Annotated in this window: 106 protein-coding genes, 6 tRNA genes and 2 pseudogenes (1 of these 114 running past the window's edge); 74 read left to right on the top strand and 40 right to left on the bottom strand. The window is 40.1% G+C overall.

The genetic code is table 11. From position 1 onward, the window contains the following. Nucleotides 1-131: 131 nt before the first annotated feature. Together Q0Z55_RS01505 and Q0Z55_RS01510 are read right to left on the bottom strand one after the other, a co-directional pair. Nucleotides 132-431 carry a hypothetical protein gene (locus tag Q0Z55_RS01505; protein WP_297423283.1) on the bottom strand — a complete coding sequence of 100 codons (300 nt, stop codon included), beginning with the start codon at nt 429-431 and terminating at the stop codon, nt 132-134. 181 nt (nt 432-612) lie between these two features. After that, a complete protein-coding gene (locus Q0Z55_RS01510) occupies nt 613-2,253 on the bottom strand; it encodes a tetratricopeptide repeat protein (RefSeq protein ID WP_297423286.1) in 1,641 nt (546 codons plus the stop codon). A gap of 467 nt (nt 2,254-2,720) precedes the next feature. Between Q0Z55_RS01510 and ahpC the strand changes: the two genes are divergently transcribed. After that, a complete protein-coding gene (gene ahpC, locus Q0Z55_RS01515; protein WP_297423289.1) occupies nt 2,721-3,284 on the top strand; it encodes an alkyl hydroperoxide reductase subunit C in 564 nt (187 codons plus the stop codon). 52 nt (nt 3,285-3,336) lie between these two features. On the opposite strand, the gene Q0Z55_RS01520 is transcribed toward ahpC, so the two are convergent. Together Q0Z55_RS01520 and ycaC are read right to left on the bottom strand one after the other, a co-directional pair. Then, nucleotides 3,337-4,257 (bottom strand): LysR substrate-binding domain-containing protein, encoded by a 921-nt coding sequence (locus Q0Z55_RS01520; RefSeq protein WP_297423292.1) that lies wholly within the window; start codon nt 4,255-4,257, stop codon nt 3,337-3,339. Between the two features lie 55 nt (nt 4,258-4,312). After that, the gene (ycaC, locus tag Q0Z55_RS01525) at nt 4,313-4,939 is read right to left on the bottom strand and encodes an isochorismate family cysteine hydrolase YcaC (protein WP_297423294.1); all 627 of its coding nucleotides are present in this window, start codon (nt 4,937-4,939) and stop codon (nt 4,313-4,315) included. Between the two features lie 231 nt (nt 4,940-5,170). On the opposite strand from ycaC, the gene Q0Z55_RS01530 reads away from it, so the two are divergent. The 3 genes from Q0Z55_RS01530 (at nt 5,171) to Q0Z55_RS01540 (ending at nt 8,534) form a co-directional block, all read left to right on the top strand. Beyond that, nucleotides 5,171-6,055, top strand: coding sequence for a pirin family protein (locus Q0Z55_RS01530; RefSeq protein ID WP_297423297.1), 885 nt, complete (start codon nt 5,171-5,173; stop codon nt 6,053-6,055). A gap of 373 nt (nt 6,056-6,428) precedes the next feature. Then, the gene (locus Q0Z55_RS01535) at nt 6,429-7,727 is read left to right on the top strand and encodes an FAD-dependent oxidoreductase (protein ID WP_297423300.1); all 1,299 of its coding nucleotides are present in this window, start codon (nt 6,429-6,431) and stop codon (nt 7,725-7,727) included. 3 nt (nt 7,728-7,730) lie between these two features. After that, nucleotides 7,731-8,534, top strand: a complete 804-nt coding sequence (locus Q0Z55_RS01540; protein ID WP_297423303.1) for a methyltransferase domain-containing protein — start codon at nt 7,731-7,733, stop codon at nt 8,532-8,534. Between the two features lie 49 nt (nt 8,535-8,583). Here the strand turns inward: Q0Z55_RS01540 and Q0Z55_RS01545 are convergent. Both Q0Z55_RS01545 and Q0Z55_RS01550 read right to left on the bottom strand, forming a co-directional pair. Continuing rightward, a tRNA-Thr gene (locus Q0Z55_RS01545) sits at nt 8,584-8,659 on the bottom strand. Nucleotides 8,660-8,785: 126 nt separating this feature from the next. Beyond that, nucleotides 8,786-9,019, bottom strand: a complete 234-nt coding sequence (locus Q0Z55_RS01550; RefSeq protein WP_297423305.1) for a hypothetical protein — start codon at nt 9,017-9,019, stop codon at nt 8,786-8,788. Nucleotides 9,020-9,293: 274 nt separating this feature from the next. Between Q0Z55_RS01550 and Q0Z55_RS01555 the strand changes: the two genes are divergently transcribed. After that, on the top strand, nt 9,294-10,229 hold the full coding sequence (locus Q0Z55_RS01555; RefSeq protein ID WP_297423308.1) for a YDG/SRA domain-containing protein: 936 nt from the start codon (nt 9,294-9,296) through the stop codon (nt 10,227-10,229). 46 nt (nt 10,230-10,275) lie between these two features. On the opposite strand, the gene Q0Z55_RS01560 is transcribed toward Q0Z55_RS01555, so the two are convergent. Then, nucleotides 10,276-10,366 (bottom strand) — tRNA-Ser (locus tag Q0Z55_RS01560). Between the two features lie 121 nt (nt 10,367-10,487). Here Q0Z55_RS01560 and Q0Z55_RS01565 point away from each other — a divergent pair. The 4 genes from Q0Z55_RS01565 (at nt 10,488) to Q0Z55_RS01580 (ending at nt 14,896) form a co-directional block, all read left to right on the top strand. After that, nucleotides 10,488-12,368, top strand: a complete 1,881-nt coding sequence (locus tag Q0Z55_RS01565; RefSeq protein ID WP_297423311.1) for a potassium transporter Kup — start codon at nt 10,488-10,490, stop codon at nt 12,366-12,368. 101 nt (nt 12,369-12,469) lie between these two features. Further along, complete coding sequence (locus tag Q0Z55_RS01570; RefSeq protein WP_297423314.1) at nt 12,470-13,456, top strand: hypothetical protein; 987 nt, start codon at nt 12,470-12,472, stop codon at nt 13,454-13,456. A 66-nt stretch (nt 13,457-13,522) separates the two neighbouring features. Further along, nucleotides 13,523-14,599 (top strand): DNA/RNA non-specific endonuclease, encoded by a 1,077-nt coding sequence (locus tag Q0Z55_RS01575; RefSeq protein ID WP_297423317.1) that lies wholly within the window; start codon nt 13,523-13,525, stop codon nt 14,597-14,599. A 51-nt stretch (nt 14,600-14,650) separates the two neighbouring features. Beyond that, complete coding sequence (locus tag Q0Z55_RS01580) at nt 14,651-14,896, top strand: hypothetical protein (RefSeq protein WP_297423320.1); 246 nt, start codon at nt 14,651-14,653, stop codon at nt 14,894-14,896. A 40-nt stretch (nt 14,897-14,936) separates the two neighbouring features. Here the strand turns inward: Q0Z55_RS01580 and hisF are convergent, their stop codons facing one another. Next, on the bottom strand, nt 14,937-15,698 hold the full coding sequence (gene hisF / locus Q0Z55_RS01585; protein WP_366806784.1) for an imidazole glycerol phosphate synthase subunit HisF: 762 nt from the start codon (nt 15,696-15,698) through the stop codon (nt 14,937-14,939). 110 nt (nt 15,699-15,808) lie between these two features. Here hisF and Q0Z55_RS01590 point away from each other — a divergent pair, with 110 nt between their 5' ends. The 3 genes from Q0Z55_RS01590 to Q0Z55_RS01600 are packed head-to-tail and all read left to right on the top strand — an operon-like array spanning nt 15,809 to nt 17,796. Further along, nucleotides 15,809-16,759 carry a homoserine kinase gene (locus Q0Z55_RS01590; protein WP_297423326.1) on the top strand — a complete coding sequence of 317 codons (951 nt, stop codon included), beginning with the start codon at nt 15,809-15,811 and terminating at the stop codon, nt 16,757-16,759. 18 nt (nt 16,760-16,777) lie between these two features. Next, on the top strand, nt 16,778-17,410 hold the full coding sequence (locus Q0Z55_RS01595; RefSeq protein ID WP_297423329.1) for a DUF1294 domain-containing protein: 633 nt from the start codon (nt 16,778-16,780) through the stop codon (nt 17,408-17,410). Beyond that, complete coding sequence (locus tag Q0Z55_RS01600; RefSeq protein WP_297423332.1) at nt 17,410-17,796, top strand: hypothetical protein; 387 nt, start codon at nt 17,410-17,412, stop codon at nt 17,794-17,796. Before Q0Z55_RS01595 ends, Q0Z55_RS01600 begins: the two co-directional genes overlap by 1 nt. Nucleotides 17,797-17,808: 12 nt before the next feature. Here Q0Z55_RS01600 and Q0Z55_RS01605 read toward each other — a convergent pair whose 3' ends face one another. The 5 genes from Q0Z55_RS01605 to hisB form a co-directional block, all read right to left on the bottom strand. Then, nucleotides 17,809-18,717, bottom strand: a complete 909-nt coding sequence (locus Q0Z55_RS01605) for a DMT family transporter (RefSeq protein ID WP_297423336.1) — start codon at nt 18,715-18,717, stop codon at nt 17,809-17,811. A 76-nt stretch (nt 18,718-18,793) separates the two neighbouring features. After that, nucleotides 18,794-19,516, bottom strand: a complete 723-nt coding sequence (gene hisA, locus Q0Z55_RS01610) for a 1-(5-phosphoribosyl)-5-[(5-phosphoribosylamino)methylideneamino]imidazole-4-carboxamide isomerase (RefSeq protein ID WP_297423340.1) — start codon at nt 19,514-19,516, stop codon at nt 18,794-18,796. A 252-nt stretch (nt 19,517-19,768) separates the two neighbouring features. Further along, on the bottom strand, nt 19,769-20,542 hold the full coding sequence (locus Q0Z55_RS01615) for a hypothetical protein (RefSeq protein ID WP_297423343.1): 774 nt from the start codon (nt 20,540-20,542) through the stop codon (nt 19,769-19,771). Nucleotides 20,543-21,152: 610 nt separating this feature from the next. After that, nucleotides 21,153-21,770 (bottom strand): imidazole glycerol phosphate synthase subunit HisH, encoded by a 618-nt coding sequence (gene hisH, locus Q0Z55_RS01620; RefSeq protein ID WP_297423345.1) that lies wholly within the window; start codon nt 21,768-21,770, stop codon nt 21,153-21,155. Next, nucleotides 21,770-22,363 (bottom strand): imidazoleglycerol-phosphate dehydratase HisB, encoded by a 594-nt coding sequence (gene hisB, locus Q0Z55_RS01625; protein ID WP_122900149.1) that lies wholly within the window; start codon nt 22,361-22,363, stop codon nt 21,770-21,772. The genes hisH and hisB overlap by 1 nt, the downstream gene beginning before the upstream one ends. Nucleotides 22,364-22,433: 70 nt before the next feature. Here hisB and Q0Z55_RS01630 point away from each other — a divergent pair, with 70 nt between their 5' ends. The 4 genes and pseudogenes from Q0Z55_RS01630 to Q0Z55_RS01645 all read left to right on the top strand — a co-directional run bounded on the left by Q0Z55_RS01630 (nt 22,434) and on the right by Q0Z55_RS01645 (nt 24,024). Continuing rightward, the gene (locus Q0Z55_RS01630) at nt 22,434-22,811 is read left to right on the top strand and encodes an acetyl-CoA sensor PanZ family protein (RefSeq protein WP_297423353.1); all 378 of its coding nucleotides are present in this window, start codon (nt 22,434-22,436) and stop codon (nt 22,809-22,811) included. 102 nt (nt 22,812-22,913) lie between these two features. Continuing rightward, nucleotides 22,914-22,989: transfer RNA gene (locus Q0Z55_RS01635), tRNA-Phe, on the top strand. Between the two features lie 132 nt (nt 22,990-23,121). Beyond that, a tRNA-Phe gene (locus tag Q0Z55_RS01640) sits at nt 23,122-23,197 on the top strand. Nucleotides 23,198-23,283: 86 nt separating this feature from the next. Further along, nucleotides 23,284-24,024, top strand: a pseudogene (locus Q0Z55_RS01645) (class I SAM-dependent methyltransferase). A gap of 44 nt (nt 24,025-24,068) precedes the next feature. Here the strand turns inward: Q0Z55_RS01645 and Q0Z55_RS01650 are convergent. The 3 genes from Q0Z55_RS01650 to ompR form a co-directional block, all read right to left on the bottom strand. Next, the gene (locus tag Q0Z55_RS01650; protein WP_297423356.1) at nt 24,069-25,574 is read right to left on the bottom strand and encodes an acetyl-CoA hydrolase/transferase family protein; all 1,506 of its coding nucleotides are present in this window, start codon (nt 25,572-25,574) and stop codon (nt 24,069-24,071) included. Between the two features lie 205 nt (nt 25,575-25,779). After that, nucleotides 25,780-27,240 (bottom strand): ATP-binding protein, encoded by a 1,461-nt coding sequence (locus Q0Z55_RS01655; protein WP_297423358.1) that lies wholly within the window; start codon nt 27,238-27,240, stop codon nt 25,780-25,782. 57 nt (nt 27,241-27,297) lie between these two features. After that, the gene (gene ompR, locus Q0Z55_RS01660) at nt 27,298-28,059 is read right to left on the bottom strand and encodes a two-component system response regulator OmpR (RefSeq protein WP_297423361.1); all 762 of its coding nucleotides are present in this window, start codon (nt 28,057-28,059) and stop codon (nt 27,298-27,300) included. 321 nt (nt 28,060-28,380) lie between these two features. Between ompR and Q0Z55_RS01665 the strand changes: the two genes are divergently transcribed. Beyond that, nucleotides 28,381-30,717 carry a Tex family protein gene (locus tag Q0Z55_RS01665; RefSeq protein ID WP_297423364.1) on the top strand — a complete coding sequence of 779 codons (2,337 nt, stop codon included), beginning with the start codon at nt 28,381-28,383 and terminating at the stop codon, nt 30,715-30,717. A 269-nt stretch (nt 30,718-30,986) separates the two neighbouring features. Further along, nucleotides 30,987-33,161: a SulP family inorganic anion transporter gene (locus Q0Z55_RS01670; RefSeq protein WP_297423367.1), complete on the top strand. Its 2,175-nt coding sequence runs from the start codon at nt 30,987-30,989 to the stop codon at nt 33,159-33,161. A 27-nt stretch (nt 33,162-33,188) separates the two neighbouring features. Here the strand turns inward: Q0Z55_RS01670 and Q0Z55_RS01675 are convergent, their stop codons facing one another. Further along, nucleotides 33,189-33,491, bottom strand: a complete 303-nt coding sequence (locus Q0Z55_RS01675) for a hypothetical protein (RefSeq protein ID WP_297423370.1) — start codon at nt 33,489-33,491, stop codon at nt 33,189-33,191. A gap of 183 nt (nt 33,492-33,674) precedes the next feature. Further along, on the bottom strand, nt 33,675-34,562 hold the full coding sequence (locus tag Q0Z55_RS01680) for an SDR family NAD(P)-dependent oxidoreductase (RefSeq protein WP_297423372.1): 888 nt from the start codon (nt 34,560-34,562) through the stop codon (nt 33,675-33,677). Nucleotides 34,563-35,149: 587 nt separating this feature from the next. On the opposite strand from Q0Z55_RS01680, the gene ettA reads away from it, so the two are divergent. Further along, on the top strand, nt 35,150-36,811 hold the full coding sequence (ettA, locus tag Q0Z55_RS01685) for an energy-dependent translational throttle protein EttA (RefSeq protein WP_297423376.1): 1,662 nt from the start codon (nt 35,150-35,152) through the stop codon (nt 36,809-36,811). A 130-nt stretch (nt 36,812-36,941) separates the two neighbouring features. Beyond that, nucleotides 36,942-37,868, top strand: coding sequence for a cation diffusion facilitator family transporter (locus Q0Z55_RS01690; protein WP_297423379.1), 927 nt, complete (start codon nt 36,942-36,944; stop codon nt 37,866-37,868). A 26-nt stretch (nt 37,869-37,894) separates the two neighbouring features. On the opposite strand, the gene Q0Z55_RS01695 is transcribed toward Q0Z55_RS01690, so the two are convergent. The 5 genes from Q0Z55_RS01695 to Q0Z55_RS01715 form a co-directional block, all read right to left on the bottom strand. Then, the gene (locus Q0Z55_RS01695; protein WP_297423383.1) at nt 37,895-38,236 is read right to left on the bottom strand and encodes a hypothetical protein; all 342 of its coding nucleotides are present in this window, start codon (nt 38,234-38,236) and stop codon (nt 37,895-37,897) included. Between the two features lie 123 nt (nt 38,237-38,359). Continuing rightward, nucleotides 38,360-38,435 (bottom strand) — tRNA-Glu (locus tag Q0Z55_RS01700). Nucleotides 38,436-38,464: 29 nt separating this feature from the next. Further along, nucleotides 38,465-38,540, bottom strand: a tRNA-Ala gene (locus tag Q0Z55_RS01705). A 58-nt stretch (nt 38,541-38,598) separates the two neighbouring features. Continuing rightward, on the bottom strand, nt 38,599-40,107 hold the full coding sequence (gene gltX / locus Q0Z55_RS01710; RefSeq protein WP_297423386.1) for a glutamate--tRNA ligase: 1,509 nt from the start codon (nt 40,105-40,107) through the stop codon (nt 38,599-38,601). A gap of 127 nt (nt 40,108-40,234) precedes the next feature. Continuing rightward, on the bottom strand, nt 40,235-40,510 hold the full coding sequence (locus Q0Z55_RS01715; protein ID WP_297423389.1) for a hypothetical protein: 276 nt from the start codon (nt 40,508-40,510) through the stop codon (nt 40,235-40,237). Between the two features lie 479 nt (nt 40,511-40,989). Between Q0Z55_RS01715 and Q0Z55_RS01720 the strand changes: the two genes are divergently transcribed. The 8 genes from Q0Z55_RS01720 to Q0Z55_RS01755 all read left to right on the top strand — a co-directional run bounded on the left by Q0Z55_RS01720 (nt 40,990) and on the right by Q0Z55_RS01755 (nt 50,153). Beyond that, a complete protein-coding gene (locus Q0Z55_RS01720) occupies nt 40,990-42,006 on the top strand; it encodes a sulfate ABC transporter substrate-binding protein (protein ID WP_297423392.1) in 1,017 nt (338 codons plus the stop codon). 156 nt (nt 42,007-42,162) lie between these two features. Next, the gene (gene rsmH / locus Q0Z55_RS01725; RefSeq protein WP_297423395.1) at nt 42,163-43,086 is read left to right on the top strand and encodes a 16S rRNA (cytosine(1402)-N(4))-methyltransferase RsmH; all 924 of its coding nucleotides are present in this window, start codon (nt 42,163-42,165) and stop codon (nt 43,084-43,086) included. Beyond that, nucleotides 43,086-43,421, top strand: coding sequence for a cell division protein FtsL (ftsL, locus tag Q0Z55_RS01730; protein ID WP_297423398.1), 336 nt, complete (start codon nt 43,086-43,088; stop codon nt 43,419-43,421). Before rsmH ends, ftsL begins: the two co-directional genes overlap by 1 nt. A 5-nt stretch (nt 43,422-43,426) precedes the next feature. Next, nucleotides 43,427-45,253, top strand: coding sequence for a penicillin-binding protein PBP3 (ftsI, locus tag Q0Z55_RS01735; protein ID WP_297423401.1), 1,827 nt, complete (start codon nt 43,427-43,429; stop codon nt 45,251-45,253). 7 nt (nt 45,254-45,260) lie between these two features. Then, nucleotides 45,261-46,754 carry a UDP-N-acetylmuramoyl-L-alanyl-D-glutamate--2,6-diaminopimelate ligase gene (locus Q0Z55_RS01740; RefSeq protein WP_297423404.1) on the top strand — a complete coding sequence of 498 codons (1,494 nt, stop codon included), beginning with the start codon at nt 45,261-45,263 and terminating at the stop codon, nt 46,752-46,754. A gap of 9 nt (nt 46,755-46,763) precedes the next feature. Further along, nucleotides 46,764-48,173 carry a UDP-N-acetylmuramoyl-tripeptide--D-alanyl-D-alanine ligase gene (gene murF / locus Q0Z55_RS01745; RefSeq protein WP_297423407.1) on the top strand — a complete coding sequence of 470 codons (1,410 nt, stop codon included), beginning with the start codon at nt 46,764-46,766 and terminating at the stop codon, nt 48,171-48,173. Further along, complete coding sequence (gene mraY, locus Q0Z55_RS01750) at nt 48,174-49,292, top strand: phospho-N-acetylmuramoyl-pentapeptide-transferase (protein ID WP_297423411.1); 1,119 nt, start codon at nt 48,174-48,176, stop codon at nt 49,290-49,292. A 57-nt stretch (nt 49,293-49,349) separates the two neighbouring features. Then, nucleotides 49,350-50,153 carry a putative RNA methyltransferase gene (locus Q0Z55_RS01755; protein ID WP_297423414.1) on the top strand — a complete coding sequence of 268 codons (804 nt, stop codon included), beginning with the start codon at nt 49,350-49,352 and terminating at the stop codon, nt 50,151-50,153. A 26-nt stretch (nt 50,154-50,179) separates the two neighbouring features. On the opposite strand, the gene ponA is transcribed toward Q0Z55_RS01755, so the two are convergent. Beyond that, nucleotides 50,180-52,738 (bottom strand): penicillin-binding protein PBP1a, encoded by a 2,559-nt coding sequence (gene ponA, locus Q0Z55_RS01760; RefSeq protein ID WP_297423417.1) that lies wholly within the window; start codon nt 52,736-52,738, stop codon nt 50,180-50,182. A 164-nt stretch (nt 52,739-52,902) separates the two neighbouring features. Between ponA and Q0Z55_RS01765 the strand changes: the two genes are divergently transcribed. The 15 genes from Q0Z55_RS01765 (at nt 52,903) to Q0Z55_RS01835 (ending at nt 71,172) form a co-directional block, all read left to right on the top strand. Beyond that, nucleotides 52,903-53,961 carry a pilus assembly protein PilM gene (locus Q0Z55_RS01765; protein WP_297423419.1) on the top strand — a complete coding sequence of 353 codons (1,059 nt, stop codon included), beginning with the start codon at nt 52,903-52,905 and terminating at the stop codon, nt 53,959-53,961. Continuing rightward, nucleotides 53,961-54,611, top strand: a complete 651-nt coding sequence (locus Q0Z55_RS01770) for a PilN domain-containing protein (protein ID WP_297423422.1) — start codon at nt 53,961-53,963, stop codon at nt 54,609-54,611. The genes Q0Z55_RS01765 and Q0Z55_RS01770 overlap by 1 nt, the downstream gene beginning before the upstream one ends. Beyond that, the gene (locus Q0Z55_RS01775) at nt 54,608-55,318 is read left to right on the top strand and encodes a type 4a pilus biogenesis protein PilO (RefSeq protein WP_297423424.1); all 711 of its coding nucleotides are present in this window, start codon (nt 54,608-54,610) and stop codon (nt 55,316-55,318) included. Before Q0Z55_RS01770 ends, Q0Z55_RS01775 begins: the two co-directional genes overlap by 4 nt. Further along, nucleotides 55,318-55,848, top strand: coding sequence for a pilus assembly protein PilP (locus Q0Z55_RS01780; RefSeq protein WP_297423427.1), 531 nt, complete (start codon nt 55,318-55,320; stop codon nt 55,846-55,848). Before Q0Z55_RS01775 ends, Q0Z55_RS01780 begins: the two co-directional genes overlap by 1 nt. Nucleotides 55,849-55,857: 9 nt before the next feature. Then, nucleotides 55,858-58,047, top strand: coding sequence for a type IV pilus secretin PilQ (locus tag Q0Z55_RS01785; protein ID WP_297423430.1), 2,190 nt, complete (start codon nt 55,858-55,860; stop codon nt 58,045-58,047). A 37-nt stretch (nt 58,048-58,084) separates the two neighbouring features. Further along, the gene (gene aroK, locus Q0Z55_RS01790; RefSeq protein WP_366806775.1) at nt 58,085-58,636 is read left to right on the top strand and encodes a shikimate kinase AroK; all 552 of its coding nucleotides are present in this window, start codon (nt 58,085-58,087) and stop codon (nt 58,634-58,636) included. Nucleotides 58,637-58,650: 14 nt separating this feature from the next. Then, complete coding sequence (gene aroB / locus Q0Z55_RS01795) at nt 58,651-59,730, top strand: 3-dehydroquinate synthase (protein WP_297423433.1); 1,080 nt, start codon at nt 58,651-58,653, stop codon at nt 59,728-59,730. 8 nt (nt 59,731-59,738) lie between these two features. Then, the gene (locus tag Q0Z55_RS01800) at nt 59,739-60,599 is read left to right on the top strand and encodes a hypothetical protein (protein WP_297423436.1); all 861 of its coding nucleotides are present in this window, start codon (nt 59,739-59,741) and stop codon (nt 60,597-60,599) included. 394 nt (nt 60,600-60,993) lie between these two features. Continuing rightward, nucleotides 60,994-65,466, top strand: a complete 4,473-nt coding sequence (gene gltB / locus Q0Z55_RS01805; RefSeq protein WP_297423439.1) for a glutamate synthase large subunit — start codon at nt 60,994-60,996, stop codon at nt 65,464-65,466. 69 nt (nt 65,467-65,535) lie between these two features. After that, nucleotides 65,536-66,957: a glutamate synthase subunit beta gene (locus tag Q0Z55_RS01810; protein WP_297423442.1), complete on the top strand. Its 1,422-nt coding sequence runs from the start codon at nt 65,536-65,538 to the stop codon at nt 66,955-66,957. 135 nt (nt 66,958-67,092) lie between these two features. Next, the gene (locus Q0Z55_RS01815; RefSeq protein WP_297423445.1) at nt 67,093-67,683 is read left to right on the top strand and encodes a LemA family protein; all 591 of its coding nucleotides are present in this window, start codon (nt 67,093-67,095) and stop codon (nt 67,681-67,683) included. A gap of 50 nt (nt 67,684-67,733) precedes the next feature. Beyond that, a complete protein-coding gene (locus Q0Z55_RS01820) occupies nt 67,734-68,729 on the top strand; it encodes a YgcG family protein (protein WP_297423789.1) in 996 nt (331 codons plus the stop codon). Beyond that, the gene (locus tag Q0Z55_RS01825) at nt 68,723-69,283 is read left to right on the top strand and encodes a TPM domain-containing protein (RefSeq protein WP_297423448.1); all 561 of its coding nucleotides are present in this window, start codon (nt 68,723-68,725) and stop codon (nt 69,281-69,283) included. The genes Q0Z55_RS01820 and Q0Z55_RS01825 overlap by 7 nt, the downstream gene beginning before the upstream one ends. 316 nt (nt 69,284-69,599) lie before the next feature. Next, nucleotides 69,600-70,136: a hypothetical protein gene (locus Q0Z55_RS01830; protein WP_297423451.1), complete on the top strand. Its 537-nt coding sequence runs from the start codon at nt 69,600-69,602 to the stop codon at nt 70,134-70,136. 250 nt (nt 70,137-70,386) lie between these two features. Continuing rightward, nucleotides 70,387-71,172 (top strand): hypothetical protein, encoded by a 786-nt coding sequence (locus tag Q0Z55_RS01835; protein ID WP_111884147.1) that lies wholly within the window; start codon nt 70,387-70,389, stop codon nt 71,170-71,172. A 32-nt stretch (nt 71,173-71,204) separates the two neighbouring features. On the opposite strand, the gene Q0Z55_RS01840 is transcribed toward Q0Z55_RS01835, so the two are convergent. Beyond that, the gene (locus tag Q0Z55_RS01840) at nt 71,205-71,825 is read right to left on the bottom strand and encodes an HAD family hydrolase (RefSeq protein ID WP_111884148.1); all 621 of its coding nucleotides are present in this window, start codon (nt 71,823-71,825) and stop codon (nt 71,205-71,207) included. Nucleotides 71,826-71,929: 104 nt separating this feature from the next. Next, complete coding sequence (locus Q0Z55_RS01845; RefSeq protein ID WP_111884149.1) at nt 71,930-72,196, bottom strand: hypothetical protein; 267 nt, start codon at nt 72,194-72,196, stop codon at nt 71,930-71,932. 158 nt (nt 72,197-72,354) lie between these two features. Between Q0Z55_RS01845 and Q0Z55_RS01850 the strand changes: the two genes are divergently transcribed. Next, entirely contained in the window at nt 72,355-72,582 is a 228-nt protein-coding gene (locus Q0Z55_RS01850) for a helix-turn-helix transcriptional regulator (protein ID WP_071851506.1), read from the top strand. 134 nt (nt 72,583-72,716) lie between these two features. On the opposite strand, the gene Q0Z55_RS01855 is transcribed toward Q0Z55_RS01850, so the two are convergent. Further along, nucleotides 72,717-73,346 carry a LexA family transcriptional regulator gene (locus Q0Z55_RS01855; protein ID WP_111884150.1) on the bottom strand — a complete coding sequence of 210 codons (630 nt, stop codon included), beginning with the start codon at nt 73,344-73,346 and terminating at the stop codon, nt 72,717-72,719. A gap of 41 nt (nt 73,347-73,387) precedes the next feature. Here Q0Z55_RS01855 and Q0Z55_RS01860 point away from each other — a divergent pair, with 41 nt between their 5' ends. The 6 genes and pseudogenes from Q0Z55_RS01860 (at nt 73,388) to Q0Z55_RS01885 (ending at nt 79,907) form a co-directional block, all read left to right on the top strand. Beyond that, a complete protein-coding gene (locus Q0Z55_RS01860; protein WP_104425630.1) occupies nt 73,388-73,585 on the top strand; it encodes a hypothetical protein in 198 nt (65 codons plus the stop codon). A 17-nt stretch (nt 73,586-73,602) separates the two neighbouring features. Next, nucleotides 73,603-73,782 (top strand): annotated as a pseudogene (locus Q0Z55_RS01865) (phage antirepressor N-terminal domain-containing protein); the annotation flags it as partial. Between the two features lie 373 nt (nt 73,783-74,155). Continuing rightward, the gene (locus Q0Z55_RS01870; RefSeq protein WP_297423470.1) at nt 74,156-75,583 is read left to right on the top strand and encodes a site-specific integrase; all 1,428 of its coding nucleotides are present in this window, start codon (nt 74,156-74,158) and stop codon (nt 75,581-75,583) included. Continuing rightward, on the top strand, nt 75,580-77,517 hold the full coding sequence (locus tag Q0Z55_RS01875) for a hypothetical protein (protein ID WP_297423473.1): 1,938 nt from the start codon (nt 75,580-75,582) through the stop codon (nt 77,515-77,517). The genes Q0Z55_RS01870 and Q0Z55_RS01875 overlap by 4 nt, the downstream gene beginning before the upstream one ends. Next, nucleotides 77,514-79,553: a hypothetical protein gene (locus tag Q0Z55_RS01880; RefSeq protein WP_297423476.1), complete on the top strand. Its 2,040-nt coding sequence runs from the start codon at nt 77,514-77,516 to the stop codon at nt 79,551-79,553. The genes Q0Z55_RS01875 and Q0Z55_RS01880 overlap by 4 nt, the downstream gene beginning before the upstream one ends. 3 nt (nt 79,554-79,556) lie before the next feature. Then, entirely contained in the window at nt 79,557-79,907 is a 351-nt protein-coding gene (locus Q0Z55_RS01885) for a hypothetical protein (protein ID WP_297423479.1), read from the top strand. Nucleotides 79,908-80,085: 178 nt separating this feature from the next. Here the strand turns inward: Q0Z55_RS01885 and Q0Z55_RS01890 are convergent, their stop codons facing one another. The 3 genes from Q0Z55_RS01890 to Q0Z55_RS01900 form a co-directional block, all read right to left on the bottom strand. Then, on the bottom strand, nt 80,086-81,177 hold the full coding sequence (locus tag Q0Z55_RS01890; RefSeq protein WP_297423482.1) for a serine hydrolase domain-containing protein: 1,092 nt from the start codon (nt 81,175-81,177) through the stop codon (nt 80,086-80,088). A 95-nt stretch (nt 81,178-81,272) separates the two neighbouring features. Further along, nucleotides 81,273-82,151 carry an isoprenylcysteine carboxylmethyltransferase family protein gene (locus tag Q0Z55_RS01895; RefSeq protein WP_297423485.1) on the bottom strand — a complete coding sequence of 293 codons (879 nt, stop codon included), beginning with the start codon at nt 82,149-82,151 and terminating at the stop codon, nt 81,273-81,275. Between the two features lie 355 nt (nt 82,152-82,506). Further along, the gene (locus Q0Z55_RS01900; RefSeq protein WP_297423488.1) at nt 82,507-82,983 is read right to left on the bottom strand and encodes a pilin; all 477 of its coding nucleotides are present in this window, start codon (nt 82,981-82,983) and stop codon (nt 82,507-82,509) included. A gap of 758 nt (nt 82,984-83,741) precedes the next feature. On the opposite strand from Q0Z55_RS01900, the gene Q0Z55_RS01905 reads away from it, so the two are divergent. After that, nucleotides 83,742-84,200, top strand: coding sequence for a pilin (locus Q0Z55_RS01905; protein WP_297423491.1), 459 nt, complete (start codon nt 83,742-83,744; stop codon nt 84,198-84,200). A 151-nt stretch (nt 84,201-84,351) separates the two neighbouring features. After that, complete coding sequence (locus Q0Z55_RS01910; protein ID WP_297423494.1) at nt 84,352-86,001, top strand: O-antigen ligase family protein; 1,650 nt, start codon at nt 84,352-84,354, stop codon at nt 85,999-86,001. Between the two features lie 33 nt (nt 86,002-86,034). On the opposite strand, the gene bfr is transcribed toward Q0Z55_RS01910, so the two are convergent. The 6 genes from bfr to gmk form a co-directional block, all read right to left on the bottom strand. After that, the gene (bfr, locus tag Q0Z55_RS01915; protein WP_297423496.1) at nt 86,035-86,499 is read right to left on the bottom strand and encodes a bacterioferritin; all 465 of its coding nucleotides are present in this window, start codon (nt 86,497-86,499) and stop codon (nt 86,035-86,037) included. 217 nt (nt 86,500-86,716) lie between these two features. Beyond that, entirely contained in the window at nt 86,717-86,911 is a 195-nt protein-coding gene (locus Q0Z55_RS01920; RefSeq protein ID WP_297423499.1) for a bacterioferritin-associated ferredoxin, read from the bottom strand. A gap of 156 nt (nt 86,912-87,067) precedes the next feature. Next, nucleotides 87,068-87,451, bottom strand: a complete 384-nt coding sequence (locus tag Q0Z55_RS01925) for a RidA family protein (protein ID WP_297423502.1) — start codon at nt 87,449-87,451, stop codon at nt 87,068-87,070. Nucleotides 87,452-87,528: 77 nt separating this feature from the next. Beyond that, a complete protein-coding gene (locus tag Q0Z55_RS01930) occupies nt 87,529-89,637 on the bottom strand; it encodes an HD domain-containing protein (protein ID WP_297423505.1) in 2,109 nt (702 codons plus the stop codon). Between the two features lie 219 nt (nt 89,638-89,856). Further along, entirely contained in the window at nt 89,857-90,138 is a 282-nt protein-coding gene (gene rpoZ / locus Q0Z55_RS01935; protein ID WP_067762989.1) for a DNA-directed RNA polymerase subunit omega, read from the bottom strand. 76 nt (nt 90,139-90,214) lie between these two features. Continuing rightward, nucleotides 90,215-90,838 (bottom strand): guanylate kinase, encoded by a 624-nt coding sequence (gene gmk, locus Q0Z55_RS01940; RefSeq protein WP_297423513.1) that lies wholly within the window; start codon nt 90,836-90,838, stop codon nt 90,215-90,217. A gap of 137 nt (nt 90,839-90,975) precedes the next feature. On the opposite strand from gmk, the gene ispH reads away from it, so the two are divergent. The 15 genes from ispH to Q0Z55_RS02015 all read left to right on the top strand — a co-directional run bounded on the left by ispH (nt 90,976) and on the right by Q0Z55_RS02015 (nt 104,863). Beyond that, the gene (gene ispH / locus Q0Z55_RS01945; RefSeq protein WP_297423516.1) at nt 90,976-91,926 is read left to right on the top strand and encodes a 4-hydroxy-3-methylbut-2-enyl diphosphate reductase; all 951 of its coding nucleotides are present in this window, start codon (nt 90,976-90,978) and stop codon (nt 91,924-91,926) included. 345 nt (nt 91,927-92,271) lie between these two features. After that, on the top strand, nt 92,272-92,718 hold the full coding sequence (locus Q0Z55_RS01950; protein WP_297423519.1) for a prepilin-type N-terminal cleavage/methylation domain-containing protein: 447 nt from the start codon (nt 92,272-92,274) through the stop codon (nt 92,716-92,718). Then, a complete protein-coding gene (pilV, locus tag Q0Z55_RS01955; protein WP_297423523.1) occupies nt 92,715-93,254 on the top strand; it encodes a type IV pilus modification protein PilV in 540 nt (179 codons plus the stop codon). Before Q0Z55_RS01950 ends, pilV begins: the two co-directional genes overlap by 4 nt. Beyond that, nucleotides 93,254-94,315, top strand: a complete 1,062-nt coding sequence (locus tag Q0Z55_RS01960) for a PilW family protein (RefSeq protein ID WP_297423526.1) — start codon at nt 93,254-93,256, stop codon at nt 94,313-94,315. Before pilV ends, Q0Z55_RS01960 begins: the two co-directional genes overlap by 1 nt. After that, nucleotides 94,312-95,088 (top strand): PilX N-terminal domain-containing pilus assembly protein, encoded by a 777-nt coding sequence (locus Q0Z55_RS01965; protein ID WP_297423529.1) that lies wholly within the window; start codon nt 94,312-94,314, stop codon nt 95,086-95,088. Before Q0Z55_RS01960 ends, Q0Z55_RS01965 begins: the two co-directional genes overlap by 4 nt. A 19-nt stretch (nt 95,089-95,107) precedes the next feature. Next, complete coding sequence (locus Q0Z55_RS01970; RefSeq protein WP_297423531.1) at nt 95,108-99,181, top strand: hypothetical protein; 4,074 nt, start codon at nt 95,108-95,110, stop codon at nt 99,179-99,181. Nucleotides 99,182-99,189: 8 nt separating this feature from the next. Next, nucleotides 99,190-99,732 (top strand): type IV pilin protein, encoded by a 543-nt coding sequence (locus Q0Z55_RS01975; protein ID WP_297423534.1) that lies wholly within the window; start codon nt 99,190-99,192, stop codon nt 99,730-99,732. Beyond that, complete coding sequence (locus Q0Z55_RS01980; protein ID WP_297423537.1) at nt 99,726-100,169, top strand: type IV pilin protein; 444 nt, start codon at nt 99,726-99,728, stop codon at nt 100,167-100,169. The genes Q0Z55_RS01975 and Q0Z55_RS01980 overlap by 7 nt, the downstream gene beginning before the upstream one ends. Nucleotides 100,170-100,315: 146 nt before the next feature. Beyond that, nucleotides 100,316-100,573 (top strand): 30S ribosomal protein S16, encoded by a 258-nt coding sequence (gene rpsP / locus Q0Z55_RS01985; RefSeq protein WP_005013161.1) that lies wholly within the window; start codon nt 100,316-100,318, stop codon nt 100,571-100,573. An 18-nt stretch (nt 100,574-100,591) separates the two neighbouring features. Beyond that, on the top strand, nt 100,592-101,140 hold the full coding sequence (gene rimM, locus Q0Z55_RS01990) for a ribosome maturation factor RimM (RefSeq protein WP_297423546.1): 549 nt from the start codon (nt 100,592-100,594) through the stop codon (nt 101,138-101,140). 26 nt (nt 101,141-101,166) lie between these two features. Continuing rightward, nucleotides 101,167-101,907, top strand: a complete 741-nt coding sequence (gene trmD, locus Q0Z55_RS01995; RefSeq protein ID WP_297423548.1) for a tRNA (guanosine(37)-N1)-methyltransferase TrmD — start codon at nt 101,167-101,169, stop codon at nt 101,905-101,907. Nucleotides 101,908-102,048: 141 nt separating this feature from the next. Next, nucleotides 102,049-102,423 (top strand): 50S ribosomal protein L19, encoded by a 375-nt coding sequence (rplS, locus tag Q0Z55_RS02000; protein ID WP_297423551.1) that lies wholly within the window; start codon nt 102,049-102,051, stop codon nt 102,421-102,423. A 201-nt stretch (nt 102,424-102,624) separates the two neighbouring features. Continuing rightward, nucleotides 102,625-103,533 carry a tRNA pseudouridine(55) synthase TruB gene (truB, locus tag Q0Z55_RS02005; protein WP_297423554.1) on the top strand — a complete coding sequence of 303 codons (909 nt, stop codon included), beginning with the start codon at nt 102,625-102,627 and terminating at the stop codon, nt 103,531-103,533. Nucleotides 103,534-103,541: 8 nt separating this feature from the next. Continuing rightward, nucleotides 103,542-104,309, top strand: a complete 768-nt coding sequence (locus Q0Z55_RS02010) for a TSUP family transporter (protein ID WP_297423557.1) — start codon at nt 103,542-103,544, stop codon at nt 104,307-104,309. Nucleotides 104,310-104,404: 95 nt separating this feature from the next. Continuing rightward, complete coding sequence (locus Q0Z55_RS02015; protein WP_297423560.1) at nt 104,405-104,863, top strand: hemerythrin domain-containing protein; 459 nt, start codon at nt 104,405-104,407, stop codon at nt 104,861-104,863. A 26-nt stretch (nt 104,864-104,889) separates the two neighbouring features. On the opposite strand, the gene Q0Z55_RS02020 is transcribed toward Q0Z55_RS02015, so the two are convergent. Continuing rightward, nucleotides 104,890-105,747: an EamA family transporter gene (locus Q0Z55_RS02020; protein ID WP_297423563.1), complete on the bottom strand. Its 858-nt coding sequence runs from the start codon at nt 105,745-105,747 to the stop codon at nt 104,890-104,892. Nucleotides 105,748-105,910: 163 nt separating this feature from the next. Between Q0Z55_RS02020 and Q0Z55_RS02025 the strand changes: the two genes are divergently transcribed. Beyond that, entirely contained in the window at nt 105,911-107,689 is a 1,779-nt protein-coding gene (locus tag Q0Z55_RS02025) for a hypothetical protein (protein WP_297423567.1), read from the top strand. A gap of 88 nt (nt 107,690-107,777) precedes the next feature. Here Q0Z55_RS02025 and serA read toward each other — a convergent pair whose 3' ends face one another. Then, a complete protein-coding gene (gene serA / locus Q0Z55_RS02030; RefSeq protein WP_297423570.1) occupies nt 107,778-109,010 on the bottom strand; it encodes a phosphoglycerate dehydrogenase in 1,233 nt (410 codons plus the stop codon). Nucleotides 109,011-109,349: 339 nt separating this feature from the next. Between serA and Q0Z55_RS02035 the strand changes: the two genes are divergently transcribed. The 6 genes from Q0Z55_RS02035 (at nt 109,350) to Q0Z55_RS02060 (ending at nt 114,524) form a co-directional block, all read left to right on the top strand. Then, nucleotides 109,350-110,759 carry an FAD-binding oxidoreductase gene (locus Q0Z55_RS02035; protein ID WP_297423573.1) on the top strand — a complete coding sequence of 470 codons (1,410 nt, stop codon included), beginning with the start codon at nt 109,350-109,352 and terminating at the stop codon, nt 110,757-110,759. A 122-nt stretch (nt 110,760-110,881) separates the two neighbouring features. Beyond that, nucleotides 110,882-111,262, top strand: a complete 381-nt coding sequence (locus Q0Z55_RS02040; protein WP_297423575.1) for a hypothetical protein — start codon at nt 110,882-110,884, stop codon at nt 111,260-111,262. A gap of 74 nt (nt 111,263-111,336) precedes the next feature. Next, on the top strand, nt 111,337-111,849 hold the full coding sequence (locus tag Q0Z55_RS02045; RefSeq protein ID WP_297423578.1) for a hypothetical protein: 513 nt from the start codon (nt 111,337-111,339) through the stop codon (nt 111,847-111,849). Beyond that, nucleotides 111,815-112,399, top strand: coding sequence for an SIR2 family protein (locus Q0Z55_RS02050; RefSeq protein ID WP_297423581.1), 585 nt, complete (start codon nt 111,815-111,817; stop codon nt 112,397-112,399). Before Q0Z55_RS02045 ends, Q0Z55_RS02050 begins: the two co-directional genes overlap by 35 nt. Beyond that, complete coding sequence (locus Q0Z55_RS02055) at nt 112,393-112,905, top strand: hypothetical protein (protein ID WP_297423584.1); 513 nt, start codon at nt 112,393-112,395, stop codon at nt 112,903-112,905. The genes Q0Z55_RS02050 and Q0Z55_RS02055 overlap by 7 nt, the downstream gene beginning before the upstream one ends. A gap of 98 nt (nt 112,906-113,003) precedes the next feature. Continuing rightward, nucleotides 113,004-114,524: an anti-phage dCTP deaminase gene (locus Q0Z55_RS02060; RefSeq protein ID WP_297423588.1), complete on the top strand. Its 1,521-nt coding sequence runs from the start codon at nt 113,004-113,006 to the stop codon at nt 114,522-114,524. Between the two features lie 27 nt (nt 114,525-114,551). On the opposite strand, the gene Q0Z55_RS02065 is transcribed toward Q0Z55_RS02060, so the two are convergent. After that, nucleotides 114,552-114,836, bottom strand: a complete 285-nt coding sequence (locus Q0Z55_RS02065; protein WP_297423591.1) for a DUF3817 domain-containing protein — start codon at nt 114,834-114,836, stop codon at nt 114,552-114,554. A 166-nt stretch (nt 114,837-115,002) separates the two neighbouring features. Further along, nucleotides 115,003-115,343: the 3' portion of a superoxide dismutase family protein gene (locus tag Q0Z55_RS02070; protein WP_297423593.1), read on the bottom strand. Its footprint extends 217 nt past the window's final position; the window shows 341 of its 558 coding nt (coding positions 218-558); the start codon falls outside the window, past its right edge; its stop codon occupies nt 115,003-115,005.

Genomic DNA, 115,343 nt, shown 5'->3' on the forward strand with positions numbered 1-115,343 from the left:
CCACTTACCCAAGTTACGCCTTAAATTTGGCTCAATTAGGGGCGCTTTGCATTTCAAATCTTTGTGCAACAAAGCCGTGAGGCTCCAAACATTGTTCAAAGCCTCATCCTGATAGAGAATAATTTAAGAATTTACGCTTTAATTAAGGGTAGCTCCTCAGGTGGGCGTTTTGTTTCTTTAGCGCATTTGGTTCGAATGTTTTTAAATCTATTCTCCCCACTTTCTAGTCTTTTTATGTTTCTAAATTCAGTAGCTGCCCGTAGAGCTGCATCTTCAAAAGAACATGTTTGTGAGTCACGTATCTCTTGAGTCATTTCTGATAAAACAGCTTCTTCACCAAATTCTAAGCAAGCCATATTGAAATGATAGTGTTCTTTACCAGCCTTATATACAGATTCTGCTGCTAATGTTGCGCGCTGAACTTTTTTCATATTTATTTCCTCTTTTAATAGGGAGTATCTATTAAAAATTAAACCTTGTTTCAATTAGAATTATATATTTTATTAGCGTGTATATAGATTCCAGAGTTTAGGTAAATCATAGTTTTTAAAGAAAAAATTCTAAAAAAACTATATGTGTGATGGATTAAATTAAGCTTTTGTTGAGATATTTTTAATTTTTCAAAATCCCTAACACTGTGAGACTATCGGTAGAATAGTCATAGTGTGTTATAAGATTTTTATTGATTACTATTCCAAAATTAGCTAATTCATCTAAGACGGCATTCTTTACTTCTTGAGATAACTCAATCCCTTGATGGGCTGCTTTATTAAGCCAAAAATATGACTCGAGAAGTTTCTCAGAGTTATCGCTGTAAAATTCATACAGATAGTAGCCTAATTGATGCTGGCATTTACTATGATTTAGCTCTGCACCCTGATGGAAATAATTTATTGCTTTATCATAGTCTGGCTCTATAAGTTCACCATTACTATATAAAATACCCAGCATAAAAGCTGCTTCAGGCTCCTTGGGCAGTATTTTTTCTAAAATTTCTGATCCTAAAGCGATGTCTTGTTCACATTTGATACCTGCAGAAATTGCACAAGCTAGGATAATTCGATTCTCATTAGTAATTTTAGAGCGATCTAGAAAATCAAAACCTAATATGGTATTTCGTGGTTTAATAGTACTGCCTCGTAGGTAAGCATTGGCTAAATGCTCAATAGCTAAATTTGATTGAAATTTTTCAGCCAAGTGGCATAACTCAAAATAATAATTTGTATATCCATGTTCTTCAAATTCAAATTCGATTGCTAGTTCAATACAATCTAGATTATTAAATTGAAGACCTTTTGCTATTAATTCTTTTGCTTTATTAATCTCTACAGCCCCGCCTCGGCCATGTAAATACATTTTAGCTAGGCATCCTATTGAGTCATCATTTCCTAAAGCGATCGCTTTTTGGTGGTATTCTCTAGCTAATTTAGGGTTATATTCAAATATACCATCTAGATCGTGACCATTACCTAATGCATGCAATGAATGATTATCACCTAAAGAGGCTGCACGTAAATATAACTCCTTTGCTCTTGTTAAATCTTTTTGAACGTAGAGTCCCTGACGGTACATATAGGCCAATTGATTTATAGCTTCACGATGATTTTTTTCAGCACAAGTATTGAAGCGTTCATATGCTGTCTGATAATTATGATCAATTAAAGATAGTAAAGCTAATAGAAATTTAGCTTCGATATCACTATTAGTTTGATCAAGCTTCTGCAATAAAAAGGATGTATTTGTACCTCCTTTTTTATCAGAAATATACTGTTCACCAATTAATTTTTTTAGAAAAACTATTGTAAGAGGTGACCTTTGATCAACGAGCCATTGACATTTACCCATTGAACTTAGGAGGGGCATGTTGTATTTCAAAAAGTTACATAAAGCAGGACTCTTATCTTTTACGACAAATTCAATATAATTTTCCCAAATAACTTTAAATTCTGAAGGAGTGATTTTAAAATCTTTGGAAGAAGGCCATGGCCATAATAATGCAGGTATATTGAAATCTATTTCAAATTCCTTAGAGATCAATTTTGGCAATTTTACAATCACAGACGGGGTAATAATCAGAGGATTCTCAGGAGAAAATTCAGCTCTGAAAGTCTTATAATCATCAAAATTAAAAGCTTTCGCTACCAAATCTAAAATAATATATTGTTTACACTGGAGGTTATTAAAGCTACCAGAAGAAAGATAGTGTTTTAAATTACTTGCTAAACAAGTAAGGTGTTTTTCTGTATGAATCATAATAAAACTCACAAACCATCAACTACAGGTAGTTCATAAAACTGCCTATAGTTTCGTAAAAGATGATTTGGTTGTTCTAACTACAAATTTTTTTGTAATTGCCCAGTCCCCGCACTAATCTATTTTTACCTATTAATAGGCCGAAAAGCACCTGCGCTTTTTTACAATAAGTAATGGTTACTTAAAATGCAAGTATCAATTATCATATTTTGACCTATAAATTTAACAAAATTATATACAAAATTTAATAATATATTGATATTTATAAAAATATATATTTTTGGTATTTATATCCGTTTTAAGGTCTAGCTCATCCAAGCTCATCTTCGGATGGGCTTTTTTATAGGAATTTAAATCTAATAATCCGATTAATTTTATAAAAACAAACTGTTTTACCTATTTTTAATTTCGACGTATTCTAACTTCACAGATAAGCAATCCTCTTAATGCAACAAAAGGAACATCACATGAGCTTGATCAATACTGAAGTTAAACCATTTAACGCAACGGCTTACCACAACGGTCAATTCGTTGAAGTTTCTGAAGCAGATATGAAAGGCAAATGGTCTGTCGTATTTTTCTACCCAGCTGACTTTACCTTTGTTTGTCCAACTGAATTGGGTGACTTAGCAGACAACTATGCTGAATTCCAAAAATTAGGCGTAGAAATCTACGGCGTGTCTACTGACACTCACTTCACGCACAAAGCTTGGCACGATACTTCTGATGTCATTGGTAAAATCCAATACCCATTAATCGGTGATCCAACTTGGACGTTGTCTAAAAACTTCGAAGTACTCATTGAAGCTGCTGGTCTTGCTGATCGTGCTACATTCGTTATCGATCCTGAAGGCAAAATCCAAATCGTTGAAATCAACGCAGGTGGTATTGGCCGTGATGCATCTGAATTACTTCGTAAAGTAAAAGCTGCTCAATACGTATATGCGCACCCAGGCGAAGTTTGCCCTGCAAAATGGAAAGAAGGCGAAGCAACACTTGCTCCTTCAATTGATTTAGTGGGTAAAATCTAAGTCCTGATTGGCCATAAAAAGCAAAACCCAAAGCCATGCGCTTTGGGTTTTTTTATGCCTCATAGCCGGGCAATTGCTTCAGCTGACGTAATTGCTGTACTAAAAACTCAATTAAACGACGCATTGCCAAGCGTTGCCCTTTACGTGAGGCATACACCAATTGCACCATCCCAATGTTAGAGCACCATTTCGGCAAAATATGCACCAAACGTCCTGCGGCAATATCATCTTGTACGGTTAAATAAGGCAGATCAGCAATGCCTAAACCATCCAGTGCTGAATAGTATACGCCGGCTAAATCATTGCTTTTAATACGCGGTGTCAAAGAAATGCTGGCAGTGGCTTTGGTTTGTAAATGATAAAGCTGCCAAGAATATTGAGATTTTTGCGTACCCAATACAATACTTGGAAACTGAGCCAAATCATCAAAATTTTCGATGTGTTTGTCTTGCAATAAATGTGGGCTTGCCACCAAGCAATGTTGCGTTTTTATCACATCACGAATCACTAAACTTGAATCTTCTGTAGATTGAAAGTTGGTACGAATGGCTAAATCTAGGTCATCGTGGAGCACATCTACCCGACGACTGGTCAGCTCAAGTTCAAGCTGCACTTTAGGATATTGTTGTAAAAATTGATTAAGTAAGCTACGCACCTGAAACTGCATCATCATGGTGGGACAGCTGATTTTAATTAAACCTTCTGGTTCACTCACTTGTTTAAGTAAGACATGATCGGCACATTGCATTTGAGCGACCACTTTAGCGCATTCTTCGTAAAATTCTTGACCCAAAGGCGTGACTTTAAAATGACGGGTAGAGCGTTGAATTAAGGAAATATTGTATTTTTGTTCTAAAGCCAAAATGCGACGGCTGAGTTTAGATTTAGTGATTAAACTCGCTTCACTGGCTGCACTAAAGCCTCCGTGTTTGACCACCAAATAAAAATAATAATAGTCATCTAAGGTGTGCATGGCATTCTCATAAAAAAACACCCCAAGTCAAAGTGCTTGGGCTGTCATTGTAGCTTTATTTATCTTGGTTAAAATAGCTATAACTGGTCATCAGGTTACGATAATCTGGAATATGTGCTGAGAATAGCGCACCTAAACCTTCAACGTCGTTACGCCAATCGCGGTGTAATTCACCTGCTGCGCCAAACCATGTCATTAATTGTGCGCCTGCTTGGCTCATACGATTCCAGGCTGCATCACGGGTAATTTGATTAAATGTACCTGATGCATCGGTAATCACAAACACATCATAATCTTCTGCTAAAGCAGATAAAGTTGGGAAAGCTACACAAACTTCGGTGACAACACCTGCAATAATTAATTGCTTTTTGCCAGTTGCTTTTACGGCATCAACGAAATCTTGGTTGTCCCATGCGTTGATTTGACCCGGACGGGCAATAAACGGTGCATCTGGGAACATCTCGACCAATTCTGGTACTAAAGGACCATTTGGACCTTGTTCAAAACTTGTGGTTAAAATTGTCGGTAAGTTGAAATACTTAGCAAGTGCGGCCAAAGCCAACACGTTATTTTTAAATTTATCTGGGTCGATATCACGTACTAAAGACAATAGACCAGTTTGATGATCCACCAATAAAACCGCAGCATTGTCTTTATCTAAACGTACATAAGGCTTAGCCATGAGAAAACTCCTTGTTGGGTCGGAACTTGATTTGTTATTACTGTAAATAAAATTGTTATATGGCAGAAGACGAAAAAATAGGATCGTTTTTTGCAAAAATAGGATAATTCATTGCTTAAGAAAATATAAACAGTGATTGTATTAAAAATATGACACAGCTTCCCAGTTTGACCTCTCGTGCTATTACGACAATCGACTTAAGCTAAGTACAGATTATTTTGGGAGTGCGTCATGAAAAAAGTGATTGGTGTTTATCATCAGCAACAGGCTCATTGGGTCGGTGATGGGTTTTTAGTGAAGAATTTATTTTCTTATGACCGTTTAGGTCAGGCACTTAGTCCGTTTTTGTTATTAGATTACGCAGCACCACATCATTTTAATCCCACGCACGCACAGCATGGGGTAGGTGAGCATCCGCATCGTGGTTTTGAAACCGTGACTTTGGCCTATCAAGGTGAAGTGACTCATCAAGATTCAAGCGGTGGTGGTGGCACCATTCATGCCGGTGACGTGCAATGGATGACCGCAGGTTCAGGTGTGGTACATGAAGAATTTCATAGCCCTGAGTTTGCGCAACAAGGTGGTCTATTTGAGATGGTGCAGTTGTGGATTAACTTGCCTGCCAAAGACAAAATGACACCACCAAGCTATCAAGCGATTCAAAGCACACACATTCCAGTGATTGAATTGCCTGAGCAAAGCGGTCATTTACGTGTGATTTCGGGTGAGTACCAAGGTCATACAGGACCTGCAACTAGTTTTAGTCCAATTAACCTATGGGATGGTGCCTTAGCCCAAAATGCTGAGCATACCTTTACTGTGCCACCCGATCACACGACCTTATTGGTGTTGCTTGAGGGTGAGTTATTGATTAATCATCGCCAAAAAGTACAGCCAAATTCGGTGGTGCTATTTGAGCGTAATCAAGATATGCAGATTAAGGTATTGGCCGCGCAGCATAGTCGTTTTGTGTTACTCACAGGTGAGCCACTCAATGAACCCATTCAAGGTTATGGACCATTTGTGATGAACACTGAACAAGAGATTTTCCAAGCGTTTGAAGACTTTAAACAAGGTAAATTTGGACAGCTAAAAGTTGCCGAAAAAGTCAATTAATTGCTTCAAATAAAAAAAGAATAGACCTCGCGGTTAAGCGAGGTCTATTTTACGCTGTAACTGGTGATATTTTTGTGCTATATGTCTTATTTATTTTATGTGAACTTAGTCAAACTTTTGTACCATATTATGATAACCCTGTTCGATTCCTTTGTAAATTTTATTCTCTAATTTTTACCTAAATATTTCAATAATATATTTTTATAAAATTTATCTTTTGTTCAAATCTAAATCTTAAAAATAATAAAATTCATTTGAATTCTCTTTTACCAATCTGCTTACAAAAGCTTTGAATATGGCATTTTTTAATAGCTTGTTTTGCATGCCCTTGGTTCATAATTTTCTCATGTGTTTTTGACGGACGGATAATAATTTGGATATTGCAATTATTGGTAGTGGCATGGCTGGCCTAGCTACCGCAAGAATTCTTAAAGATGCAGGACATAACATAACAATTTTTGAAGCACTGCCCGGACGCGGTATGGACAGCCATAGTACCGAGTTTGAAGGTGGCTTAATTGATGCGCCATTGCGCGTTATGAACCCTAATCTTTGGAAAAACACCTTAAGTCTTGCTACTTATTTGGGCATTGGTACTTTTCCTGTACGTACCTATATGGCGTGCAGTTGGCTGTTTGAAGATCGTACTGAAACTTGGCTGACCACCACGCGAACTAAAATTGGCAACTTCCCCATCATTAACAATCGTAAAGGCATTCAACAGTACGGTTGGCGTTTGGTTAAAGGTATGTTGCAGCTCAAAACCGCGCTGTCACAATTTTTTAAATCAGACCAGCAAGACATCACCTTAGCTGAATTTATTAATCAGCATGATATTGAAGAAGTATTTTGGCATGGTGCAGTGATGCCTGTGCTGTATACCATTTGTACCTGTAATCCAAAAACCATTGGTGATTGGCCGGCTAAACCTTTATTAACTTTTTTACGTCAGTTAACCGATGGTGATGCTTTATTGCGTATGCAAGGTGGTACGCCTGCTTTGGTAAATAAGCTGATTGAAGGGGTCAATATTAAAAGTGGCTCACCGATTGCATCGGTGTCTCAGCAAGGTGAGCAGGTTGCTGTTAAAAATGCTGAGGGTGAGCTGGACTACTTTGACCGTGTGGTGGTTGCAACCCCAACCACCAAGATTGAAGAATTTTTAGATCAAACTCAATTTAAAGAGGATATTGAGTTACTCAGTAAATTTAAATTTGAACAAGGTGATTTGGTCATTCATACCGATAACACGGTGATGCCACCTAAACGTAAAGATTGGGCGGTGTTAAGTTATATGATGGATCGTAAATTTACCCGTCAGCAATTTACCGTGTGGCTAAATGCAGTAGAACCAAGTTTAGTGGGTAAAAATCCTGTGTTCCAAACTTGGCGTCCTGTTACAGAGATCGACCCGAAAAAAATTATCTCGCGCGTCACTTTGACCCGTGCGGTGGTCGATTCAGAAACGGTATCTTTAAATAAGCAAATCCAAGCACGTCATCGTGATGCCAACCGTAAAGTGTTTTATTGCGGTTCATGGTCATGCGATGGTTTGCCAATTTTAGAATCGGCGGTGACTTCTGCAATGCATATTGCGGAAATCTTTGGTGCACCATTGCCGTTTGTCGGCTTAAAGCCTAAAGTTGAGGTTGCTCCACAACTCGGCTATTAAATCATGTTCCAAGCGTTACAGAAATTACTGCCACATAAATATGCCATTAATACGGCGATGTTAGGTGATCAACAGTTACTCGCTTGGAGCAATTTAGGACTATGGCAAGCAGGCGATGATTATCGTCATGCTTGTCAGGCTTTAGCCATACATTTAGCCAACCTGATTGATTTAAATTCAAACGACATTTTGCTCGATCTTGCCTGTGGGCAGGGCGCAAGTCTACAGCTTTGGAAAAATAGCTATAACATTCAACATATCAGTGCGGTTGAGTTACAAGTCAAGCATGTGACACAACTCAAAAATCATGCCCCATTTTTAAATTCAATTCTCTGTGATTCATTTTTAAATTTAAATTCAAACAGCTTTAGCCAAAAATTTAGCGCCGTGCTGTGTATAGATGCTGCCTACCATGTCAATTTAAATTCATTTTTAAACGCAGTGACTCAAGTCATGCAAGCAGAGGGGCGTTTGGCGTTTCATACCCTAATGTTGAGTGAGGATTTTTTAAATTTAAAAGCCTGGCAACAGAAAAAATATGCAGCTTTGCTCAAAGCAGCCGATGTGAATTTAAAAGATATAATGACTCAAAATGAACTTCACAGCACCATCATGCAGCATGGTTTTCGAGAGGTTTTGATCCATGATTTAAGTGAGCGCGTATTGCTAGGGTTTGCAGATTACATCCAAGGTGCTAATTTAGCTTTACAAGGCTTAGATGGATTTAAAATTGCCATGACAGCCAAGATGTGCCGTAAATTATGGCAAGATGGTTTAGTGCGTTATGTGGCAGTGGCTGCGTTTTGAGGCTGTAAAAACAACAAAGCCTCACTATAAAGCGAGGCTAAGTATAAGATGGTGCCGGCACACGGATTCGAACTGTGGACCTACTGATTACAAGTCAGTTGCTCTACCAACTGAGCTATGCCGGCATCTTGATGTGGCATTTTACAGAAATTTGGCGCGTATGCAAGCCAAAAAACAACCAATTAAATCAAATCTTTAAAAAAACTCAGTTTCTAATACAAAGAAACTGAGTTGTGTTGATTTTTTATACTTTAAAATGACTTGTTACGTAAAATTTGATCTAAATCGTGTGCACATTCTTCTAAGGTGAGTGCCATATCAATTTGCATTTGTGGTTTTAGCTCATTGGCTAATTTTCTCCATTGTTCAATCAAGCGAGATGCTTTTTGGATTTTATGTTTATTGACATCTTTGGCAATGGTTGGGGCATATCCGCCACGTTTAGCATTTTTTATTTGTTTTGCATAGTTTGTGCTGGTATTCATTGCAGCTCCTATCACATTTGTTTTTGTATGCTGGCCTGAGCCAATTTGATTGTGGTTTAAGATTGTTGCAGTGATATGAATTAATTGGTCTTTTAAGTGTGCAAACTCGCTATGGTTTTTTAAACTATGATGCAGACTTTGTGCCAAGGCTTGAGTTTCGGTTTTAATCATTCTTAGCGACAGACTACGACGTAATAGAACTATTTAAAAGAATTGAGACTGTCCATAATTTACAAAACCGAGATAATTCATCACACAATTAAATGAAGCAATTATGACAAAAGACAACGCTCAAAAAATGCAATTTGGTCGCTTTCATGAGTTTCCTGTGGGTACCATTTTTCAGGGTAGAAAACTTTTAAAAAAACATGGTTTACATTTTCATATTCAAAATGGAATTAGTTATACCGTAGATGATGCAGCAGATGCGATTGTATTATCTGGTGGTTATATCGATGATGAAGATCGAGGCGATAACATTATATATACGGGTATGGGAGGGCGTAGTACAGATGGTCGTTGCCAAATCGAAGATCAAACCTTTACTAAAGGGAATCTGGCCCTGGTCCTAAATCATGAACAGAACATCCCTGTACGTGTATTTAGTCATGTGGAGCGAACCAGCAGTGATTATGTATACCGTGGTCTTTATGAGGTTAGTCGTTATTGGTCAACTCAAGGTCAAGACAGTTTTCAGATCTGTCGATATCAATTGACTAAGATAGATGAATTGGCTTTTGTTCATCCGCAGCATATTCATGTAGCTGTAAATGATCTAGACAATGATCAGATTGCACTTCCTACAAAAAGAAGAACAACAAGTCACTCATTTATTGTGCGTGATATTAAACAAACCAGAAAGGTCAAGGATTTGTACCAGTATTCTTGTCAAATATGTGGACTTCACATTGAAAATTTTAGAGGCAAGAAGCATGCAGATGGTGCGCATATCCGAGGCTTAGGGGTACCGCATCATGGTCCAGACCAAGCCAATAACATTCTTTGTTTATGTCCTAATCATCATAAGATGTTTGATTTTGGTTCTATTGTTATAAGAAGTGATCTAAAAGTGATTGATCTGCTGTCTGGCAAAGAAACGGACTACTGCCTAGATATCAAAGACGAGCATCAATTAGATCGAGCACAACTTAAGTATCATTATGATTTCTTTACGGCATTGAAAAGTGATTATTTAGACGAAATTGCATAAAGCATAAAAAATCCCCAAACCTTTCGATTTGGGGATTTTAAAATTCTGGCGGTGAGAGAGGGATTCGAACCCTCGATACGCTATAAACGTATACACACTTTCCAGGCGTGCTCCTTCAGCCACTCGGACACCTCACCATGCGCGGTGGATAATACCCAAAAAGCAGCACGCTGCCAAGCGAATAACAATTGATTTAGAGAAAAACTTAAGGGGTAGTGCTATGATTTGGAAAAATAGTCTGTAAAACGAAGACATAATATGCAAAGTACTGCAAAAAAAGCTGCGCTACCGGTCATTACCTTGGCTGCGCTTGGCGTGGTGTTTGGCGATATTGGTACCAGTCCACTGTATGCCTTAAGACAATGCTTTCAAACCGCACATCTTGCGATTACGCAAGCCAGTGTTTTGGGGATTTTATCGCTGATTTTTTGGTGCATGATGCTCACCATTAGCTTTAAGTACATCACTATTATTATGCGTGCTGATAACAATGGCGAAGGCGGTATTATGTCCTTATTGGCACTGATTTTACGTGCCACCAAAATCGGTGAAAAGAAACGGCTGTATATCATTGCTTTAGGATTTATTGGCGCATCGCTATTCTTTGGCGATGGCATTATTACCCCTGCGATTTCGGTGCTCTCTGCCATTGAGGGTCTAAGTATTGCCACCCCCATGTTTAACGATTGGTTAGAGCCACTCGCCATTGGTATTTTAGCTGGCTTATTCTTGGTACAACGGCATGGTACCGCCACCATGGGCAAGTTTTTTGGCCCTTTAACATTACTGTGGTTTGGCTCGATTGGTGTGGCAGGGCTGTGGAGTATTCTTCAAACACCACAAGTCTTGCAGATGATTAATCCGTATTGGGCGTATCATTTTGTCATGGATCAGCCCTATTTGGCCTTTTTAACCATGGGGGCGGTGATTTTAACCATGACGGGTGGTGAAGCCATCTACGCCGATATGGGACATTTTGGCCGTCTACCGATTCGTCTGGCATGGTTTATTGTGGTACTGCCATGTTTGCTGATCAATTATGCTGGACAAGGTGCTTTGTTATTGCGTGATGCCAGTGCTATTGCCAATCCATTTTATATGCTGGTGCCTGAATGGGCCTTGTATCCAATGATTGGTTTAGCCACAGCGGCTGCGGTGATTGCCTCGCAGGCAGTGATTACCGGCGTCTTTTCCATGACCAATCAGGCCATTCAACTGCGTTATTTACCACGTTTAACTGTGCATCACACATCCGATGTTGAACAAGGGCAGATTTACTTGCCGTTTATTAATTGGGTGTTGTTTATTTCGGTGGTGATTTTAATTTTACTGTTTGAAAACAGCGCCAATTTAGCCAGTGCCTACGGTGTAGCAGTGACCATGACCATGCTATGCGGTACGATTTTAATTAGTGTGCTTGCTTATAGTTATTGGAAATGGCCATTGTGGAAAGTGCTGCTGTTTGCCACGCCATTTTTATTACTCGATTTAATTTTTGTAGCGTCAACCTCAGTTAAAATCATCTCAGGTGGGTGGGTACCGATTTTAATTGGTGCAGTGGCCTATACCTTGCTTGTAACATGGAAAGATGGACGCGAGATTGTACTTAAGCGTTTGTCTAATGATGCACTACCAATGTCGTTGTTTATTCAAAGTATTGGCTATAGCAATGAAACCCAATTCGTGCCGGGTACAGCCATCTTTTTAACTGGGACGCCTGATTTAGTACCGCATGCGATGCTACATAACATTAAGCACAATAAAGTTTTGCATGAGATGAATGTGATGGTCACGGTAATTACCCGTGATATTCCTTATGTGGCGGATGACGAGCGTTTTAGCAGTGAACAAATGAACGAACGCTTCTATCGGATCACGTTATATTATGGTTTTAAAGATCAACCCAATATTCCAAAAGCGCTTGAGCAAGCCTTTGCCAGTGCCAATTTGGATTATGACTTGATGCAAATTAGTTTCTTTATTTCGCGTGATCGCTTGATTCATAGTGTCGGCGATGGATTAGCGCCGTGGCGTGAAAAGCTATTTATTTCCATGCAACGCAATACCAGCCCAGTGAGCGATTTTTATAAAATCCCACCCAATCGTGTGGTGGAATTGGGCAGTCAAATTGTTATCTAAAGCCAAAACTTTCCTTTAAAACATCAGTGCTGCGGCACTGATTTTTTTTGCTGTACTTGCGGCAATGGGGTTGTTAAGCTTGCACTCGCTGTGGTTTTTTGATGATTAATGTTGTGCCTGTGTCTCCTCGTTCTAAATACCTCTGGCTAAAGATTTTGCTTGCCACTGTAGCAATCTTAAGCTTTAGTATTGTCCTGATTGAAGAGAGAATTTGGACATGGTGGCAGCAAGACCAGCAGCTTTGTGATGCTGCTGTGTATGCCAAGCAAGCGCCTATTTTTTACCAACAAAACATGTATCTTGATAGTTATCGTGCTTGTGGTAATCAAACTATGCTGCTGTATTCGGGTATTAGTAAAACCCCACTGTGGGTGGCGCAATATTTAAGTGCCAAGCGCCAAAATTCTAATCCCAAGCTGAATCTTCCAAACATCGCAAATTATCACCAAGCACATGTTAAAGATCATTACAGCGAAAATTATGCTTATGCAAACCTGTTATTTGCTCATTCAAGTCATCACGCATTTCAAACATGGTTGCAAGTGCCATTTCAGTCTTTAAAGCAAGCACAAAAATGGCAGAAAATTGACCAGAGTTTAGCAAGTTTAAGTCAGCATTATTATCAAGATATTTATGTGATTACAGGCACGGATTACAGCACGCTGCCTATAGAAAAAACACCTGAAAAGGTATGGTTACCACGTGGCTTGTATAAAGCGCTGTATATACCAGAAACTGGGGTGATGGGTGCGTATTATTTAGATCATCAAAAGGCCGATCCTCAGATTGAATACATGAGTATTTGTGCTTTAGAACAAAAACTCAGCATGCAATTATTTCCACAGTTAGGCGCTGAAAAAAAGCGTGATGTGTACCAACTCCCGATGCAAGCTGATCTAGATTTTGACTGGCAATATGCCTATTGGGACAGTACCAGCCAATGCGAAGCCGAGAGTTTAAAAGCGCAAGTTGCACAGCAAAAGCAAGCCTCTGAATTTGTTGCAACGCCATGGTTGGAGCGTATAAAGGCTAAGCTTTTGACATGGTTTTTTGCAGTGTTACAGTGGCTGGTGGCGCAGTTGGCTTAGGATAGCTTTTCAGACATGCTCAGCCTATACTGCTTGCTCTTTTTTGATCTGACATTGATGTTTAACATGGCAACGTTTAATTCTTTTTCTCGCATTTTATGTTTAGCACTGGCAAGTGCTGCCACATCAAGTATGGCAGCTGCCAATAGCAAGCCGACGCCTTGTTTAGATCAGTTTTATCAAGAAACTGCACCACAATTGCAGCGTGAAAGCTTAAAAAAAGACACCACGGCTTTATGTCTAAACGGTTTTAATGCCATGCATTCAGGTGTGTCTAAAACCTCTTTTTGGGTGGCAGAATATTTAACCCCTGAGCGTCTTAGTGTAAAAATCAAGCGTGAAGATCGTTTTCATGAAGAAGAGTTGGTCAAAGGTGCACGTGCAAGTTCTCAGGATTACCGCCGTTCGGGCTATGACCGTGGGCATATGGCCCCGAATGGTGATATGCCAACCAAAGCATCTCAATATGACAGTTTTTCTTTAGCCAATATGGTGCCACAAGCTACCCAGAATAATCAGGGACCTTGGCGAGACTTAGAACATGCTGTTCGTATGATGGTACAAAAACAAGAACAAGATATTTATGTGGTGAGTGGTCCAGAATATTCAGGAAAAAATATTAAGCCTATTGGCGATGGCAAAGTTTTAGTGCCCACCGCAACTTATAAAGCGATTTATGCACCACACAGTGGGGTAATTGGTGCGTATTATGTCAGTAATGATATCAACGAGCCAAAGCCACAGGTAGAACTGTTAAGTATTTGTGCGCTCGAAGAAAAAATTGGGATTAACTTATTTCCAACCTTAAAAGACAGTGAAAAACGCAAAATTTATAATTTGCCGCTCAAAGCGAGCAACGTAAAAGCCAATCAAGCGATTACCTTAAACATGACAGATACAAAGAGTCAATGTGCTGCATCCGTTGCTCAAAAAGACATTCGCGCCACGCAACAATTGTTTAAACCAAGTGCCAGTTATGAAGGAACGATGGCGGAAGTTTTGGCTAAAATTGAGGCTCAACCACAAGCGCAGCAAGCTAATGAACCAAAGTCTGTAGAACCACAGCCACAAAGTACAGAAAGTTCAGGTCTGTTAAAAATTATTATGGAAATTGTGCAATTTCTCGTGCAGCTGCTGAAATAAATAAGTAAGGTAGAGTTAATTTCGCTGATAAGTTAAAAGAAGAGACGCGCAATGTTTAAAGCATTTCAAGATGGTACCGAATCAACCGCAATTTATGATCTGACTTTAGAAAATGATCTTGATCGAGTCAGTATTTATGGCAATTTGCAGATTCATAAAGATCAGCAAGGCTTAGCTGCGGCTAAAAAATTGCAAGCTTTATTGAATGATATTGTCACGCACCTTGAAGCTGAGGCTGATTTACCCGAAAAGCTTGAATATCCTGATGCTGATGAAGTGGAAAATCCATTTTTATAACAAAAAAGAGCACCCATCGGTGCTCTTTTTTTATGCTGTTTTATAGGCGCATTTCAATGCCTTGAGCAGCTAAATATTGTTTTGCTTCAGGAATAGTATGTTGACCAAAGTGGAAAATAGAGGCTGCCAAAACTGCATCTGCACCACCTTGAATAATACCATCAGCCAAGTGCTGAAGATTACCTACACCACCTGAGGCAATCGTTGGAATGGTCACACGGTCATTAATGGCACGCATCAGGGCTAAATCATAACCTGCTTTGGTGCCATCAGCATCCATTGAGGTAATGAGCAATTCACCTGCGCCAAAGTCGGCCATTTTAACCGCCCATTCAATGGCATCAATACCAGTTTCTTTACGACCGCCGTGGGTGAAAATTTCCCACTTGTTGTCGCCGGTTTTTTTGGCATCAATGGCAACCACAATACATTGTGCGCCAAAACGCTGAGAGGCTTCTTGTACAAATTCAGGGTTATAAATTGCCGCTGAGTTAATGCTGACTTTATCGGCACCTGCATTTAACAATAAGCGAATATCTTCAACTTTGCGTACACCGCCGCCTACGGTAAGCGGTACAAATACGCTTTCGGCCATACGTTCTACGGTACGGTAAGTGGTGTCACGGCCATTAGATGTAGCGGTAATGTCAAGGAAGGTAATTTCATCGGCACCTTGTTCGTTATAACGGCGTGCAACTTCGACAGGATCGCCCGCATCACGAATATCAAGGAACTGCACACCCTTTACAACACGACCGTTGTCCACGTCTAGGCAAGGAATAATACGTTTAGCAAGCATAATTTTTTCCAATAATTACAGCCAATTATAAAACTAACCCACCTAAGCGCTACACCTTGGCAGATTGACAGGCTATTCTAGCAAAATTGAGTAAGATTTATTGCAGGTTTTGTATGTCGGTTTATACCACTTTGACTTTACAGGAAGTTCAGGATTTTGCCGCGCCGTATGGATTAAAGGTGATTAACCTGATTCCGATTCAAGGCGGTATTCAAAATACCAACTACTTTTTGATTTGCGAAGATGATCGTCAGTTTGTATTGACCTTGTTTGAAGAGTTAGATCAACAAGCAGCAGGTGAATTAGTGCCAGTCTTAGTCAAGCTTGGTCAACAAGGTATTGCCGTTCCTGTACCCTTAATGGTTAATGGACAAGCGATTTTTAGCCTAAAAGATAAGCCTGCGCAAATTGCACCACGCTTACACGGTCAGCATCCTATGCCAGCCACTGTGGAGCAAGTGCGTCAAATTGCCAGCGCACAGGCGAATATGCATGTTGCCTTACAAGACTTTCCATTACAGCGTTCAGAAGTACGTGACCATCGTTATTGGATGCAAGTTGCACGCGAGCTCAAATCAAATTTAACACCACCTGATCAAATGTTGTTAAGTAAATTATTAGGTATGTTTGAGGCTTTAACTGCGGCATATCCTGATCGTCCGCGTGGCTTAATTCACTCAGATTTATTCCGTGATAACACCTTGTTTGTAGGCAATCAGTTGACAGGGATTTTAGATTTTTATGAAATGAATCATGACGAGTTATTGTTTGATGTGGCCATTAGCATAAATGATTTTTGTACCGAATATCCGAGCCTTGAGCTCAATGAAGACAAAGCAATTGCATTTTTAACGGCTTATGATGCCATTCGTCCATTGACTGATGATGAACGTGCCTGTTTAGAAATTTATTTAGCCATGGCCGCTGGGCGTTTTTGGCTGATGCGTTTACGTGTTGCAGCTAAAAACTCAGAACTTGGTTTAAGCAGTGCCGATATTTTGCATAAAAACCCAAATGAGATGCGCAATATGTTGATTGATCGCTTAAAATTCGTCACAGCATAAAATCAACAGGGGATAAACATGCGCGATCAGGGACGCTTAATTGAATGGTTTGATGAAAAAGGCTATGGTTTTATTCAGCCGAACGACAGCGACAAAGATCGTGTGTTTTTACACATTAAAGATTTTGCACGTCCCGGTCCGCGTCCACTTGTGGGTTGTGCATTAGAATATGTGCCGCTCATGGATGCTAAAGGTCGGTTTCGTGCCCAACAAGTGACCTATTTAAAAGCAGCACAAGTTAAAAAATCGCAGCCAAAACCTCAAAAATCTCAAGAAAAGCGCCATCCGCTGAGTATTTTGAGTGTGATTTACATTGTCCTGTTGGCAGGTCTAGTCTTGGTTGGGCTATTGCATAGTATGTATGTGTTTGCCATTAGCTTGATTAACCTTATTAGCTATTGGTTGTATCGCCAAGATAAACAAGCCGCTCAAACTAATCAGCGCCGTGTACCAGAAAATACCCTACATCTGTGGGCATTTTTAGGGGGGTGGCCAGCTGCACATTTGGCTCAGCAAAAACTACGACATAAAACACAAAAACAACCATTTAGAAATATCTATTTTTTGATGATTGGGTTAAATATCATTTTGATTGCTTTAATTATTTCCCCATTTAATCCATTTTCTCAGTGGATCGCACAGGTAGTATAATGACGTATTCAATTGATAAAGATCCAAACCGAACCCTGACTTTTATTTTATATATTTTGTATATTGTGGCGATTTTTAGTGCTGGTCTTTTAGCCATCGTGGCATTGCTCATTAACTATTTAAAACTTGATTCAGTGAAAGGTTCAATTTTTGAGAGCCATTTTCGCTTTCAAATTCGTACCTTTTGGTGGTACTTGGCATGGACAGTGATTGCTTTTGTACCTTTTGTTTTTCTTTTATTTACCGCGCAAGATGCCGCTTTATTTGCTAGCGTCACTTTAGCTGCCACGATTTTTTGCGTAAGCGTATTGGTGTTGTCATGGTTGTGGATTGTCTATCGTGCCATTAAAGGTATTATTCGCTTAAATGACAATGGTGCAATTTAAGCAAAGCCCCTGTTATTCAGGGGCTTTTTTCATATTGCGTCGTTTTGGTCGCCATTCACTGGCAATGATTCCAAGCACCACCATAAAGCCGCCCAATAACACCATAGCAGGTAAGCGTTCGCCAGCAAGTCGGGCAAATACACTCGCCCAAATCGGTTCACCGGCATAGATAATCGCAGCTTGTGACGGATCAACCATTTCTTGTGCCCAATTCATGACCAATTGAATACATGCACTGGCAAGGCCAAGCCCAACTAAAATCATGATGAGATGCGGATGAAATTCGGGTAATTGGGTTTCGCCTATAAAAGGGGCAATCAAAAAACAAAAAGCTGAAGCAAAGATCAGTTGTAACACTGTGACTCTTCGTGTGTTGACCTTAGGGGCAAAATAGCTAATTAAAATAATCTCAAGCGCAATTGCAATTGAGCCAAGTAGGGTTAGGATTTGTCCATAACTTAAAGAAATTGCACCTAAACCATTGCCTGTTAAAAACACCAAACCTAAAAAGGCGAGCGCTGCACCAAGCCACGTCATGATATGCGGTTTTTTAGCAAACAATAGCCATAATAAAATCGGTACTAAAGGCACATACAAGGCAGTCAAAAATGCTGACTCACTGCTACTAATGCTTTGTAAACCAGTGGTCTGTGTGCCATAGCCTAGAGCAATCACCAATCCAATGGCTGCCCCAGTATATAGCTCAAAACTGGTGACTCCTTTTAAGGATTTCCATGAGATGAGCGTCACTGCAAGCGCAGCGGCTGCAAAACGTAGTGCCACAAATAACACAGGACTAGACAAGGTCAAACCAAATTTGACCACCACAAAGGTCGCCCCCCAAATAATGGTAATCAAGAGCAAGGCCAATTGCGGCAATTTGGAATGAAATATCGGAAGTTGAGTAAAACGGCTAAACATGAGAGATCAGATCTAAAAAAAGGAAAAATAAAAAGAGGTCCGAAGACCTCTTTTTGAATTAATTCAAGCGCTTAATTTAAGCATCAAGTACCGCTTGCGCTTCACGAAGGTTAAGTGTGCCTTCGTAAATTGCACGACCTGTAATCGCACCTAAAATACCCGGCTGACCTTTTAAGCCATGCACGTCATCAATATTGGTCACGCCGCCAGAAGCAATCACTGGTAAACCTGAATAAGTCGCCAAATTCACGGTTTGTTCAATGTTGACACCTTGCATCATGCCATCACGCGCAATATCGGTGTAGACAATGCTAGAAACCCCAGCATCGGCAAAACGCTTGGCAAGTTCAGTGGCTTTCACATCAGTCACATTAGCCCAACCATCGGTTGCCACCATACCATTCATGGCATCAATACCTACAATAATATGACCTGCAAATTGTTTACATGCTTGTTCAACAAATTCAGGGTCTTGTACTGCTTTGGTACCAATAATCACATAAGACACACCTGCTTCTAAATAGTGTTCAATGGTTTCGAGTGAACGAATACCACCACCAATTTGAATCGGCAAGTTAGGTTGTGCTTTAGCAATCGCTTCTACCACAGGTTTATGAATTGGCGTACCTGCGAAAGCACCGTTTAAATCTACGAGATGCAAACGACGCGCGCCTTCGTTGACCCAATGCTGTGCTGTAGCGACTGGGTTGTCAGAAAATACGGTATCGTCTTCCATACGACCTTGTTTTAAACGTACGCATTTGCCGTCTTTAAGGTCAATTGCAGGAATGATTAGCATGCTTTCGCTCCTAGCCTAATCGTATTAAATAGAATGTTTGGCATCTTAACAAACAAATGCACAATCTCTAAATAAAAAACTGCGAAAAAGTGATCTTTACAGTTTGTGCACTCAAACCTCGTTAGATGATTGAATAGGCTGAGTCATTTTAGTGGTTGGTGCTAAAGAAAAATTGAGATTTTAGCGTTAAGAGTGGCATAAAAAAAGCCTAGATATGTTCTAGGCTTTTTATATTTAATTGAAAATTAACAATTAAACAAAAGGTAAGTTAATATCTAAGTCGATAGCACGTAGAGCATCGCCTAAGCCATTGACTAGACCTACTACGCCGTCACCTACTTGTTGAACTACATCACCTGCTTGTTCAACGACAGGTACTTCTGCATCTAATGTTGGTGCAAGAGAATCTAAAAGACCATCTACAGTACCCGCAACATCATTTGCTACGCCACCTAATGTATCTAATGGATCAGTCAATAAATCTTGAACAAGTTCAAGTGGGTTGATGTCAGCTACATAATCGCCTAAACCGTCAACGTCACCTACAACTTTATCTAAAGTTGTTTCAACGCCTTCTAAGATTGTACCAAGTACAGGTACTTCTTGAAGTTGGTTGAGGATTGGGTCAACAACGTTGGTTACAGTTGTATCTACTGTTGTTGCAACATCATTTACAACCGCACCAACAGTGTCAGTTACGCCATTAAGTAATGTGCCTACCCCGCCTACAACTGAGCCAGTTAATAATGCATCAGCAGTTGAGTGTAGTGTATCGCTTAGGTTGTCTGTTAACTTACCAACAAGGTTGTCTACAGCTGCAACTGTACCGCCAAGTACAGGAATTTTTGCTAGGCCATCAAGTACTGGATCAAGTACTTTATCTACTGCTGCAACAACGCCATCAAAGACTTGAGCAACAACGTCTACGATTTTACCTAAAAATTTAGAAAAACCTTGAGAAATCGCAGTAAATACACCGCTAAAACCTTTTAAACCGCCGCCAAATAAACCACCAAATAAAGCCATTTTTATCTCCAAAGTATAGCAACTAGCATTAAGTTCAAATTTTATAAAATATGTTTTAAGGGATTACGCAGTATGTAAAATAAAACATATTGGTTGCTTATTAAGGCATCTAAAACCTAAATAAGTCATATGCAAAAAATATCTAAACTATTTACTTTTACTAAAAAATTAGTTTGAAACAGTATGTTATTTAGAATATTTTTGAGTACTTATATCACAAAAAAGTAAATTCCGAGTAAATTAATCGGAATTTATTTTGTAAGATTTTTTGACGTATTAAAATAATAATTAGGTTGAAGATTAAACACTTAAAACTCTGTCGTGAAAATCAAAGAAAACTCAATCATCTTGCAGATAAAATGAAAAAGCGCATAAAAAAACCAATTGTTTTAGAGGAGATATAATAGGATGTTTCTTGTAAATTCACGCGGCAAATGAGGCCACTATTTTAAACTTAATGACGAAGCACTGTTTATCTTACATTTAAAATACAGCATAGATTGACACAATCGCATGCGTTAAACACTTTTTAAAAAAAGCTTATAAAATGCATATAGTATTGACAAAAAAGCTCAACCGAAGTTGAGCTTTTGCAGCTAAATATTGAAATTTAGACCTTCCAATCCACAAAGTTTTTCAACAATTGTAAGCCTGCGGTATGACTTTTTTCAGGATGGAACTGTGTGGCAAATAGATTTTCTTGATGAATTGCAGTGCAGAACTCTAAACCGTAGTCACAGGTTGCAGCTACAATGTCAGTATTTTTAGGTTCTACATAAAAGCTATGCACGAAATAAAAACGTGTGTCTTGCTCAATGTTATTCCACATCGGATGGCTTGGGTCAGCTTGATGCACTTGATTCCAACCCATATGTGGCACTTTTAAACCTTCAATCTCAGGGAAGCGTTTGACTTGACCTTCAAAAATGCCCAGTGCATCTGCACCACCATTTTCTTCAGAGTGCTGCAATAAGGCTTGCATACCCACACAAATCGCCAACACAGGTTTATTAAAAACTGCGTTACGTACCACTTCATCAATACCTGCGTCTTGCATGCCTTGCATACAATCACGCATGGCACCTACACCCGGAAAAACGATTTTGTCGGCTTGTGCAATGAGTTTTGGATCATTGGTGACATCTACAGTCGCCCCAACATGTTCTAATGCTTTGGCTGCTGAGTGTAGATTTCCCATACCATAGTCAAGAAGGGCGATACGGGTCATTACAATGTACCTTTGGTTGATGCCACTGTATTGGCAGCACGTGGATCGACTTCACATGCCATACGTAAAGCACGCGCAAAAGCTTTAAACACGCTTTCAATTTGATGGTGGCTGTTTTTGCCACGTAAATTGTCAATGTGTAAAGTCATCAATGAGTGATTGACAAAGCCTTGGAAGAATTCTGAGAATAGATCTACATCAAAGCTACCAATACGCGCACGGGTAAATGGAATGTCCATAAATAAACCCGGACGACCCGATAAATCGACCACCACACGGCTGAGTGATTCATCGAGCGGTGCATAGAAGTGACCATAACGTTTAAGACCTTTTTTATCACCTAAGGCTTGGGCAAAAGCTTGACCTAGGGTGATACCACAATCTTCCACAGTATGATGGTCGTCAATTTCTAAATCGCCATCACAATGAATATCAATGTCAAATAAACCATGACGCTTGATTTGATCGATCATATGATCTAAAAAAGGAACACCGGTATTGAGGGTGCCTTGACCTGTACCATCAAGATTCACACGAACACGGATTTTAGTTTCGTTAGTGTTTCTTACCACTTCACTGATACGCTCTGTCATCGACACATTCCTCAACACATTTAAAATTTAAGCGAAACGCAAATACTAGATTGCTTAGGAGGGTTTAGCAATGCCTATTACTGTACATGCTCATACGTCTTTAGAAAATAACGACTTTCGTCGCCAACTTGAGCGTTTATACGACGTCAGTCCTGAGTTTGCTGACGGGCAAGCAGCCATGACCCAACTTGAGCAAAGCCTCACACAAGATACTTTACTGTATACGGCACAATTTAACAGCAAATTGATTGGAGCAATTTGCTGTCGTCAGCAAGGCAAACAATGTGTTTTAGAATATATTGTGGTGCATCCTGCGAATCGTGGTCGTGGTGTGGCTGAACGCTTGGTAAGCGAAGTGTGTCGTATGCAAAAAGAGCAAGGCACAGAGCAGTTTCAACCGGGCTGTGGTGCTATTCAACGCTGTTTAGCTGCGTTAAATGAGGCTTAAAAGTAGATTTTTGAAGATTTCGCTGCAAAAATAGACACTTGAGTTTAAAAATAGCTTGATGTGCTTGACGCTAAACATGAAAAGCGCTTTAATACGTGCATCGGCGTGATAGCTCAGTAGGTAGAGCAACGGATTGAAAATCCGTGTGTCCCCAGTTCGATCCTGGGTCTCGCCACCATATTCAAAAAATCCTCAAACTTTAAGTTTGGGGATTTTTTTTGGCTTAAAATGAGTTAAAAAATAAATATTTAATCTTTTTTAAAGAAAAGTGTTGACTATGGTTAGCAGATAGGGCTTAATACACCGCATCGGCGTGATAGCTCAGTAGGTAGAGCAACGGATTGAAAATCCGTGTGTCCCCAGTTCGATCCTGGGTCTCGCCACCATATTCAAAAAAGCCTCAAACTTTAAGTTTGGGGCTTTTTTTATGGCTATAATAAAATCATCAATAATAAAAATGATGAGAACAAGAATGAAAGATTTATTTTCCGAACAAAGTGCCCACTATGCCAAAGCACGTCCTATGTATTCAGAAGAAATCATGGCACAAATTTTATTGTCAGTACCTGAACGTAACTTAGCTTGGGATGTTGGGGCAGGCTCGGGACAGTTTACGCATTTATTGGCTGAATAGTTTGCACATGTATTGGCCACTGATATTAGCCAAAATCAATTGCAACATGCCCCTGAGCTTAAAAATGTGCGCTATGCCATTCAATCGGCCACACATAGCGGCTTAATGGCACATGTGGTGGATTTAGTGACGGTGGCACAAGCCATTCATTGGTTTGATTTTGATGGGTTTTATAAAGAAGTACGTCGCGTTCTTAAACCTGAAGGTATTCTTGCTGTAATTGGTTACGGTTTAATTCAGATTCATGATGAAGGTTTAAATCAACAAGTAGAGCATTTATATCAACATACCTTAAAAGGCTATTGGGCACCTGAGCGACGTTATATAGATGAAAATTATCAAAGCATTCCTTTTCCATTTCAAGATGTTGCCACCCCGCCTTTAGAACTCAATTATATTTGGACGCCTGAGCAACTATTTGAATATTTAACCACATGGTCGGCAGTTCAAGACTATGAACGTAAAACAGGGCATTCTGCTTTAACACAGATTGCAGAGGCACTACAGCAGCATAAAGACAGTTCTGTAAGCGTTACTTTTCCTGTATTGCTGAGAATTGGACAATTAGCCAATCCTTAAAACTAAAAAAACGCCCAAATGGGCGTTTTTTTAAAAGCTAGACTTTAAGCGTTTTCGCTTGGAAGCATAGAACCTGTTTCTTCAAACTTAGCATGCCAAGCAAGTGCTTCAGTTAAGATATGAGGTGTTTGACCACCTTTAGCACATGCACGATCAAAGTAATCGTTTAAAGCCGCTTGGTACATTGGGTGTACACAGTTTTCGATAATGGCACGGGCACGCTCACGCGGTGCTAAACCACGAAGATCAGCTAAACCTTGTTCTGTCACTAATACGTCAACGTCATGGCAAGCATGGTCAATGTGAGACGCAAATGGAACAACAGATGAAATTGCACCGCCTTTAGCAATTGATTTGGTTACAAAAATGGCAATGTGCGCATTACGTGCGAAGTCACCTGAACCACCAATACCGTTCATCATTTTGGTACCGCAGACGTGAGTTGAGTTTACGTTGCCGTAAATATCAAACTCAAGCGCAGTGTTGATCCCGATAATACCTAAACGACGTACGATTTCAGGATGGTTTGAAATTTCTTGTGGACGAAGAACCAATTTGTCTTTGTACGCTTCGATGTTGTTAAATACTTTTTCACCGAATTTTTGCGATAAAGTAATTGATGAACCTGAAGCGAAAGTCATTTTGCCTGCATCAATCAATTCAAAGGTACAGTCTTGCAGTACTTCTGAATACATCACAAGGTTTTCAAAGTTAGAATCTTTTAGACCTGTTAATACCGCATTGGCAATAGAACCAATACCTGCTTGTAATGGACCTAAGTTTGACGGTAGGCGATCTGCTGCAACTTCACGTTCAAAGAACGCAATTAAATGATCCGCAATTGCTTGCGTTTCATCATCTGGTTCAGTCACAGTTGACGGAGAATCATGTAATTCGCTGTTAAATACGATACCTACGATTTTTGCAGGATCTACTAGAATTGCTTGAGTACCAATGCGTTGGTCAGAAACAGTGAGTGGAATTGGACCACGTGTTGGGCGCATTTCTGGGATATAGATATCGTGTAGACCTTCAAAAGCAGGGCTTAAGTTGGTGTTGATTTCAACAATCACTTTATCTGCAAATTGTACGAAGCTTGCTGAGTTACCCACAGAAGTCGTTGGAATGATGCCGCCATCTTCAGTGATTGCAACTGCTTCAATGATTGCAATTTCATTTTTCTTTAACTGACCGTTACGCATTTGCTCAACAGTTTCAGATAAATGCTGGTCAATAAACATCACGTCGCCATTGTTGATGGCTTTACGTAATGTGTTGTCTACTTGGAACGGTAAACGACGTGCAAGAACACCTGTTTCTGTTAATTTTTTGTCAAGGTCGTTACCTAAACTTGCACCTGTCATTAAGGTAATTTTAAGCGGGTTGGTTTTAGCACGTTCAACTAATGCTAAAGGAACAGCTTTCGCCTCACCTGCGCGGGTAAAGCCGCTCATGCCGACAGTCATGCCATCTTGGATAAACTCAGCTGCTTGTTCTGCGCTGATAACTTTGTTATGTAGTGAAGCTAAACGAATGCGATCTAAAGACATGGTTTACTCTCGTTAAAATTTAAATCTGAGACGGATTGTACCGATCAGAAAAGCCATTGTGCATAGCTGTTAGTCTAAGGTCTAATTTTTTTAAAAAATGTGGGTATAAATTATACTTATAAAGTATAAGCACATGATTTTAATAAAATTAAACCAATTGGTTAATGCTTTAAACAAATATATTTGTTTAAATATTGAACAATGGTTAAAAGCGATCACTTAAGCTTTGCTTAAGTTTTTCAAGTGTACTATGTGTTTCAATTTCAGGTTTTGGCTTTTGATGAAGCGGCAATGAAATAATGGCTTCTAAGCCGCCTTCAGGGCGATTTTGAATCAAAAGTTCACCTTGGTGAATATCAACTATACGTTTCACAATCGCTAAACCTAAGCCACTGCCTTGTACTGTACGCGCCGCATTGCCACGTACAAAGGGTTGCATGAGATCTTGAATTTGATCTTCAGGAATCCCTTCGCCATGATCTGCAACGCAAATCAAAATACGCTCATTAATCATTTTTGCAGAAATATCAATGGGTTCTGCCCCATAGCGTTTGGCATTGTTAATTAAATTACCAATTAAACGCTTCAGCGACAGACTGCGCGCTTGAATAATAGGAAGTTCATGGGGACTAAAGCGAATATTTAAAGGCTTAAATTGCACCACAAGCTCTTGTAATAAGCTATTGAGGTCGGTGTCTTGCGGTTCTTCGTCTGAACCATCACGCATATAGGAGATAAATTGATTTAAAATCGCATCCATATCTTCGACATCATAAATCAGACCTTCTTTCAAAAAGTCATCATCTGGCATCATCTCAGCACTTAAACGAATACGTGTTAAGGGCGTGCGTAAATCATGTGAAATCCCTGCCAACATAATACGGCGTTCACGTTCAGTTTGATCTAAAGAATAAATCATACGGTTAAAGGCTTGATTGACCTGACGAATTTCTTGTGGACCATGATTGGTATCTAAATAAGGTGCAGTACCGGTTTTAGTAAAGCTGTTGGCTGCATTTTGTAAACGACGTAATGGACGATTAAGCTGACGCACCAAAGTTAAAATAATCATCGCGGCAATCAAGGGTGTACCAAGTAACCACACCAAAATTAATTCAGGGCTATAGTTGGCATAGGTTTTTAATGGTTCACGTACCCAGTTGCCATTCATATGCGGCGTTTGAATCCAAATGCGTGGACTCGGCTTAAATTGAAAGTACACCGTAATATTTTGCATCCCAAGCTCTTTGGCAAGTGTGGCTTCAATTTCATTGGTAAAAAATTCAGCCAGCACTTTGTCGCGAATATTGGGAAATTCATCGGGGTTACTAATGTACTCAAGTCCCATGCGATCTTTGAGCCATAGTTGTGGATCAACCATTTCCCCTTGATGATAAATACGTAAATCAGGATCACTTAAAATATCAAGTTCGACTGCCAAATAACGTGCATGCTGCTGAATTTCAGGCAAATATAGGGTGCGCCAAAAAAACCAAATTGACATGAATAAACTAAACACCACCACAAACAACACCAACACGGTAGTGCGCATGGCAGCCGAACGCGGTTTAATCTTGTCCAAAAAACGCTCGCTATGCGTACGTTTCTTCTCTGAATACGCGACGTAATCTGTAAAGTCTTGTGGGTCTAGAGGATCAAGTTTCACCGTTGTTCTCAAGGTCAGTCAAAAAAATAGGGTTTACATGTGTAAACCCAAGCTTGATTATTCTGCACCATTGGGCACAAAGACGTAACCCACACCCCATACGGTTTGGATATAACGCGCACGGGCAGGATTTTCTTCAATCAAACGGCGTAAACGTGACACTTGAACGTCAATGGAACGCTCCATCGCACCCCATTCGCGACCACGCGCCAAATTCATCAGTTTGTCACGGGTGAGTGGCTCACGCGGATGTTGTACCAACGCTTTAAGCACAGCAAATTCACCCGTGGTTAAGGTCACCACTTGACCTTCACGCGTTAAGGTGCGGGTAGATAAATCAAGCGACCAAGGACCAAAACTGACCACTTCCATATGTTGGCTTGGCGCGCCCGGTACTTCACGTACTTGACGACGCAATACCGCACGAATACGTGCCAACAATTCATTTGGGTTAAATGGTTTTGGTAAGTAGTCATCTGCACCGGCTTCTAAGCCTGCAATGCGGTCAGCATCGCTACCACGTGCGGTCAGCATAATAATTGGGGTATCAATATTGGATTGACGTAAACGACGACAAATACTTAAACCATCTTCTACCGGCAACATAAAGTCGAGCACAATCAGCGAGAATAATTCACGCTGTAATAAGCGATCCATTTGCGTGGCATCATGCGCGGTTTTCACCACAAAGCCTTTATCTTCTAAAAAGCGCTGTAGCAGGGTACGTAAACGCACATCATCATCTACAACGAGAATGCGTTCGACGCGGTCAGTTTCTTGTACAGCATCTAAATTTTCAGCGGGTACAACTAAACTCATGATGTGCTCCTTATTCTTTATTGTCATCGTCAGGTCTGATTTGAGTATACGATATTCAATGGGGTTTACTATGTTCTAAAGCAACAAATATTCGAGCTAAAATCAAGACATAGATACCAAATATATACAGCGAACATCGCTGTAAATACCTCATCAAGCTTAGCTTTAAGTGTATTTTTGCTGTTATTTTGAGCGCTTAATGAAAACTATAACAAATTGCTTGGCACAACCAAGCACAAATTTACGAAAACAAATGTGGATTTTATAGTCTTGGTCTTTATAATCATGGCATTTAGTACTTATCCTTGTGGGATCAACACGATGACTGACTTAGTTCAGCAGTTGGCAAAAGAAATTGCCGTACGTCCAAATCAAGTCGAAGCTGCCATTAAGCTAATCGACGAAGGTGCCAGCGTTCCATTTATTGCGCGTTACCGTAAAGAAGTAACTCAAGGCTTAGACGATACGCAGTTACGCCAGCTCGATACGCGCTTATCGTATTTACGTGATTTGTTTGAACGCCGCGAAAAAGTCATCGAATCACTCAAAGAACAAAATAAACTCTCTGATGATTTATTAGCGCGTGTGAACGCGGCAGAAACTAAAAATGCATTAGAAGAAATCTACGCACCTTACCGCCCAAAACGTACCAGTAAGTCGTTTAAAGCCAAAGAAGCGGGCTTTGGTGAGATTGCTACGCAAATTTTAACTCAAGATGTTGAGCCAAGTGCTGCACTGGCAGGTTTTAGCCATGAAAACTATGCCGATTTAGAAGCGCAACTTGCTGCGATTCAGCACATCATTATTGATGAGTGGGCGCAAAACATTGCACTTACCACTGAGTTAAAAGCCATGTTTGCTAAAACGGCTTTACTCAAAAGTGCTGTAGCAAGTGATGAGAAAAAAGAAGTTGGTAAAAAGTTCCGTGACTACTTTGATTTCTCTGAAAACTTAAACAAAGTGCCATCGCATCGTTTACTGGCCATGTTACGTGGTCGTCAAGAAAACGTATTGGGCTTAAAAGTAGATGGTGAAGATGCAGCACCATTGGCACGTATCGAAGCTGAATATCAGCTAGATTCAATTCAACCACAAGCACGCCAAGAGTTTTTAAAGCAAACGGCGCAACTGTTTTGGTCAGGCAAAGTCCGTCCAAGCATTGAACATTCATTACTGACAGAAAAACGCTTAAATGCCGAAACTGAAGCAATGAACGTATTTGCAGAAAATCTACGTCATTTATTGTTATCTGCTCCAGCAGGCGCGCGCACCACTTTAGGTGTGGACCCTGGTATCCGTACAGGCGTGAAATTAGCTGTGGTCAATGCCTCAGGCGATGTGGTTGCACATAGTACAGTTTATCCATTTGCACCTAAAGATGATAAAGCTGGTGCAATTGCAGAGTTGGCACGTTTATGCCGCGAGTTTAATGTGGATCTAATTGCCATTGGCAATGGTACAGCAAGCCGTGAAACTGAAAGCGTGGTTGCAGAGATGATGGCTGCCAATAGCGATCTTAACTTAACCCGTGTGACCGTGTCTGAAGCAGGTGCATCGGTTTATTCAGCGTCGGAACTTGCATCACAAGAATTACCAGATTTAGATGTATCCATTCGTGGTGCGGTGTCGATTGCGCGTCGTTTACAAGATCCGTTGGCAGAATTGGTTAAAATTGAGCCAAAGTCAATTGGTGTAGGTCAATACCAACACGATGTCAACCAAACAGGTTTGGCAAAAATGCTCGACACTGTAGTTGAAGACTGTGTGAACGCAGTAGGTGTTGATGTGAATACAGCATCTGCGGCGATCTTGGGTTATATCGCAGGCTTAAACAAAGCCATTGCGCAACAAATTGTTGAATACCGTAAAGAACATGGCCGTTTTGAACAACGTACTGCGCTTAAAAATGTACCACGTTTAGGCGAGCGTACTTTTGAGCAAGCCGCAGGTTTCTTACGTATTCAAGAAGGCGCTGAGCCACTCGATGCATCGGCTGTGCATCCTGAAAGCTATGACTTAGTAGCAAAAATTGTTGCGGCTAAAGGCACAACAGTCAAAGACATTATTGGTAATTCAGAAATTATTCGCCAAATAAATGCTGAAGAATTTTTGGATGAAAAAGTCGGTCTACCAACCATTCAAGACGTGTTAAACGAACTTGAAAAACCGGGTCGCGATCCACGTCCTGAATTCCGTACTGCAAAATTCCGTGATGACATCACCGATGTAAAACAACTTACCGAAGGTTTAACTTTAGAAGGTGTGATCACCAATGTAACCAACTTTGGTGCATTTGTGGATGTGGGTGTGCATCAAGATGGTTTAGTGCATATTTCAGAACTTGCTAACGAATTTGTAGCCGACCCACATAAAGTGGTTAAGCCAGGTCAAATCGTACAAGTACGTGTACTGAATGTAGACACTGAACGTCAGCGAGTCAACTTGTCTATGCGTCCTGAAGGTTCTCAGCCAGTCAAAGCACCGCGTCAACCACGCCGTGAAGCGACTGAGCGCAAGCCGCAAGCTAAACGTCCGCAGCAACGTCCACAAGGCGACCGCCCACAAGCGAAAAAACCACAGCAACAAAAACCACAAGAAGCCAAAATTGGTGGTTTAGGTGCATTGTTATTACAAGCGGGTATTAAAGGTTCTAAATAATCCTTTAAAGCTGCGTTAAAAAAACCTCCCTCATGGGAGGTTTTTTTATGGCAATGCCTGCCAACCTTATACGCTAACAAACTAAACTGAAGTGAAACTTAAAGCGCTTAAAAAAGAATAAAAATCACACAATTTAATAGCATAAATCACCTGGAAAAAACGTACAAAAATCACGCATATTGGCGCTGGGTTGTTTTAAGGGAATCAACCTGTTTATTGGAGTTAAGTATTTTTTAGACTCTTTAATTTATGATAAATGGTTGCACAATATGTTAAATCTAAAGCAAACAAGTACATTTCATCTTAAGGATTTACTCTCAGGTATTGTGGTGTTTTTAGTCGCCTTACCTTTGTGTTTAGGCATTGCTTTAGCCTCAGGCGCACCGATTATGGCCGGTATTATTGCAGGTATTGTCGGGGGAATTGTGGTTGGCGCATTAAGTGGCTCACATATTAGTGTAGCCGGTCCTGCTGCTGGCTTAAGCGCAGTCATCTTAATGCAACTTGAGCAATTCGGCGGCAACTATGCCGCTTTTTTATTGTCTGTGATTTTTGCAGGTCTACTGCAGTTATTGTTTGGCATATTCAAACTTGGTTTTTTTGCTAATTTTGTGCCAAATAACGTGATTTTGGGTTTATTGGCCGCGATTGGTGTAATTTTGATTTTAAGCCAACTCCCTTACCTATTTGGTATTGCTGATTTTAGTTGGCGTCAATTGCCTGAGTTGTCTATGGCACAGATTGATCCTATTGCAGCCGGTATTGGTGTATTAAGTGTATTGCTCATGTTGGCATGGGATGCAAGCCCATTAAAGAAGTTACTTCTGCCTTCTGCCTTAATTGCAGTATTGCTAGCAGCAGTACTTAATGTCGTTTTAAGTTCTTATTTGGGTTTGAGTATTCAACCTCAAAACCTCATTCAACTACCCAATGTATTGGCCAATCCAAGTAGTATGCTGATGTTGCCTGATTGGAGCTATTTGGCAGAACCGCTGATTTATAGCGGTGCAATAACTTTGGCTGTAGTGGCGTCATTAGAAACTTTACTTAATTTAGAAGCTGCAGATAAATTAGACCCTTATAAACGCGCCTCACCGCCAAATCGTGAACTTTGGGCGCAAGGGGTGGGCAATATGGCATCAGGATTTATAGGCGGTATGCCACTGACTTCAGTGATTGTTCGTAGCTCAGTTAATGCCAATGCTGGTGCACGTAGTAAATGTTCCAGTATTACCCATGGTGTTTTGTTGATATTTGCTGTGCTGTTTCTTGTACCGCTGATGAACTTGATCCCGCTTTCGGCCTTAGCCGCGGTGCTGATTCTGACGGGTTTTAAACTGGTGCATCCTAAATTATTTAAGCAAATGCTCAGTAAGGGTTGGAAACAATTTTTACCGTTTATGATCACCCTGTTGGCAATTTTATTTACAGATTTACTCAGCGGTATTTTGATTGGTCTTTTGGTTAGTGCCGGTTTTATCTTATACGGCAACTTGCACAAAGGCGTACGCGTGTACAAAGAAAAACATTTACACGGTGTCGTCACGCGTATTGAACTACCTTCACAAGTGACCTTTTTAAATCGCTCCAGTTTAATTACGGCATTATCACATGTTCATAAACACGAAAAACTGATCATTGATGCTACGCATTGCCACAGTATTGATCCAGATATTTATGATGTGATTCAAGAGTATCAAAACCAAACTGCAGTGCAGCGTAAGGTCGATTTAAAGCTGATTGGCTTTAAACAACATTATGCCGACTTAGATGATGCTGTATTGGATATTGATATTGCCACTGCAGATTTACAACGGAATTTAAGCCCACAGCAAGTGCTTAACATTCTACAAGAGGGTAATCAGCGCTTTGTAGACAATGATCGCTTACAGCGTGATATTTATCGTCAAATTCGCGTAACTGCCGATGAAGGACAGCATCCGATCGCCGCAGTATTAGGTTGTATGGACTCACGCGCGCCAACCGAGATGATCTTTGATGTTGGGATTGGGGATCTATTTAGTTTACGTATTGCAGGCAACGTGGCGGGGCAAAAAGTTTTAGGTTCACTTGAATTTGCGTGCCAAGCCAAAGGAGCAAAAGTGATTGTGGTACTCGGTCACACAGACTGTGGTGCAGTCAGCAGTGCTTGTCAGTTACGTTTAAACAATCAGAACATTGAAGACGTTACTGGTATGCCACATATTCAATATGTGCTTGGACCTTTAATGCAATCGGTCAATAGCGTACATCGTTTAATGCAGCCGCTTGAGTTGAGTCCGGCATTTCTTGATCAAGTCACGCGTATGAATGTTTTATATAACATTGCTTATATCTTGCAACATAGTACTGTGCTTCAACAATTACATGATGAAGCCAAGATTGCGATTGTTGGCGCAATTTATGATGTGAAAACTGGAAAGGTGCAATTTTTAGATGAATAAAAAAGAGCGCTGAAGCGCTCTTTTTTTTTAAAGCATCGGCACAATCCAACCGCACAAAATCAGCATAATGCCAAAGTGTCCCACTTTACGTGTCACTTTCACCACTTTTTGGGCTTTTGGCATATGTGTTTGAGTTTTTGGGTTGGGATGTTTGACTAACTTTAAAAAGTAGGTCGATGCAGCTAAATCTAAACAAATCAAAATTGCACCAATATCGGCGACAATCTCCATCAGTTCATATTGTTGTGTTGCAATACTGCTGATGATGCCATAACTCAAAAACAGGGCAAAGGCTAAAAAGGCGTAAACAAGGACGATGTGCCACTTCATAATTTTAAATTCAATCTATTCATTTAAAGAATTGCCACATGCAACATCAAAGTGCATATAGGCAAGCTAAACGTTCACTATAAAAAAGTAATCTTCGAGAACATAAAGCGTATTCATACAATTGACAAGAAAATCTTGTCCTTAGGCTTCATGCCTAGCTTATGCAAAGCATATGATTTAGTTTTACCAATGTTCACCGGGGAAAATACGCGCATAAGCCTTTTGTAGCCAATTCAGCCTTTGTGGTTGCCCCACCGATGCGCTTGAACTTGGGAACAAATTAAAGCCAATTGACATCAATTTATTGTTAACGTCTGGTGCAACTGCATAGGTCATTGAGGCAAGATAACCCAAACTGGTGGCAATTTTTTTCGGGCGTTTAATCACGGCATAAGCGACTAAATCGGCTGCTTGTTCAGGGCTTAAGGTCGGCACATAGTTATACATTTTGGTCGGTGCAATCATCGGTGTGCGCACCAAAGGCATATAAATTGAGCTAATCGCGATATTGTGTGAATGTACCTCAGCAGACAAACAACGACTAAATGCATCAAGTGCGGCTTTAGAGGCCACATAGGCTGAAAAGCGTGTGGCATTGGCCAAGACACCAATCGAGCTAATATTAATAATATGCCCTTGGCGACGCAGCATCATTTTAGGCAGTAAGTTCATAATTAAACGTACCGAGCCAAAGTAATTAAGCTGCATAGTGCGTTCAAAATCATGAAAACGATCAAATGATTCATGCACCGCACGACGAATCGAGCGGCCAGCATTATTAATTAAAATATCAATATGGCCGACATCCGCTAAAATTTGTGCCGACACGCGATCAATGGCTTCTAAATCATTTAAATCACAGGCATAAACAGAGGCTTGGCCTCCACGTGCCACAATGTCTGTTTTGACCGCATCTAAGGTCTCTTGGGTACGTGCCAAGAGCAGCACATGTGCACCTGCATCGGCTAATTTATGCGCTGTGGTTAGCCCAATACCGCTGGATGCACCAGTGACCAACACAATTTTGCCTTCTACACGCTTATGTAACAATTTTTCAAACTTTGCCTTCACGGTAATGTTTCCTGACCTATTCTTAAAATGAGCTCTTGTTTTTTTATGACATTGTTTGACATAGAAGTCATTGGCTTCATATGCTTAAGTGTTGCAAATCATAGTCGATTTCAATAAAAATGCCAGTTTTGTTTAAAAAATCCGCATTTTACGTCGTCTAAGCAAGGCATACATGCTGGGTAATCAGCAAAAAATAAGGTAGACCTTGTTTTGAGCTTATAGCATGCAAAAATTACACCGAGAAGACAGCCGAATGATTGTAAAAGCTAAATCTTGGCTTTTAAGTGGTATGTACAGGTACAAAATTTTATAGTCACATTCATCGCGTTGACATATGTATAGCTTATAAAACACACATAGACGTGATGACTGTATGGATGCAATAATTTTTAACTTAAAAACAAGATAATCGTATTGAAATCAAGCAGATGATTTGGTTTTAAAAAGATATTTACAACAAACTGAGCAAGTTAAGCAACATGCCTTATTTTTTCAAAGTATTCATCGTATAATACCCGATTATTTTTTCGCTCATTTGAGCCGGGGCGCTTCATCCCCGAAATTAGTTTTCTATTGAGGAGTCCTACGTGGCCCAATATATTTACACGATGAACCGTGTGTCGAAGATGGTTCCGCCGAAACGCGAAATCTTAAAAGACATCTCTTTATCATTTTTCCCGGGCGCTAAAATTGGTGTTCTTGGTTTAAACGGTGCAGGTAAATCAACCTTGCTTCGTATTATGGCGGGCGTAGATAAAGATTTCTCTGGTGAAGCGCGTGCACAACCAGGTATCAAAATCGGCTACCTTGAGCAAGAACCACCTTTAGACGAAACTAAAGACGTTCGTGGTAACGTTGAAGATGGCGTACGTGAAGCATTAGATGCTTTGGCACGTCTTGACGAAGTATTCGCTGAATATGCAGCAGAAGATGCTGACTTTGATGCGCTGGCAAAAGAACAAGAGAAGTTAGAAGCGATTATCCAAACTTGGGATGCGCATAACTTAAATAACCAACTTGAACAAGCTGCAGCTGCATTAAACTTGCCAGCATGGGATGCTGATGTCACTAAACTGTCAGGTGGTGAGCGTCGTCGTGTTGCACTTTGCCGTTTGCTGTTGTCTAAGCCAGACATGTTACTTCTCGACGAACCAACGAACCATTTAGATGCATCATCTGTATCTTGGTTAGAGCGTTTCTTAAAAGATTTCCCAGGTACGATTGTTGCCATTACGCATGACCGTTATTTCTTAGATAACGTGGCGGAGTGGATTCTTGAGCTTGACCGTGGCATGGGTATTCCATACCAAGGCAACTACTCTTCTTGGTTAGAGCAGAAAAATGCCCGTTTAGAGCAAGAGAACAAGCAAGAAGAATCTTTTGCGAAAGCCTTGAAAAAAGAACTTGAATGGGTTCGCTCAAACGCTAAAGGCCAGCAAAAGAAAAACAAAGCGCGTATGGAGCGTTTTGAAGAGCTTAACTCGCGTGAATTCCAACAACGTAACGAAACTTCTGAAATCTACATTCCACCTGGTCCACGTTTAGGTAACAAGGTTGTAGAAGTTGAAGGCATCAGCAAATCGTTTGGTGATAAGTTACTTTATAAAGATTTATCATTTGTTGTACCGCCGTGTGCGATTGTGGGTATTGTCGGCGAAAATGGTGCGGGTAAAACCACACTGTTCCGTATGATGACCGGTGAATTACAACCAGATACAGGTTCTGTGGTTCTAGGTGAGTCAGTTAAAGTGGCTTATGTGGGTCAGATCCGTGACACCCTAGACAACAACAAAACTGTTTGGGAAGAAGTCTCTGGCGGTTTAGATATTTTACGTATTGGCGATTATGAAATTGCTTCACGTGCTTATATCGGTCGCTTTAACTTTAAAGGTCAAGATCAGCAAAAACGCGTTGGTCAATTGTCAGGTGGTGAGCGTAACCGTTTACAACTGGCTAAAATCCTACAGCTTGGTGCAAACGTTATCTTACTCGATGAACCGTCGAACGACTTGGACATCGAAACTTTACGTGCATTAGAAGATGCAATTTTAGTCTTCCCAGGTACTGTAATGGTGATCTCGCATGACCGTTGGTTCCTAGACCGTATTGCAACGCACATTTTGTCATTTGAAGGTGAAACACCTGAATTCTTCACAGGTAACTATGCCGAGTTTGAAGAATACCGTCGTAAACGTGATGGTGATGACTTAGTGACCAAGCGTCAAAAATACCGCAAAATTGGTGGCTAATTCCACGCATTAAAAAAACCAGCCTTCGGGCTGGTTTTTTATTGTGTAGCAATTATGTGAGGCTTGAATTGTATCTCCCCATTTTCTTGTTAAGTTAAAGGCATAACAGCAAACTTAAAAGAGGGCAATGATGAGCGGTCAACACGATCATAGTCATGCCACTGTGACAGAAGAAAATTTTAAAAAACTCAGTCTAGCCTTATTGCTGACCACTACCTTTTTGGTGATTGAAGTCATTGCAGGCTTTATGACACAAAGTTTGGCTTTGTTATCGGATGCTGCGCATATGCTGACCGATGCTGTGGCCTTAGCGATTGCTTTACTTGCCATTAAAATTGGTAAGCTGCCTGCCGATAACAAAAGAACATTTGGCTATCAGCGTTTTGAAATTCTTGCTGCTTTATTTAATGCAGGCATGTTATTTGTGGTTGCAATTTACATTTTATATGAAGCGTATCAACGCTTTAGTCAGCCGCCTGAAATTCAAAGTATCGGTATGATGTTGGTAGCTACAGCAGGTCTGATTGTCAATTTAATTTCTATGCGTATTTTATTTTCGAGTGCCGAAAATAACTTAAATATGAAAGGGGCTTATCTAGAAGTCTTAAGTGATGCTTTAGGTTCGGTGGGCGTGATTGTGGCTGCCATTGTGATTTATTTTACCGGTTGGATGTGGGTCGATAGCGTTGTGGCAGTTGTGATTGGTTTTTGGATATTGCCACGCACATGGGTTTTGGTGAAACAAAGTGTGCATATTTTGCTCGAAGGTGTGCCAGAAGAAATTGATATTGAAAAGCTACGTCATGACTTATTGCAACTTCAACACGTTGAGGGTATTCATCAACTTAAAGTATGGGCGATTAGTTCTAAAAATATTCATTTAACCGCACATTTATATGCCCCTCAAGCTGACCGTAATGCCTTATATCATGCAGCAACAGAATTGCTCGCCCATGAACATGGGATTAGTGAAGTTACCTTACAGCTTGAAGATCAAGTCTGTATCAGCGAGCATCAACATAAAGATGCGCATGACCATAAAGATCATACGCATTGATCTAAAGATGAAGGGCAATCAAAAACTTAGATTTGCCATTCATGGTTGCACTGACGGCATTTCCATTTTTTTTGTGACTGCATAAACGCTTGCATAGACAATTTAAAGTCAGAGAAATCTCTAGAGAATAAGAAGCCGGCAATTAAACATACCACAAATGCCGCAATGGTCAGCATTTGTAAGATTTGACCTGCGCCATCGCTAAAAATCCACATCGCAATACTAATCAGCACCAAGCTGAGTAAAACAAATACCGATGGGACTAAAAAAACTAAACTTTTTGGCACAACCGGGCGGGCAGCAGGTGAGCCAAGCTCAGCCACGGGCATAATCTTTGGGCTTTGGCATTGTGGGCAACGGTATTGCATTGCAACTCCATAATTTTAATCTATAGCGCATTTTAACAGGAAAGCCAAAATAACAGGCAATAAAAAAGCCCAAGTCAGATGCTTGAGCTTTTTCATAAGATAACGTATCCGCCATCTTAAATATGGCGTCCCTACGGGGATTCGAACCCCGGTTACCGCCGTGAAAGGGCGATGTCCTAGGCCTCTAGACGATAGGGACAAGTGAGGCAACACAGGTAAGAACAACTTTGGTGGAGTCAAGGAGGATCGAACTCCTGACCTCTACAATGCCATTGTAGCGCTCTACCAACTGAGCTATGACCCCAGTCTGTGTGGTGGCTATATTAAGGATTTCACCACCACACGTCAATATGTTTTTTTAATTAAGCGTCATCAACCGCTTCATTTTTAGGCAATTGCAAGCTTTGATTGAGTTTTTCCCACACTTTAAGCTCTTTTTTGCTTGGACCACCCACAATGTCTAAAGCATGACGTAAACGTGCAAAGGTTAAATCAGGGCCAATCGTCACCATGGTTTGCATGACAGGCGTAGATGCGGTTGAACCGGCAATCGCAATAAAGAACGCAGGCATGAAATCACGTAGTTTGATTTCCATTTGTGTGGCTAAGTCCATTAAGGTTTGGCTAACAGTGTCATTGTTCCATGTAAACATGCTTTCTAAACGCCAAATGGCAAACTGTAAGCTTTGACGCACTTGTTCCTCAGAAAGTTTTTTACTTTCGAACTGCTCTTTAGACAGCGTAGGGAAGTGATTAAAGTAATGCGCTGACCAATTGACCGCTTCAGACAATAAATTAATACGTGGCTGAATTGCCGCTGCAATATCTTCTAAAGTTTGGCGATCTGCTTTCCAAGCCAATAAAGTATCTAGCAACTCGCTTGGGGTTAAACCTTTGATCCACTGACCATTGAGCCAATTGAGTTTTTCAACATCAAAAATTGGGCCACCTAAAGAGACACGTTGAATGTCAAAGTTCTCAATCATCTCGGCAAGGGTGAATTTTTCACGCTCATCTGGCATTGACCAACCCATACGACCTAAATAATTCAGTAAGGCTTCAGGCAGTACACCAATATCTTTGTAATAGTTAATTGAGGTTGGGTTTTTACGTTTAGACAGTTTTGATTTGTCAGGGTTACGTAATAAAGGCATGTGGCACAGCACAGGCATGTTCCAACCAAAATATTGGTACAGTAATTGGTGTTTAGGTGCAGATGGTAACCACTCTTCGCCACGGAACACATGGGTGATTTCCATTAAATGGTCATCAACCACATTGGCCAAATGGTAAGTCGGTAAGCCATCAGTTTTGAGGAGCACTTGCATGTCGACTTGTGCCCATGGAATTTCCACTTCGCCACGCAGTAAATCATCAATCTTACAAGTACCTTCAGTCGGCACTTTCATACGAATCACATGCGGTTCGCCTGCAGCTAAACGACGTTCCACTTCTTCTTGTGACAAGAGTAAACCACGGCCGTCATAGCGAGGGCTTTCACCACGTGCTTGTTGCTCAATACGCATTTGATCTAACTCTTCCGCGGTTGCGAAACAGTAGAATGCATGGCCTTTTTCAATCAGTTCTAAAGCGTATTGCTTGTAAATATGCATACGTTCAGATTGACGATAAGGTGCGTGTGGACCGCCAACATCTGGACCTTCCGACCAATTTAGACCTAACCAACGCAGCGAATCCAAAATCATTTTCTCAGATTCAGGGGTTGAGCGTAATTGATCGGTATCTTCAATACGTAAAATGAATTCCCCACCGTGCTGTTTAGCATAGCAGAGGTTAAACAATGCAATATAAGCAGTCCCTACATGTGGAAAACCGGTAGGAGATGGGGCAATACGAGTACGAACGGTCATAACACTCTTTATCTTTAGAAAAGTAACTAAAGACCATTATAACGAAAAAGCCCAATTACATTGCTGTTAATTGGGCTCAAATTCATAAAGCACACGCAAAAGGGCAACGTGCGCTTGTTGTCTGATATTAAGAATTAGAACTAAATAAAGACTGCACAAAACGTGAAAAACTTTGGTTTTGCGCCGCTAAAATACTTTGGCTTGGCTTGTTCTTCATACTGGTGACTAATTTTAAGTTGCTGCCATTTAACTCAGGATTTTCCTGTTTTTGGGTTAAGGCTTTTTCAATCAAACTTTGTTCAGGCGATTTTACTTTTGCTTGGGTATTACTTTTTAAGCTGGCCGCCTGTGCATTTGACAATACGCACAGTGACAGTACAACAATGGCAATATGTTTAAACATGGATGTCCCCTTTTTGACATAAAGTAAAGCCTGTTTTAAAGCTTGATACAATGGCGCTGAGTTACAATCAATAGACAGTGCTCAACTTAAACTTACCGATTGCCTATAGACATTATTATTAACAAACAAGTATGAAGATTAAGTGAAGACGCGCACATTTGGCACTTAGTTAATCAATATTTAAACAAACATGCAAATCTGCAACTTAGCTTAATCTTATATAAATGTTACGAAAATTAAGCTAAAGCGGCTAAGCTAAGTATGTTTTAATAGAATGATAAATTTGAATATATCTTTTATGCATATGTTATGCATAAAAATCTATATAACAGTCAATGAATAAAAATCCCAATAAAAAACAAATTTTTAAGGAAATATTCAGCGATTTTTTAAACAAACCTCACTCATGCGTAAATTTGCGATTTATAAGTATATTTCATATATTTAGCACTAATTTAGATAACGGACTTAATGCTGTCATGAAAACTCAATTGAAGTCTTTAGTTGGCGCAGTGCTACTGTTTAGTAGCTTGGCTTTTGGTACCTCTGCTCAGGCGGCAGACCGTGAATTTTTAAACGTTTCTTATGATGCAACACGTGAGTTCTATGATGAATTCAATAAATCATTTGGTCAATATTGGCAAAGTAAAACCGGTCTTTCGGTTGCGTTTAAACAATCACACGGTGGTTCGGGCAAACAAGCACGTTCGGTGGTGGATGGCTTAAAAGGCGACGTAGTGACCCTAGCACTTGCCAATGACATTGAAGAAATTGTTAAATCAGGCCAAATCCAGCCGGGTTGGCAAAAAGAGTTTAAACATAACTCAGCGCCATATACCTCAGCGATTGTGTTTATGGTACGCAAAGGCAATCCTAAGGGCATTAAGGATTGGTCAGATTTGACTAAACCGGGTGTGCAAATTATTACTCCTAACCCAAAAACCGGTGGTCTACCACGTTGGGTGTATTTATCGGCTTGGGGTTATGCACTTAAACAACCGGGTGGTAATGAAGCCAAAGCCAAAGAGTTTGTTGGCAAGATGTACCATAACGTCAAAGTCATGGACTCGGCAGCACGTGCCTCAATGACCACATTTGCTGAACGTGGCATTGGGGATGTGTTACTCACTTGGGAAAACGAAGCTTTAGTCACGCAAAAAGCGTTAGGCAAGGGTAAATTTGATATTGTGTATCCATCAATGACCATTTTAACTGAGCCATCTGTTGCGATTGTCGATAAAACAGTTGAGAAAAATGGCAATAAATGGTTAGCACAAGGCTATATCAACTATTTGTATTCACCATTGGGTCAAGATATGGCAGCACGTCATTTCTATCGTCCACGTAATGCAGAAATTTTAGCCAAATATTCACATCAATTTCCAAAGCTAAATACCTTTACCATTGATGAAGTGTTTGGTGGTTGGGCAAAAGCGCAACAAACTCACTTTGTAAATGGCGCGATCTTCGATCAAATCTATAATTCAAAACGTTAATAGCTGCGTCAAGAAGCCCCATTTTTGGGGCTTTTTTGCATTTAAAACGGTTTTCTCTATGATAAATAAAAATTCCCTACAAAAAGTCGTTTGGCGCTTGGCTTAAATCAGGTGATAATGCGCAGTTACCATTGTGTTGAATTTTAAAAGAGTGCTATGTCCCATATTTCTGTATTACTTCACGAAACTGTTGATGCCTTGTTGGCAGAGCGCAATACAGGAATTTATGTAGACGGCACTTTTGGTCGTGGCGGTCACACGCGTTTATTGCTGTCTAAACTGGATGCCAATGCCAAAGTGTATGGTTTTGATAAAGACCCACAGGCTTTAGAAACAGCACGTCAACTTGAGCAAGAAGATTCACGCTTTGAAATTATTCATGCCAGTTTTGCAGATTTAAAACAAGAACTTGCTGCGCGTGGTGTAGATTTTGTCGATGGTGTCATGGCGGATTTAGGCGTTTCATCCCCACAATTGGACCAAGCTGAGCGTGGTTTTAGCTTTATGCACAGTGGTCCGTTGGATATGCGTATGGACAACTCTAAAGGTCCAACGGCTGCTGAGTGGTTAGTGAATATTGAAGAAGAGCAATTGGCCAATGTGATTTATCAATATGGTGAAGAACGTTATAGCCGCCGTATTGCTAAAGCCATTAAACATGCAGGTTATATTGCAACGACTGGTGAGTTGGCTGAAATTGTAAAAGTGGCGCATCCCAAATGGGAAAAAAATAAGCACGCAGCGACGCGTACTTTCCAAGCCATTCGTATTGCCATTAATAAAGAATTAGAAGATGTAGAGGTATTTTTACCGCAAGCGGTTGAAGTACTAAAGCCAAAAGCGCGTTTAGCCGTGATTAGCTTTCACTCGCTTGAAGATCGTTTAATTAAGCAATTTATTCAAAAAGAATCAACCCTGCCTGAAGATCATGGTTGGGGTTTACCTCAGCAACAACAAGATAACCGTCGTTTAAAGAAAGTCGATCGTGTAAAGGCCAGTGAAGCAGAAGTAAAGGCCAATCCACGTTCACGTAGTGCATGGTTGCGTGTAGCGGAACGTTTAGCAAACAAAGGCGAATAATGAAAAACCAAGAGCAAACTGTTGATCCAAGTGAGAGCAAACTGCCGCTCAAGCGCAATCTGAGTTATGCGCTTTTGGTAGTTTTCGTCTTTACGAGTGCGATGATGGTGGTGTTTCAAGTCTTTGAATATCGACACGATTATCGTCAGCTCAGCAGTTTAAACCGCGAAAAAGAAGCTTTAAATGCAGAATGGGGGCGCTTGCTGATTGAGCAACAAACCTTTGGGGCAACCGCGCAAATTGGTACGCGTGCGGTCACTCAATTACGCATGTACTCACCTCCGGCAGCACAAACTGTCGTGATTTCTTTACCGATGAACCCTGAACAGAAATAATAAGCATGGCCGATTCGCAAAAAAAACCAATACGCAAAAAAAAGCAGTCTATTACCGAAAAAAATACCCTAAGTATAGACATGTGGCGCTTTTACTTAATGTGGGGCGTGGTTTTGGCTGTTTTTGTGGTTTTGTTGGGGCGTGCCTTTTATGTACAGATTCTCAATAAAGAGTTTTTGCAAAATAAAGCCGATGCCAACATGGTGCGTACCGAAACCATTAAACCCATGCGTGGTGTGATTTATGACCGGCATGGCGTACCTCTTGCGATTAGTACCCCAATTATGAATGTGGTGATTGATCCACAAGATTATTTTAGCAATAAAAAAACCTACGACGACACCATGGCAAAGTTGGCGGTTGACCCGACCAATACCAAATTAAAACGTCAATTGCCTGAAAAAAATCTGAATTTAGATGAACTTGCCGATGCTGTGGGTATGGATCGTGCTGAATTACGCAAAAAAGTCTACGCACGTCCTAGTTCACGTTATGTGGTGCTGAAAAAAGAAGTGCCACCGCCACAAGCGCAAATGATTGTGGAGCGTAATTTCCAAGGCGTCTATACCGAGAAAAATTATAAACGTTACTATCCACAGCCACAGCCCAGTGCGCAAATTATTGGTTTAACCAACAGCGAAAGCACGGGGATTGAAGGCTTAGAGATGCAACTGAATACGCGCTTAGCTGGTATGGCTGGGGAGCAACGTATTTTGCGTGACAAAAAAGGCAATCGCGTTAAAGATCCAGATATTTTGCGTGAAGTTGAACATGGTGAAAACATCACCTTAAGTATCGACTCACGTTTGCAATATATTATGTATCGTGAATTAACTGCGGCCGGTATTGCCAATAATGCACGTTCAGCAACCGCAATTGCAGTCGATGTTAAAACCGGTGAAATTTTAGCCATGAGCAGTTGGCCATCGTATAACCCCAACGACAAAAAAGGCTTAGAAAACAAAGATGCCATGCGTAACCGTGGTGCTGTCGATTCATTTGAGCCGGGTTCTACCATGAAGCCTTTAACGGTGGCCATGGCTTTAGAAAGCGGCAAATATAATGTTAATAGTGTAGTCAATACTGCACCGGGCAATATGCGCGTGGGTAACCATACTATTCGTGATACGCATAATTATGGGGCATTGACCTTAGGTGGCATTATTCAAAAATCATCCAACGTGGGTGTGGCTAAATTAGCTTTATCTTTGCCGTATGAAACTTTACCGACCTTTTATAAACGTTTAGGTTTTGGTCAGCGTTCGGCTGTGAAATTCCCTGGTGAAAGTGCAGGTTTAATCTTGCCACCAAGCAAATGGAATGTGTCAGAAGTGGCCACCATGTCTTATGGTTATGGTTTAAATGCCACAGTGTTACAGCTCGCTGATGCCTATGCCATGCTTGCCAATAAAGGTAAAAAAATGCCGTTAAGTTTGTACAAACTTGAAGGTTTACCGCAAGGCGAGCAAGTGATTGATGCCAAAATTGCCGATCAAGTGATGTTAATGATGGAATCTGCCACCCAACCGGGCGGTACAGCAACGCGTGCCACCATTCCAGGTTATCGTGTAGCGGGAAAAACCGGTACAGCGCATAAATTACGTGCAGACCGTAAAGGCTATTCAACCAATGAATATCGTGCTTTATTTGCTGGTGTTGCACCTGTTAGCGACCCACGTTTAGCCATGGTGGTTGTGGTTGAAAATCCAAAAGGCAGCTACTACGGTGGTACGGTTTCGGCCCCTGTATTTGCCCGTGTGATGCAAGAATCCTTACGTTTACTCAACGTTCCTTTAGATAAACCCTTAGAGAGCCACAAGCCCAAGTCATAGGTGAGCCATGTCAATCACATTTCAACAGCTGTATAGCACAGACCAAAGCGCTGCTTGGATGACACAATCCTTTCAGGGCTTTCAACTCGATAGTCGCAAAGTACAGCCAGGGCAAATTTTTATTGCCCTGACTAGTTTTTCACAACCTGAAAAAACTGCCGAATTTGCGCAAAAGGCTTTATCTCAAGGGGCTTTAGCTGTCATTTCTGAGACAGATTTAGAGATTGCACCAAGTGTAGTGGTACCCAATGTTCGGTATTTAATGGGTCAATGGCAAAAGCAGTATTTAGAAGATAGCCAACCTGTAACACCAGCACGTGTTTTAGCGGTCACAGGCACCAATGGTAAGACCACCATTTCACGCTTAGTGGCTGAATTGATGATGTTGCAAGGTAAAAAGTGTGCTGTGATGGGCACCACTGGCAATGGAATTTTGCCAAATTTAGAAGCATCATCGCACACCACCTTAGATGCGTTGCATTTACAAACGGCGCTGCATGATTATGCTGTCCAAGGTGCCCAATTTGCTGCGATTGAAGCCAGTTCGCACGGCTTAGAACAAGGTCGTTTAAATGGCTCAAACATTGAAATTGCAGCGTATAGCAATTTAAGTCGTGATCATTTGGATTATCACGGTACATTAGATGCTTATGCCGAAGCTAAAGCACAGTTATTTGCTTTTTCAAGCTTAAAAGTGGCCATCATTAATTTAGATGATGACTATGCAGCTACCATGATAGCGGCTGCACAACACAATCCTGCTCAGCCTAAAATTTTAACTTATTCAACAACCCAAGCAGCGGATTATCAAGTCAAAGACATTGCCTATAGTTTAAATGGGGCAAGCTTTAGCTTAGTGACAAAAGAGGCTGAATATAAAGTCAACAGTCCATTGCTCGGTCACTTTAATATTGAAAATCTTGTGGCAGCACTGATCAGCGTTGAGCAGGCAGGCTTTGCATTGGCCGATTTAATTGCGACTGCACCGCAACTCAAAGGTGCACCAGGGCGCATGCAAGTGATTCGTGATGATGAGCGTTTATTCGTGGTGGATTACGCGCATACACCAGATGCTTTAATTCAAGTGTTACAAACTTTAAAACGCCATGTTGCACAAGATCTATGGGCGGTGTTTGGCTGTGGTGGTGACCGTGATCGTGGCAAGCGTCCATTAATGACTCAAGCGGCATTACAAGGTGCGGATATTGCCTTACTCACTTCAGACAATCCACGCACCGAAGATCCTGAACAAATTTTTAGTGATATGAAAGCAGGTCTAGATTTTAGCCAGCACTGTGTCCGTGAAATTCATGATCGTCGTGAAGCGATTAAATTTGCAGTTCAACATGCTAAAGCCGGCGACATCGTGGTCATTGCAGGCAAAGGGCATGAAAATTATCAAGAAATTAATGGGGTACGTCATTGGTTTGATGACGTTGTCGAGGTGCAAGCTGCGCTTAATATGCCAAAGCAGGCCGATCGTGCCTACCCAGCACAATAGGAAAATAACATGCATACTTCAACCACCAGCACGGCTACTTTACAGCCTTGGACTGCCGAAGAATTAGCGCTTGCAACACAAGGCCACTGGCATAATAACCAAATGCCACAAGGGACAATTAAACGTATTTTAACCGACTCGCGTCATGCCGAAGCAGGGGATGCATTTTTAGCCCTTAAAGGCGAGCGTTTTGATGCGCATGACTTTATTGCTCAAGTGGCTGAAAAAGGCTGTCAAGTTGCCATTGTGAGTCAGCCTGTAGATATAGACATTTGCCAATTGGTGGTCAGCGATACCCGTTTGGCTTTAGGTGCTTTAGGTGCATACCGTCGTCAGCAAAACCCACAGCTCAAAGTCATTGCATTGACAGGCAGTAGCGGTAAAACCACCACCAAAGAAATGCTGGGTAGTATTTTATCGCGTATCGCACCGACTTTAATTACCCGTGGCAATCTAAACAATGATTTAGGTGTGCCGATGATGTTGCTTGAGCTACGTCCTGAGCATCAATATGCCGTGATGGAATTGGGCGCAAGTCATCAAGGTGAAATTGATTACACCTCAAATTTAGTACAGCCGCATGTGGCAGGTATTTTAAATATTGGGACAGCGCATTTAGGTGAATTTGGTGGGCGTGAGGGTATTTGCCGCGCGAAATCAGAAATTTATGCCCATCTTGCCCAAGATGGTACGGCAATTGTGCCAAGTGCTGATGATTTTAGCGAGCAAATCAAAACCGCGGTGTACCATCAAAAGGTTTTAAGTTTTGGTCAAGGTGGCGACATTTTTGCAACCCATATTGATTTAAAGCCGCAAGAAACCGTCTTTAGCTTACATAGCCCACAAGGTTCACGCACAGTGACCTTACCTTTTGCAGGCGAGCATAACGTAGACAATGCTTTAGCTGCGGTGGCCTTTGCTTTAGCACTTGAAATTAGCCTTGATGATATTGTGACCGGTTTAGAACAAGCCCAAGGCGCTAAAGGTCGCTTAAACTTTATTCCACATAAACATCATTTATTTATTGATGATACTTACAATGCCAATCCCACCTCCATGCGCGCAGCTGCTGAAGTGCTGGCCCAGCAAGAGGGCATTCGGGTGATGGTGATTGGTGATATTGGTGAACTTGGCGCATCTGCGGCCATTGAGCATTATAAGCTTGGTCGTGATTTAGTCTCAGTCAAAGGCATTAACTTTGTGGTGGCTGTGGGTGAATTTGCACCTGCCACACAAGAAGGTGCCCGTAGTACCCAATATGGTAAAAAAATGCAGGCTTTCTTAACTCAAGAACAAGCCTTACCGTTATTAATGAATCTAGTCGAAACACATCAAACGCAATCCATGAGTTTCTTGTTTAAAGGTTCTCGTTTTACCCATATGGAAACGTTGATGGCGCAATTGATGGAGAAACTCTAAATGCTACTTTGGTTGTTTGAGCACTTAGCGAGTTATCATGACTCGTTTGGTGTGGTGCGTTATTTAACGCTACGTGCTTTGCTCAGTGTGTTAACCGCACTTGGGATTGGCTTGGCGCTTGGTCCTTACATGATTCGTAAGTTACAAGCCTTAAAATACGGTCAAGCGGTGAGTAGCTTTGCACCAGAAGGGCATGCGAAAAAAATGGGCACGCCAACCATGGGTGGCTTACTGATTTTACTCTCGATTGGCGTATCCACGTTACTTTGGGCCGATTTAAGTAACCCTTATGTGTGGATTGTCTTGGCGGTAATGGTGATTTTTGGTGCTGTAGGCTGGGCGGATGATTGGATTAAAATCCGTTATAAAGATAATGCCGGTTTACCTGCACGTAAGAAATTCTTTTGGACATCAGTGGGTTCAATTGGTGCAGGTATTGCCCTGTATTACATCGCAACCTTGCAACCAACTGCGGCGCAAACCGCTTCAATGCTTGATGTATTAATCCCGTTTTTTAAAGATATTTCCATTCCACTGTCGATTATTCCTTTAGGCATTGGCTTTATTATCTTTACTTATTTGGTGATTAATGGGGCATCCAATGCAGTGAACCTAACCGACGGTTTAGATGGCTTAGCGATTATGCCGATTGTGTTGGTTGCCGCAGGTTTAGGTGTATTTGCTTATTTGGCAGGTGATATCCGCTTTGCTAACTATTTACATATTCCGTATGTCAAATATTCATCAGAATTGGTGGTGATTTGTGCTGCCATGATTGGCGCAGGCTTAGCCTTTCTTTGGTATAACGCACACCCTGCACAAGTGTTTATGGGTGATGTGGGCGCATTATCATTGGGTGCCATGCTTGGTACTATTGCTGTCATGGTTCGTCAAGAAATCGTATTTGCCATTATGGGCGGTGTATTTGTGGTCGAAGCCATTTCAGTATTTTTACAAATTGGCTCGCTACGTATGCGTAACAAACGCGTCTTTTTGATGGCACCTTTACATCATCATTACGAGAAAAAAGGCTGGCGTGAAACCCAAGTGGTGATTCGTTTTTGGATTATTACAATTATGCTGGTAGTTTTAGGCTTAATGACCTTAAAATTACGTTAAGCAAATCGTAAAAAAGGAAGTCGGCATTTGCCGGCTTTTTTGTTTTTGGAGAAAATGATGAATCTACTCATGTGCCCTGTATGTCGGGAAAAATTGAGTCTTACAGAAAAAACATGGCACTGCGTAAATCGTCACAGTTATGATTTGGCTAAACAAGGCTATGTCAATTTACATGTGGTACAACACAAACACAGTAAAAATCCAGGTGATACGCCCGAGTCTGTACAAGCACGCCGTGCTTTTTTAAGTGCAGGGCATTACGCGCCATTACAACAAGCAGTGGTTCAAAAGATTGCTGACTTACGTATCGAAAACTTACTCGATATTGGCTGTGGTGAGGGCTATTACACCAATGCTATGCAAGCTGAAGTTTTGCAATGTATGGGTGTGGATATTGCCAAAAATGCAGTACAAGTGGCAGCAAAACTCAATAAGGACATTACTTGGGTGGTGGGTACAGGCGCAACTTTACCTGTACTGGATGCTTCGATTGACTTATGCACCAGTTTGTTTAGCCCGATTCCAAAGCAAGAAATCTTAAGAGTGCTTAAAGACAATGGCTATTTAATGGTGGTCACTCCAGCCGAGCAACATTTATATGCCATGCGTGAAGCGTTGTTTGAAGAAGTAAAAGCGCATGATTCAGCCAAGTTTGTAGAACAGCTTCAAGATGACTTTGATTTGGTTGAAGACATCGTGATTGATGCACCTATGCAACTCTCACAAAGTGATTTAAAAAATTTAATTGCCATGACGCCTTATGCCTATAAAGCCAAACCTGAACGTCGAGCAGCTTTAGAAGCACATGAAACATTTGATTTAGCTGCACAATTTCAAATTTATCTGTTTAAAAAGAAATAAAAACAGCCCGCAACTGCGGGCTGTTTTTATTCTACTTCATTAATCAGATTTTCTAAGGAATCTGGGGCAGGTGTTGGCTTAGGCGTAGGTTGAGCCTGCATCGGAGGTGGTGCTTCACGTACAGGTTTTAAAGGTGCATCCCCTGGTAAATCAGCAAAGTCATTTTCTACACTACGTTTGGGTGCCACAGGAACAGGACGATACACAGGACGTGCTAAAGGTGGCGCACGATCTTGAGATGGCTCTTCAAGCTCAAGGCTTTGCGGTTGACTACGGTCACGTGGCGCTTTGGCTTTGGTATCTAAACTCACCCAAGCCGATGGGGTGCCTTTTAAGGATTTCTCCATAAAATCACTCCAAATCGGTAACGCTGCTACACCACCGTATTCACGGCGGCCTAAGGTGGTCGGTTGGTCAAAGCCAACCCAAGTCACGGTGACTAACTTGCCATTAAAGCCTGCAAACCATGCATCTTTGGCATCATTGGTGGTACCTGTTTTACCACCTAAATCATCACGACCAATTTTTAACGCTGCACGGCCAGTACCGTGGTTAATCACATCACGTAAAATATTGGCCATATCATAAGCTGAGCTTGATTTTAAAATACGCTGTGCTTGACGGTATTGTGTGGTATCAACAGTTTTAGTATCGCTTGTAGCTGCAACTGTGGTTGCAGGTTCAGAGGCGGCTTGAGCTTCAGAGGCGGCTTCTAAAAAAGCAGCATCATCGGCTGAAATGTCTTTTGCCTCTGTTGTTGGCGTCTCAGAGTCAATACAGCGAATACATGCATATTCAGGATTGGCGGTGTAAATTACTTTACCGTAAGCATCTTCAATACGTTCAATAAAGTAAGGTTGGACACGGTAGCCACCATTGGCAAATGTGGCATAGCCTGTCGCCATTTGTACAGGTAAAACTTGTGGGGTACCCAATGCAATGGTGTAGTTACGAGGGATTTGATCTTCTTGTAAACCAAAATCCATAAATAACTGACGGGTACGTTCAAGGCCAACGCTTTGTAATAAACGCACTGAAACGGTATTACGTGATAAATACAAGGCTCGACGCAATGGAATCATACCTAAATAGCGACCGTCTGAGTTACGAGGCGTCCATTTGCCAATCGTAATAGGCGAATCACTCACCATGCTATGCGGTGTCATACCACGCTCAAGTGCCAAAGCATAGACAAAAGGTTTAATAATAGAACCGGGTTGGCGCCAACCTTGGGTAGCACGGTTAAATTTAGATTGATAAAAGTTATAGCCACCGACCACAGCCTCTAAAGCACCATTATTGGGATTAATGGCAATCAGTTGACCTTGTACTTTTGGCACTTGGACTAAGGCCCAAGCAGTCTTTTCGGTATTGGGACGTAAACGTACAATATCTTTAACTTTGACAATTTGCGAAGCACGACTTGGCGCGCCACCAACACTATTGGCATTGCGATACGGGCGTGCCCATGACATCCCTGACCATGGCACGGTAACAGTTGAACCATCTTGCATCAGGGCATCAAAGGAATTGCTACTCACTTTGACCACTTGTGCAGGGTAGGTATTGGCATAGGGGATAAAATCTTTTAAAGGTTTATCATGTGCTTCTGCACCGCGCCAACCATGACGACGATCATAGGCCTCTAACCCATCGCGTACCGCTTGTTCGGCATAGGCCTGACGTTCACTATGAATAGTGGTATAGACTTTATAGCCTGAATCGACCGCTTGCTCACCAAATTTAGACACAAGTTCGCTACGCACCATTTCACCGACATAGGGAAAACGGTTACTGATACTGCGATCAGGGGTATTTAAATTGATCGGTTCGGCGATTGCTATTTGATATTGCTCTTGGTTGATATAACCGAGTTGCAACATGCGCCCTAAAATCCAATTACGACGCTCTAAAGCACGTTCTGGATTGGCAATTGGATTATATTTCGATGGTGCTTTGGGTAAACCTGCCAACATCGCCATTTGCGAGATGGACAGTTCAGATAAGCTTTTATCGTAATAAATACGTGCTGCTGCGGTAATGCCGTAAGCATTTTTACCTAAGAAAATTTTATTGACATATAAAGTTAAAATTTCTTCTTTGGTTAAAGTTTGCTCAATTTTGCGTGCTAAAAAAACTTCAGTCAGTTTGCGTTTTAAAGTCCGTTCAGGGCTTAAGTAATAGTTTTTTGCTACTTGCATGGTGATGGTTGAACCACCAGTTTGCACATCAGAGCCTGTAACACTTTCTGTGACCGCACGTCCAAGCCCTTTAAAACTAATACCACTATGCTCAAAAAAAGCTGAATCTTCTGCGGCTAAAAAAGCATGTACAAAAGTTTGTGGAATTTGGTTATAGTCAACAGGTACCGAAAGTTTGCCACCATATTCAGCAATCAGTTGATTATCCGAGCTATATACTTGCATAGGTTTAAGAAGCGGCGCTTTTTTAAGCGTCGACATATCGGGTAAAGATGGGGCAATATAGAGGTACATGCCATAAAAGCCCATTGGGATTGAGACTAAAATTATAATTATGCTCAAAAAAAATGGATGTACACGACCCGAACAAGATAGCTTTTTCATAACAAGTAAGTTTTAATAAGAGCTAATGGCAAACTAATTGGTCGTCAGTATAGCCTTTACACTTACGGATTGTTAGATGAGTTATTGTATCTGTAGAAAATTATAGACCTAGACCGGTTAGTGGATTTTTGTTTTTGGGGATAAAAAAATAATAGGACTACATTGTGCTTAGGTTATATCGTAAACCAAACAAGGGGTTAATAGGCGTAGACATTAGTTCTACTTCTGTTAAGGTTTTAGAACTCGCTGTAAAGAATGGTAAGTATCATGTGGAAAGCTATGCACTTGTACCCTTACCTGAAGGCAGTGTCGTTGAAAAGAACGTTTTAAATGTAGAAGCGGTGGCGGATGCATTAGAGCGTGCTATTAATCTTGCTGACCCACATAGTGATCAGGCTGCCTTTGCAGTGCCAACGTCTATGGTGATTTCAAAAATCATTGAAATGGATGCTGACATGAGCGATGACGAGCGTGAAATACAAATTCGAATGGATGCTGAGCAATACATTCCATTTCCACTGGATGAGGTGAGCCTTGATTTTGAGGTTTTACCTGAGCGTCTAGCAAATCCTCATCGGGTTAAAGTGCTTTTAGTTGCAACACGTCTTGAAAATATTAGTGTTCGCTCAGAAGTTTTAGAGTTAGCCGGTTTAACTCCAAAGGTTGCTGATGTAGAAAGCTGTGCGATTGAAAATGCCTATCAAGTCTTTGCAGATACTTTACCTGTTGGGGTAAATACCGTTGCAATTTTAGATATTGGTCATACCATGACCACTTTATCTGTGATGCAACATGGCAAAGTCATTTATACCCGTGAACAAGTGTTTGGGGGTAAGCAGCTCACGCAAGATATTCAAAACCGTTATGGTCTATCGTTTGAAGAAGCGGGTCGTGCTAAAAGAACTCAAACTTTACCAGATGACTATGAAGCTGAAATCTTAGAGCCTTATTTAGATTCTGTGGTTCAACAAGCAGCGCGTTCTTTACAATTTTTCTTTTCTTCTTCCCAATTTAATGAAATTGATCATATTTTATTGGCTGGAGGTAACGCCAATATCACGGGGCTTGCAAAACTGATCCAGCAAAAACTCGGGTATCGCGTCACAGTTGCTAATCCATTCTTACAAATGGGTTTTTCAAGCAAAGTGGATGTGCAGAAAATTGAAAAAGATGCATCTTCCTTGATGGTGGCCTGTGGCCTTGCAATACGGAGTTTTGATTAATGCCAAGAATTAACTTACTCCCTTGGCGTGATGAGCTAAGAGAAAAAAGAAAAAAAGAATTTATTGCAGTTTCAATTGGCGTGGCATTAATTGGGGTGTTAGGGGTTGTAGGTACGTGGATGTACTTCGATCATAAACTTGAAGATCAAAATCAAGCCAATCAATTGGTGATGACCACCAATCAAAATCTTGATACACAATTGAAGTCTTTAGAAGGTTTACAAGAGCAACGTGATGCCATTGTAGAACGCATGAAGCTGATTCAAGGTTTACAAGGTCAGCGCCCTGTCGCAGTGCGTCTTGTCGATGAATTGGTACGTGTGACGCCAAGTAACATGCATATTACCAAGTTTGTACGTCAGGCTGATAAATTTACCATCGAAGGACGTGCTGATAGTCCAAATACTGTGGCAGACTTATTGCGTGGCTTAGAGGCGTCATCTTGGTATCGTAATGCCTTTATGAACTCATTCTTAGCGGCAGAAGAAAGCAAAGATAAACCTGCAAGTTCCTTAGTGCCACGCCGTGAAGACAGTTATGGCGCATTTGTGGTCACGGTTGATCTTGATGAGATTAAATTGGATGCAGTAGCTATAGAAGAGCTACCTGCAAGTGAAGCCAATGTAACAGCAGCGGGGGCACAGCCATGAGTCGTGAACAATTCGATGAATTAACGCAAGATCAAGCAGTTCGCCCCAAAAAGAAAATGACCGTTGAGAAATTCTTTCAACAGTTTAATACCCTTGATACCAGTAACTACGGTGGTTGGCCTTTATCAGTTAAAATTACCTGTTGGTTGTTTTTATTATTACTGACAGCGGCGATTGGCTATTTTTTAGCGATTAAACCTAAGTTAGATGCAATTGAAACTGCCCGTGCCCAAGAACAACAATTGTTGAATGAATTCCGTGAAAAGGATTCAAAGTTGCGTAACTTGCAGCAGTATCAAGCGCAATTGATTGAGATGCAGGCCAACTTTAATCAACAATTAGAGCAATTGCCTAAAGAAACTGAGATTCCAGGCTTAGTTGAAGATATTAACATTACGGGCGTCAATGCAGGACTGCGCTTTAAGAATATTCGTTTGCAAGATGAAATCAAGCAAGAATTCTTTATTGAGCAACCCATTGAAATGGAAGCCACAGGCGACTATCACGCCTTTGGTTCTTTTGTGGGTGCGATTGCTGCATTACCACGTATTGTCACTTTACATGACTTTGAAATTTCAGCAGTTGAGAGTAAAGAAAAACGTGCTGAAGTGCCTGTGATCACTTATAAAGTGAATGCCAAGACCTATCGTTATATTGGTACTACAGAACAAGCCGCAGATACAGCAGCTCAAGAGGGGACGCCATAATGCAAATGAGCAAAATTAGCTTAAGCTGCCTCTTAGGTTTAGCTTTGGTTGGATGTGACTCACGGATTGATACTGTGAATCAGCAGATGGCAGAGATTCGTAATCAACCACCTTTACCGATTGAGCCTGCACCTGTCTTTATGCCAGTACCTACATTTGACTATGCTGCCCATCAATTAAAAAGTCCGTTTATGCCAACCTCTTTGGCTGCAGAACTTAAAATTATGGCAGGTAAACGTGTTTATCCAAACTTTGCACGTACGCCACAGCCTTTAGAAAGTTATGCTTTAGAAACTTTAAATATGAAAGGCAGTATGCGCAGTACATCGGGCAAAGTGACCGCTGTGATTCAAACCCCAGATGGTGAGCTTGAGCGTGTACAAGTGGGAAGTTATATGGGCAATAACCATGGGCGAATCGTGCGTATTACACCTACACAAATTGATCTGATCGAAATCATTCCTGATGGTCGTGAAGGGTATTTAGAACGTCCACGTAGCCTTGTACTGCTTGGTGCAGCAGCGCCTTAAGGAATAACAATGAAGAATAGTGTGAAAGATTTTATTTTTGGGGATGGTGATACCATGAATTTATTCCGTCAGTTTTCGATGGCAACTGTAGCCATGGCCGTAATGCAAGTCGCCAATGCGCAAGTCAGCATTACCAATATTGTGCCGATGCAAGTACCCAATCAAGGCACTGAAATTCGTGTCATGTTTAACGGTGTACCACCTGAGCCACAAGCTTATCAACTTGAAAGTCCATCACGTTTAATTTTGGATTTTGAAAAAACCGCGCAAATCTTAAAACAAAACAATATTGCCATTGCTACTAAAGAAGCGAGCAATTTGGATGTCATGTCAGATGCTGAACGTTCGCGTTTAACCATTAACTTGGCAGATGCAGGTGCTTTCACGACGCGTGTTGAAGGCAACACTTACATCTTAAAAATCAATCCAACGGCATCTACTGGCGCAACAGCAGTCCCTGTAGCTGCAGCTAAACAAGCCCAAGGCATTACCAATATTGGCTTTGAACGTGGTTCAAGTGGTGAAGGCTTAGTGGTGATTGATTTAGCTGGTGCAAATACCCCTGTTGATGTACAACAGCAAGGTAGTAGAATCGTCGTACGTACCTTAGGCAACAAAGTGCCAACACACTTGGCACGCCGCTTAAATGTCAATGACTTTGCCACCCCTGCTTCAACCATTGATGCGCAAAACAATGGCAATAATGGGATCGTGACGATTCAGACCAATGGTAGCTATGAATATATGGCCTATCAAGCTGAAAACAAATTGACCATTTCAGTTAAACGTCCTGTAGATCGTAGTACTTTGACAGCTCAGCAAGCTGTAACGCGTACGGTACAGCATTATAATGGTAAAAAAATCTCGCTTGATTTCCAAGACATCGAAGTGCGCCGTGTTTTACAGTTGTTGGCAGATTTTACCGGTATTAACATGGTGGCAGCCGATACGGTACAAGGCAATATCACTTTACGCCTAAAAGATGTACCTTGGGATCAAGCTTTAGATATTATCTTAAAAACCAAGAATTTAGACAAACGCCATAATGGTAATGTGATTTGGATTGCCCCACTTCCTGAGCTGACCAAAGCTGAAGAAGAAGAAGCCAAAGCATTAGCGCAAAGCATTAAACTTGCTCCCTTACAAACTGAGTATGTGCAATTGAGTTATGCCAAAGCTACCGACATTGAAAAACTCATTGTCGATGGTCGTAATGCAGGTAATCGCAATAACAACAGTGGATCTTCTGCAGGCAGTGATTTGCTGGGTGATAGCGTTGGTTCATTACTCAGCCCACGCGGTACGGTATCAGTCGACCCACGTACCAACACTTTAATTATTAATGATACCTCGACCAAAATTGATCAAATTCGTAAGATGATTGATTTACTTGATGTTTCGGTCAAGCAGGTGATGGTTGAAGCCCGTATTGTACGAGCTTCTACCGACTTTACCAAAGAAATGGGAGTCAAGTGGGGCTTAGTTTCACAAGGGATTAATAAAAATGATCACTTACTGGTCGGTGGTAGTGACCAAACCTTGTGGGATTTACGTGATGAACCCAATGAAAATGGCGGCTATGACATTCAACGTCCAGATAATTTAAACGTAGATTTAGGTGTGGCGGGCGCAGCTGGTCGTGTGGCGTTTGGTTTAATTAGTTTATCTGACTTTATGTTAGACCTTGAGCTTTCTGCTTTACAATCTGATGGTTATGGTGAAGTTATTTCGACACCAAAAGTCTTAACCGCAGATAAACAACAGGCCAAAGTAGCATCTGGTCAACAGATCCCTTATCAAACCACTTCATCTTCAGGTGGTAGTACAACAGTAGATACCCAGTTTAAAGATGCTTTATTAAGTTTAGAAGTCACGCCAAGTATTACGCCAGATGGCAAAGTACAAATGCAGCTTTTAATCAATAGCGATTCACCATCAGGTACAGCACCAAATGGCGAGATCATTTTAAATAAAAATGAAATCAATACCAACGTGTTGGTCAATAATGGCGAAACTGTGGTGCTAGGTGGGATCTTTGAGCAAGAAACCCAAACTCAACAAACCAAAGTCCCATTCTTAGGTGATTTGCCATATGTGGGTCGTTTGTTCCGTAGAGATTTGAAATCTGAAGATAAGCGTGAGCTATTGATTTTTGTTACACCACGAATTGTTAATGACAGTGTTTCAAGAAATCATTAATATATTTTCAATTTAAGCAAAATTAATAGGTGACTCCTTGCCAAGCAAAGAGTTTGATACCCTACCAAATATCTATTTGGTAGGGCCCATGGGGGCAGGTAAAACCACAGTTGGTCGTCATTTGGCAGAGCTGTTAGGACGTGAGTTTTTAGACAGTGATCACGAAATTGAACGTAAAACTGGGGCCTCCATCCCATGGATCTTTGACAAAGAAGGCGAAGTTGGTTTTCGTGAACGTGAAACTGCGGTCATTGATGAGCTAACTGAACGTTCAGCTTTGGTGCTGGCTACAGGTGGTGGTGCAGTGACCCAAGCCCCAAATCGTCAATTCTTAAAACAACGTGGCATCGTTGTTTATCTGTATACGCCGGTTGAAATTCAATTACAGCGTACCTATCGCGATAAAAATCGTCCCTTATTACAAGTTGAAAATCCTGAGCAAAAGCTACAAGAGCTGCTTGAAATTCGTGATCCTTTATATCGTGAAGTGGCTCATTATATTATTGAAACCAACCAAGGCGCTGCGCGTGATTTAGCGCAAAAAATCTTGAATTTGATTTCAAATAACTCTCAAGTATCAGTTGAATAAGCGATCTTAACATCATGCAAACTTTACACGTTGAACTCGGTGATCGTCGTTATCCGATCTTTATTGGTAGTGACTTAAATCCTCAAGCATTACTTGAACCGTATATTAAAGGTCGTCAGGTGATGATTGTCAGTAATACAACGGTTGCACCGCTGTATTTACAGCATTATGTCACCGCCCTTAAAGCCTTAGACAAGACGGTTGCGACGTGTATTTTGCCTGATGGTGAGCAGTACAAAAACATTGAGCATTTAAATTTAATTTTTGACGCCTTACTTGAAGCGGGTTTTAACCGTGACTGCACGGTGCTTGCTTTAGGCGGTGGTGTAATTGGCGATATGGCAGGCTTTGCCTCAGCAGCCTTCCAACGTGGCGTGTATTTTGTACAAGTGCCAACCACGCTATTATCACAAGTAGATTCCAGTGTGGGTGGTAAAACAGGGATTAATCATCCTTTAGGTAAAAACATGATTGGTGCATTTCAGCAGCCACAAGTGGTACTCGCTGATATGTCACAGTTAAAAACACTCCCCCCGCGTGAACTCTCGGCTGGTCTTGCCGAAGTGATTAAATATGCATTGTTAGGTGATGTTGAGTTTTTGGCATGGCTTGAAACCCACATGGAACAATTGGTTGCAGGCGATGCTGAGCTTTTGGCTCAAGCGGTGTATCGTTCATGTGCCCATAAAGCACGTATTGTGGCCAATGACGAAAAAGAACAAGGCGAGCGTGCTTTACTCAATTTAGGTCATACCTTTGGTCATGCCATTGAATCATATTTAGGGTATGGCGAGTGGCTGCATGGTGAAGCTGTGGCGACTGGTATGGTGATGGCGGCCGATTTATCGATGCGCATGGGCTGGATTTCAGCCGAGGATTTAGAGCGTACAAAAAAAATCATTTCTCGTGCCAACTTACCGATCGTTTGTCCTAAAATTCCACTCGATGAATTCTTAGCTTTTATGGCGCATGACAAAAAAGTTTTAAACGGACAATTGCGCTTGGTCTTGCTTGAAAACTTAGGCAAAGCGGTGATTACCAAAGCATTTGATGTAGAATTGATGCAGCAGGCAATTTTAGCCCACCAAGAATAAGGTTTACTATGGCAGCTATCCGCACCTCAAAGCAAAAATTACAGCACACCTTTTGGTTGGGTTGCGGACTGCTGTGTTTATCTGGCGCACTCATTGCATGGGCCATCACCGATCAAGATCAACTTGAAGTGGTAGAAGTGGCCAAAGAAGCGCAAATCCCTGTACAAATTCAACCTGAAAAAGTCGCTGCAACCACGCATTTGGGTGGTTTGTTAGAGCAAGTGCGGCCTTTAGATATGACCACACGTGTGGTGGCAACAGGTCAACATGAAGCTGAATTTCGTGGCAATAAATTTATTGAAGACAATAAAAACAAATATGTGATTGAGTTGTTTCGTGTTTCTGAAGAACAAATTATTAATACGTTTTTAAAGAAACAAACACAGCGTAAAGACTATCGTTATTTACGTTTAAGCGGCGAAAATCAAGCTGAGCAATATGTGATGCTGTATGGCTTATATGGCAATCAAGACCAAGCGAAGGCAGCCCTTGCTGCCACCAATTTTGGTTTACCAAAATCAGCGCAAGCTCATGTAACGGCGCTGAGCGACTATCAAGAATTCGTCAATGATATGGGTTCGGATGAACTCGGTTTAAATAAAAAGTTATATGAAGTAAAACTACGCCCTGTGGCCTTACCGCGTGTAGATGAAAGCGTATTGGCTGAAGCCAAACGTAACTTAGCCCGTCAGCAAGCGCTGACTCGTACTACACCACGTCAAACGGCTGTGTCTCCTCAGTCACAAAATCAAACTGCACCTACTATTCATCCTGAAAAAGCCACCACATCAACTACAATTGTACGTCGTGATCAACAAGGTACTGTGGTGGATGTTGAGAAAACCCAGAGCCAAAGCAACGGCGAATAGTCCTTTACCGGGGCACAATAAAGTGCAAAAAAATCCTCTAATTTTGTCCTAAAATAGCGCATCTTGCTTATTACATGCTCATTTTTGCCCATTTTCGGTGCAAAAATAATCAAAATACATGATTTAAAATCGATTTGAGTCTGTTAAAGTCGTCAATATAAAAGCTACAACACCTAAATAAAAAACTTGGCATCGTTCTTGCTTTATTGCTGCATGAATTGAGTCAATGTCCTGTTTTGGCGCGGCAGACTCCAAAAACTGTGCACAATCTTGCGTTAAAAGAGTGCTTAAAGTGATTGGCGGCTTTGCTAACTCAAACTTAGGAACACACCCAACAAAAAATGAACTGTTAATTGCCCATTGATGGGCTCTGTAAGAAGGGTACGCTATGCACATGCCATCGCCTCACAATGTAGCTCCCACTCAAGGTTTGTATCAACCCGATGAGTTTAAAGATAACTGTGGTTTCGGCTTAATTGCTCACATGCAAGGTGATGCAAGCCATGACTTAGTCAAGACCGCCATGCACAGTTTAAGTTGTATGACCCACCGTGGTGGTATTGCCGCAGATGGCAAAACAGGTGATGGTTGTGGCTTATTATTGGCAATGCCAAAAGCGTTCTTCCGTGAAGAAGCAAAAAAAATTAGTGATATTACTTTAAGCGAAGTCTTTGCTGTGGGTACGGTATTTTTAAACCTAGACCCAGCTTTGGCTTTAAATGCTAAACAAATTTTAACCAAAGAAATTGAAGCAGAAGGCTGTCGCGTATTGGGTTGGCGTGTTGTGCCAACCAACACCGATGCTTTAGGTTCAATTGCGATGCAGTCTTTGCCAGCGTTTGAACAAATCTTTGTCAATTGCCCAATGGGTGTGACTGAGGTTGAGTTTAACCGTAAATTGGTGATGGCACGTCGTCGTGCTGAACAACAAATCAATGACCCATATTTCTATGTAACAACCTTATGCTCAACAGTGATTAGCTATAAAGGTTTGATGATGCCGGTGTATATTGCCGACTTCTACTTAGATTTAGCCGATCCGCGTTTAGCCTCACATATTGTGGTGTTCCACCAACGTTTCTCGACCAATACCTTGCCACGTTGGCCATTGGCACAGCCATTTCGTTATTTAGCGCATAATGGTGAAATCAATACCATTACTGCTAACCGTAACTGGGCTGTGGCACGTACTCCTAAATTTGCAACGCCATTTTTACCGGGTATTACAGAACTTGATCCAATTGTAAACCGTACTGGTTCGGATTCTTCAAGCTTAGACAATATGCTTGAATTATTGGTCGGTGGTGGTATGGATTTATTCCGTGCACTACGTATGCTCGTACCACCTGCATGGCAAAACGTAGAAACTTTAGACGTTGATTTACGTGCTTTTTATGAATTTAACTCAAAACACATGGAAGCATGGGATGGTCCAGCAGGGCTTGTGATTCAAGATGGGCGTCATGCCATTTGTATGCTAGATCGTAATGGTTTACGTCCGGCACGTTGGGTGATTACCAAAAATGGTTACATCACGCTGGCTTCAGAAATTGGCGTATGGGGTTATGAACCTGAAGATGTGATTTCTAAAGGTCGTGTGGGTCCGGGTCAAATCTTAGTGATTGATACCTTAACCGGCAAAATGCTGGATACTCAAGATGTCAACAATCATCTTAAAAACATGCGTCCATATCGTGAATGGTTACGTGATCATTCAGTACGTTTACAAGGCAGCACCGAACTTGAAGAACATTTATGTGATCAAGGCTTAAAAGGCGAACAGCTTAAAGCCTCACAAAAAATGTTTATGGTGACTTTTGAAGAACGTGATCAATTGCTGCGTCCAATTGCAGAAAGTGGTCAAGAAGCGGTGGGCTCTATGGGCGATGACACGCCAATGGCAGTTCTGTCACGTCAAGTGCGTCATGTGTCGGATTATTTCCGCCAACAGTTTGCACAAGTGACCAATCCGCCGATTGATCCATTACGTGAATCGATTGTGATGTCGCTTGAAACTTGTTTTGGTCGTGAGCAAAACGTGTTTGAGCAAAGCCCTGAACATGCTGATCGTTTGATTGTTTCAAGCCCAGTGCTGTCCAACTCAAAAATGCATCAGATTCGCACGCTAGGTCGTAAAGGCTATGAGATTGCCGATATTGATTTGAACTATGCCCAAGACGAAGGCTTACAGGCTGCAATTACACGTATTTGTCAGCAAGCAGCACAAGCCATTCGTGATGGTAAAACATTATTGGTGCTCTCAGACAAAAAAATCCGTGAAGGACATTTACCTGCCAATGCCATGATGGTCACCGGTGCAGTACATCATCATTTAATTCAAGTGGGTTTACGTACCGACGCCAATTTAATTATTGAAACAGGTTTTGCCCGTGATCCGCATCAGTTTGCTGTATTGCTAGGCTTTGGTGCTACTGCCATTTATCCATACTTAGCGTATGACGTGATCAATGATCTGATTGCCAAAGGCGAGTTATTGGGCGACCCTGTGTATGCGCAAAATAATTTCCGTAAAGGTATTGAAAAAGGCTTACTCAAAGTTTTATCTAAAATGGGGATTTCAACGGTTGCTTCTTACCGTGGTGGTCAGTTATTTGAAGCGGTTGGTTTAGCGAATGAAGTGGTTAACACCTGTTTTATTGGTGTGCCAAGCCGTATTCAAGGAGCAACCTTTGTAGACTTAGAAAACGATCAGAAAAAATTAGCCGATTTAGCATGGAAAAACCGTAAGCCGATTGAACAAGGTGGCTTACTCAAATTTGTATTTGATAAGGAATATCACGCCTTTAACCCAGATGTGATTAATGCACTGCATAAAGCGGTTCGTTCAGGTGATTACGCCGATTTTAAAGAATATGCACAGTTGGTCAATACCCGTCCAATTGCCACCATTCGTGATTTATTTAAACTTAAAACTGACCATTCAATTGCCCTAGAACAGGTTGAATCAGTTGAACAAATTTTACCACGCTTTGATTCAGCAGGGATGTCCTTGGGTGCATTATCACCAGAAGCACATGAAGCAATTGCAATTGCCATGAACACGATTGGTGGGCGTTCAAATTCCGGTGAAGGCGGTGAAGATCCTGCACGTTATGGCACCATTCGTAACTCAAAAATCAAACAAATTGCATCAGGTCGCTTTGGTGTGACCCCGGCATATTTAACTTCAGCAGAAGTGCTGCAAATTAAAGTGGCACAAGGTGCAAAACCGGGTGAAGGTGGTCAATTACCGGGGGGTAAAGTCAACGGTTTGATTGCACGTTTACGTTACTCGGTACCGGGTGTAACCTTAATTTCACCACCGCCGCATCATGACATTTACTCGATTGAAGATTTATCACAGTTGATCTTTGACTTAAAACAAGTCAATCCACAGGCGATGGTGTCGGTCAAACTCGTATCTGAACCGGGTGTAGGCACTATTGCAGCAGGTGTTGCTAAAGCCTATGCCGATTTCATTACCATTTCAGGTTATGACGGTGGTACAGCAGCGTCGCCACTGTCTTCAATTCATCATGCGGGTTCGCCGTGGGAATTAGGTTTAAGTGAGGCGCATCAAGCACTGCGCGTGAATGACCTACGCGGTAAAGTGCGCGTACAAACCGATGGTGGTTTAAAAACAGGTTTAGATGTGGTCAAAGCCGCCATTTTAGGTGCAGAAAGCTTTGGCTTTGGTTCTACCCCAATGATTGCTTTAGGTTGTAAATACCTGCGTATTTGCCATTTAAACAACTGTGCAACTGGTGTAGCAACGCAACAAGATCATTTACGTGAGCAGCATTATATTGGTGAGCCAGAAATGCTGATCAACTTCTTCACTTTTATTGCTGAAGAAACGCGTGAATGGTTGGCAGCCCTTGGTGTAGCAAGCTTAAAAGATTTGATTGGACGTACCGATTTACTGGAAATTTTACCGGGCGAAACCGACAAACACGCGCATCTTGATTTAAGCGCTTTACTTGAGTCACATCCATCGGCTGAAGGTAAAGCGCAGTATTGCCAAGTAGAAGGCAATGCACCGTTTGATCAAGGCGTGTTGGCTGAGCGTATGGTGACGGATATGCTGCCTGCAATTGAAGCCGGAACAGGGGGCGAATATCACTTTAGAATTGGCAACTGTGACCGCTCGATTGGGGCACGTATTTCAGGTGAAATTGCCCGTCGTTATGGCAACTTAGGCATGGAAGATCAACCTGTTAAAGTGCATTTAACCGGTACGGCAGGTCAATCCTTAGGGGTCTGGAATGCCGGTGGTCTACAGATTAAATTAGAAGGCGATGCTAACGATTATGTCGGTAAAGGCATGGCCGGTGGTTGTATCTCAATCTTCCCACCAAAAGGTTCACCGTTCCAAAGTCAAGAAACTGCCATTATTGGCAACACCTGTTTATATGGTGCAACAGGCGGTAAATTATTTGCCGCAGGTACCGCAGGTGAACGCTTTGCGGTGCGTAACTCAGGTGCATTTGCAGTGATTGAAGGTGCAGGCGACCATTGCTGTGAATATATGACCGGCGGAATTGTGACTGTATTGGGTAAAGTGGGGCATAACTTTGGTGCAGGTATGACTGGTGGTTTTGCTTATGTCCTTGATCTAGATAACGACTTTGTTGATCACTATAACCATGAATTGATTGAACTTAATCGTATTTCTACCGAAGCGATGGAAGAGCATAAAGCCTATTTACTCACCATCTTAGATGAACACATCCAAGAAACCGGCAGTGCTTGGGCATATAAAATCCGTCATGAGTTTGATTTTTATAGCCGTAAATTCTGGTTAGTCAAACCTAAAGCAGCTAACTTATTGACCTTACTCAAAAAGACACAAGCAGATCCACAATAATTCTACAAGCAAGATAAGGGCAGGTGTCAGTGACTAAAACCACACTGACACCCACCGACGGAGACAGATATGGCAGAGCGCCTAAGTAATGACTTTCAGTTTTTGGATGTAGCACGCCAAGACCCTGAAAAAAAAGATATCGATGTCCGCAAAGCTGAGTTTGTGGAAATTTATAAACCCTTTACAGCAGAAGTGGCAAAAAACCAAACCCATCGCTGTTTAGGCTGTGGTAACCCATATTGCGAATGGAAATGTCCAGTACATAACTACATTCCAAATTGGTTAAAGCTGATTGCCGAAGGTCGCATTTTCCAAGCAGCAGAATTGTGTCATCAAACCAACACCTTACCTGAAGTCTGTGGTCGGGTATGCCCACAAGACCGTTTATGTGAAGGCGCATGTACCTTAAATGATGGCTTTGGTGCTGTTACGATTGGTAATGCAGAAAAATATATCAACGATACCGCGTTTGCTTTAGGTTGGCGCCCTGATATGTCACATGTGACATGGACGGATAAAAAAGTTGCCATTATTGGTGCAGGTCCAGCAGGTCTTGGCTGTGCCGATATTTTAGTGCGTGCCGGTGTTCGTCCTGTGGTATTTGATAAACGCCCTGAAATTGGTGGCTTACTCACTTTTGGTATTCCAGAATTTAAAATGGAAAAAGATGTGATGAAGCGCCGCCGTGAAATTTTCACAGGTATGGGCGTTGAATTTCGCTTAAATACCGAAATTGGGACAGATATCACCATCGAACAATTACTTGCAGATTATGATGCTGTGTTTATGGGTATGGGTACGTATACCTATATGAAAGGCGGTTTTGCCGGTGAAGATTTAGACGGTGTACATGATGCTCTTGATTTCTTAATTGCCAATGTGAATCGTACCCAAGGTTGGGAAAAAGACCCAGCAGACTATATTTCGGTACAAGGTAAAAAAGTCGTGGTTTTAGGTGGTGGCGACACTGCGATGGATTGTAACCGTACTTCAATCCGTCAAGGTGCTGAGTCAGTGACTTGTGCCTATCGTCGTGATGAAGCCAATATGCCCGGTTCACACCGTGAAGTAAAAAATGCCCGTGAAGAGGGTGTACAGTTTGCCTTTAACCGTCAACCGATTGAAATTGTGGGTCAAAATGGCAAAGTCACAGGCGTTAAAGTCGTGACGACACAATTGGGCGAACCCGACAGCCGTGGTCGTCGTAGCCCTGAGCCTATTCCGGGGTCTGAGGAAATTTTACCAGCAGATGCGGTGTTACTTGCCTTTGGTTTTCGTACCTCACCTGCCGATTGGTTTAAAGATGTAAGCATTGAATTAGATGGTTCAGGTCGTGTAGTTGCCGCAGAACAGCAGCAATACAAATTCCAAACTTCTCATCCAAAAATCTTTGCCGGTGGCGATATGGTACGTGGCTCAGATTTAGTGGTGACTGCTATTTGGGAAGGTCGTCAAGCGGCTGAAGGCATCTTAGATTATCTAAATGTTTAATCCTATATAAATCTAAACCCGCTCAGTGCGGGTTTTTTTATGCTTGCTTAAATAAAAACAACAATTCACAAAAGCCTTTATGATTACAATGCTTATAATTTAAATAAATACAACAAAAGCAGAGGACATACGTCTATGAACTTTATGAAAAAATCAGCACTTGCGATAACCCTTGCCAGCACTTTAGTTTTCTCAGGCTGTGGCTATAACACCTTACAAGTCAAAGATGAAGCCGTGGTGGCGTCTTGGGCAGAAGTACAAAACCAATATCAACGCCGTGCCGACTTGGTGCCTAATTTAGTTAATGTGGTGAAAGGTTATGCCAAACATGAAGAACAAGTCTTGACCCAAGTGACCCAAGCACGTGCCAATGTTGCAGGGTTAAAAGTCGATAAAGAAGTTTTAGAAGATCCTGCATTATTTGAAAAATACCAACAAGCCCAAGCACAGATGAGCAGTGCTTTATCACGCTTATTGGCAGTCACCGAAAACTATCCTGATTTAAAAGCCAATGAACAATTCCGTGACTTGCAAGTACAACTAGAAGGCACCGAAAACCGAATTGCAGTGGCACGTAACCGTTATATCAGCAGCGTGCAAGATTTTAATAGTTACTCACGTCAATTCCCGCAAGTCATGACTGCTAAAGTGATTGGTATGAAAACCAAAGAAAACTTCAGTGCCGATGCCAATGCTCAAAATGCACCTCAGGTTTCTTTCGACTAAAACAGCTTAATCCGTAGGAGAGACCTATGCTCATCACACGGTTGCTCGGGATGACATTGCTGTTGCTTATGTTTGGCAGCAGCACGGTCTATAGTAATGAAGCCACGGCAACAGATACACAACAAGCCGTGGTGATGGGTCAAATCATTCAGCCGCAAGGCAATAATGCCACTCGTGCCACAGCACCTACACCTACCGCTAGCCAAGAGGCTGTGGCTAATGATCTTAATGAAGGCGAAATACGTACTTTACCCAGTTTAAATGAACCGATTGTTGATCAAGCCAATTTACTGAACCCTGCCCAAAAGCAGCAAATTAGCCAAACGATTTTGCAATTGCACCAACAAGGCAAAGCACAAATTGGGGTAGTGATTGTGCCCACGACAGGTCAAGAAGATATTTTTAGCTTCGCGATGCGTGTAGCCGAACAATGGCAATTGGGGAGTGCCCAACGTGACAATGGTTTACTCATGGCGATTGCCGTCAATGATCGACGTATTCAGATTTTAACCGGTTATGGTTTAGAAGGTGTGATGCCTGACATTATCACCAGTCGCATTATTCATCAGCACATCACGCCTTATTTTGCCCAAGGGCGTTATGCCGAAGGGATTGCCTCAGGCCTTGGGCAAATTCAAACAATTTTAAATCAAGACCCTGAAATTGCAGCACAAGCGGCGCAAGAGTTACAACAACGCCAACAACAAGCCTTGCAAGAACAACAAGCGCGTGAAAAAACCCTCTCTACAGCATTGTTTATTTTAATTGCAGGCGTATTTGCTTCTTATATAGTAGGACGGCGTTTAAGTGCTTCAACCGCAGCCGTGGCAGGTTTGGTGGCAGGTTTGGTCAATGGCGCAGGTTTAATCACCAGTGTATTGTTGGCAGGTGGTATTTTTGTACTGCTGATTAGCTCGGTTGCACAACTGATTTTACAAATGTTCTTATCAGGCGCAGGGCGTGGTGGCGGCGGTGGTTTAGGTGGTGGTGGTTACCGCGGTGGTGGTGGCGGCTTTGGTGGCGGAGGAGCTTCAGGATCATGGTAACAACAACAGAAACAACCCACATTGTCACACAGCCTAAAATTGAACATGTGGCTCAGCCCAGTCTAAAGCGTTGGTTAAAGCATTTTTTCTTTATGCCTGCGACTAAACGCTATTTTAATCAACAAGATCAACATGCCATTAGTGTGGCTGTGCAGCAAGCTGAGCAAGGTCATGTCGGTGAAATTCAAGTGGTGATAGAAGGGCATATTCCGTGTTCACAAGCCTATCATCAAGATATTAAAATGCGCGCCCGCGAATTGTTTGCCGAACTTGGCATTTGGGACACCGAACTTAATAGCGGTATATTGCTGTATATCAATTTATGTGAACGCAGCGTTGAAATTGTGATTGATCGTGGCCTGAAATCTGCCACCCAACAAGCCACTTGGGACAGTATTTGTCAGCAACTGATTGTAAGCATGCAGCAGCAAGAGTACCGACAAGCGGTTATTGAAGCTGTTTTAGCGATTGGTCAGGTGTTAAATCAGTTTTATGATCAAAACATACCCGATCAAAGTGACGAATTAGGTAATGCGCCAATTATGCTTGGTTAAAAAATAAGTAAACAACTGACAAAAAATGTCAGTTGTTTACATAAAAAATACATAAGTATACAAATCACATTTTAGTTGATTTTTGATTTTTTCATAAATATTTTTATAAATCAGTGTCTTAATATAAATAGGAAATTAGTATTTAACTTTGGCACACACTTTGCTTATAGTTACATATATAAATAAACAGATATTTTTTTGGAGAATATTATGAACGCTCAAAAAGGTTTTACATTAATTGATACTCCATAAGTGTCCATATAAAATAAACAATCCATAAGTAAGTCAATATGGACATAAAAATAATAAATTTGATATGAAGCATCAATATTATCTTTTTCTACTTTTTTCACTCTCTGTTTTTACTCATGCTCAAAAACTAGATTTAATTCAATATTCAGATATTTCATCAATTCCTCAAATTGCTTTGAATCCAAAAATCCAAACAGAACTTCAAACATTGTTAAAGCATGATTATCTAAAATTTCAATCTAATTTCGATAATTACTCAGCGCCCTATTTACTAAAAACAGATGAGGCTCTGTATTATGAAGGTCGATCTGGAACTAGTTTAGATGCTTCATCAGCGATTGTGTTTAAAGATGGGCGATTGTTTGCTGCAATATATTTTGCCAAAACCAAGACCTTAAAATATTTTAGCAATGATGCAAGTTGCTCAGAACAGTTACATCCTGCGATTCAAGTCTTTGCTCAGCAGCGTGAAATTCAAAGTATTAAGTATGTGACAGCAAGAGTGGAAAGCGCTTTAAAATATCATCTTGGTTTAGCTGCTCAATGTGAGGCTTATATAGAAAAACTAAAGAAAGGAAACTCAAGCTTTTTGAACATCTAAACCAAGATGAAAAATCTATAATGGCTCAATGGAAAGGTAAGTGAGTCGTATAAAATAGATGGGGAATATTTTTCCTTCAATAAGCTCAGGAAACTGTTGGCTGAGACTTAGGCGTGAACTTAGTCGGACGCTTGTCGAAGCCATTGTGTGACAATATACTCCTATGGACTAACTTACACTCAACTTGCACAAATTATGTTGTTTAACGTATGTAACAAGTTGAAATTGTTAAAAAATAGGATAATTAAAAATGCAACAAACTGAATTAAAACAATTACCAGACTGGTTATTAAAACAGTTACCCCAAATGACTGAACCAGCAATTTTATCACTGCGAGATACGAAACTTGTCGTCACTTACCCCGATCGTATGGAAGCAATTCACGAAAGCTTAAAAGACGTACAACACCAGATCCATCATGTCAAACCGACAGATTTACAGATCCTACCAGAGGTTTATCAATATTTTGGTGAGGATAAAGAAAATGGTTGCCTATTTTTTAAAACCTCTGAGCATTTTTCTAGTAGTTTGTTTTCCTGTACCGATCAAAATAAATTTGAGCATTTACAATCTGCTTTACGGACTGCCTTTGAAAATGAGCAAGCATATCTCGCAAATCCAACGGACTTTTTAACTGCCTATCATTTTATTGATACACACCCAGCTTTTTGGACGGTTACTGGCGATGTACCATCATGGCACTGGAATACATGGGGGCATTGCCAAAATATTTATCACGGTGCATATAATGATGAAGATGATGGGAAACTAGTGATTTATTTAGAGACTGGCTCACATCTCAATAAAGTAGAAGATGGTGGTAAATTATACCAAGAGCATTATCATGATTATCGTTTAGATGTTTGGGCAGATACGTTTGAACAGGCATTTATCAAGTTGGCGGCAATGGTGTATAAGTTTTTTGACCATCAAGGTGTTGAGCGTCCAGATGTGCCACATATAAAACCAGCATGGGTTCTGGAGCTTGATGAACAAATTGCAGAATTTAAAAAATGGAAAGATGAGGAGCTGTAAGTATTCACTATTAGGGGGACATCCACGAGTTGTTAAAGGATGTCGTTTAAAACTTCTGCCAATGTTTGACCATTTTGACGATTGATCAATCTAGCAGACATACCAAATGCTGTCGGCCCTGTAAAATCTGCAAGTGCTGTATCCCCAATAAATAGGACTTCTGAAGCTTGGCAACCTAGTTGGTTAATGAGTGACTGATAGATTTTCGACTCAGGTTTAATTGCAGCAACTTCATAACTCCAAGCATAAGCATCAAGGGGCGGTAATAATGAAGAAACAATTTTTCCATATGGCATAGCTAAATTTGAGCATAATGCCAATTTAATTCCCAATTTCTTTAATTCTTCCAAAGTTGATAAGGTATCTTCATACAGTCTAATAGAGCGTAACTCTTCATCTAAATCATGCTCAAGTTCTTGCAGAAATTGGTCTGGAATATTTACTGCTAATCGCTTTGCAAGCTCTGCCAAATTTAAATTGTGGGACATAATAAATTTGGCATCATCAGGCTTTGGTTGTCGCCCATTTTCCTTAAGCCATTTCATTAATTGTCTATATGGGGAACGTCTGTCCCCTATTTTTACAAGTGTACCAAATACGTCAAAAGCAATGACTAATGGCTCAATATGACCTGCTTTTGTTGATAATTTCATATTTTTATAACCAATTAAATTAATTTTTACTTCTTGTTGAGATTACCATAAGAGCATTATTATAAAAAATTAAGGGAGATATTTGATATCTCCCTTTGATTATTTTATTCACTGAAGTTTGCAAACATAATTTTAGGAAAATTTTTCATAAAGTGCCGTCTAACATGATTGAAGTCACTAAGATCATGTTGATTTTTTTCAAAATAATTAACCCAGGCTAAAGTTGCATCTTGGTCATTTAAGTTAGGATTAACATTCAGGAATAAAGCTAAATCAAATGTACGGTCAATATTAAACTCTTTGATTAGAGCAACAGCAGTTGAGCGGACCTCTTCTGAAATAGAGAATTTTGGAGAAAAATAGTTATTCATAGCTGAACTCGCATAGAAATTATATAATGATATTTAGAACGGCTAATTTGTTTTTAATAGAACAATATAACCTGCTGTAGGTTAAATTATCATGGTGAAAGTTGTTTATCAAGTTAAATTAACCTGCTGTAGGTTAATTTTTTAATTTAAAGGTTGCTATGATTAGATGTAGGTTGTCAAATTTGATGGGTGAGCGAAAAATTTTAAAGTTAAGTGAGGTAGCTCAGGCGACCAGTATTAATCGCAATACACTAACAAGCCTTTACTATGATCGTGCAATACGAATTGAACTTTCAGTTGCTGATACCTTATGTAAATATTTTAATTGTAATATGCAGGATTTATTTGAATATACCGATGAGTATGAGGAAAGAGATGACACTTAGTAAAATGTCATCCCTTTTTTTAAAGCTCAATAGGATGCTTTAAATACAATTCAGGATCATTCCAAATTGTCTGAATGTATTCTTTTTCTTTGAAATCACGCAATACTCTTGCCCTCATACTTGATAACTATTATTTAGATCAACCCTTGCCTGTATACTACTTTACCTAAAACTATTATTTCTGACTCGTTCACTGTGTTGTCAGGATAAGCTGAATTGTCTTTAGTTATTTCAATCAACCCATTAGCGCTACGGTGTAAACGAACAACCATTCTTTCACCATAGAAATATATTAAATAAATTAATCCCGATATAAAGTATTTATCTGACGTATCAACTAAAACTAAATCATCATTAAAAAGGGTTTCCTGCATTGCATCCCCCTTAATCTTAAAAACGCTTAGTATATCTACTTCATTTAAATGATTTTTAGTGCAAAATGATTTAGAGAGCATAATTTTATCTCCATCACTATTGCTAAAAGATATAACCTGATCGCCATCTAAATCATTTATATCAAGAGAACAAAGATCACTTTTACTGAAAATCTGATCACTTATATCAAGCGCTTTTAAGATTTTCATATATGTAGCTTGACGTGGTTTTGCGGTACCAACTTCATAATCAGAAATTTGTTTTCTTGAAATACCAACTGCATTAGCCAATTCTTGTTGAGATAGCCCTCGCTGTGATCGAAAAAACCTTAAACGCTCAGAGAAATCAGCAACCATAAAAAATCCTTGACAGTTATCAAAACCTATCATAAATTATCAATTGCTATCTTGAGGTTATGAAAGGAGTTATCATGTACACATGTTCTTATGATGACGAATTAGCAGATATTGTCAAGGCTGCTGCAAAACGCGAAAACCGCACATATCGCGGTCAATTCAACCACTATTTAAAATTGATCCTTCAGCATGAAGGTCTTTTAGAAAATCCAGACAACAAAAAAGCAGATTGCACTCGCCAAAGTAACCAATCTGCCCACGTTCAACCCTAACCAAAGGAATCGAAACCATGAGAAGTCTAACCCAAATCGCAGTACCTTTCCATAATGCTGAATTATATGTTGTTGAGCATAAAGGGCAACCCTACACCCTCATACAAACTATTGTTGAAGGTATGGGCTTGGATTGGAAAAGGCAATTCGTCAAACTAAAACAGTGTTTTGCACAAGGTATGGTGGAAATCACCATACCTACAATATGTCACTTACATTTAATAGCCGTCTTGGAAAACCACAAGTATCATTTATTTCAAAAAATTCTTGGATACTGGATAGCGAAAATATTGCAGGAATCATTGGTGATCCATCTGGACCTAAGAAAGAGCTTCTATCTGAAATTATTCAAGCAGCAGCTAAATGCTTAACCAAATAATTTCACTACTTATTCCGTAGAGCAATGATTTTCATTCGGCAAAAAGTATAAAAGCCCATGTTGGTCGCATGAGCTCTTATAAATTGTCTTGATTGGTGTCCAGACAATCCCATTTTGATGAATAGGGGCATTTTTGTCAATCCTATCTCAAGGTCGCTTTTTGCCTGTTTTTTAATAAACAGGAGGCTCACATGAGCACTAAACTTAAAAATGGTCAGTCACGCTACCAGTCTAAAGCTAAAGTTGTGACCATTAAAAAATTTCAGTTATTGACGTTGGTTAAGGCAACCCGTTGTTTAAATGATGCAGAATTTGAAAAATATGGTGATGCTTACCTCGAATTCCCCATGATTATTCAGGGAGATGGGCAGCCATCTGAAATTTTTAATCTGTACTTGCTAAAAAAATTACAACAAACAATACAGTATGATTTTAAAACATTTTCTTCAATTGCTAACCAATTACTTGATTTTCAGCGATTTTTAGAAGATGAGCAGTTGGACTGTTTGAAATTTCATAAATTAAAACAGCTGAATGCAATTTTTAAATATCGTACTCGTCTTATTGAGCAGGCAAATGCAGGTCTCATTTCCGCCAGTTCTGCACGTGGTCGAATTAATGCAGTGGTGAACTTTTATCGATTTCTTGTAACGGAAGACTTAGTTGATCATCAACGTTATGGACTTCCATTTCAAGATGTCTATAAATATATTGCCGTGGATAATGAATTTGGCGCACGTCGAAAAATGGCAATTAAGTCGCATGACCTTGCAATTCATGTTCCTGCTAAAGCCCCAAATTCTGAAGTGATTAAGGATAATGGTGAATTAAGCCCACTCAGTGTTGAAGAGCAGGCTGTTATATTAAAAGCACTGCAAAAATCATCACGTGAATATCAGTTGATGTTCTATCTTGCATTGTTCACTGGTGCTCGCCTGCAAACAATTTGTACTTTACGAATCAAAAAATTAATTGGTCGTGAGCCTGATAGCCAGGGTTTTATCCGCCTGCCAGTTGGGGCGGGTACAGGCATTGATACCAAATTTCAAAAACCAATGACGCTGCTAATCCCGAATTGGTTAGCACAAGACCTGAAAGTTTATATCAATAGTGAGCAAGCGCTTCAGCGTAGACAGAAGTCAAACTATGGCGACTCGGATGAAAATTATGTATTTCTCACTAAGTTTGGTACACCTTTCTACACCAGCAAAGCTGAGCAACAGGAATTGACCGAGCAGATCAAAGCTTCTGAGTCATTTGGGACTAGACTTAAACTGTATGAAGGTGAAGCGGTACGCAGCTATTTAAAAGTCGTGCTATTACCCGAAATTCTCTTGATTGATCCACAATTTAAAAGTTTCAAATTCCACGACTTACGTGCCAGTTTTGGTATGAATTTGCTTGAAAGTCAGTTACAGCATTTGCCAGATGGGCATTCTGCTATGACCGCTGTTGAGTATGTGCAAGCTCGCATGGGTCATCGCAACATCAGCACCACTTTACAATATTTGAATTACAAATCTCGTTTACAGTGGCGCAATAAAATTCAGCATGAGTATGAATCAAGCTTAATGAAATACGTGATGTCTTCTGTGGATTTAGCAGGAGATTTATCATGAGCTTCACACGTACCCCATTGTTCGTCCATATCACCGATATCAATAAACAGATTAATGAACATGAGCGACTTATTCTCGTTTGCAAGGATAAAACCGCTTCTTTTGCTTTTAAGACATTTGACATTGGAACTCTATTTTACCGTAAAAGAGTATCTGGCGAGATTTTGTCAGAACAGCAGTTATGTGCATCATTTGATGAAAAAAGACGTTATTTTTTGCAGTGTTTAACGGACTATTTGTTGCAAATGAGCGGATCAGATTTGTCAAAAGGACTATTTTATTACACCAGTAAACTTTTTTTAGATTGGGTGGATAGCCAAAAGAAAAATTTTGATTTATCAAGTCAAGACAGTGTGATAGATGCGTATCGTCGTTACAGCAAATATTTAGTTGATCGCACTTTGCTTGCAGATACTGATGAAGAAAACCTAGCTGCACATACAGCAAAGCAATATCAGCGTAATGCGGCGAAGTTGATCGCATATGTATTTGACTGTCATGAAATTGATATTGTTAGTCAAGCGATGCAAGTACAGTCTCAGCGTTACGATGTTCCTGTTTTTCCAATCGCTAAAGAAGATCATCAGAAGACGTATGCAACTTTGTTGAATGTCTTTCTTGAAATTTATCGTATTGTGATGCAAGGCGCAGATTTTCCAGCACATTTTCAGTCCGTGGATCAGGAAGATTTTTATTTTTACTCGGGCTTTCATCATCAAACTGAAAAACAGCATATCCAGTTTGATATGCAGAATTATTTAGCCAAATATCCAATTATTCCAGCCCTTTCCAAAATGTTGGCTGATTTTGAGTTAGAAGAAGATAGTGAGCATCGAAAACGTGTACGTGAAAATCGCAATCAAGCGATTCGTAAACTTGAAGAACGTAATAAAGACAAGCGACATTTAGAGCGTGAAAGACTTGCCTCCTACGGTCTTGCCATTGGCATGCTGTTATTTATTGCACAAACTGGAGCAAATCTAGACACTGCTCAACAATTACAACTCGACAGCATGGAAGTCCTGCCATCAACACAAGGCCGACGCTTTTCAGGAACGAAAAGCCGTGCAGGAAACAAGACAGTACGACCAGAATTTGGAGTAAAATTTGAGCCAGTTTTTAGGAAGATTCTGGAACTTCGAGAATGGTATGTACAAGATGAAGCATGTGATTTTGTCTTTCCATTGCGCAACGAAATTCAGCAATTGGGACCTGTAAGCAACGGCAGATTACAATTAATAAAAAAATTTTTACAACGGATTTTCCCGAAAATGGTTTGGATTACGCCACAACAGTGGCGTAAGCACGTCAGTAGTCAGTATGTCGAACTAAGCGCTGGTGATCTACTGCTTGAAGCTGAAGTCATGGGTCACTCTCTCGATACGGCAAGAAATAATTATGCACGTACTTCATTCAAAGATGCAGCCCAGCAAATTTCACAGTTTTTTAATGAGCTGCGAGAAGTTGCCGTCTCAAAAACTCGAACGCTTGAACGAATTTCGGTGCAAATGCTAGATGAAACTATTGATGCTCAATCCTCACCTGTCGGTGCATGTGCCTCTATCCATCCACAGCCTGAAAAAGCTATTGGGTTTACTGAACGAGCCCCTACACCCAATTGTCAGCAATTTGAGTATTGCTTATTCTGCCAACACTATGCAGTTCATGCTGATGACGAAGATGTACGTAAGCTTTTATCACTGAAAAGCCTGCTCGGCTACATTAAGCAAAAAGCCACGGACTTAATCAAGTGGGAACAGCAGTTTGGGGTTGTGCTACATCGCATTGACGAAGTACTCAACGAATTATCAGATACTTATGAAAATTTACGTGATCGTATTTTTTCAATTCAAGAAGAAGTAGAAAGTGGTGATTTAGATGCCTATTGGCTCAATCATTTTGAATTGCTAATTGATTTGGGGTGGATATCATGAGTTCATTTAATTCATATCTATATTCATTGGGTATTGCTGAGCAGTTTTTACCTGATGAATATAATTTAAAGAATAATCAACTGACTGTTCCAGGTACTTTTGTATTATCGCGAATGAAGAGTGGTGAGATATTGTCAGTTTATTCAGACAATATCTGGGATCTTTCTCCATATTTACCGAAGTGTGATTGTCGCCTGAATTTTGATAGTTGGCTTGATAATGCCCGAGAAAATGACTTTCTTTACTGTCAAATTCGGGCAGAAATGAAAAAAATCAGTTTTGCTTTGCTTTATATAAAATCTGGTAAGTCGATTATTAAAAGTATCGAACAGCGGCATACGGTTTTACGCCAGTTTGCAGCAATTGCATATAAGAATGGCTGTACATTGCAGCAGTTATTTAGCGATGTTGCTTATATGTCAAAAGTAAATGATGCTTATGTTGGTGTGAGCTATCAAAAAGCCATTCACATTAAAGCATTTTTAACGGATTGTTTTGCCTTACAACAGCAATACCCATTGCTCATTCCTGCGTTTAGTACATATAAGCCAATAGAGCATTTAGCAAAGTTGGCTGCTCAACTCAGGTTGCAGTCAGGCAAAGTAGGCCCACAAACCAAAGTTGTTCCTTCACGGCTTTATATAGCCTTAATTAATGCTTTAGCAGATAAATTGAATGAATTTAATCAAAATGCATCAGCACTTCTGAAATGGTTTCAGCGCAAGCAGCAGGATGCAAATTTTGCTTTGATGCCGACAGAATTTAAGCGTAAAAAAAATGCGGTAAGTTTTGCTGATGCTCGAGATTTGCTCGGTTTAACGGCACTGTTTGAAAATAACCAGATTCAAAAACATGCCAACCTCACCCGTTATATGACGCTGATTCAAGGTATGGGCAAGTTGTGGATTCATCTGTTTACAGGGATGCGTGATAATGAAGTGAATCAGCTGTCTTCTGATTGCTATCAAACTATTCAAAGTAATGAGCATCTTGTGCATGTCATTATGGGCTATACATCAAAATTACACGGGGGTGGCAACAAGTCTACGTATTGGATTACGTTTGAAGATATTCAAGTAGGCGTACATGCAGCACAAAGCATTGGTGAAATCTACGCTCTGCTCAACTCACATTATGATATGTCTAATCCTGCTGAATACCCATTATTTCCAACGCGTTATTTGCAAAATCGGAATAAGCAAAATAAAAAGGATTTTATTTCCAATTTTTCAGGTGCCCCGACTCGAACACAGTCTAATTTTAATCAGTATTTAAGCCGTATTTCTGTCTTGCTTGGAGAGGGGGTGAAAATCACAGAAAGTGATATCGCCGAGCTTGAAGCTTTTGATGGTTTTCGCAATTGGCGAGAAGAAAAAGACTGCCAAGTTGGTGAGTACTGGAATATCTGTACCCATCAATTTAGACGTTCGCTTGCAGTTTATGGCGCTCGTTCAGGCATGATCGGACTTGGCGCTTTGTCAGTCCAATTTAAGCATCTAACAGAGTCTATGACGTTGTATTACCGTAATAATGCGGTATTTGCACCAAATATTTTAGTGAGTGACAGTCAAAAAGAGTTTATTCAAGAACTGGAATATCAGCGCTTGGTACATTCTTATGCGCAATTTGAAGAGGGTGTAATTAATAGTGCTGGCCGTTTACTTGGTGGGGCAGGAACCTATTTGCAGCTACAAAAAGACCGCGAGCAATTACTCACAGTATTTCCAAACCGTGATGAAACCATTAAGCGTATGAAAAAGGGTGAAATTGCCTATAAGCCTAGCTTGTTTGGCGCATGTACCAACCCTGATTCTTGCGAAAAAATTTCATTTACTGCGATTACCAGTTGTTTGAGTTGTGCCCATGCTGTGTTTGATGCTGAGAGTGCTGAAAAAATGCAAAAAGCGGTTCAGCGACTACAACGGCAGCGAGATATGCAAGTACAGAACAGTCTGCTATACGGGCAAATGGACAGTGAGATTTTGGCTTTAAACAAAATGATTCAAAAAATTAAAACGATTAATATTGAGGTGTAAAATATGAGTGCACTTAATGATTATTACGCTGCTTTAGAGCGATTAAAAGCCAACAAACCGATTGTTCTACCGAAAGGTTCTGCGATTAATAACGATACGGTTGCAATGGAAGCTGGACGTAAACGAGGCTCGATTAAAAAGAGCCGTCATGCTGCATTAATTGAGGCAATTGAGCAAGCTGCACAGGCAGCAGGGCAAAATGTTCTTTCGCCTGCCCAGCAAATTGAGCAAGCGAAAAGTAAGACCAAAGCGGTGAAAAGTGATTATGAGCAGCTGAAAGAAGATTATGAAAAACTGCTGGAAAAGTGCAATTCTCTGTTGTTGGAAAATTTTGAGCTAAGGCAAGATACTTGAATTTTATAATGGAGATAGCTACTAAATTTTGAATTTAGTAGCTACGCAAACTATATTGACCCTGTCAGAAGAATAAAGAAAAAATCTATATCAATAAAAATTTATATTATCCGTAATATGGATGGATGAGCTGCCAAAAAATAATCTAATCGTAATTAAAGAAAAACTTAGATATTTTTTAATCTTTAGTTATCGGTATTAATGCTTGATATAAAAATAAGTCTAAACTGTTCTTATCTGCTTCAGGTTGTGGTATTGAAGCATTACCTAACCATACTACTATTTGGTTATTCTCTGTTACTGCCAACAAAGAAGTCGCTGCGGCAAGGCTTCCATTTCTATAATACATTTTGGGTGATAAGTTATTTCTTTGATATGATCTAAACAGATACCCATTACACGTTTTAAAACTATTAAATTCACAACTTCTTTGAGCATTATGTGAACTATTGAAAAAATCATGAGTCTTGCTATTAATAAGCTCCTGAATCAAGGCGGCAAACTGAGAAGCATTACCTGATAAGCCTCCAACAGCAGCAAGAGTGTTAAAATCAAGATTTTTGTAGTATGTATTTGACCATGCGGCATTGTTTCTATAATCATAACTTACTTCATCATTTTCAAATGATCCTGATATGAATTTGATATTCTTTGCACTTAAAGAGTAGTTTTTTCTTATATATTCCTGAAAGGATTCGCCAGTTACTCTTTCTAGCACTAATGAAAGTAAACATGTATTCCTATTGTCATAACGGTAATATTGGTTGGGATCAAAGTCTAAAGGAATGTTCGTCAATTCTTTAATCTTGTATGGACACCAAGAGCGATGATTAAACTTTACTATTGGATCTATGCTTTTCGTATGATCAAAACCAGATCTATGTTCTAATAAATTTTCTATTGTTATAGTGGCGACACGTTTATCAAGAAAATTTTCATTATTTAGCTCTTTGAAGTATTTTACAAGAAATTCATCTTTATTTATTTGACCTGCTTCTATTAGTTTTAAAATGGCATGATGTGTAACTACTTTGGTTAAGCTTGCATATCGGAATCGAGTGTCATTAGATAGACCTTCTCTGAAAATAAAACCGTTTTTCCAGCCACTTAAGCAAGTATGTAAATTTTGATTACTATCAATATATGCAATTTGATTTGTAAGTATTTTCTGATCGTTTATGATGAATTCTAAGCTGTTTTTCATCCATTTTGGCGAATTATCTGAGCATTTAATTGTTTTGATTGATAATTTTGCTTCAGATTCTTGCATTGTTTTTCCAATATAAGAGTCAATATTATTATAGTCTTTAAAGAAGACCACTATGCATAAAGTAGATAGAGTGATTAATAACAAAATTTTTACATTCATGATTTTTTAAATTTTTTCTTTATTTTTGCCCACAACCCATTTTTTTCAATCCAAGTATAGTACTCTTGATACTCTTTAAACTTTAATAAGTGTTTTTCTTCTGTTTTAGCACGTAAATAGTAAATTAAACTCACAAAACTAAGTGCCAAAAAATTTCTGAGCATATCTAACCCAATTACACCAAAAAATGGAACAGTGTGTAGCCACCAATAAACATTTTTTGAAAAATAAGCAGGATGACGCATATATTTATATAATCCAGTATTAACTAAACCTCTCCAAGATAAATTTGAAAATTTAAATCCAAAGCTCGCAGTTGCTAACCAATAGATACACCAAGTAAAACAAATTAAAAATGCCCAAATCCAGTATAAAAAACTATCGGGTTGTAGCCAATCTGTCCAAATATAATGATCTGCTTGTTGACTAATAAATTTATACAAAATTAAGAGTGGTGGGTAGCAAATTAAACATACTAACCAGCCTTGCCAAGTCTCATCTACACTGATGCTTTCTGTACCTAGAAATTTACTTGAAAATATATAACCACCTAGTGCAATCATTACATCACAACATAATCCAAAGAAAAATAAAAACTGAATTAAACTCCATGGGTTTTGTAAAATACTTTCTATAGAAAGCATTTGAGTAATTGCTAAATTTACAGCGCCATAGATGTATGGAATAAAGAATATTTTTACTAAATTTCCTAAAAAGAATGTTTTATATTTCTTAAAATATTTTTTGGATATTTGGAAATTATTCCACCACATTATATAATCATCGTTAGGATTTTCTTGCCTTTTATCCCAAAATTTAATCCAACCATAAAATAAAATTAAGATGATAGGAGAAAATGTAATGCTGTCAAACATATAGTCTGCATATAAAGGTTGTTGGAACAGATAGTATATAAGGTAGGAAAAGACTATGCTGAATATCCAGACTAGTATAAATGTTAATAATTTTACTTTTAATCTTAATTTGTTTTTTTTATTTCGATAAAAATTCAGATTAGACTTATTTAAATGATAGGTAATTAATAGACCAATTAATAATGAAGAAAAAATTGTAAATTTAATAGTTATCGAGTTATTGGATGCTAAAAGTTGGGCCTTATTTAATATGAGGCAAATAAAAATACTAATTATTATGCTAAAGCTAACTTTTAACATTAGAGTCTCAAAAAAATAAGCTACCTAAAGGTAGCTTATTTTTAAATAATACTAATTAACCACCACTTGTTGAAGGTGTTGCAGTACGGCAGTTAGCTGGTAAATATTTATTAGGCATTGTACCTGTACATGCCCATTCAATTGCACCTGTTGGAACAGTAGCTGCAGCTAGTGGAGTCTCAGTACCAGTAGCATTAGCTTTATAAGTTGGTGTTAGAATAAGAGTATTTGCACTAGCTGCACCACCAGCTTTTGCTGTAAACGTAACTGTAATCACTCCTGTCGCTGGAGTGATTACAACACCACTCACATTTTCAGTTGAAGCACCATCATAACCAAGTTCTAAAGGTTGGCCATTAGAAGCATTTTCCGCAACAATTGCTTTTGCAGGACTTGCTAAACTTAAGCCTTCTGTAACTTTAGCTCGTACTGTATAATCTTGATAAGCAGGAATCGCAATTGCCGCCAAAATACCGATAATAGCGACAACGATCATCAACTCGATCAGCGTAAAGCCTTTTTGAGCGTTCATAACATTCTCCACAAATGTTTTGTTAATTTATTTATAAGCTTTGTAAGCTAATTTATAATTAGCACAAAGTGTGCCAAAGTATATTATCTAATAATTCTACATGAAATCAATACATTGTTTGATGGATTATAAATATTATTATATGGGTAAGTAAATTTGTGTAACTAAGTGACAAAAATTGTCATTTTTTTCAACTTTAAGGAATCTTATTTTTAGCCAATTTCACTGTGAATTACTGAATCATTAAGTACTAAAAAGTAGTTATAGTGTTTACGCTAAGTGATGATGACTTTGTCCTAATGTAGGTGGTTGAATTCACTAAACATATTTTAGGCTCATTTTTCATAAATGAAGGGAAAATAAAATAAAATGACTCAAAGATTTTAAAATTGATGATTGAACAGCTTGCCTAGCGATAATAGCTTTGCCTATACAATTTGGCGATGATGAAGCGCTAAACGTATTGTTTTGCATTATGCAAGACGTGTGATTCTTCAGCATAAAGAAGAAATACAAAAGATAGCTTATAAATGAGACTGGATTTTTTATTCGGTTTTTAGCTTATCAAAATTTTAAATTATCTCGCGATTAATTTGCTTCATAAAATTCATGCTATCGCATTGAGTAAAAAGCCATTTTCTGATATGGACAATTTGAAAACCTTTGTACTTTTAAAAGCATGTTCATATGGACAAAATATATAATTAGTTAAAGCGAGATAATTCAATGGCTTGATGCATGTCTATATAAAATGACTTATGGAATGTATTGAATTAATGATCGTAGTTGCGATCATTGGTATTTTGGCTGCAATTGCAATTCCTGCTTATCAGGACTATACAGTTCGTGCTAAGGTTTCTGAGGGTTTGAGCTTAGCAAGTGCTGCGAAATCTGTAGTTTCAGAAAATGCAGCAAATGCTCAGCCATTTGCTCAAGGATATGAAAGTCCGAAAACTGTGAATGTTGATTCTATTGCCATTGCTTCAGATACAGGTGCTGTTACTGTTAAATTTACAGCAGCAGCTGGTGCAACAACAGGTAAGGATACTTTACTTTTAACTCCAACGTATAAAGCAACTGCAACAGCGGCTGCTCAAACAGCTTTAGTAGGTACAGCTACAGCTAGTACTGTACCAACAGGTGCAATTGAATGGAAATGTACAGGTACAATGCCTAACAAATACTTACCTGCTAACTGTCGCTCAACAGCAGAGTAATCAAAATTATATGTAGGAAAGCAAGCTATTGTTAGTGGTTTGTTTAGTTTAAAAAGGCTGCAAATATGCAGCCTTTTTTATTTGTCTAAAAACAATACATAAAAAACTTAAAATTTCTTATCATAAGCATAAATTTTCTTCATTTTGGCTTATGAAATTCTATCTCCTTTTAATCGCTGCAGTGCTCATGGCATTGGCATGGCTACTACCTGTGCATTACCGACCTTGGGTCACTTATACAGGCGAATTGTATGCCTTCCTTGCTTTAATTACTGTAAGTGCCATTTATCTCAAGCAAAAGCTGATTATTCCTAAAATTAGCTTGCCTTTATTAGGTCTAAGCTTAGTGCCTTTAATTCAATATGGTTTTGGGCAAGTCTTTTTCTTTGATAAAGCCTTACTATGCAGCATTTTCGTGTTTAGTTTTTGGCTGAGTATCACTTTGGGCTTTAATCTAGCTTCTGAATCTAAACAAGCCCGAGAAACACTATTCACCAATCTTTGTTATTTGCTCACCGCAGTCGGTGCAGCCACAGCATTTATTGCGGTATGCCAATGGGTCAATTTAGATGCTTATTTGCCGGGTATGCATAATATTAAAAGTTTTGGCGGACGTCCTTATGCCAACTTTGCTCAGCCCAATAATATGGCAACTTTTTTACTAATGGCTTTATTGGCCTGTTGGTATTTATACGAAAAACAAAAACTAGATAGTAAAGTGTTAAGCTTTATTGCCGCACTGATTGTCACAGGTGTTGTCCTTGGTCAATCACGTACTTCATGGGTGGCATGTTTGTGTATCTTATTTTACGGGGCTTATCAGTACTATAAAGGCGTACTTAGCCTCAAATGGTACTACTTAACAGCATGGAGTGCTTTATTTGTGGTACTGCTCATTTGGGCATTACCTTTAAGCGTAACAGTTTTATCGCCATTTGCAGATAGTGCTGTGGCAAGCGGTGCTGGTGCAGTCGAGCTATCAAAACGTGCCACTGGCGATATGTCACGCTTGGCAATTTGGCAGCAAATGCTACATGCCATTATGGAGCAGCCACTTTGGGGTTATGGTTGGCACCAAACCAGTGTGGCTTACACCTTAATTAGTGATTATTTCCAAGGGCCTGTCTGGATTCGTAGCGCGCACAATTTTGTTTTAGATTTTTTAATATGGAATGGTTTACTGATTGGCTTGCCGTTTTTGGCATATTTGGCTTATTGGGCAATTGCTTTGTTGCGTCGTGTCAATTCGGTTGAATCTGTAATTGCGCTGCTCATGGTCACGGTATTTACCGTGCATGCCATGTTGGAATTTCCACAAAACTATGCCTATTTCTTACTGCCAATTGGCTTTATCTTGGGGATTTTGCAAGCACAGTCAAGCACCAAAACATGGCAACTAAGCCCACGCTTTATGCAAGTGACGTTGGTGTTAGGGAGTGCACTTACCGCTTTAATTTATCGCGATTATGCAACGGTAGTACCCAAGCTCAATCAATCAATGCGTTATGAAAAAACGCCTGAGCAAATCACCAATCATGATCAAATTTATGTCTTAGAAGAATTTAACCGTCGTATTGAATGGATTCGGATGAGTCCCTATACCCAAATCAGCCCTCATGAACTAACGCAAATTAGTGAGATTGTACTTAATTATCCAACCACTTATGACTTATTTAAATATGCCAAGTTGCTGGCTTTTAATGGCTATGAAGAAGAGGCTAAACATCAGTTATGGTTATTGCGCGAATTGCGTAATTTAGAGATTAGCTACGAAGAGCTGATGGAACTTGCACCACAGTGATAAAAAAGCCCGCAATCGCGGGCTTTTTTCGGTTTAAATTTGGCTTTGAATATAGTTTTCAATACCCACATTTTCAGCCAAATCAAGTTGGGTTGTAGTCCAATCTAAGTATTCTTCTTCTTTTTCAAGAATCTCTTGCAACATATCACGCGTCACATAGTCCATATGGCTTTCAGCCAAAGCGACAGCTTTTTGCAGTGCCTCTATATTCTCATTGACTTTACGGACGTCGCATTGCAGAACTTCAAAAGTATGCTGACCAATATACAGCTTACCTAGGTGCTGTAAATTAGGTAGACCTTCTAAAAATAAAACGCGTTCAATAATTTTATCAGCATGTTTCATTTGACGAATAGATTCTTTGTATTCAGCCGAACCTAATTTTTCAATGCCCCAATCATTAAACATACGTGAATGCAAAAAGTATTGGTTGATTGCGGTTAAATGATGATACAACACTTGGTTTAATTGATTGATAACGTCACGATTGCCTTTCATTGCAGCCACTCCAAGAATTGCCATAAGGCTTTAATTTTAAATTAGAATCATGTTAAACAAAAAAAGCCATTGTCGCGAGTGATTTATAGAACAGCAAATGAAAATCGCAATCAAAAGCAGTTGTTGCCGCAAATTTTTGGCAAGAAAAAACCCGCTTAGAGTCATAAGCGGGGGAGGAGTTATCTGCCTAACGGCGTATTTTTATAATTATGCGGTTTTAAGCAGCCACAGAAATGCGCGCAGCAATCTGAGCAACTTCATCACTAATAATGGCGCGTGCCTCTGGTGCACAACGTCCACAGCATGTACCTAGGTCAAGTTGGTCACGAATTTCACGGTAGCTTCCTGCACCATGCGCAACAGCTTCTTTAATATCCTGATCAGTAATACCGCGACATAGACATACGTACATCAGCAACCACATACAATGAAATAAATAAGATAACTAGTATTATTGATAATTATTATCAATTGTCAATTTATTTCATCTTATTCTTTGTGAATATTTATTGAGTTTTTGAATTAAAAAACGCCACTCAATCGGTGGCGTTTATATGTCTAGGCTAAGTTATTGATTAATAATAACCACGCCATCCATTTCAACCAAAGCACCTTTAGGCAAGCTGGCGACGCCTAATGCGGCACGTGCAGGATAAGGCTGCGCGAAATATTCGCCCATAATTTGGTTAACCAATTGGAAATTGGAAAGATCAGTTAAGAAAATATTGAGTTTAGCAATGTCAGCTAATGAGCCGCCGGCTGCTTCACATACCGCTTTTAAATTATCAAAGACACGGCGGATCTGTGCTTCAATGCCTTCAACCAATTCCATACTGTATGGATCTAAACCAATTTGCCCTGAAAGATATAAAGTATCATTCACTAAAATTGCTTGTGAATATGTACCAATCGCAGCAGGTGCATTTTCGGTATGGATTACTTGGCGCGACATCAATTTCTCCTTAGGTGGTGTCTTTATACATCTTAGTCGATCAAATTCAACAGCAGAAGTATTATCGTTTAATTTGATTAACTTGCAGCTTTTGCAGGCTCATGCATATTGAGCGGTTGGAACAAACGTCCAATACGTGGGAAACCAAACTGCATACGTAAATCACGAATAATTTTGGCAATATGTTGGCGATTATTCACCACAATATTCACATACGTTTTACCTTCATGTGGGCGTACCATTTCAACCCCCGTATGTGCCTTACGGCATTGATAAATCAAATCTGAAATTTGCTCGTCGTTAAGACTCAAATCAATGGCTAAATAAGCAGTGAAGCTTACATCTTCAACCACATCATGCTTATTGTTCCAATTGAGTGGCATAATGTTTTCAGGGTGCAAATGTTGCTCATGTAATAAGTTACGACAACGCGCACGATGCACAATCAAACCACGGCGTGATAAATGCCCTTGGATTGGGTCACCTAGCACAGGGTTACAACAATGGGCATATTTTACATCTACGCCTTCAGTGCCTTGGATTAAACGCTCAGATTCTTCGCTATGATGATCTTGTGAGAACAAGTGATTGGCAACCAATTGTGGCAATAAGTCACCCACCGCAATTTGCTCAAATAAACGATCTTTAGATTCTAAATGACGCCACTGTAATAAATCAGTCCAATCTTCTTGGGCTAAGTCTTTACTTGAGCGATTAAACAGTTTTAAGGCACGATCTAGTGCTTGCTGACCGACCAAACGTTGGTCTTCAATGTCTTGGTCACGCAACATATTTTGTAAAGCACGACGTGCTTTTTGCGTGTTAATAAAGCTAAGCCAATCTGGATTTGGAGAGGCCAAAACATCAGTAATCACTTCAATCACTTGACCATTGGATAGGGCAGTAGATAAAGACTTGGTTTCGCCATCAATTTTGGCACCTACGGCATGGTTGCCTAAAAATAAGCTGGCTGAATAAGCGAAATCGACCACCGTTGCACCTTGCGGCAACTCGTGTAAATGCCCTTGTGGGGTATACACCCAAATCTTCTCTTGGTGCAGATAGTCAAGTAGCTCATTAAAGGTGGTTTTAGCACAATCACCATCGACCAACACGTTTAGGTTTTGCATTGAGGCTTGAATAGCCGAGCGACATGCTTGTGGTGCATTTTCACCAAGCACCACACCAAAGCGCGCAGCTTTACGCATTAATTCGGTTTGAATGGTTAAAGACAGTGTGGTTTTTTCGCCTTTTAAGCGCAGCATCAACGATTGGTTGCCACCCGGTAGTGGACGACGAATATGATCGGCATAGCTTAATACTTGGAAATTATCACGTAACATTTCTGCCAAGCGGTCACAATCGGCAATGCTTTGCAAAATGATTTCAAAAGCATGACTATGCGTGAGCTCTTGTAGATTAATATCATTTTTGACAAAGTGACGTAATAACTCGATGTTGTTATTTTTCTTTTTAATCCGACCTTGTAAGGCATTTTCTTGTAATAAAGCAGTCAGTTTATTTTCCCAAATGGCTTGATATTCACAGCGTTTTGGCTTGGTCTGTAAGAGTGCCTCTTGTACATTGTTGTACATGTCTAAATCAAGATTTTGATAACACAGATGTTCTAAGTTATCAGCCATCTCGTTCATGCCGACAATACGCGCCATAGGCACGAATACATCAAAGGTTTCTTGGGCAATACGCGCACGTTTATCAGGGCGTAGTGCATCCAAGGTGGTCATATTATGGTAGCGATCCGAGAGTTTAATAATAATGACACGTGGGTCTTGTAAAGTCGCTTGTAAAATTTTACGAAACGATGCCGCTTTATTAAATTCTTTGTCGCTTGAATGACTGAGTTTGGTCACGCCATCAACCAACTCCGCCACAGTACGGCTAAATTTGCTTGTAATGTCTTCTTTAGTAAATTCGGTATCTTCAATGACATCGTGTAACAACGCGGCCATTAAAGTTTCGGCATCTAGGCGCATGTGGGCTAAAATGCAACTGACTGCAATCGGGTGAAGAATGTACGGTTCACCACTTTTACGTGTTACACCATCATGTGCCATATCGGCATAATCACAAGCCTCTAGCACGCGCTCTACATCACGTTCGCTTAGGTAAGCGTCGATAATAGTTTTGAGCTGTTGCTTTGCTTGATTGACTTCTGCACCTGGCATAGAACACCTTTACGAGACACGTTAAATAAGTTGATGGGCTAATCCTTTAATGAAATGTATTCTGCGGCAGTTGTCAAATTTTTCTGTCAAAAAATAGCAACTTTTTTCATTGCAAAGGCTTGGCTTAGATTAGATGTTATAACGGTTATTGCACAAATATAAAAGTATCGCGCACAAAAAAGCCTAGTTAAAAACTAGGCTTTAAGTAGAAAGTTTTTCTTATTGGAAAGAAAAACCGTCTAAATTCAAGTTATTTGCAGACAATGCAAGGTCAAGACTAGAAGTTTGATAGTCTTGTTCACGTTGTTTCAAAATATCTTTAGAAACGTGACCAGCTGCAATTTCACGTAAAGCCACCACTGTAGGTTTATCGTTGTCCCATTCTACAGTTGGTTCAATACCTTGACGTGCCAATTGACGCGCGCGTTTGCTTGCCACTAGTACAAGCTCAAAGCGGTTGTCTACATGGTCTAAACAATCTTCAACGGTTACGCGTGCCATAAGAATTCTCGGTTGAATGGTAAATTTAAATAGACTGTGCAGTATAAAAGTCTTTACTTAAATACTCAAGTTTTAATCACTCGCTTACAGGAGTAATCAATTTTTGAATTAAGTCACGATGACGATTGGCTTGTTGTGAAAATACCAAACGATTGGCAGTAATTACAGATTCTAGATCATGTAAAGCCTTATTAAAGTCATCATTAATAATCACATAATCAAAGTTGACATACTGTTGCATATCTTCGACCGCACAGCTTAAGCGATGCTCAATCACATCCACTGAGTCTGTGCCACGGTTAGATAAGCGCTGACGCAAATCAAACTGACTTGGCGGTAAAATAAAGATTTGTTTTGATTCAGGAAAAAGTTTACGTACTTGCTCGGCACCTTGCCAATCAATCTCAAGCAGCACGTCATGACCTTTGGCCAATTGTTCTTTTACAGTGGCTTGCGCTGTACCATAATAGTTACCAAAAACTTCGGCATACTCAATAAAACCGCCTTCTTCAACCAGTTTTAAAAAGTCTTCTTTTTGTGCAAAGTGGTAATGTACACCGTCAAGTTCACCCACGCGTTGACCACGTGTGGTGTGCGATACAGAAACATGTAAATTGGTTACACGTTCAAGCAGCGCTTTAACAAGGGACGTTTTGCCCGTTCCTGATGCAGCAGAAACGACAAACAAGAGACCCGACATGATATTTTTCCTGATATGATAAAATATCTTCTCTATTTTAAAGTAGACAGCCACTAAACTAAATAGTCCAAGTGACTTTGTTTACATTTATTTCAAAATCATTCATCCAACACTTAAGCTGAGTATTTGAGGATTCTATGGAAATTGTATTGGCTAATCCACGTGGTTTTTGCGCAGGTGTAGACCGTGCAATTGCCATTGTAAATCGTGCTTTAGAGTCATTTAATCCCCCTATTTATGTGCGCCACGAAGTGGTACACAACAAGTTTGTGGTGGATGATTTACGTCAACGTGGCGCAATTTTTGTAGATGAATTAGATGAAGTTCCAGATGACAATATTGTGATTTTTAGTGCCCATGGCGTATCTAAAGCGGTACAACAAGAAGCAAGCCGTCGTGGCTTAAAAGTCTTTGACGCGACCTGTCCTTTGGTCACTAAAGTACATATTGAAGTGACCAAATACGCCCGTGAAGGCACTGAAGCCATTTTAATTGGTCACCAAGGGCATCCTGAAGTAGAAGGCACCATGGGGCAATATGATAAAAAAAATGGCGGCAATATTTATTTGGTTGAAGATGAACAAGATGTCGCAAACTTAGTTGTACATAATTCTGAACAAGTGGCATTTGTCACTCAAACTACACTATCGATTGATGATACGGCGAAGGTAATTGATGCTTTGCGTCAAAAATTCCCAAAGATTCAAGGTCCACGTAAAGATGATATTTGCTATGCCACGCAAAATCGCCAAGATGCAGTACGTGATTTGGCGGCTCAATGTGATGTGGTTTTAGTGGTGGGTTCACCTAATTCATCTAACTCAAATCGTTTGCGTGAATTGGCAGAGCGTATGGGTAAACAAGCCTATTTGATTGATAATGCTGATGAACTCGATCAGACTTGGTTTAGTGCTCAATCCAAAATTGGGGTGACAGCAGGGGCATCTGCACCAGAGATCTTAATTAAGCAAGTCATTCAGCGTTTGCAAGATTGGGGAGCAACAGTACCTCAAGAATTAGCAGGACGTGAAGAAAACATTACCTTTAGTTTACCTAAAGAATTGCGTATCCCTATTACGCAAGCTTAAATCTAATCTTATTTAAACCAATGCTTGGCATTGGTTTTTTTATGTACTAAATATGATATATTTTAAGTAGATGCAATAAAAAAGGCATATAACTGAGCTGAGTGCTATAAGCATACGATATGAATATCCAACTAAATTGGTTGGGATTTTTAAAATTTATTAAACAATAAAAATAAGTGTTTAATTTAAATCATAAAAAATATGTATTTAAGATGGTTTTTTTGATTATTTTTGTAGCAGCCTTATCTGATTTTTTATGCCATTTATCTGTGATGAGTTTGTATTTTCCCTTGCTTATTCGATAATTAGTACAGGATAGGGTGCTGAATTTTTATGGGATGAATAATGCGTAAATTACAAGGATTTACCTTAGTCGAATTAATGATAACAATTGGCATCTTGGCGATTTTAGCCACACTTGCTGTACCGTCTTTTGCCAGCATGATACGTAAATATAATTTAGAAAGCAGTGTCATGGAGTTAAATATGTTGCTTAGTGAAGCACGTACCACTGCTTTAGCGACCAGAAAAGACGTCACTATTCATTTAAATAAAGAAGCACATAACACAACATATAACAAAAATTGGATGCCTAAAGGACAAACCAGTTATCAAACGTCTATTTCTGAAATTGTATTTACTGCATCTGGTCAAATAAAGGTCGATAGTGAAATGGCCACAGATACTACATTAAAAGTATGTGACCAAGCAGTGCGTTCTGAACTTTCAATGACGCTACATTTGTCCCGTTTTGGCACTGTGCAAAATATAACTAAGGGGCAATGTTCATGACATATTCAGCTCAACGCGGTATTGGCTTAATCGAAGTGATGGTTGCAGCACTGATTTTAGCAGTTGCTGTGTTGGGATTTATGGCCTTGCAATATCGCTCTTTAGAAGCAGCAAATGAGGCTTATTATCGTACCCAAGCCATGAGTATGGCGCGTGACCTTGCAGAAAGAATCCGAGCCAATCAATTTGCACAATCCAATTATGTTGAATATCTGACCTATAAAAAATCCGAACCTGCACCTGAGCCCGATGATGAAGATGAAGGTGTTGTGATGCCTACAGCATGTACGCATACATCAACCTGCAACCAAGAACAGTTCGCCTATGTTGATGCCATGGAAATTAAGGCGAAGGCACAAGATGTCGGTATGCAAATAGCGATGCAAACCTGTAGTGGTGTCGCACGTCAATGTATTTATATTGCTTGGGATGAAACTTTGCCTAAAGATGGTGATCCAAGTACAGAAAAAGTATGTACCAGCGGAGGTACATATGTAGATGCTTCACGCTGTATTGTGATGGAGGCATACGAATAATGAATAAACTCTATCAACATGGTTTGAGCTTGCTTGAATTGATGATTGCCTTGGCACTGGGATTGATCTTGGTGGCTGTGGCTATACAAATGTTTATTTCTTCTCAATCAAATTTATCGTTGCAGCGTGGTTTAGGTGACTTACAAGACAACGGTCTGTTTGGAATTGATTTTGTGGCCAAAGATTTACGTAAAGTGAATCTGGGTGCAGCGTTACCTGTTTTAGATTCAAAGATTGCACAAGGTGGGGTAATTTTGTCTACAAGCAATATTACAGGTACATCACCCACTGGAACTGGCACGATTAATTTATCTGGTTTACAACAAAATGAAATGTCAGGTACAGCATTGCTGCCAGGTACATCTAACTTTGTGGGTCAAAAAAGTGATCAGCTGACCATTCAATATAAAGCTGTGCAAAATGTTTATGATGATGCAACTTTTTTACGCAAGGTCAATAATGGTCTTAATACAGCCGAGCAAGAAATTGTTGTAGGTTATGACTGTGAAGGCGGAAAAATTCTGCTTCGCGACGTTGCTAATCAAGTGTATATCGTGCAGCGTTATTTTGTAAAACCAGTCACAGATCTGACTACACCTGATGGTCAAACTAATCCAAATCTTGCCCTGTATTGTGATGCCGGACGATATCAGTTAGGTGCTGTGGAAGATGCGTATGCAGCAACTCAACCTGAAAACCGTAGAGTGATGGTCACAGGCTTAAATAATAATAATCAAATTATTTTACGTCGTGTTGACCACTTTCGGGTCTTGCTTGGCGTAGCAGAAGGAAACTATACCGAGAGCAGTAAATTCAGATATATGACCTTAAGCGACTATAAAGCGCTCACCACGAACTTGCCGCAAATTCGTAGTGTGAAATTGGGACTTGTCATCCGCTCTCAAGATTCTGTACCAAGTTCAGTGATAAAAGCGGATCAAAGTTTTAATATTTTAGATTTAAACGCCTTAAAACTGGTGGGTTCACAAGACAATTATTTACGTCAAGTACTCACACAAACCATTGCCTTGCGTAATGCTCTTGGGGAGGACTTAAGATGATAAATTCTCGAGTGCAGCAAAAAGGTTCAACTTTAGTGGTGGTATTAATCATGTTGGTGATTATTACCATTATTGGTGTGGTGGGCGTGCGTCATAGTATGACCTCATTAAATATTGCAACCAATAGTCAAATTAATGAATTGTTAAGACAAAGCTCTGACTCTGCCATGTTGGCCTTAGAAGATGTCAGTGATCTTGAACAACTCTCTACTGCTAATGGGATTTTAGGTTTTATTAGTCAACCTGAAAATCTGAATAAAGAGTTAGTGTTTTGTTTTAAAAAGAATCAAGGTATCGCGTTTACCATTAATCAAGCCAGTATGCTTGAGTTCACATCAACAGGCATCAGAAATTCAACTTTGGGCAAGCGAGGCTTTTGTAAGCCCAAAAACAGTTTGTTTTATACCAGTGAGCGTAATGCTGTGCTGACGCAAGTGGCGATTAGACGCTCAACTGCAGGCGTGTTAGAACCAGCCTTCTCAAACTATGTTACAGGTACGGATTTTGTCTCGGCTAAAACACAAAATAACGAGCGTTTCACCATTTATGCCACATCTGTTTTACCTTCAGTGGGTGGGGCTAATAAGGATGATATTGAAAATTGTTTATCAAATCATTTTAGTGGCAGCATTCAAAGTTTATCTTTAAATATTGACAGTCCTGCTGCAACAACAGTTTCACAGTGTTTGGAAAAATTAGGCGTGCCATATATCACCCAAGTGGCTGATTACAGCTATATGGTAGGTTTTAACAAGTTGCCGGCAAGTAACTGATAGCATGGGAGTATTTACAATGAAAAAGACAATAATCAGCAATGCTATTGTTATGGTATTAGCAACCACAGGCCTCATGACTCATACCACATGGGCCAGTGATCGTGATATTTATCAACGCGGTGGCGAAGGTTCATCTGCGGTTATGATTTCACTGGATGTAAGCCGAACCATGCGTGAAAAATTTGGTACGCTGGATGACGGTAATGGTGACTATTATGGTTGTGTACGTAGTGTTCAAGAGCCAGAAGAAATTTTAATTGGTAATAAAAACCGTAAGGTTGATTCAAAATATTGTGTTTATACCGATGACACCATCAAAATTAATAAGTTCTTCTTAAGAAAAAAATTCCCCTCTTATGAAGCTTATATTAAGCAAACCTGTGACTTTATCCCGCGCAATATGGCGTTGAGTGGACGTGAAAATAATGTCTATCAATGTTATGACCGTTTAACGCGTGCCAAAATTGCACTGATTGGTTTGCTTGATGGTGATGTAGTACGTGACATCACACCATTAAGTGACGACAAAGTCATAGGCTTGAGTATTTTCCCAGCATATTTGGTCAGTAATGACGACAATAGTAAGCATGCTGATAAGGCTGCCGCGATTATTTTACCTGCCCGTCGTCTTGATGCAAAAGTCACTTACAAAAATCAGCAAATGACGCAGCGTGAAGCATTGGTACAAGGTATTTTAGACACCACAGATGTCAAGAAAAGTTTATGGGATAAAATTACCGAAAACGATAACGTCCCCATTGGTAGTGCTTTAGCAGAATCGGCAGCATATTTAATGGGCACGACCACCAATGCTGGCTTTAGAGAAATGCAAAAAGCTTGGATTAAATGGGAAGATCGAAAAATACAGGAAAAGTTTGAAAAGTCTCGGCTTTGGCCTTTTGTGAGTGATTGTGACAAAAGTAAAGCTAGCTCGTGGGATGAGTTTGGTCAATGTACAATTCTTGGTTGGTTCGACAGTAGTATCAATACCAAGTTAGATGCTTATGATGATTTATACTCTATGAATGAGCGTAATGCTGCAGATTTATCATGGGATCGGGCACGCTTTTTAATCAATGATGATAGTAAATATTTAAAGACCAGTGGTTATCGTTATGCACCTGCTGAGGTATTAGATGGTATTAACTATAAAGCCCCGGATTTAATTAACAAACAGGTTAAAGATCCTTCATCAAAATCATGTCATGCCCAAGGGATTTACGTGGTTACGGGTGGTTTATCACATACAGGTGATTCTTCACAAGGTGAAGGCACAATTGACTTTTACATGAAAAGGATGATGAGTCGTTCTTTAGGGAACACCAATTATCGTACCAATATGTGTAAAAATGGTGCACTCAAAGACTACACCAATGTCTTTGGCAATGAGAGTAACTATATAGATAACTCAAGTTGGTCGTGTATCTCTGCCTATGCGGAAAAACTAAAAACAGGTGCTAACCCAGTTGGTTTAAGTATTAAAACAGCAGTGGTAGGTGTGGGTAAGCAGTTTGAAGAGTTGCCAAGTTCCAATTTTTCTATGACTACCGCAGAAAATGAAGCTCAATTAGCAGAAGCGATTGAAAAATTAGAAGCTTTTGAAGATGCCAGTACTTTGTTGGCCAAAAATCGTACTAAACATAATTTAAAAAATACGGCACTGCTTGGTTTATATGGTGGTGGTGGTTGGTATTCAGCAATGTCACCTCAAGAGATTGCCAAAAGTTTTAATAGCTTTGTGAATGTATTGTCAAAAGACATTCCATCCGCATCGGTGAATAAAGCTGTTATTCCAGTGGATATTTTAAATCCTTATGAGTTGCAGCCTTATGCTTATCTGACCATGTATGAACCGACTGTACAGGGTATGACGGCGGCATGGGCAGGTAACTTAAAACGTTATGGTATTGGTACGAAAGGCTTAGTAGTAGATCAAAGTGATAAAAGCATTTTTGCTGCTAATGGTGTTGTTAAAGACAGTGTTAAAGATCTGTGGGAAAAATCTTCTTTAACCGATGCTGAGAAAGCCAAAACACGTTTATTCCAAGGTGGTGCACTCAATCAAATTGATTTGGGCAAAAACGATGCGGATGAATTTAAACGTACTGTATATACCACCCGTGAATGTGTAGAAAAAAAGAATCAGGTTGTTTGCCAACAAAATCAAAATGTGGCTTTAAAGCAAATTAATCAAGACTACTTTAACAAAGGTTTAACCGCTCAAGATCAGCTTCGAGGTTATTTACTTGGATTATTAGGTTATAACGTGGTCAATCCAAAGGCTGTGGATGACGAAGATATTATGCAGATTTGGCAGCAGCGCCCTGAGCTACGCCAAATGGGAGCAATCTTACATTCTGACCCATTGCTATTTACTCAAAATGGTAAAGTCGCCCGTGATGCCAATGGTTATATTTCTACCTCAGAGCGTGAAGACTATGTGTTATTTGGTACAACGCAAGGTGTATTACACGTCTTAGATGCCAAGACTGGTAAAGAGAAATTTGCCTTTGTGCCAAATGAAATGGTTGAATCCAATCATAACAACTTTATTCATCCCAATGCTGCCGACCCTACAGGAAAATTCTTATATGGTATTGATGGTGCATGGACCGTGCATACAGAATATGTACCAGATAGTGAAGCAGGTGAAAACCTGACCGTTGCAGAACGTACCGACGTTGAAATTGCAGGTAAACAGTGGGTATATGGTGGTTTACGTATGGGAGGGCGCAGTTACTACGCGCTTGATCTGAGTGATATTGATAAACCCAAAGTAAAATTTCATATCGATCCAGACACAAGCTCAGTATATAGCCCTAAAGGCAAAAAAGAGTATGCAGGTTTGCGCTTTATGGGGCAAAGCTGGTCTAAGCCAGTCATCACGCGAGTCAATTGGCAAGGTGAAGATAAATTGGTGATGTTTGTAGGTGGTGGTTATGACCACGTCGGTCAAAACCAAGGCTATGAGAGTGCAACCTATGACCAAAAAACGGGCAGCGAGCGCCGTGGTGCAGGGGTGTACATGTTTGATGCCGACACTGGGGATTTATTGTGGTGGGCAAGTAGTAATGTCTCTGTGGGGGACCCTGTACAACCCAATATGCAGAAAACCATTGAGCACAAAGTCGCTGATTTAGGGTATAGCGTAGTCAGTACCATTAAAACAGTGGATCGAGATGGCGATAACTTGACAGATCATTTGTACTTTGGTGATTTAGGTGGTCAGGTATGGCGTATTGATATCAATAACTTCCGCAATAGTAAGCAAGCTTTTGCGACACATATTGTACGTTTACTCGATTTACAAGCGGGTATTAATGCCAGTGAAAGCTATAAACGTCCACGTTTTTATACTCAACCGACCTTTAGTATTTATCGTGTGCCAAGTTCTGGTCGTGTGATGGCTGCCATCAGCATTGGTTCTGGGAATTTAAGTAGACCAATGCATGACCCTGTAGGTGAGCCAAATTGGAAAGCCAATGCAATTTATACCTTATTTGATAAAGATGTCACACGGAGCAATTTATACAAAATCAATTCATCACAGTTGGTGACCCAAGATGTTCAACCTGTAGAGCTAAGCACTAATCAGCGCAAAGGCATTGATAAAGCCTTTGATGAGAGTATTGCAGGTTGGAAATATACATTCTCTGAGCATTCATTTGATCTTGATGCAAAAAATACAGATGCGCAAAAATTCTATACGACTCCAATGGGTGCCAAAGTCATTACCGATCCAGTCTTAATGAATAACCAGTTATTTGTAAGCGTGTTTGATAGTGCCAAGAGCGGTACGGTTCAAGGCTGTGATGCAGGTATTAAAGGCGAGAGTGTTATTGAGCGTTTTTGTATGCCGTTTGGTACATGTGGTTCTAATAGCGGTCTGAATAACAGTTTATATGCAGGGGTGGGGATAGCACCAATTAATGTCAGCTCAGCCGGTCAAGGCGCTCAAAACTCACGTACGATTATTAATAGTCAATGTGAGGGAGATAGTTGTTCTATCGGAGGCAGTGGCGACAATGTGCAAGTTAACAATGAGCTTAATCGTAAGCTACGCCCAATGCGTTGGTTTGAACGCGAGTGAGAACAGCTATGCAAATGAATAAGGGCTTTACCTTAATTGAGCTGATGGTCGTAGTGATGATTATTACAATCTTCGCTGTTATCGCTGTGCCTACTTATAAAAATTATATCCGCCGTGCCGAGCTAAGTCAGGCACAGCAGGAGATGCAAAAAATTGCAGACCAACTTGAGCGTTATAAAGGACGTAGTTTTAGTTATAACGGTTTTAGTTTGGCAGCAGTTTTTGATCTACAAAATGATGATCCCTTAATTAATGAAGCCGATGGGGTGGTGTATCTACCCATCGGCAGCAATTTTACTAATGCTAAATATACTTTGACCTTACGTGATCCTGAGACCAAAAAGTCACTTGCAACTGGGGTTAAGGCCAGTGCAGGCGATGCAGGACTTGGTGATAGTTTAGGTCATAGTTGGGAGATGAATGCGCTAAGCACTGATTTGGCAAATTATAGTTTAGTCATGAACAGTCAGGGTGTGCAATGTAAAACCATAGACCAGACACAAGTAAAGTTGTATCGTTGTGATACGACTGGGACTGGTGAAGCATGGTAAAACAAGCGGGCTTTAGCTTAGTTGAATTGATGATTGTAGTGGTGATTGTGGCAATTTTGACTATGATTGCCATTCCTAGCTATGAGCGTTATAAAGTCAAAGTTAATCGTGTGGCGGCTCAATCTGACTTGGTTGAGATGGGCACTAAATTGCAGCAGTATTTAGTGACGCGTCGTAGTTTTATAAAAGATAATGGTTTTATTGGTTTAAATGATGTCAACTTAACCAATCAGCTACCACGCAACGAGCCAAGTTTATATACCGTTAGTCTGAATGTAACAGCAAACAGTTGGGAACTTATTGCTGCACCTAATATAGATACACGCCAAGAAGGGGATGGATTTTTAGTTTTAAATTCCAAAGGTTATCGTTGTTGGAATAAACAATTAACCACAGCGTGTCAACCAAGTGCCACAACAAATTGGGATGGGCGTTAAAAAGTAAATTTAAAGGTGTGGATAAATCAGTTTTTCATCTTTATTTCATGGCCAACATCGCGTAAAATGCTGCCCTCTATGAAAGGGGTTTGAGCTGTATCGATGGTCGGTACAAGGATAATCCGTAAAAACTATAAGGTTCTATCATGGTTGTTATTCGTCTTGCACGCGGTGGTGCTAAAAAACGTCCTTTCTATCAAATCATTGTGACTGATAGCCGTAATGCACGTGACGGTCGTTTCATCGAACGTATCGGTTTCTTCAACCCTACAGCTCAAGGTAAAGCAGAAAAACTTCGTTTAGATGCTGACCGTTTTGCTCATTGGGTTTCTCAAGGTGCTCAACCTTCAGATCGCGTTGCTTCTTTAGCTGCTCAAGCTAAAAAAGCTGCAGCTGCTGTTTAATACGGTAGTAGATTGCCCATGACACCAACACAGAATGTTCCCGAAGATCGTATTCAGATTGGACAGCTACGTTCAGCATATGGATTAAATGGGTGGCTCTGGGTCTATTCCAATACAGAACCCATGAGCAACATTTTTGACTATCTGCCTTGGTACATTGAGACCAAAGCAGGTTGGCAAATTGTCGATGTTAAACGTTGGAAACCGCATGGCAAAGGCTTAGTCGTGAGCTTAAAAGGTGTGAGTGATCGCACTGCTGCAGACGAACTGGTTGGCGCAAATGTATGGATCTCTAAATCGCAACTGCCTCAAGCGGGTGTAGATGAATATTATTGGTCGGATTTAAAAGGTCTAACAGTGTTAGGGCTTGACGATGACGAACAAGAAATTAATCTCGGTCAAATTTTTGAACTGTTTGAAACAGGTGCCAACGATGTGATGGTGGTCCACGCAACCCCACAAAGCATTGATGGCGAAGAGCGATTGATTCCATGGCATAAAGATGTGGTACAACGCGTTGATCTAGAAGCGGGTCGTATTTACGTCAATTGGGGCGTAGATTACTAACATTTTTGGAAATACGGGAGTCTGCGATGTTTTTTGCAGTCATTACGCTTTTTCCGGAAATGTTTGAAGCGATTACAGCCTACGGGATTAGCGGGCGTGCCGCAAAGCGCGATTTAATACAGATGCATTGTATTAATCCTCGTGATTTTGCAACGGGCAACTACAAACGCGTGGATGAACGTCCATTCGGTGGTGGTCCGGGTATGGTGATGATGGCTGAGCCTTTGGCGCAAGCAATTCAACATGCCAAACAACTTGCACAAAAGGCAGGTGCAGCCAATGTCCCTGTGGTGTATATGTCACCACAAGGTCAAACTCTTCATGAGCATGCTGTACAACAATTTGTCGAATACGATGGCTTGATTGTACTGTGCGGACGTTATGAAGGGGTCGATGAGCGTTTGATCCAAAAATATGTCGATCAGGAATGGTCGATTGGTGATTATGTGTTGTCGGGTGGTGAACTGCCGGCTATGGTGTTACTGGACAGCATTATTCGCAGACTTCCGGGTGCGATGTCCGATGAGCAATCCCATGTGCAAGACTCTTTTGTGGATGGTCTTTTAGACTGCCCACAATATACCAAGCCTGACCATTTTGAAGGGCTGGATGTGCCAGAGGTATTAAAATCTGGTCATCATGGCAATATTGAGAAATGGCGCTTTGTGCAGCGATATCAACGTACACTTGCACGTCGACCAGAATTGGTTGAACAAGTCGAGTTGACCAAGCAGCAAAAGAAATGGCTCAAAGATTCGGGTCTTTAAATAGTTTAAAGACCTTTAATAGGTTCTTTATACCTTGAAGTGGTCAAGTATAAAGAGAAAGATCATCGGGTGTATGCGCTTTAGCCTCTATACCCCGCGAAGATCAGACCCCTTCTGACTCGCACATATTGGAGATACCCCATGAGCGGTAAGCATCCTTTAGTTCAAATTATTGAAAATGCACAATTAAAAACTGATATCCCTGCGTTTGCACCAGGTGATACAGTAATTGTTCAAGTTAAAGTAAAAGAAGGCGAGCGTGAACGTCTTCAGGCTTTCGAAGGCGTTGTAATCGCTAAGAAAAACCGTGGCTTAAACTCTGCGTTTACAGTACGTAAAATTTCTAGCGGTTTCGGTGTTGAGCGTGTTTTCCAAACTCACTCTCCAGTTGTTGCTGGTATCGAAGTGAAACGTCGTGGTGACGTTCGTCGTGCTAAACTTTACTACCTACGTGAATTGTCAGGTAAAGCTGCACGTATCCGTGAAAAGTTACCAGCTCGTAAAGTTAAAGCTTAATTTTAAGTTTTATCTTGAGTTAAAAAATGCGCCTTTTGGCGCATTTTTTTATGGCTTAAATCTGTGATCAATATTATTTTTTAAAATTGAAATCTTATCTGTTTAGGTTTTATGGGTTTGCAAAAGCACATTGCTTTTGAATCACTATACACTCACAAGATGGATTGTTACCATGAGCCAATTTTTTGGATCTAGAGTGTTATGAAATCTTCTGCACATAAAGCGCCGCGTCGTCATTTAAGCGGTGTATTTTTACTCAATAAACCCTTAGGTATTAGCTCTAATGCAGCCTTACAAAGAGTGCGTTGGTTATACCGCGCACAAAAAGCAGGGCATACGGGTGCACTTGATCCACTGGCATCAGGTTTATTGCCAATTTGCTTAGGTGAGGCGACCAAATTTTCGCATTATTTACTTGAGTCAACCAAACGTTATCAAACCACGGTATTTTTAGGGCATAGTACGACCACAGGTGATGTCGAGGGCGAAGCTTTACTCGAGCAAGCAGTACCTGAATTGACTGAAGATGCCATTTTAGCAGTGCTTGCACAGTTTACTGGTGACATTCAGCAAGTGCCACCGATGTATTCGGCACTAAAAAAAGAAGGGCGTCCACTATATGAATTGGCACGTCAAGGAATTGAAATTGAGCGTGAGTCACGTCCAATTAGCATCTATGCTATTGAGCTATTAAGCTTTGATGCTAGCAGTATTACCTTAGATGTCACCTGTTCAAAGGGTACTTATATTCGGGTATTGGGCGAAGATATTGCTAAAGCCTTAGGTACTTATGGTCATTTAACTTATTTACATCGTGTTAAAACGGGACACTTTGATTTAATTCCAAGTTATACCATTGAGTATTTAGAAAGCTTAACTGAAGAGCAGCGCGATGCTCTATTGCTGCCTGTTTATGCTCCTGTTGCACATTTCCCACGTGTTCAAGTACCACAAGGACGTGCTGAATATTTCTGCCGTGGTATGGAAAGTAATATTGATCATGCAGCGCTTGAACAAGTCTTGGTTTTTGATGCAGATAAATGCCTAGGTCTTGCCGAGATTAGTGATAAAAAACGTTTAATCCCAAAACGCGTGTTAAATCTCGATTAGGAAAAGCCATGGAATTAGAATTCATCTTGAGCTTAATGCTGTTTGCATTTTTTGCCGGCGCAATTGATGCAGCAGTGGGCGGTGGTGGATTAATTCAAATTCCTGCTTTAATGAGTGCCATGCCACACATGGCACCTGCGACTATATTTGGTACCAATAAATTAGCTTCAATTTTTGGTACAGCCTCTGCGGCATGCTCTTATTTTAAAAAAGTACAATTGCCATGGCCATTATTGCTGTTGGTGGCGTGCTGCGCTGGCGTGACCGCATTTTTAGGCGCAGCTTCAGTGACTTTAATTCCAACTGAAATTTTGCGTCCTTTTGTATTGTTCATGCTGATTATCATTGCAATATATACCTTGATGAAAAAGCAATTTGGTCAGCAGCATCAGCAACAAGCGATGAATCGAAAAACCTTAATGCTTGCCGCTGTTGGCAGTTTAATGATTGGTTTTTATGACGGCATTTTTGGCCCCGGCACAGGCAGTTTTTTTATTTTCTATTTTATTCGTTATTTACAGGTCGACTTTCTACATGCCTCGGCTTTAGCCAAAATTGCCAATCTCAGCACCAACTTAGCGGCGTTAAGTTTTTTTGTACCCAGTGGTCATGTCTTGCTTGTCACAGGCTTACTTATGGCAGCTTGCAACGTTATAGGGTCATTGCTTGGGGTAAAAATGGCGCTTAAGTATGGCAGTGGTTTTATTCGAATCTTATTTTTAATCTTAGTCAGTGTTTTAATTTTGCGTTTAAGCTATCAAATGTTATGGCTTTAAATACCTCGTGTTACAGCTTTCATACAGTCAGACCAAGCTGAAATTGAGTATAAAAAGTATTCAAACGATCATCAGCCTATCGCCAAGGATCAATTATGAATATTTTTGAAGCATTACGAGAAAGTCACCAAAAACAAAGAGAGCTCGGGGAAGCCTTACTTAAAACTTCAGGTGATAGCCCAGAACGCCGCGATTTATTTGAGCGTTATAAGAATGAATTATTTGCCCATGCCGTTGGAGAGGATCGCTACTTTTATATTCCATTGATGATGAATGATGCTGGCTTAAATATCACCCGGCATGCATTGGCCGAACATCATGAGATGGATGAATTACTTGAAGAATTAACTGAGCTTGAGATGAGTAATTCAGGTTGGCTCAATAAAGCCAAAAAATTAGTGGACACAGTGTTACATCATTTAGATGAAGAAGAGCATGGCTTTTTCCAACAAGCCGGTAAAATCTTATCTGATAAAGAAAAAACAAGTTTGGCCAAACAGTATTTAAAAGAATACGAAAAGTACAAAAAGTCCGACAAGGATGCCTTGGTGTAAACCGATCAGGCTAGCAGTAAATGCTGTTAGCCTGTTTTGCTTTTAAAGGTTACCCCAATCGAAGCCAGCATCACGCAAGCTAAAGCGATCCATTGCCAAAAGCCAATTTTTTCACCCAATAATACCAAGCCCGCCAAAGCAGCTAAAGCAGGTGATAAGCTGGATAATGTACCGTAGCTTAACTTGCTTAAACGTTTTAAGGCTTGTAAATCTAAAGCATAAGGAATGGCAGTCGCCAAGACAGCAATGGCAAGTGCTTGTGGCCAATACTCAACATTTAGCAATGCTTGGGCGTTATGATATAAACCAATTGGCAATAAACTCAAAGCAGATAAACTAATCGCAATGGTCAGGGCATGCATACCAATATTCTGCTGCACCACTTTTTGCCCAAAATAAATATAAAAAGCCCAGCACAGCCCAGCACCTAAGGCGCATAGCGCACCAAATATAGAAAAATTGCCCTCAAAGGCTTGTTGCCAAGGCACCATCAAAGCAATACCTAAAATCGCGAGACCAACCCAAATCGAATCGCTACGTTGTTTAATCGACAATAATGCTAGACCCAATGGTCCAATAAATTCGAGACCTACTGCGATCCCTTGAGGCAATTTGCCCAATGAAAAATAAAACAGCACATTCATAAAACATAAGGCTGCGCTGTAGCAGAGTAAATCTCGCCATTTTAAAAAGCCCAAACGCTTAAAAATGTGCCATGAACGAAACATAAAAAATACAATCAGCGCAGCAAAGCACAGCCGTAAAATAGTCACGCTTAAAGGGTCTAAATGTAAAAACAATTGCTTAGCAAAAGAGGCACTGATCTGATAAGAGATCATCGACAGCAGCATAAACAGCGCAGCAAGCAATTGCGGATGAGCCATGACTTAGTATTCGATTGGATAATAAACGCTATTATAGACCCAAAGAGTAACGCTAAAAATGTAATCAAATGCTTCTATTTGCTTGAAAATAACCCGATATACTTGCAAGCTAATTTTTTGATTAATTTTTAATCAAAAGAGGATAATTATAAGGACTCAAAACATGAATATGCAATTTAAGAAAATTCTTCTTGCCACGATGCTAGGCGTGGCTTTAACGGGGTGTGGTTCTAGTTCAAATGAGACTCAGGTGCCACCAAGTGAAAATACCATTCAACAGCAGGTGTTAGCTTTAGTTTTGACCAGTTCAGGCAACAGTATTAACAATGCCAAGATTAAGATTGCCGGACAAAGTTTTACTACTGATGCAACAGGTAAAGCCAAGTTTACGCTTAATATTCCAAAAAATGCCGAGTACGTGGTGGTACAGATTGAAAAAGCAGGCTTTGTGAGTCAGTCAGTAAGAGTCAAAGTTACGCAGCTAGACCATATCAATGCACGTTTAATTGCCGTTAAAAATGTGATTGAAGTACCTGCAATTGAAAAAGCGCAAGTGATTGAAAGTTCAGAACTCAATGCCAGTATTAGCTTACCAGCCAATGCCTTTGTACGCCCCAATGGACAAGTGGCCACTGGTAAAGTAACAGTGGAGTTTAGTCCATGGGATATTCAAGGCGATGACCTTAATGCAATGCCTGCCAATGGTGTAGCTCAAAATGCCCAAAGTGAAATTGTAAATTTAATTAGTGCAGGCATGATTTCTGCCACTTTTAAAAATGCACAAGGTGAAACCTTACAATTGGCGCAAGGTAAAACCGCCGAGCTACGTATGGATCTACCTGTGGAGAGCATCGACAACAAGCAAATGCTGATCGGTACACCAATCCCAATGTGGTATTTCGATGAAAGCAAAGGCTTATGGGTGGAAGAGGGTGTTGGTTATGTAGTGGCATCAACTCAGTCTGCAACGGGATTAGCGGTACAGGCAACGGTTGAGCATTTTTCTACATGGAATTGGGATTTTCAGTATGAAGGAGCAGCCACGGTCTTTGTGCAATGTTTTGCTGACGATGTAGCAGCACCTTGTCATGTCACGGCTAAAGCAACCCTAACAGACAACAGTAAAATTACACATACAGCTTATGTGCCTGCCGAAGGTGTACAAATTGTTAATATGCCAAGCGCTGGGCGTATTGATTGGCGAGCCAGCCATCCCAATGATGACAGCCTAGCTGAAGTCAGCTCCGTTATTCCAAATCATGTGCGTATTGATTTAGTCGCTGCAAAAACTAAAAATTTAGTACGCTGTTTAAAGGACAATCAAGCAGTTGACTGTGTAGTGACTTTAAATGGACGTGAATATAGCGTTGCCAAGGAAGGCAGTATTGTACGTACCAGTTTAGATGCTACCCAATTGCAGTGGCAAGCACGTGCTCAGTATGTAGAAGGTGAGACTGCTGTGTATAGTTATACAGGTTGGGCGGTGTCTAATGGCACACAAGATGTCACAATTTTACTTGATCAAGAAAGCAAACTATTTGATAAAACCCCGTTTGATTTACGTTGTAACTTGGCCAATGAAATTGATTTAACCTGTAATGTACAAATGTATATGGGCACTCAACTAGATGATGGGCTTGATTCAGAGGGTTTGTATGTGAATAAGACATATAGCTTACCCATCAATCAGACCTTAACGGTATATTTACCGGTCAGAGCATCTAATGATGATCAACTTTCTTTTTGGATTGAAGCGTGGGCGTATGTCAACAAAGGCAATTTACAACGTCAGGGTGATTTAGACTATGATGGTTTAACCCAAAACAAAATCTACTTTAATTTTAATGATAGCTCATGGTGTGATGGTGAATATGTGGATCGAGATATTGAGGTGCCACGTTTAGTAGATGGTCAAAATAATTGTTGGTCAACTCCACAATAAAATCTAACAAAACATGCCAAGGCATAGTTTTTAGCCTTCAATAAAAAAAGCCACAGTCTAAAGACTGTGGCTTTTTCTTAACTATTGATTAGAACAATACGCGAACGCGGATTGTGCCTTCAACTGTATGTAAGGTATCAAGTGCTTCTTGTGAGCCCGCTGCATCAACGTCCATCACTAAGTAGCCGACATCACCTTTAGTCATTAAAGACTGACCAGAAATGTTGATGCCTTGTTCAGCGAACAAGTTAATAATTTTTGATAAAACGCCCGGCACATTTTGGTGAATGTGCAATAAACGGTGCTTGCCTTCAGTTAAAGGAAGCGCGATTTCTGGGAAGTTTACCGCAGATAAAGTCATACCTTTATCAGAGTAAGCTACGAATTTCTCGCCCACTTCTAAACCGATGTTTGCTTGTGCTTCGATGGTTGAACCACCGACATGCGGTGTTAAAATCACGTTTGGAATATTACGTAGTGGCGATACAAACTCTTCGCCATTGGCTTTAGGCTCTTTCGGGAATACGTCAACCGCAGCACCTGCAATATGACCCGATTTAAGCGCATCGGCTAAATCTTCAATCACTACACATGTACCACGTGCTGCGTTGATGAAGATAGAACCTTCTTTCATTTGTGCAAACTGATCTTTGGTCATGAAGTTACGTGTAGATGGAACATCTGGCACGTGTAAAGACACCACATCAGCATTGGCAAGAAGTTCACCTAAAGAACCGACTTGACGAGCATTACCTAAAGGTAATTTTGTCACTGTGTCAAAGTAGATCACTTTCATACCCATGCTTTCAGCAAGTACAGAAAGTTGTGAACCAATTGAACCGTAACCTACGATACCTAAAGTTTTACCACGCGTTTCATACGAACCTACAGCTGACTTGTTCCAACCGCCTGCATGCGTATCTGTTGATTTTTCAGGTACACGACGAAGAAGAAGAATCGCTTCAGCAAGTACAAGCTCTGCAACAGAACGTGTATTTGAGTAAGGTGCGTTAAATACAGGAATACCACGACGCATTGCTGCATCTAAATTCACTTGGTTGGTACCAATACAGAAACAACCTACAGCAATCAGTTTAGTTGCTGCTTCAAAGACTTCTTCAGTCAATTGGGTACGTGAACGAATACCAACGAAATGAGCATCTTTGATCGCTTCTTTCAGTGCTTCACCCTCAAGCGCTGTTTTACGATAATCGATGTTGGTGTATCCCGCTGCATTTAATGTGTCGACTGCGTTTTGGTGAACGCCTTCTAACAATAAGAAACGAATTTTATCTTTAGGTAGAGAAAGATGTTGGCTCATTACGGCTCCGCTACAAAGGCCAAATTTAGTGGCAATATGATAGCATAGGAAAATGCACTATAAACATTTGCTTTATGACTGATGGAATTTCTTGTATGTTGAAAATATCGTCAATTTTACCAATTTCGGTCTAATTAAGCCTGTAATTTGTAAGCGATATGATCAAAAAATGCATTTTCTATAAGTCTGACAGAAAAATGATTTATAATAGTGTCCCACAAAAAGCGTGCCCATTGAGTGGAACGATTTTTGTGCCTGATGAGATGAAAAATATTCGTTTTAAATGTTTGTTTTTTGCTCATATTCTTGTGAATAAACTTCTTGCTAGGTCTGCAAACGATGAATGCTCCAGTCGCTTTAACACCTGAGTTATTGGCTCAATTAACAGCTATCGTCGGTGAAAACCGTATTAAAACTGATGCTGACAGCCTCGAAAATTGGGGACGTGACCACACCAAACACTTTGACCCAAATCCATCGGTCATCGTTTTCCCATCTAGCACAGAACAAGTGCAACAAATTGTTCAACTTGCCAACCAATTTAATATAGCCATTACCCCAAGTGGCGGTCGTACCGGTTTATCGGCAGGTGCGGTTGCAGCCAATGGCGAAATCGTGGTGAGCATGGACAAGATGAACCAAATTTTGGAATTCTTCCCAGCTGACCGTATGGTACGTGTCCAAGCAGGTGTGGTGACTGAACAGTTACAAAACTATGCAACTGAGCAAGGCATGTATTACCCAGTTGACTTTGCTTCGGCAGGTTCAAGCCAAATTGGCGGTAACATTGCAACCAATGCTGGCGGTATTAAAGTGATTAAATACGGCATGACACGCAATTGGGTGTTAGGCTTAACTGTAGTGACTGGTAAAGGCGATATTTTACGCATTAACAAAGGCATGATTAAAAATGCCACCGGTTATGCACTACAGCACTTATTTATTGGCGGTGAAGGTACTTTAGGTTTAATTACCGAAGCTGAAATTAAGCTTGAGCGCCAACCACAAGACTTACAAGTCATGGTGTTAGGTGTACCTGATTTTGAAGCAGTAATGCCTGTATTACATGCTTTCCAAGCCAAAATTGACTTAACTGCATTTGAGTTCTTTGGTGAACTTGCCATGCAAAAAGTGCTTGATCATGGTCATGTACAACGTCCATTTGAAACCCAATGCCCATTTTACGTGTTGCTTGAATTTGAAGCGCCATTTGAGCCAATTATGGACAAGGCGATGGAAATTTTCGAGCATTGCATGGAACAAGGTTGGGTACTTGACGGTGTGTTAAGCCAAAGTCTTGATCAAGTGGAAAGCCTATGGCGCTTGCGTGAAGATATTTCTGAATCTATCGCACCATTTACCCCATACAAAAACGACATTTCTGTGTTAATTACGCATGTACCTGCATTTATTGCAGAGATTGATGCGATTGTAAATGCCAACTACCCAGACTTTGAAATTTGCTGGTTTGGTCATATTGGTGACGGTAACTTACACTTAAATATTTTAAAACCTGCAGATTTAAACAAAGACGAATTCTTTGCGAAATGCCAAGTGGTGAATAAGTATGTGTTTGATACTGTGAAGAAATATGACGGTTCAATTTCTGCAGAACACGGTGTAGGTATGACCAAAAAGCCTTACCTTGAATACACGCGTTCTCCTGAAGAAATTGAATATATGAAAGCTTTAAAACTTGCCTTTGATCCAAATGGCATTATGAACCCAGGTAAATTATTTGATCTTTAATCAGATAAAATAATTCAAAGCCCCAACCCATGTTGGGGCTTTTTTTATACAGTGTTGCCATAGAGTTTTTGCTAAGTACGAGGCATGATCAAGCTATATTGAATACATTTAAGGATAATTTGATGGTACGTATTTTGGGTTTAACTGCTGCACTTTTATCATTAACGGCATGTGCCACCACTGAAAATTTAATGCATAAAGCCAAAGGCGTGGTGCATGCATCCTCTACACCGCTTGAGCAAGTGTTAAAAACGCAGCCAAATTTAGCATCTGAATTAAATACGCTTGAAATTCGTCAAGTGTTTAACCGTGTGGAGTCGCCAACTGCCGCCCAAGTGACAGTGTTAGAATCAGGTTTAATGGATGATTCTGTAAGTGCTATTCGTACTACCTATCAATTTAAGTTCATAGATGAGCAATGGAATTTAGTGGATAAAAAAGCCAGTTATAAATGTAGCCGTGGCAAGAATACCAAGACTTTCCAAACAGCTGTATGCCCTTAAAATTTTAGTTGCTTTTTTAAACGATTCTTTTATGTTAAGCGTATCAATTGATGCGCTTTTTTATTGGGGGAATAATGAGTTTAGAACAACAGTTATCAGATTTATTGAAGCAGAGCACTTCTGCCCCCTTTTTATTTTTAGGTTCAGGTTTTTCTAAGAGATATATTAATCTAGAAAGTTGGGAAGGATTATTATCAAAATTTTGTTTGAATTTGAAAAACTATTCGTATTACAAAAGTAAGTCTAATGGATGTATAGAACAATCAGCTAGACATTTAGCTGATGACTTTTTTGAGCATTGGTGGAATCACAAATCTTATATTCAAAGTAGAGAAGAAAATCCAACACTTGATTTTAAAGATTCTCCTCTAAGATATGAAATTGCTAAATATCTCAAATCAAAGACTGAAGATGTCCCATTAGAAGAGTTAGAGTTATATGAGGAGCTACAATTATTAAGAAAGTGTCAGATAGATGGTGTAATTACCACCAACTGGGACTTACTAGCAGAGAAAATTTTTCCTAAATATGAGGTATATAAAGGACAACAGGATGTTTTTATATTCAAATATTATGAACATAGGTGAAGTTTATAAAATACATGGATGTTGTACAGAAATTCAGTCTATGATTCTTACAGATGAAGATTACGAGGATTTTAATCAGAAGAATGCATATCTAGCATCAAAGTTAATCACAATTTTTGTTGAACATCCTGTAATTTTTATTGGTTATTCGCTCAATGATAAAAATATACGATCTATTCTTTATTCAATAGCTTTATGTTCGGGTCAAGAAAATTTAGAAAGATTAAGAAATAATTTAATATTTGTGAATCGCTTAAAAGATGATACTGAGCCACGTATAGAAAACTCTTCACTTACGATAAATAATTTATCTGTACCTATTAAGTTAGTCAAAGCGAAAGATTTCTCGCCAATATATAAAGCTTTAGGAAAATTTGAGAGAAGGTTACCTGCTCATATTCTTAGAATGTGTAAGGAAAGAGTGTATGAGGTAGTCAATAAAGTTGATCCTCAATCAAAGATTGCTGTCATCGACTATGATCAGATTGATAATTTCGAAGATGTTGAAATTGTGTTTGGTTTAGGTATTACAAAAAACTTGGAATGGTAGGTTATGATTCAATTGATAACTCAGATTTAATTCGCAATATAATATTCTGCGATAAAGAGTATGAGTCGGAACATATATTAAAACTTACCTTACCTAGTATTAACAAATCTACTAAATTTGTTCCAATTTTCAAATACTTAAAAGATATTGGGGTAACTTCATTAAAAGACTATCCGTATGAGAAAAACGTAATTAAAAAATTTGTCGGAGTGGAGGAGCATGGCAAATTAAGAAGATTAAAACGAGAAGATTTTATGTCAGGAAAATACAAAAGTTTCGTTTCGAAATATCAATCAGTAGGCTTTGGAGATTTTCTTACATCTGCAACACCATACGACTTTGTTACATGGTTACCTTATTTCCAAGATATAGATTTAGGTGAGCTTAGAAATTATTTACAGCAAAAACATGATTTCTATCGGAATAGTAATTATATGTCGAACTTTAGGAAAGCTGTAGTATTTTATGATTGGTTAGAGAATGGGCAGGATTTCGTAGTAAGCTAATATTTATTGCTCTAAACTACTTATAGAATCTAAAAACTTGAAAAAAAACACATCAGTATAGAGAATAGAGAATCTGCTGTTTTCTTTACTGGTGCACTATGCTCGAAAATATCAAAATAACCAACCATGAGCTTGTCATTGGTCTTGTTGGTGCGGTGGGCAGTAGCTTAAGCCCCTTAACCGACATTGTGCAAAACTTACTTGAACAGCAATTTAATTATCAAGTTGAAATTATTCGCGTATCTAAAGACATTCTTGCCGAATTTTATCCTTATACCCAAAATGGCAGTGCATTTGACCGTATCCAACATTATATGGACAAAGGCAATGAACTGCGTCGTGACTATCAGAATGACTTTTTAGCGCTACAGATTGTTAAGCAAATTTATCAGCGTCGCCAAGCATGGCAACAGCAACATCCAAAGCAAGATATTCAACAACGCCGTGTGGCTTACATTGTTGATTCACTCAAACATGAAGCAGAAATTCAAGCACTACGCCAAATTTATGGCAATGGCTTTTTTCAATTGTCTTTATATGAAGCCAAAACTGCACGTACCCACGCTTTGGTCAATAAATATGGCATGAGTGAAGACAATGCCAAAATCTTAATTGAACGTGATGAAGGTGAAGCCAATTCCTATGGGCAACATACCAGTGAAGCCTTTCATTTGGCAGACTATTTTTTAAAATTTGAACATAATTTAAATCATTTACGTGAATCTTGTTTACGCTTTTTAAAGCTGATTTTTAAGAATCCGTATATCACGCCTACCTTTAATGAATTTGCCGCTTATATGTCATTTAGCGCCAGTTTACGTTCGGCAGATTTATCGCGCCAAGTGGGGGCGGTGGTGGCGCGTGATGAAACCATTTTAGCGATTGGCTCTAATGATGTGCCTAAATTTCGCGGTGGTACATATTGGCCTTACTTTAATGAAGAGACTGGTGCGGTTGAAGATGTCGCCAATGGGCGTGACTATATGCGTGGCTATGATGTCAATACGCAAGAAAAACAGGGCATTATTCAAGACTTACTGGGTCAAATTGAACATGTGATTGAGCGTGAGATGCCCAATGAGCGTCGTGCTTCAGTAAAAACTGAAATTGAAAATATTTTAAGACAAAGCAAAATTAAAAACATTTTGGAATATGGTCGGGTTGTGCATGCCGAAATGGATGCTTTACTCAGTTGTAGCCGCAGTAATATTTCAACCGTAGGGGCAACTTTATTTGTCACCACGTTTCCATGCCATAACTGTGCTAAACATATTTTAGCCGCAGGGATTGAAAAGGTGGTTTTTGTGGAGCCATATCCAAAAAGTTTGGCTCTGCATTTACATGATGAATCAATTACCCAACGTTGGGAACACAGCGAAACTGACATTACCCATAAATTGATTTTTGAGCCATTTGTGGGAGTAGGCGCACGTAGCTTTATGAATTTATTTTCTTTGTCTTTAGGAGTTGGGGAAAAACTTAAACGTAAAGATGCTTTTGGGCATGTACTCAATTGGCAAGCCAGCACGGCAACGCTTCGCATGCCACTGCATGTCTTATCTTATCAAGATTTAGAGGGCAAGATTATGCAAGTAATTGCTAATAAGAAGCCTGAATAAAAAATCCCGCCTAGTGCGGGATTTCTTTTAGCCTTGCATTTTTTTAAGCTTACGGTCATAAATAAACGTGCCAAACGGTAAAATAGCTGCAACTAAACCGGTCACAAACATGCTCAGTGGCCATTTTTTATGTTCACACACCACAAATAATAATAAGACAAAAGCAATCACTAAAATGCCGTGTCCCATGCCTACATATTTCACTAAAATGGGATTGCCCCATACATATTTAAGTGGCATGGCAATAAATAACAGCATTAAAAAGGATAAACCTTCAACTAACCCCAGTACACGTAAAGCTTGAATATTCATATCAGATGCACAAAAAAACTACTCTATACTTGCTAGCCTAGTGCTTTAAATCGAGATAAGCAATTAAATGATTAATACAGTGTGATTGAGTTGGAGATCTTTTTAAGATACTAAATTCAATTAACAATTTAGGACAATAAAAAAGCAGCCGAAGCTGCTTTAAATTTTAGCGAATCACGCCACAGGCAATACGCTCGCCACCACCACCGAGTGCTTTAGGCACATCAGCATAGTTATCACCACCTGCATGCACCATCACACTACGGTTAGTAAGATCTGCCACTTTTAAACGTGGTGCAATTAAACGTACATTGGCAGTGCCGTCTGCTGCGACTTTAAGCGCAGGTAAGTCACCTAAGTGACCAGTTAACGGTGTACCGTGGTTGGCAGCGCCATTGCTATTTAAATGGCTACCTGCGGCTAAAGCTGCGCCCATCTTGCCATCTTTTTCTGCAGGTGCACATGATGGATTTTCATGAATATGAAAACCACGCTCACCTACAGGTA

The sequence above is a fragment of the uncultured Acinetobacter sp. genome (assembly GCF_947626835.1).
GTDB lineage: Bacteria > Pseudomonadota > Gammaproteobacteria > Pseudomonadales > Moraxellaceae > Acinetobacter.

What these genes read in the sequence shown, in the direction of transcription:
- Q0Z55_RS01590 (WP_297423326.1), top strand. Translation starts at nt 15,809, where the DNA reads ATGTCGGTTTATACCACTTTGACTTTACAGGAAGTTCAGGATTTTGCC.
- Q0Z55_RS01850 (WP_071851506.1), top strand. Translation starts at nt 72,355, where the DNA reads ATGATTAGATGTAGGTTGTCAAATTTGATGGGTGAGCGAAAAATTTTA.
- trmD (WP_297423548.1), top strand. Translation starts at nt 101,167, where the DNA reads ATGTTTTTTGCAGTCATTACGCTTTTTCCGGAAATGTTTGAAGCGATT.
- Q0Z55_RS01930 (WP_297423505.1), bottom strand. Translation starts at nt 89,637, where the DNA reads ATGCCAGGTGCAGAAGTCAATCAAGCAAAGCAACAGCTCAAAACTATT.
- Q0Z55_RS01920 (WP_297423499.1), bottom strand. Translation starts at nt 86,911, where the DNA reads ATGTACGTATGTCTATGTCGCGGTATTACTGATCAGGATATTAAAGAA.
- Q0Z55_RS01980 (WP_297423537.1), top strand. Translation starts at nt 99,726, where the DNA reads ATGGTAAAACAAGCGGGCTTTAGCTTAGTTGAATTGATGATTGTAGTG.
- Q0Z55_RS01900 (WP_297423488.1), bottom strand. Translation starts at nt 82,983, where the DNA reads ATGAACGCTCAAAAAGGCTTTACGCTGATCGAGTTGATGATCGTTGTC.
- Q0Z55_RS02025 (WP_297423567.1), top strand. Translation starts at nt 105,911, where the DNA reads ATGAATATGCAATTTAAGAAAATTCTTCTTGCCACGATGCTAGGCGTG.
- aroB (WP_297423433.1), top strand. Translation starts at nt 58,651, where the DNA reads ATGCAAACTTTACACGTTGAACTCGGTGATCGTCGTTATCCGATCTTT.
- gmk (WP_297423513.1), bottom strand. Translation starts at nt 90,838, where the DNA reads ATGTCGGGTCTCTTGTTTGTCGTTTCTGCTGCATCAGGAACGGGCAAA.
- Q0Z55_RS01555 (WP_297423308.1), top strand. Translation starts at nt 9,294, where the DNA reads ATGACAAAAGACAACGCTCAAAAAATGCAATTTGGTCGCTTTCATGAG.
- Q0Z55_RS01575 (WP_297423317.1), top strand. Translation starts at nt 13,523, where the DNA reads ATGGCAACGTTTAATTCTTTTTCTCGCATTTTATGTTTAGCACTGGCA.
- Q0Z55_RS01770 (WP_297423422.1), top strand. Translation starts at nt 53,961, where the DNA reads ATGCCAAGAATTAACTTACTCCCTTGGCGTGATGAGCTAAGAGAAAAA.
- Q0Z55_RS01715 (WP_297423389.1), bottom strand. Translation starts at nt 40,510, where the DNA reads ATGTTTAAACATATTGCCATTGTTGTACTGTCACTGTGCGTATTGTCA.
- rpsP (WP_005013161.1), top strand. Translation starts at nt 100,316, where the DNA reads ATGGTTGTTATTCGTCTTGCACGCGGTGGTGCTAAAAAACGTCCTTTC.
- Q0Z55_RS01510 (WP_297423286.1), bottom strand. Translation starts at nt 2,253, where the DNA reads ATGATTCATACAGAAAAACACCTTACTTGTTTAGCAAGTAATTTAAAA.
- Q0Z55_RS02040 (WP_297423575.1), top strand. Translation starts at nt 110,882, where the DNA reads ATGGTACGTATTTTGGGTTTAACTGCTGCACTTTTATCATTAACGGCA.
- bfr (WP_297423496.1), bottom strand. Translation starts at nt 86,499, where the DNA reads ATGAAAGGCAATCGTGACGTTATCAATCAATTAAACCAAGTGTTGTAT.
- Q0Z55_RS01785 (WP_297423430.1), top strand. Translation starts at nt 55,858, where the DNA reads ATGAAGAATAGTGTGAAAGATTTTATTTTTGGGGATGGTGATACCATG.
- Q0Z55_RS01860 (WP_104425630.1), top strand. Translation starts at nt 73,388, where the DNA reads ATGTACACATGTTCTTATGATGACGAATTAGCAGATATTGTCAAGGCT.
- Q0Z55_RS01520 (WP_297423292.1), bottom strand. Translation starts at nt 4,257, where the DNA reads ATGCACACCTTAGATGACTATTATTATTTTTATTTGGTGGTCAAACAC.
- Q0Z55_RS02060 (WP_297423588.1), top strand. Translation starts at nt 113,004, where the DNA reads ATGCTCGAAAATATCAAAATAACCAACCATGAGCTTGTCATTGGTCTT.
- Q0Z55_RS01600 (WP_297423332.1), top strand. Translation starts at nt 17,410, where the DNA reads ATGACGTATTCAATTGATAAAGATCCAAACCGAACCCTGACTTTTATT.
- Q0Z55_RS01975 (WP_297423534.1), top strand. Translation starts at nt 99,190, where the DNA reads ATGCAAATGAATAAGGGCTTTACCTTAATTGAGCTGATGGTCGTAGTG.
- ompR (WP_297423361.1), bottom strand. Translation starts at nt 28,059, where the DNA reads ATGAGTTTAGTTGTACCCGCTGAAAATTTAGATGCTGTACAAGAAACT.
- rimM (WP_297423546.1), top strand. Translation starts at nt 100,592, where the DNA reads ATGACACCAACACAGAATGTTCCCGAAGATCGTATTCAGATTGGACAG.
- Q0Z55_RS01720 (WP_297423392.1), top strand. Translation starts at nt 40,990, where the DNA reads ATGAAAACTCAATTGAAGTCTTTAGTTGGCGCAGTGCTACTGTTTAGT.
- Q0Z55_RS01630 (WP_297423353.1), top strand. Translation starts at nt 22,434, where the DNA reads ATGCCTATTACTGTACATGCTCATACGTCTTTAGAAAATAACGACTTT.
- Q0Z55_RS01855 (WP_111884150.1), bottom strand. Translation starts at nt 73,346, where the DNA reads ATGATAGGTTTTGATAACTGTCAAGGATTTTTTATGGTTGCTGATTTC.
- rpoZ (WP_067762989.1), bottom strand. Translation starts at nt 90,138, where the DNA reads ATGGCACGCGTAACCGTTGAAGATTGTTTAGACCATGTAGACAACCGC.
- Q0Z55_RS01810 (WP_297423442.1), top strand. Translation starts at nt 65,536, where the DNA reads ATGGCAGAGCGCCTAAGTAATGACTTTCAGTTTTTGGATGTAGCACGC.
- hisH (WP_297423345.1), bottom strand. Translation starts at nt 21,770, where the DNA reads ATGACCCGTATCGCCCTTCTTGACTATGGTATGGGAAATCTACACTCA.
- ispH (WP_297423516.1), top strand. Translation starts at nt 90,976, where the DNA reads ATGGAAATTGTATTGGCTAATCCACGTGGTTTTTGCGCAGGTGTAGAC.
- Q0Z55_RS01820 (WP_297423789.1), top strand. Translation starts at nt 67,734, where the DNA reads ATGACATTGCTGTTGCTTATGTTTGGCAGCAGCACGGTCTATAGTAAT.
- Q0Z55_RS01925 (WP_297423502.1), bottom strand. Translation starts at nt 87,451, where the DNA reads ATGTCGCGCCAAGTAATCCATACCGAAAATGCACCTGCTGCGATTGGT.
- rplS (WP_297423551.1), top strand. Translation starts at nt 102,049, where the DNA reads ATGAGCGGTAAGCATCCTTTAGTTCAAATTATTGAAAATGCACAATTA.
- Q0Z55_RS02045 (WP_297423578.1), top strand. Translation starts at nt 111,337, where the DNA reads ATGAGTTTAGAACAACAGTTATCAGATTTATTGAAGCAGAGCACTTCT.
- Q0Z55_RS01565 (WP_297423311.1), top strand. Translation starts at nt 10,488, where the DNA reads ATGCAAAGTACTGCAAAAAAAGCTGCGCTACCGGTCATTACCTTGGCT.
- Q0Z55_RS01665 (WP_297423364.1), top strand. Translation starts at nt 28,381, where the DNA reads ATGACTGACTTAGTTCAGCAGTTGGCAAAAGAAATTGCCGTACGTCCA.
- gltB (WP_297423439.1), top strand. Translation starts at nt 60,994, where the DNA reads ATGCCATCGCCTCACAATGTAGCTCCCACTCAAGGTTTGTATCAACCC.
- Q0Z55_RS01970 (WP_297423531.1), top strand. Translation starts at nt 95,108, where the DNA reads ATGAAAAAGACAATAATCAGCAATGCTATTGTTATGGTATTAGCAACC.
- Q0Z55_RS01775 (WP_297423424.1), top strand. Translation starts at nt 54,608, where the DNA reads ATGAGTCGTGAACAATTCGATGAATTAACGCAAGATCAAGCAGTTCGC.
- Q0Z55_RS02035 (WP_297423573.1), top strand. Translation starts at nt 109,350, where the DNA reads ATGAATGCTCCAGTCGCTTTAACACCTGAGTTATTGGCTCAATTAACA.
- Q0Z55_RS01895 (WP_297423485.1), bottom strand. Translation starts at nt 82,151, where the DNA reads ATGTTTGACAGCATTACATTTTCTCCTATCATCTTAATTTTATTTTAT.
- Q0Z55_RS01615 (WP_297423343.1), bottom strand. Translation starts at nt 20,542, where the DNA reads ATGGCTTTATTTGGTGGTTTATTTGGCGGCGGTTTAAAAGGTTTTAGC.
- Q0Z55_RS01960 (WP_297423526.1), top strand. Translation starts at nt 93,254, where the DNA reads ATGAATAAACTCTATCAACATGGTTTGAGCTTGCTTGAATTGATGATT.
- Q0Z55_RS01675 (WP_297423370.1), bottom strand. Translation starts at nt 33,491, where the DNA reads ATGAAGTGGCACATCGTCCTTGTTTACGCCTTTTTAGCCTTTGCCCTG.
- Q0Z55_RS01905 (WP_297423491.1), top strand. Translation starts at nt 83,742, where the DNA reads ATGGAATGTATTGAATTAATGATCGTAGTTGCGATCATTGGTATTTTG.
- Q0Z55_RS01540 (WP_297423303.1), top strand. Translation starts at nt 7,731, where the DNA reads ATGTTCCAAGCGTTACAGAAATTACTGCCACATAAATATGCCATTAAT.
- pilV (WP_297423523.1), top strand. Translation starts at nt 92,715, where the DNA reads ATGACATATTCAGCTCAACGCGGTATTGGCTTAATCGAAGTGATGGTT.
- Q0Z55_RS01505 (WP_297423283.1), bottom strand. Translation starts at nt 431, where the DNA reads ATGAAAAAAGTTCAGCGCGCAACATTAGCAGCAGAATCTGTATATAAG.
- Q0Z55_RS01570 (WP_297423314.1), top strand. Translation starts at nt 12,470, where the DNA reads ATGATTAATGTTGTGCCTGTGTCTCCTCGTTCTAAATACCTCTGGCTA.
- hisB (WP_122900149.1), bottom strand. Translation starts at nt 22,363, where the DNA reads ATGACAGAGCGTATCAGTGAAGTGGTAAGAAACACTAACGAAACTAAA.
- Q0Z55_RS01835 (WP_111884147.1), top strand. Translation starts at nt 70,387, where the DNA reads ATGCAACAAACTGAATTAAAACAATTACCAGACTGGTTATTAAAACAG.
- mraY (WP_297423411.1), top strand. Translation starts at nt 48,174, where the DNA reads ATGCTACTTTGGTTGTTTGAGCACTTAGCGAGTTATCATGACTCGTTT.
- Q0Z55_RS01845 (WP_111884149.1), bottom strand. Translation starts at nt 72,196, where the DNA reads ATGAATAACTATTTTTCTCCAAAATTCTCTATTTCAGAAGAGGTCCGC.
- Q0Z55_RS01965 (WP_297423529.1), top strand. Translation starts at nt 94,312, where the DNA reads ATGATAAATTCTCGAGTGCAGCAAAAAGGTTCAACTTTAGTGGTGGTA.
- Q0Z55_RS01880 (WP_297423476.1), top strand. Translation starts at nt 77,514, where the DNA reads ATGAGTTCATTTAATTCATATCTATATTCATTGGGTATTGCTGAGCAG.
- Q0Z55_RS01605 (WP_297423336.1), bottom strand. Translation starts at nt 18,717, where the DNA reads ATGTTTAGCCGTTTTACTCAACTTCCGATATTTCATTCCAAATTGCCG.
- Q0Z55_RS01780 (WP_297423427.1), top strand. Translation starts at nt 55,318, where the DNA reads ATGCAAATGAGCAAAATTAGCTTAAGCTGCCTCTTAGGTTTAGCTTTG.
- Q0Z55_RS01875 (WP_297423473.1), top strand. Translation starts at nt 75,580, where the DNA reads ATGAGCTTCACACGTACCCCATTGTTCGTCCATATCACCGATATCAAT.
- Q0Z55_RS02065 (WP_297423591.1), bottom strand. Translation starts at nt 114,836, where the DNA reads ATGAATATTCAAGCTTTACGTGTACTGGGGTTAGTTGAAGGTTTATCC.
- gltX (WP_297423386.1), bottom strand. Translation starts at nt 40,107, where the DNA reads ATGACCGTTCGTACTCGTATTGCCCCATCTCCTACCGGTTTTCCACAT.
- Q0Z55_RS01580 (WP_297423320.1), top strand. Translation starts at nt 14,651, where the DNA reads ATGTTTAAAGCATTTCAAGATGGTACCGAATCAACCGCAATTTATGAT.
- Q0Z55_RS01890 (WP_297423482.1), bottom strand. Translation starts at nt 81,177, where the DNA reads ATGCAAGAATCTGAAGCAAAATTATCAATCAAAACAATTAAATGCTCA.
- Q0Z55_RS01825 (WP_297423448.1), top strand. Translation starts at nt 68,723, where the DNA reads ATGGTAACAACAACAGAAACAACCCACATTGTCACACAGCCTAAAATT.
- hisA (WP_297423340.1), bottom strand. Translation starts at nt 19,516, where the DNA reads ATGCTAATCATTCCTGCAATTGACCTTAAAGACGGCAAATGCGTACGT.
- Q0Z55_RS02020 (WP_297423563.1), bottom strand. Translation starts at nt 105,747, where the DNA reads ATGGCTCATCCGCAATTGCTTGCTGCGCTGTTTATGCTGCTGTCGATG.
- ftsL (WP_297423398.1), top strand. Translation starts at nt 43,086, where the DNA reads ATGAAAAACCAAGAGCAAACTGTTGATCCAAGTGAGAGCAAACTGCCG.
- Q0Z55_RS02055 (WP_297423584.1), top strand. Translation starts at nt 112,393, where the DNA reads ATGGTAGGTTATGATTCAATTGATAACTCAGATTTAATTCGCAATATA.
- Q0Z55_RS01550 (WP_297423305.1), bottom strand. Translation starts at nt 9,019, where the DNA reads ATGAATACCAGCACAAACTATGCAAAACAAATAAAAAATGCTAAACGT.
- Q0Z55_RS01690 (WP_297423379.1), top strand. Translation starts at nt 36,942, where the DNA reads ATGAGCGGTCAACACGATCATAGTCATGCCACTGTGACAGAAGAAAAT.
- Q0Z55_RS01840 (WP_111884148.1), bottom strand. Translation starts at nt 71,825, where the DNA reads ATGAAATTATCAACAAAAGCAGGTCATATTGAGCCATTAGTCATTGCT.
- Q0Z55_RS02010 (WP_297423557.1), top strand. Translation starts at nt 103,542, where the DNA reads ATGGAATTAGAATTCATCTTGAGCTTAATGCTGTTTGCATTTTTTGCC.
- rsmH (WP_297423395.1), top strand. Translation starts at nt 42,163, where the DNA reads ATGTCCCATATTTCTGTATTACTTCACGAAACTGTTGATGCCTTGTTG.
- Q0Z55_RS01800 (WP_297423436.1), top strand. Translation starts at nt 59,739, where the DNA reads ATGGCAGCTATCCGCACCTCAAAGCAAAAATTACAGCACACCTTTTGG.
- Q0Z55_RS01595 (WP_297423329.1), top strand. Translation starts at nt 16,778, where the DNA reads ATGCGCGATCAGGGACGCTTAATTGAATGGTTTGATGAAAAAGGCTAT.
- Q0Z55_RS02050 (WP_297423581.1), top strand. Translation starts at nt 111,815, where the DNA reads ATGTTTTTATATTCAAATATTATGAACATAGGTGAAGTTTATAAAATA.
- ycaC (WP_297423294.1), bottom strand. Translation starts at nt 4,939, where the DNA reads ATGGCTAAGCCTTATGTACGTTTAGATAAAGACAATGCTGCGGTTTTA.
- Q0Z55_RS01670 (WP_297423367.1), top strand. Translation starts at nt 30,987, where the DNA reads ATGTTAAATCTAAAGCAAACAAGTACATTTCATCTTAAGGATTTACTC.
- ahpC (WP_297423289.1), top strand. Translation starts at nt 2,721, where the DNA reads ATGAGCTTGATCAATACTGAAGTTAAACCATTTAACGCAACGGCTTAC.
- Q0Z55_RS01740 (WP_297423404.1), top strand. Translation starts at nt 45,261, where the DNA reads ATGTCAATCACATTTCAACAGCTGTATAGCACAGACCAAAGCGCTGCT.
- Q0Z55_RS01695 (WP_297423383.1), bottom strand. Translation starts at nt 38,236, where the DNA reads ATGCAATACCGTTGCCCACAATGCCAAAGCCCAAAGATTATGCCCGTG.
- truB (WP_297423554.1), top strand. Translation starts at nt 102,625, where the DNA reads ATGAAATCTTCTGCACATAAAGCGCCGCGTCGTCATTTAAGCGGTGTA.
- Q0Z55_RS01885 (WP_297423479.1), top strand. Translation starts at nt 79,557, where the DNA reads ATGAGTGCACTTAATGATTATTACGCTGCTTTAGAGCGATTAAAAGCC.
- Q0Z55_RS01650 (WP_297423356.1), bottom strand. Translation starts at nt 25,574, where the DNA reads ATGTCTTTAGATCGCATTCGTTTAGCTTCACTACATAACAAAGTTATC.
- ponA (WP_297423417.1), bottom strand. Translation starts at nt 52,738, where the DNA reads ATGAAAAAGCTATCTTGTTCGGGTCGTGTACATCCATTTTTTTTGAGC.
- Q0Z55_RS01870 (WP_297423470.1), top strand. Translation starts at nt 74,156, where the DNA reads ATGAGCACTAAACTTAAAAATGGTCAGTCACGCTACCAGTCTAAAGCT.
- Q0Z55_RS01830 (WP_297423451.1), top strand. Translation starts at nt 69,600, where the DNA reads ATGAAGCATCAATATTATCTTTTTCTACTTTTTTCACTCTCTGTTTTT.
- Q0Z55_RS01755 (WP_297423414.1), top strand. Translation starts at nt 49,350, where the DNA reads ATGAATCTACTCATGTGCCCTGTATGTCGGGAAAAATTGAGTCTTACA.
- Q0Z55_RS02015 (WP_297423560.1), top strand. Translation starts at nt 104,405, where the DNA reads ATGAATATTTTTGAAGCATTACGAGAAAGTCACCAAAAACAAAGAGAG.
- Q0Z55_RS01530 (WP_297423297.1), top strand. Translation starts at nt 5,171, where the DNA reads ATGAAAAAAGTGATTGGTGTTTATCATCAGCAACAGGCTCATTGGGTC.
- Q0Z55_RS01950 (WP_297423519.1), top strand. Translation starts at nt 92,272, where the DNA reads ATGCGTAAATTACAAGGATTTACCTTAGTCGAATTAATGATAACAATT.
- ftsI (WP_297423401.1), top strand. Translation starts at nt 43,427, where the DNA reads ATGGCCGATTCGCAAAAAAAACCAATACGCAAAAAAAAGCAGTCTATT.
- Q0Z55_RS01910 (WP_297423494.1), top strand. Translation starts at nt 84,352, where the DNA reads ATGAAATTCTATCTCCTTTTAATCGCTGCAGTGCTCATGGCATTGGCA.
- murF (WP_297423407.1), top strand. Translation starts at nt 46,764, where the DNA reads ATGCATACTTCAACCACCAGCACGGCTACTTTACAGCCTTGGACTGCC.
- serA (WP_297423570.1), bottom strand. Translation starts at nt 109,010, where the DNA reads ATGAGCCAACATCTTTCTCTACCTAAAGATAAAATTCGTTTCTTATTG.
- Q0Z55_RS01815 (WP_297423445.1), top strand. Translation starts at nt 67,093, where the DNA reads ATGAACTTTATGAAAAAATCAGCACTTGCGATAACCCTTGCCAGCACT.